Source organism: Bacillus sp. BP-3 (assembly GCF_028401955.1).
GTDB lineage: Bacteria > Bacillota > Bacilli > Bacillales > Bacillaceae_G > Bacillus_A.
Genome location: NZ_JAQOTJ010000011.1, coordinates 1 through 115,343, shown reverse-complemented (window position 1 = coordinate 115,343; position 115,343 = coordinate 1). Strand labels below are relative to the sequence as shown.

Sequence of the window (115,343 nt, the reverse complement as noted above, 5' to 3'; positions counted from 1 at the left end):
ATGCAGCCGGCTTGCCCACATCAATTATTGCTGGAGCTAGTTATTTTGATAGCAGCACAGCATTTGGGATGATTCGAAAAGGATTACTTGATATTACCATTCTCGGGTCACTGCAAGTAAGTGAAAAAGGTGACCTAGCAAACTGGATTGTACCCGGTAAGCGTGTACCAGGAATAGGTGGTGCCATGGATTTAGCGCAAAAGGCAAAACGTGTTGTCGTTGTAATGAATCATGTCGATAAATATGGAAAATCAAAAATTGTTTCAGAATGTACGCTTCCGCTTACGTCAAAACGATGTGTAGACGTAATTATTACAGATATGGCTGTAATGGAAGTAATACAGGATGGATTAGTGCTGCAAGAATTAATGAGTCCGTACACAGTAGAAGATATAAAAAAATGCACAGAAGCTGCTTTTCATGTAAGTCCGTCTTTACTAGTGATTGACTGAAAGGAGAGGTAACAATTGGAGCAATATAAAAAACAAGTGTGTGAATATATTGAAAGTCATGAAAGTATGAGTGTGAAATTATTAAAACGTTTAATTCAAGAAAAAAGTACGAGCGGGGATGAAAGCGGTGCGCAGGCAGTTGTAATTGAAAAGTTGCGCGAGCTTGGTTTAGATTTGGATATTTGGGAGCCGTCGTTTACGAAAATGAAAGATCATCCGTATTTCGTTTCACCGCGTACAAGTTTTAATGATAGTCCCAATATTGTAGCAACATTAAAGGGAAGCGGCGGCGGAAAGTCAATGATTTTAAATGGTCATATTGATGTTGTGCCTGAAGGAGATCTAAAGCAGTGGGAGCATAATCCGTATGCAGGAGAAAAAATTGGGAATCGTATATACGGGCGCGGTACAACTGATATGAAAGGTGGTAATGTATCGCTCATGTTGGCGATAGAAGCCATTGTAGCAACAGGCATTTCTCTAAAGGGAGATGTATATTTTCAAAGTGTAATAGAAGAAGAGAGCGGTGGTGCAGGTACGCTTGCGGCACTTTTACGAGGTTATGAGGCAGATGGTGTGATTATCCCAGAGCCGACGAATATGAAATTTTTTTCGAAACAACAAGGTTCAATGTGGTTTCGTTTATTCGTAAAAGGGAAAGCTGCGCATGGTGGGACGCGTTATGAAGGTGTAAGTGCTATTGAAAAAAGTATGCTTGTGGTAGAACATATGAAGAGGCTAGAAGAAAAACGAAATGAGCGGATTATAGATCCGTTATATAAAGGGATTCCGATCCCTATTCCGATAAATATCGGGAAAATTGAAGGTGGCAGCTGGCCAAGTTCTGTACCTGATTTTCTTACTTTAGAAGGAAGATATGGTGTAGCACCAAATGAAAGTATGGAAGATGCAAAAAAAGAATTTGAAAATTGGATAGGACAGTTAAATCAGGTAGATCCTTGGTTTACAGAACATCCAGTAGAAATAGAATGGTTTGGTGCACGATGGGTTCCGGGGGAATTAGAAGAAAAACATCCGCTTATCACGACGTTAAAGGACAATTTTGTACATATTAAAGGGGCTGAGCCGATTATTGAGGCATCACCGTGGGGAACAGATGGAGGATTATTTACACAAATCGCAAATATTCCAACAATCGTGTTTGGTCCAGGTGAAACGAAAGTCGCACATTATCCAAATGAATATATTGAAATTGATAAAATGATTGCAGCAGCAAAGGTTATTGCATGTACACTGCTAGATTGGTGCGAGGTGGACCAATGAAATATTATGAAGAATTTGCAGAACAGACGAAGTACTATACCGTAGAAGGTGCGTTAGATTATTTTAATAAACGTATTCGAGTTGACCATTATAAGGGAAATGTTGAAAAAGTAATGCATAGAGTTGAAGAACTCGCAAACTCTCATTCTTTTACGAAATTAATTATAAAAGGAAAGAATGAGAACGTTCCTGTGTGGCTCTCTCTTGGTTTTGCATTAGAAGCAAGTATTCCGCAATACTTCCAAGGGCATGATGCATATTTTATGGTGAAATATCGGGATGATGAGCGCCGTAATAGCGTGCAATGGGTAAAGGAAGATGAAATTTTGAGTGGTGTAATTGCGAAAAAAGTAATAGAAAAAGAAATACCAGTACAGTTTGTATTGCGAAAAGCGACAGAAGAAGATGCAAAGCAGCTTGCAGATGTATTTGGAAAAGTATTTGAGATTTATCCAACACCTTTAAATGAAGTCGATTATATTGTGAAAACGATGAAGGAAGATACAATTTATTACGTGTATGAAACAGAAGGGAAAATTATTAGTACTGCTTCAGCAGAAATGAACGTAAAAGAAGGAAATGCAGAATTAACAAATTGTGCGACATTACCAGAGTATCGTAAGCATGGTTTTATGAAAAGTTTACTTATGAAGTTAGAAGAAGAAATGCAAGAGAGAGGTATTTTCTGTTCGTATACAATTGCGCGGGCACTTTCGTTTGGTATGAACGCTGCGTTCTATCAGCTTGGATATACGTACACAGGACGACTTGCGAATAACTGTTATATTTTTGATAAGTTAGAGGATATGAACGTTTGGGTAAAGGATTTATCCTGTATTAACGGGCAGTAAGCCCACCGCTTCAAGAATGAGAGAGAAGCCAAGAAGAAACGGTCTGTAACTATCCGTTTGGGCGGGCTTTCCAGCAGTGAGGGTGAGAAAAACCCCTGCTGATGGAAGTTCCACTTTATCACAAATATAGTAGATAACAGTTCAAAAAGAATCAATTCACTTAACTTCCATAAGCGTAGAAGAAAAAATCTTCGCTGATGGGAGTTTCATTTTAGCGTTAGGTGCTCAAAATTTGGCACCATAATTGCTGATTTTTGAGCGTAGGAGGGGATTACGTTGCTGGCGATTTCAACACAAGAAGTGATTGAAGCGATTTTAAGTAGTATTGATGAAGCTATTCATGCAGTAGATGAAAATGGAATTACGATTTTTTATAATACAGTGGCGGCAAAACATGATGGATCGAATGTAGAAGATGTACTTGGTAAATATTTATTAGAAGCATTTCCTTCGTTAACGCCAGAAACGAGTACACTGTTAAAGGTATTGCAAATGAAAAAGCCAATCCTACACCAAGTGCAGCGATATCAAAATCAAAGGGGAGAAGATGTATACACAGTGAATACAACGCTTCCTATTTTTATAGAAGGACGAATTGCTGGTGCTGTTGAAATTGCAAAAGATTATTCTACTATTCAAAAGTTGACGGAAAAAATTGCTGACTTGCAGTCGAAAATGAAGCGGTCATCACCGAAAAAAGCACCATACAGACATATAGCATTCGATACGATTATAACGAATGATAAGCGATTTTTACAGACGAAACAGCTGGCGCAAAAGGTTGCGACTACGAATGCAAACGTACTGATTTACGGCGAAACAGGAACGGGAAAAGAATTATTTGTACAAGCGATACACGAAGCATCGAAAAGAAGAAATAACGCGTTTATCGCTCAAAACTGTGCTGCTTTGCCAGAATCATTACTTGAAAGTTTACTGTTTGGAACAACAAAAGGAAGCTATACAGGTGCAATGGAGCGCGCAGGTTTATTTGAGCTTGCGGACGGTGGTACATTATTTCTAGATGAACTGAATTCAATGCCATTAGACTTACAAGCGAAAATGCTTCGCGTACTAGAAGATGGTGTTATTCGCCGCATAGGTGATAGTAAAACAAGAAAAGTTGATGTGCGTGTGATTACAGCAATGAATCAACCTCCGGATGAGTGCCTTCGTGAAAATAAAATTCGTACAGATTTATATTATCGATTAAATGTGTTTTCTTTATTTATTCCGCCGCTTCGCGAGCGAAAGGAAGATATTTTATTGTTAGCTCCGCACTTTTTGAAAGCTTATAACAAGGAATATAAAAAGAATGTGATTGGTATAGATGAAGATACAAAGCAGCGATTACTTCAATACAATTGGCCGGGTAATGTACGTGAATTAAAGCATATGATTGAACATGCGGTCATTGTAGCAGATGAAAAAATGCTAACATTATCTTGTTTACCACGTTCGTTTCGACAAACGCCGTCGCTGCAGAAAACGTTGATATTACCGCTTCGAGAAGCGCTTTATAAAACGGAAAAAGAGTTGATTGAACAAGCGATGTTAGAAGCGAAAGGAAATGTTTTGCAAGCCGCGAAGTTGTTAGGCATTCCAAGACAAACTTTGCAGTATAAATTAAATAAATATGCGAAATATGCCGAATAATTGGCAGCTTTTTGTGCATTTGCACCAATAAATGAGCGCTTACATATATAAAAGTAAAGAAAATTCTGTTTTTTAAAAGGGGTATTTTTGTATAAAACGATATTTTTATAGTAAAGAAGCTTGTAATAGCAAAGGTTGTACGAATAGATGGGAATTAAAATCTAGATTTGACAGTTAAAGTTGGCATGATTATTGCTTTAATAAATAGTGAGCGTTTGAAAAAGGGGGAATGGCAATGTTACACGACGTATATAAACCAAAACGTCATTGGAAAGAGATTGAATTATGGAAAGATGTTACAGATGAGCAATGGAACGATTGGATTTGGCAATTAACAAATACAATTAAAACATTAGATGATTTAAAGAAAGTCATTAATTTAACACCGGAAGAAGAAGAAGGTGTTAAAATCTCAACAAAAACAATCCCATTAAACATTACACCATACTATGCATCTCTTATGAATCCAGATGATCCACGTTGTCCAATTCGAATGCAATCTGTACCGATTTCAGAGGAATTATATAAAACGAAGTACGATTTAGAAGATCCGCTTCATGAAGATGAAGATTCACCAGTTCCAGGATTAACTCATCGTTATCCAGACCGTGTTCTTTTCCTAGTAACAAATCAGTGTTCTATGTATTGCCGCTATTGTACACGACGTCGTTTTAGTGGACAAATTGGAATGGGTGTACCAAAGAAACAATTAGATGAAGCGATTGCTTATATTCGTGAAACGCCGCAAGTTCGTGACGTATTAATCTCTGGCGGTGATGGACTTCTTATTAACGATAACATTCTAGAGTATATTCTAAAGAACTTACGTGCAATTCCGCATGTGGAAATTATCCGTATTGGAACGAGGGCTCCTGTTGTATTTCCGCAGCGTATTACGGAAAATCTTTGTAATATTATCAAAAAATACCATCCGGTTTGGTTAAATACACATTTTAATACGTCTATTGAAATTACAGAAGAATCTAAACTTGCTTGTGAAATGCTGGCGAATGCTGGTGTACCGCTTGGAAACCAAGCTGTTATTTTAGCAGGCATTAACGATAGCGTACCAATTATGAAAAAATTGATGCACGATTTAGTAAAAATTCGCGTGCGCCCTTACTATATTTATCAATGTGACTTATCAGAAGGGATTGGTCATTTCCGTGCGCCAGTATCAAAAGGTCTTGAAATTATTGAAGGATTACGCGGACATACATCTGGTTATGCGGTACCAACATTTGTTGTAGATGCACCAGGCGGCGGTGGTAAAATTGCCGTTCAGCCAAACTATATTATTTCACAAAGTGCTGACAAAGTTGTCCTTCGTAACTTTGAAGGTGTTATTACAACGTATCCAGAGCCAGAAAATTATGTATCAGGCAGAGCAGAAGGATATTTCAAGGAAATTTATCCTACTTACGAAGAAAAGCGCTCTGATGTTGGTGTAGCAGCGCTGATGAGCGATAAGAAGTTTAACCTTGTACCAGAAGGCTTGCAGCGTATGAATCGCCGCAAAGATTATGAAACAAATAATACACATGCTTCATTAAAAGATAAACGTGATAAGCGTGACCAATTGAAAGATAAAAAATATAAAGCGCAAATGGAAAAGTTAAATGAGAGCACAAAAACTGAAGGAGATGCAGTATGAGATGTATGTGGTGTGAAGGTGAAGAAGCAATTGAAAGTGTAAATACTGTATACTGGGAATTACCAGATGGTACACAAACAGTTACAATTGAAGAAACACCTTGTATCGCATGTCCAAATTGCGGAATGCATTATCAATCAGATACTATTGTGAAAGAAATAGAAGATCAACTCTTTTTGATTTATACGAAAGATCTGCCAAAACAAATCAAATTTACAGAGCTCATGGAGCGTCCGCGTTTATTAAAGCGAAACTACTTTGACTTTTAACCAGTATTCTTTATGCTGGTTTTTTTCTTGTTTGCCTTGTATAATGTAGCCAAGTTAGAAAGGTAGGGAATATTGTTGAAAAAGTCATTTTATCATTATATGATGAAGCACCGTGCTTCTTTATTAAAAAATGAACTATGCGACTTGGCAGAAATTATGTATGAAGATCATAGCTTTCCAAAGCAATCGGAGGATTATGATGAAGTTAGTTCGTATTTAGAGTTAAATGGTTCATTAGACAGTATGAGCATTTTTGACCGTGCATGGGAATTATATATGCAAGAACGTTAGAGTGAAACATCTATTTGTAGACTGTTTTACTACGAATCATTTTTCAATTTGTGTTATGTACACTCCGATAGTGGAGTGTATTTTTTATGAAAAATATTCAAGTATACAACCTCATGTGATAAGCGTTTTCGGAGTGGGTCGCATATACTGTTATCGTCACATACTTAAAATCACGACTTCAAAAGGAGAGAGAGACATGACGAGAAAAAAACAGCCCAAATACAATATAGGAGATATAGTCGTGATTACGTTATATGGTACGGTAGGAAAAATCACGAATATCAAAATGCTTGACGGTGTCTATGTATATGAAGTAAACAATCACGATGGATTTTATGTAGAACATACACTGCAGCTTGTGACAGAGCAAGAAATGAAAGATGGCGAATCAGAGTGGATTGAACTTCATTATAAATTTACGTTTGGTGACCTCGTTCAAGTTACAGGCTATGAAAAAGATGTGTTTCGTGTTGTTGGCTACCGGACGGAAGTATGGCGTTATAAAAATGATGCTTGGGAAGATACAATTTATGAATTATCTCGTATTACTGATGGAGAGTGGCTAGAAGCAGATGAATCAGATTTGACACTGATTGCGAATGCACAAACAGCAAATGTTATTTTAAAGAAAATGAAACAAGATAAAGCAGGTATGAATAAGCTAGATCTAGGAAAATTAAAGTCTATTAATAATTCGAAAAAAGTAAGTATAAAAACGAATCGAAAAGAGATTATTGATGGTTTACTAGATATTTTTAATGATTACAGAACATTGTATGAAACATTTCAAGATGAAGAATATAAAATTGTGATGGAAGTTGTACGTAATTATTTAGTTAAATTATCCGAGAAAAAATAACTTAGAAAGAGAAAAGGAATTGAAAGAGAATATAAGTTGTATATGGTATGCCTACAATTGTTAAAAAGATAATAAATATAGAAACTAGTTTGTCCACCCACACGTCTTCATGTACGAAACCTTCTTCTGTATGTATGATTTCTTGTTTATATTCCATTGCGTTTTCCCCCTTATATAGCTTGTACTACATCTTATGCAAAATCGTTTTTTTATATAACCTATATATCTAGCAAAAAAAGAAAAATGTTTTTCTATTGTTATACATAATTTCTATTTTTCTTCATAAAACAGAATTAAAGGGGTGATGCTCATGAAGGAAATAGAAGTCGTAATTGATACGGAAGAAATTGCGGAATTTTTTTATGAGCAATTAATTGTAAGAGGTTATGTACCAAAGCGCGAAGAAATTGAAGATCTTGCAGATATTGCATTCGATTATTTGTTAGAGAAATGTATGATTGATGAAGTATTTGACGAAGATGATGAAGGGAAGTAACGACGGGATAGACTCGTCGTTTTTTGTATCGTATAAAGTGAAACTTCCATCAGTAGGGGGCTTACTGCCCGTTAATGCGGGATAAATAAAAAACTAATATCACTATATCGTATTATATTTGGTATAATAAAAGTGAAAATTTTCTGAAGAGGTGAAGTGATGTTCAAAAAAATTATTGATTCTTTACTTGGGAATAAACATAAGCACCGCTCATACTCCAGTAGTGATTATCGTCATCGACGTCGTTCGTATTCTAGTAGCGATTATCATAAACAACATCCATCCCATGGGTATGGGCATCATCATTATAAAAGAAAACATAAAAGTCGTAGCTTTTTCTCTAGTAGCTGATGAATTTTCAAAAAGTAATGGCCTGGTTTGATCGACCGCTGTCTATCGATACTGTCGTTGCACAGCGGTATCAAATTCATTGTATTCTCGGCATGGGAAGTTATGGTTTTACGTATCTAGTTTCGGATCTATTGTCTGGTGAAAAAAGAGTATTAAAACAACTTCGGAAAAGTAAACAGCGTTACGCATCAGGTAGGAAATCGTTTACATATGAGCAAGCGATTTTACAGCAGTTAGAGCATTGTGCAATTCCTCGTTTCTATCATAGCTTTACATGGAGAGAAGGATCTTTTTTTGTAATGGAGGAAATGCGCGGAAAGACATTTGAAGATTTTATTTTTGAATATGGAGAAATGTATACAGAGAAAGAAGTTTTTCTTATTTTATATAAAGTGCTTCATGTTGTTTCCTATTTTCATAGTCAAGGTATTGTGCATCGCGATTTACGAATTCCTAATATTTTAATGAATGATGATGAAATATCTATCATTGATTTTGGATTAGCCCGCTTTATTGGTGAAAATGATGAACGTGCTCATTCTTATAAAGGGGAACAAGCGTATATGCGCGAAATCCATTATCGCAGTGATTTTTATGCTCTTGGGCATTTTGTTTTATTTTTGTTGTATTCTAGTTATGAATCTTCAAAAGAAGAACGGCCTTGGCACGAAGAATTAACATTATCAGCAAATAGTAGTGATGTAATTATGCGGATGTTACAAATAAAAGAGCCATATTATGAAAGTGTACAAGAATTAAAAGAAGATGTGCGCTGTATAATAGAAAGGATGGGGGATACATGTTCCAAAAGTTTTTAGCAAGCGTTGGTATTGGCAGTGCAAAAGTTGACACTGTGTTAACACAAGAAGAATGGCTTATCGGTGAAGAAATTACAGGAGTTGTACATATTACTGGCGGATCAGTAGCACAAGAAATTGATAGTATTTATTTAACGTTGTCTACGACATATATTCGTGAAGTGGATGATAAGAAAATAAGTTCAACATATGACTTAAAGAAAGTTCGTTTAACAACTCCTATTACTATCGGGATAAATGAAAAACGAGAAATTCCGTTTTCTTTCCCGATGCCGATTGAAGCACCGTTAACAATTGGAATGAAAACTGTTTGGGTACAGACTGGTCTAGATATTAAACGCAGCATTGACCCAAGTGACCGGGATTACATTCAAATACTACCAAACTTGTTATTAAAAAGTGTATTAGAGGCAGTCCAAAATCTTGGATTTCGTCTTCGTCAAGCGGAATGTGAAGAACTTCCATACCGTTTGCGAGATCATGTCCCATTCGCGCAAGAGTTTGAATTTGTTCCTGTATCCGGACAATATTATGGAAAGCTCGATGAATTAGAACTTCTGATCATTCCGCGTTCGTATGATAGTTTAGAAATTGTGATGGAAGTAGATCGAAAAGCAAGAGGGATTGTTGGACTGTTATCTGAAGCTTTAGATATGGATGAAAAAGTTTTACGTTTCACAGTGAAGCGTGAAGACATTCCAACAATGCAGCAAAAAATTAACAGTTATATTTCATGCTGATTCATGCATAAAAAAGAAATGGAGAGGGAAAATAAAACACCCGCTCCATTTTTGTATAGTGAGGTTATGCAGATGAAGAGATATCGACATTTATATATGCTACTTTTTGTTTTACTCGTTTGTTTTGTCGTACTATCTTTTTCTTATGAAACATCTTTTATTGATCAATTTGATCATGTTGTCAGTGATTATATACAAAGTTTTCGTAACGAGTATTTTACCGCTTATTTTGTATGGATGTCTTATATTGGTTCAAAAAAGGTATATTTTCCTGTATTGTTTATCCTGTTTATGTATTTCTTAATTCGAAGACGATATATGACAGCGATTTTGTTAATGATAAATTTTTATGGTTCGCGCTATTTAAACTATATGTTAAAGGTATGGTATGAACGACCAAGGCCCGATATATCACAACTTGTTACTGCGACAGGCTACAGTTTTCCGAGCGGACATGCGATGAATGCTGTTGCATTTCTTGGGTTTATTGCATACATTACAATTACTGAACATCGCCTACAATTGCATCAAAAATTACTGCTGATTGTTATTGCCTGCTTTCTTATCTTCTCCATTTCTATTAGTCGAATATATTTAGGAGTACATTATCCATCTGATATTTTAGCGGGCTGGGCTGCTGGAGGAAGTTGGCTTATTTTATGTATCATGTTTCATCAAACATTTCTCCCACATGTAGCCCACAATAAATCTTCTGTATCAAGTTAATCAATCATGCGTAATGACTCATTTCAATCCATTTTGTATTACAGAAAAAGAACCTATGAGAGCATAGGTTCTTTTTGCATTGGCTCTACATGAATATGTGTGTGCCAAATATTGTGTTTATGTTGCAGTTTTTCTTCAATTTCATCAGTAATACGATGGCTTTCACTTACATCCATGTGTGCGTCTACTTCGATAGTAATATCAACATACGTTTGATTCCCATACATGCGTGCTCGAATGTCAACAATGTGTTCAACGCCTGTAATAGTTTTAACTGTTTCGGCATATTGCTTCATTTTGTCTGGATCAATGCCATCTGTTAATAGGTGTGATGCTTCTTTGAAAATATCCCATGCAGTTTTACAAATAATGATACCGACAATAAGTGCCGCAATTGGATCAAGAAGAGGCATTTGAAACTGTGAACCGAAAATACCAATAACGGTCCCAACACTTACGAAAACATCAGATAAATTATCTTTTGCAGCTGCTTCTAGTGCTTTACTTTTTGTTTCCTTGGCAATTTTACGATTATAAACGTATACGCTATACATAATAGCAGCGCAAAACAAAGCAACCCAAGCTCCTATTAAACTTGGGGGGGGCTGTTCTTCCTTGAAAAAGGATTGAACAGCATTTACGATAACTTCAAGTCCAACAGTCATCATAATAAAGGATGCGATGAGTGAAGCGATTTGTTCCGCGCGTAAGTGACCATATGGATGATCTGGATCACGAGGTTTTCGGGAAATTTTTAACCCGATTAATACAGCTAATGATGCGCCAATATCAGTTAAATTATTAAGACCATCTGCACGCAGTGCGCTAGAAACGGCTATGTAGCTTATTGTAATTTTAACAGTTGATAAAAATATATAGGCAACAATACTTAGAATAGCCCCTTTATCAGCAGCTTTGTTAGAAAGTGATTCCATACTATTTACTCACCTTTCTCTCAAAGATTATATATATAAGCGTATCAAATGAAAGTCGTGTGGGTCTATACAAACATTGTTGTGTACTTTTAGCATTTTAAGAAAGGGAGAACATTGTTTCATGAGGGCAAAAAAATAAAAAGCGCTTAAGTATATCTCTAAGCGCTTTTTGTAAGTTATTATATTGTATTAATATACTTCTAAAAACTCAGTAACTTGTTCTTCTGTTTTTGCATTTGCACTATGTAGATGACCCAATTTTTCACCGTTTTGATACACTAATAAACTTGGAATTCCCATTACTTGATATTCTTCCGCAATACTTGGGAACTCATCTTTATTAATGGAATACCATTCAAATTTATTGAACTCTTCCATTACATCACCGATAAAATTGTCCATGCGCACGCAATCTGGGCACCATGTTGTGAAGAACTTTACTACTACTGGCTCCTCGCTTGCGATAATGTCCTTAAATTCCTTGTCACTCTTGATTTCTTTCATGTTTTTGACTCCTTTCAATGTCATGTGGATTTGCGAGTATTTTTATGCAAAATCCTCATTTGCAAACATTAGCGTTTTTGAAATAGATTGCTTGCAAAATCTTCTACAGCTTTTTCTTGGAGACCTGGTACGACGTGAGAGTAGGTATCCAATGTGATTCCTATTCTTTTGTGTACAAGTCGTTCGTTTATACTCTTCGGATGAATACCTTGCCTTTGTATGAAAATAGCATAGGTATGCCAAAGATCATGAAAACGAATATTAAGAACTTCACTTTTCTTTATAAGCCTTTTCTAAAGATGTGTCAAACTTTTGAAATTGTTAGGAAGCCACAAAAGAAATTGGTATGGTTCCCGAAGCCTTTTTGTTATAAAAAAAAAGACACTCCTAGGAGTGTCGCCATCCATCTTATTGCTTTCGAGGTTTGAAAAGGGAAGTAATGAAAAAGAAACCTTTTTCCATTCAAATTTAACATGAATGGAATATATAGTAAATTGAGAAACATTATCCGGAAGCTTTAGTATAGATGCTTTTCACTATTGGTATAGAGGAAAAAACTATTTTTTTGACAAAAAAGGGCCTACTTAAAATAGAAGGTTGGATGTATTTTGACGAAAGTTACATGAACTGGATTAGATAAAAAGAAACTGGCTCCTTGGGCGGTAGTTCAAACCAAATAAAGTAGTTCTTATATCTTTTTAACGTATATCATTTTCTTCTTAACTTTTATGTAATGTATGAAATAAAGTTGTGAGAACTTTCGATTAGAGATCATATACATATTGTAAAAGAGGAGTTTGCTATATAACGGAGTCTTTTTTGATAAAAAAAGACACTACATGAGTGTCTTTTAATTGAAAGAAAATTCTTTCTATTATATAATTAATTATGGGAAAGGTAATGTTAAAGTGTTATTTTTAATGTTATCTTATTATTTAATAAGCCATGAAATCAAATCAATTGATTTTTTGGCTTTTTTTATTATTGTAAGCAGATTCTTTATTGTTCATATTTATATGTTACTTTCTATTTAACAGCGAATGACAGTGCCGGAATAACAAACTAGGAAATAGTCTCCAGTATCTATAACAGTCACTGCGGAAATAACTCCTTTAAAGCCTTCTGAAGAGTAATAGATTTCTTTAGGGATATTTTCAGCAGATTGATACTTTCTTTTTTCATACTTTACATGATGGTGCTTAATTGTTTTTGGTTCAGATACAATGGATTGTTTGTTTGTGACAGTGGAAGTATTTGCATTCAAAGAATCTTGAGAAGTGATATCTAATCCTGCTGCTTTTACATTCTCCGTTTGTGAAAAAGCACCAATACCACAAAATCCGATAAATGTTGCTAAGGTAACCTTTGTGAAATTTTTCATTTTCTTTTTCTCCTTTTCTAATTTTTGGTAATATTGTTCTTACAACTAACAGTCTATATGTAGTGTATATGAACTGTAAATATATATGAAAAGACAAAAAATGATAAAAATATTCATTTTTCTCATTTTTTGTATAATAAACCGTCGTTCAGAAAATTGTCAAAAATTGAAAGTTTTTCCTATGCGAAAAGGAGAACTATGTATGCAAAAAAAGAATAAATATTCATAGTTCAAATGTTTGAATAAAATGTGAACTATTTTAAATAATTAGAATGGTTTATAGGCATAGATTCCTATTACAGTTATATAGCGGATTTCGATTCTATTAAATGGACTGCATATGTATTGGAAAAATAAAAAAGTATGATCTAGTTATGGTATTTGGATAGAATGTCTAGAAGACGGAAATCACCGCATTATATATAGTTGGAGATTTCAATTCAAAACATGGTGTGATGAGACTGTTGTGAAGTTAAAAGTAGTTTATCCAGAGTATGGAATGTGGATTTTACAAGTATGACGAGAAAAGTTGACTCCTATGAGTCAGCTTTTCTATTTTAGGATAGCGCTACATAAATATGATTAATGTTGTGAAAAACATGGGCGTAAAACGGTGTTTTTGATAAAAAAAATCCCATAGCCTACAAACAAAAAGAATGATATTCTTTTTGTATAGTTTTTGTGAAAATTCCCTTTTAATTATAGAGATATGTACCTAGATTTCTTCAAAGCAATAGGAAAAAACTAGAATGGAGGCATAGGGTAATGATTCAATATAAAGATAATTTCATAACGATCTTTCAAAGTACTATTTATCAAACCAATTCAGTTGTTGTAGAAACAGATAAATTGGTATTAGTAGTAGATCCGACTTGGCTACCGAATGAAGTAGATGAAATTCAGGACTATGTATATAAAAATAAAAAAGATAAAGACCTTTACTTACTTTTTACACATTCCGATTTTGATCATATTTTAGGTTATGGTGCGTTTTCGCATGCTAAAGTAATTGCAAGCGAAAAATTAAAAGATTGCCCTGATAAGCAATCAATTATCAATAGCATTCAAGACTTTGACGATTCTTATTACATAACAAGGAAGTATGAAGTAAAGTTTCCAGATGTGGATATTTCCATTCGTAAAGAAGATGAGGAATTAGAAATAGGAGATATAAAATTTCACTTTTATCAAGCCCCAGGTCATACTGATGATGGCATTATTACAGTTCTTGAGCCACTCGGAATCATAATAGCTGGTGACTACTTATCAAATCTAGAATTTCCTTATATTTATCATAACAGCGATGACTATTTATCAACTTTAACAAAATTCGAATCCATAATAGAAAAATATGACATTAGTCTCCTAATACCAGGACATGGAGGATTTACAAAAGAAAAAACAGAGATGAAAAAGAGGATATCCGAGGCAGTTCATTATATATTACAAACTAAACAGTTACTATTAGAAGGCAAACAAGAAGAAACATATGGCCTTATAAAAAAATATAGTTATCCAAAAACAATGAAAAAATTCCATGATTATAACCTTACTTTGTTAAAAAAGGAGCTCGAGCTGTAACATACTAAGTCATATAAAAAGAAACCCAATCAAGGGTATTATTTTGGTTGGTTGTTATGTTAATATCCCCAATATTGAAATGGAAATTGATGTTGTTGGCAATAATATGGTGAATGCTGTGAATGCATTTGGTTTTGATTAGGGATATGATGAAATGTATTTCGACTTTCACTTGGATTGCAGCCTTTAGGAGGACCAATTACAGTAGTAGATTGAATAGGAGATACTGCTTGTTTCCATTGTTGTTCATCGAGACAATACGTATGAGCCATAATATTTGCGGGTGTTAATCGTAATATATCTGATCCAAAAGTAACTTCGGGAGTAGGGGCATTAAAAATGGCTAATAAATGTGTGTTGTCTACAGTGGCGGTTTCATAATGCCACCAAGCTTGTGGTATATTGACAACTTGACCTGGTTTTATAGGGAAACTCAAAATTTGGTTTGTAAAGGGATTAAGCAAAGAAACGACAGCTGCACCAGAAATACAATAAACGAGTTCAGCCGCATTTTGATGTATATGAGGTTCTATAATATTTCCCGCACTTAAAAAAATGTCGAGTAAAGATGTATTATTTAATGTATTTAACTGTTTAATCCCTAGAACATTTATATAATTTTGCGCATCTTTTGTAAAAAAGTTAGTTCTACTTACATCTTGAGTGAATTGGATAGATGGAGAAGTATAATCTATAGGAGAAGTCATTTCATTTTCCTGCCTTCCTGATTCGAAGTTGGTTTCGGTATCTGGAATAGGATATGAGTCTATCCCCATTGTTGTGCAGTTGTTTATATTGCCGTAAGGGGAAAAAGATATCTGCTCTTTCGTTTACTAAAGAGCAGATATGATGGTATAGCAGCTTTTATGGAGCTTAAATGTAAAATATCAAAAAACTTAAACGAATGCACTAAGTAAATATTTCCATATGTATATTACGAAAGAAGATGTTATGTTTTGAAGTGTTTGTTAAGGGGAAAATAGTTGAAAGACGTTTAATTCGAATGAACATAATTTATAGGAGAGTATAGGCATATTACCTTTTGGTTTTATAAATATATAAGAATTAGGTAAATAAGTAGAACTTTTGAATGAGTACAAATCAGCCTCGAGTCTCATGCACATAGCATGAGTTATTATATAAAATATTACATAACAAAGAAAAAACATAGAAAAAAGGAGTGGTTTTTTTAATGGAGCATAAAGGATTGAAAATATTTATTCATGCTAGTACTTGGTTTGCACCTGTATTAGTCCCTTTTATTATATTTCTTGTGAGTTCAGATCGAGAAATTAAAAATTTATCATTACAAGCGGTCATATTTCATTTTGTCATCGGCGTATTAATTGGTATTTCGGCATTTTTCTCTTGGGTATTAATTGGAATTCCATTTTTAATTATTTTTGGACTCATGGCTTTAATTACTCCAATTATTGGTATTGTTCGTGCATTGAATGATCGACCTTTTCAATATCCGATTGTTGGATCGTGGTTGAAATAAACTAAAATAAAATGTCTGAAAAGGATAGCAAATTGCTATTCTTTTTTTTTAGAAATTATAATGGAAAAATAAAGCGATTGTATATCCAAAGATAAAGAAAATAAAATAAATTGTAATTTTCTAAACAATCTGATATATTTGAGTAGAAAATGAAATGATTGTAAAACGGTCGAAGATAAATCGTTCGTTTTGCATATCAAAGTCTGCGTGGGGAGAAGGTGCTAATTTACGAAGATCAGTTATAGTAATAGTTTCTTTAGAAGATATTTTTATTGTCGTAATCATTAACAAAAATGAAGCTTATGAGAGATTCTTTGTTTGGAACATTTTCTTACAATCTCAATCCTTTCAAAAGTACTATTATGAACAATCTAAACATAGAAAAACCTTGTACGCTGCTAATCTCATATTCTTTGCGAGCAGTAAAATAGAGAATCGTGAGGGAAATATATTTGTGCAATCTTGGAAAGGCTTACAGAAGTGTAAACGAAGATCTATTTGGATTGGAGGAAAACAAAATGGGAGCTGAAGAAAAATATTTTCCAGGACTTGAAGGGATAATTGCAGCAGAGACGAAGATTTCTTTTCTTGATACAAAAAAAGGAGAAATTGTTATTCAAGGGTATGATTTGATTGAGTTATCTAAAACGAAAGGCTATTTAGATATTGTTCATCTTTTATTAGAGGAGAAACTTCCTAATTCAGATGAAAAAGCGGCATTGGAAGAAACGTTAAAGTCTGAATATGAGGTTCCGAGTGGAATTTTTGATGTTTTAAAAGCACTGCCAAAACAAACGCATCCAATGGATGGATTGCGTACAGGAATTTCGGCGCTAGCTGGTTATGACAATGAAATTGATGATCGCTCATTAGATGTAAATAAAAAGCGTGCTTATAAATTGTTAAGTAAGGTACCGAATATAGTAGCTAATAGCTATCGAATTTTAAATAATGAAGAACCAATTGAACCGATCCAAGAATTATCTTATAGTGCGAATTTCTTCCGTATGCTTACGGGTAAAAAGCCTTCTGAATTAGAAGAAAAAATATTTGACCGATCGCTTGTTCTGTATAGTGAACATGAAATGCCTAACTCTACTTTTACGGCTAGAGTAATTGCGTCGACACAATCAGATTTGTATGGTGCCTTAACCGGAGCAGTTGCCTCTTTAAAAGGTAATTTACATGGAGGCGCAAATGAGGCAGTGATGTACATGCTGCTTGAAGCAGGTACTGCCCAAAAATTTGAAGAATTACTGCAAAAGAAACTGTATAACAAAGAAAAAATCATGGGATTTGGACATCGCGTCTACATGAAGAAGATAGATCCAAGAGCGCTTATGATGAAAGAAGCATTAAAACAGTTATGTGATGTGAAAGGCGATTATACATTATATGAAATGTGTGAAGCCGGAGAAAAGATTATGGAGAAGGAAAAAGGAATCTATCCAAACCTAGATTATTATGCTGCTCCAGTCTATTGGATGTTAGGTATTCCAATTCAACTATATACACCAATCTTTTTCAGCTCAAGAACGGTAGGCTTATGTGCGCATGTGATTGAGCAACATACAAATAATCGATTGTTCCGCCCGCGTGTAAATTATATCGGCGAGCGACATGTGCTTAGCAAATAAAAACAACTGGGGAGTTGTTAAGGTCGCCCGCCAGATGAGTGTTTGACCGACACCCATTCTTAATAATAACGAATTTTTGATAGAAAGGGAAGGATAGCGTGATTAAAACAAATGAAATTAAACAAAAAGATGCAATTTTAGAAGAGATTACGGATTATGTATTAAATAAAGAAATTACAAGCTCAGAAGCATTCAGTACAGCACGCTATGTGCTACTTGATACACTTGGATGTGGGATTTTAGCACTGCAATATCCAGAGTGTACAAAATTACTAGGGCCTGTCGTGCCAGGAACTGTTGTGCCAAATGGCACACGTGTGCCGGGAACATCATTTGTGCTTGATCCAGTACGCGGTGCCTTTAATATCGGATGTATGATTCGTTGGTTAGATTATAACGATACGTGGCTTGCGGCTGAATGGGGACATCCGTCTGATAACTTAGGTGGAATTTTAGCCGTTGCAGATTATGTGAGCCGCGTTCGTATTTCAGAAGGAAAAGAACCATTAAAAGTAAGAGATGTACTTGAAATGATGATTAAAGCACATGAAATCCAAGGTGTACTTGCATTGGAAAATAGTTTAAACCGCGTTGGTCTTGACCATGTGTTATACGTAAAAGTAGCGACAACAGCAGTTGTTACTAAAATGCTTGGTGGCACACGTGAAGAAATCTTTAATGCATTGTCTCATGCATGGATTGATAACTCTAGTCTTCGTACATATCGTCATGCTCCAAATACAGGTTCACGTAAGTCATGGGCAGCTGGGGATGCAACAAGCCGTGGTGTTCATCTTGCACTTACTGCATTAAAAGGTGAAATGGGTTACCCAACAGCATTATCTGCACCAGGATGGGGATTCCAAGATGTATTGTTTAACAAGCAAGAACTAAAATTAGCAAGACCTTTAGATTCTTATGTAATGGAAAATGTATTGTTTAAAGTATCATATCCAGCAGAATTCCATGCTCAAACAGCTGCAGAATGTGCAGTGAAATTACACCCAGAGGTGAAAGAACGATTAGATGAAATTGACCGTATTACAATTACGACACATGAGTCAGCAGTTCGTATTATTGATAAAGAGGGTCCATTAAATAACCCAGCTGACCGTGATCATTGCTTGCAATACATTACTGCAATCGGTTTATTAAAAGGTGACATTGTTGCAGATGATTATGAGGATGAAGTAGCTTCTGACACTCGCGTAGATGAATTACGAAATAAGATGGTTGTTGTTGAAAATAAACAATACAGTTTAGATTACCTAGATCCGAACAAGCGCTCAATCGCCAACGCTGTTCAAATTCATTTTAAAGATGGTACAGTAACAGAGAATGTAGAATGTGAATATCCATTAGGTCACCGTTTCCGTAGAGACGAAGCGATTCCAAAGGTTGTTCAAAAGTTCTCTGCAAATATGGCCGTTCATTATTCTAATAAACAACAAGAAAAAATTCATGAGGCTTGTTTGAATGAAGAAAAATTAGAAAATATGAATGTAAATAAATTTGTAGATCTTTTTTTAATTTAAGTATAGGGGGAATAAGAATGGCTTGGGTTGTAAATAAACAGTCAACACAACAAGAACTTGCCAATCGATTCCGAACTTTAGTAGAAGCACCTGAAATCTTACAAATTCCTGGTGTACATGATGCGATGGCTGCTCTTGTTGCAAAAAATACTGGGTTTTCAGCTCTTTATTTATCAGGAGCTGCTTATACTGCAAGTAAGGGGCTACCAGATTTAGGCATTGTAACATCTACTGAAGTGGCTGAAAGAGCAAGAGATCTTGTTAGAGCAACGGATTTACCTCTTCTTGTCGATATTGATACAGGATTTGGTGGAGTATTAAATGTAGCAAGAACTGCTGTAGAAATGATGGAGGCAAATGTAGCTGCTGTTCAAATCGAAGATCAGCAACTCCCTAAAAAATGTGGGCATCTAAATGGAAAAAAACTTGTTTCCATTGAAGAAATGCAACAAAAAATTAAAGTTATAAAAGAAGTAGCACCATCGATGGTTATTGTAGCCCGTACGGACGCTCGTGCGGTTGAGGGATTAGATGCATCGATTGAGCGAGCAATTGCTTACATAGAAGCGGGGGCAGACGCTATTTTCCCAGAAGCTTTGCAGTCAGAAGAAGAGTTTCGTTTATTTACAAAAAAAGTAACGGTACCTTTACTTGCTAATATGACTGAATTTGGGAAAACACCGTATTATACTGCCGAAGAATTCGCTAATATCGGTTATCAAATGGTTATATATCCAGTGACTTCTCTCCGCGTAGCAGCAAAAGCTTATGAACGTATTTTTCATCTTATAAAAGAAGAAGGATCGCAAAAAGAAGGGCTTTCTGATATGCAAACAAGAAGTGAATTATATGAAACGATTTCTTATCATGACTTTGAGGAGTTAGATAAGGGAATTGCAAAAACAATTTTATCTGATGGGCAATAGATGAAGTGAAACTTCCAGCAGCGGAGGCATCCTCTCACTGCTGGTTAGTTAAACCAATCGAGTGCATGCCAGCATCTCTCATCCTCACTCTACTCTGAATCGTGGGGATAAGAGTTTTACTGCCCCAAAATAGCGAGATAAAATAAGAAAGCGATGATACACATTTTTAGCAAAGACACCTGCTTGATGTGAAATGAATCATCGCTTTTTTGTTATATTAACGGATAGTAAGAATGAGATTGATAAAAGTTTTTTGACGAAAAAGAAACGAAATCCTCGTTTGTGTAGTTGCATTTTATTATAATATTTTTTCCACGGTAGAAAAGCATTATCATGTTATGCAGATAGGAAAAGAGGAGTATAGACATTCTAAAGGAAGGGAAATTCAGTTATGATGGCTGCAAAATATGACTCTGTTCGAAATTGGATGAAGCAGGACCCGTACATTTTGAGGAAAGATGATACAATTCGAGAAGCATTACGAATACTAGCTGAATCAGAGAGCACAGAACTCCCTGTTTTAGAAAACAATCATGTGATTGGGGTTGTGAAACTAATTGATTGTGTAAAGTGGTTAGAGGATCATTCAGAGTGGGATGAACCGATTGTCACTATACTGAGACATTTTTTTTATAACGTAAGGGAAGAGTTTTCATTAAGCGAGTTAGAGAATATTCCACTTTACGTTACTTGCGAGAAAAACAGAGAGCTTAAAGGAGTGTTCGGTAATAAGGAATTATTAGCTTTTCATAAAGATTTGGTTCAAGAAATCGAATGTGCACATGAAATGATAGAGTGGTTTAAACTTTGTTTTGATACTGCATACGAAGGTATTGCAATTGTGGATGAAAATGGAGTTATCCAAATGTTCAATGAAACGTACAGTCGTTTTGTTGGTGTTACGAAGGAAGAAGCAATTGGGCAGCACGCTGAAAATGTAATTGAGAATACGCGGCTTCCAGTTGTATTAAAAACAGGAGTACCGGAAAGAAATCAAGTGCACCGTCTGCAAGGACAGAATCTAGTTGTGCACCGGATGCCAATTTGGAAGCAGGGAAAAGTGATAGGTGCTGTAGGGATGCTTATTCATGAAGGGATTTCAGATGTTTATAAAATACTAGAACGATTTGATCAAAAGGATAGGGCAATCAAACCAACGTTTTCTAAACCGAAAAAGAAGCAGATTCGATTTGAAGATATTCTTGGAGAAAGTCAAACAATTTCTGAAACGAAAAAAATGGCTCGAAAAGCAGCTGGATCAAAAGCATCCGTATTAATTACTGGAGAAAGTGGTGTTGGTAAAGAACAATTCGCACGCGCGATACATTATACTGGTATAACAAAAAATGGTCCGTTTATTAGTGTGAACTGTGCTGCTATTCCTGATAATTTACTAGAATCTGAATTGTTTGGTTATGCAGAAGGTGCTTTTACAGGTGCGAAAAAGAATGGGAAGGCAGGGAAATTTGAACTTGCAAATCATGGAACATTATTTTTAGACGAGATTGGTGATATGTCACTATTAACGCAAGTGAAAATTTTACGTGTTTTACAAGAAAGAGAAATAGAGAGAATAGGTGGTACACATCCAATTCCTGTTGATTTCAGGCTAATCACGGCGACAAATAAAGATTTAAAACAAATGGTTAGAGAAGGAACCTTTAGGGAGGATTTATATCATCGTCTTCATGTTATTCCGATTCATATTCCACCGCTTCGTTTTCGAAAACAAGATATACCACTCATTGTTGAAGAACATTTACAAAAGTTATGTCAAATGTATGGTGCTGAAGAAAAGACCCTTGATAAAGAGGTATTACGCCTTATGTTCCATTATAATTGGCCGGGTAATGTCAGGGAATTAATCAATATGTTAGAAAGGCTATTTGCACTATCAGATGATGCACATATACGGGCTAAGGATTTACCAGAAGAATTTTATTACCGGGATATGGAGCAGAAGAAATTAGTACCTATGATTCAGTCTTTACCAGCAAGACAAGAAGAAATGAAAGTGGTGCGTGAAGAGGAAGAAAGAGGATTAATTGAACGTGTTTTAAAAGAAGCAAAAGGAAATAAGTCAAAAGCAGCGGCATTGTTAGGGATTTCTAGGGCGACCCTTTATAATAAATTGTCAAGATTCAAAATCTAAACAATTGTTATATCAAGTGTAAAACTGTCTAGACAGTTTTACGTTTTCTTTTCATTTTGCCCTTGTTCTATCAATTTTTAGATTGGCATAGATTTTGCATATAAATAAAATGAAGACCGAAATGATAGGGGGATACAGATGGAGAAAACAAAGTTGCAATGGAACGAATTTTTTTCGCTGAATCAGGAGCTTAATACAATTTTTTTTACACCTGAGGATTTTTCAGGTGATGAAGATTTAATCGCAAAAACAACAGAACAATTTGTGAAACAGGAAATTGTTCCTCAAATTGAAAATATCGAGCAGCACAATTATCAAGTTTCCCGCAAGTTGTTTGAAAAGGCTGGAGAACTTGGATTGTTGAGTATAGAGGTTCCTGAAGAATATGGAGGATTTGAATTAGGGAAAGCAGTTTCTGGACTTGTGGCGGAAAAGATGGGATATGCAGGAGCTTTTAGTGTTTCCTTTAATATTCATGCTGGAGTAGGAACGCTGCCATATGTATACTACGGAACAAAAGAGCAGAAGGAAAAATACTTACCTAAAATTGCATCAGGCGAATGGATTGGAGCTTATGCTTTAACAGAACCTAATGCTGGATCTGACGCATTAAGTGCAAAAACAAGTGCTGTCTTAAATGAAGAAGGAACAGCTTGGACATTAAATGGTGAAAAACAGTGGATTACAAATGCTCATATGGCTGACGTATATGTTGTTTTTGCAAAGACAAATAAAGGAATGACAGCATTTATTGTTGAAAGAACATGTGAAGGCGTTTCGATTGGCCTAGAAGAAAAGAAAATGGGTATTAAAGGTTCTTCAACTGCGACACTGATTTTAGAGGATGTCGTTATACCAGCTGAAAATGTACTAGGGGAAGTAGGAAAGGGACATCACGTAGCTCTTAATATTCTCAATTTTGCTAGATTGAAACTTGCTTTCGGAAATATTGGAACAGCAAAGCAGGCAATTGGCTTATCTGTTCAATACGGAAAAGAACGAAAACAGTTTCAAACAGAATTAATTGATTTCACGATGATTCAAGAGAAAATTGCAAATATGATTATCGCTACATATGGTGCAGAGAGCGCGGCTTATCGGACAGCAGGAGTAATTGATGAAGCAATTCATGAGAGTGATGAAGGTATTATGCAGAAAATGTCTCAATTTGCAATGGAGTGTGCGATCAACAAAGTGAATGCTTCAGAAACACTTGGAAACATTGTGGATGAAGCGGTACAAATTCATGGTGGTTATGGTTATATGCAAGAATATGAAGTAGAACGATTATACCGTGATGCTAGAATTAGCCGTATATTTGAAGGAACGAATGAAATTAACCGCTTAACAGTTGCAAAAATGTTAATGAAACAAACGAAACAACTAGGGGAGAAAGTAGATGAAGACAAGTTTGAAAATGTAGAACGAAATCATCGTTATATTTTATTATCGAAACAATTATTGAAGCAATCTTTGAAAACGCTATCTCAAACTCCTGAATTAAAAATCGAACAAGAACAAGAATATTCACGCGTGTTAGCAGACATGTTGAAAGATGTATATGTAATGGAATCGGCATTTTTACGTACAAAGAAAGCGATAAGTAAAAATGGTGAAGAAAAAGAATATACAAAACAGTTTATAACGGATGTGCTTTGTGAAGAAGGATATCGAAAAGTAGAATCAGCAGCAATTGTTCTTCTTTCTGCAGCGGTGCAAGAAGAGCAAACTAGAAAAGCCATTCTAGATGAAATTCGTCAACTGTCAGTACCTTTATACACGAACTTGTTTACGAAAAAGAGAGAAATCGCAAAAACGATTATAAATCGCGGGAAATATATTGTTTAAATAGGAGGAGAGCGGTATGAAAAAGATTGGTTTTATCGGCTTAGGTAATATGGGTCTTCCGATGTCTAAAAATTTAGTTAAATCAAATTATGCGGTATATGGAGTCGATTTAAATAAAGAGGCTGAAGCTTCCTTCGAGAAAGAAGGAGGAATCATCGGTTTATCAATTAGAAAATTAGCAGAAACATGTGATTTGATTTTTACAAGTTTACCGTCACCGCGAGCTGTTGAAGCTGTTTATTTTGGAGAAGAAGGTTTAATTGAGAATAGTCATTCGAATGTTGTTTTAATTGATACAAGCACAGTAGCTCCGCAATTAAATAAAAAGCTTGCAGATGCTGCAAAGGATAAAAAAGTCGATTTCTTGGCTGCACCGGTTAGCGGTGGAGTGATTGGAGCGGAAAACCGCACATTAACTTTTATGGTTGGTGGACCAAAAGAAGTATATGAAAAAGGTTTACCAGTGATGGAAGTATTGGGATCAAATATATTTCATGTGAGTGAGAAAATTGATAGTGGTACGACTGTAAAATTGATTAATAACTTATTAATTGGTTTTTATACAGCGGGTGTTAGTGAAGCTCTGACATTAGCAAAGAAAAATAATATGGATTTAGATAAAATGTTTGATATTTTAAATGTGAGTTATGGACAAAGTAGAATTTATGAGCGTAATTATAAAAGCTTTATTGCGCCCCAAAATTATGAACCAGGATTTACAGTAAATCTACTAAAGAAAGACTTAGGATTTGCAGTTGATTTAGCAAAAGAAAGTGAGCTTCACTTACCAGTAAGTGAAATGCTTTTGAATTTGTATGATGAAGCTGGTAAAGCAGGATATGGTGAAAAAGACATGGCTGCTTTATATCAAAAGGTAAGTGAACAATTAATCTCTAGTCATAAACAACAATGAATACTAGCAAATATATAAAATAAAAAGGAGCGAATACAATGATTACAACAGAAATTAAACGCGTGAAAAATCATATTAATGGTGAATGGGTAGAATCTACTGGCACAGAAGTGGAAGTTGTTCCGAATCCTGCGACTGGGAAAATAATTGCTTATGTTCCACTTTCTCCAAAAGAAGATGTGGATCGTGCTGTTGAAGCTGCAAAAGCAGCATATGAAACATGGTCTAAAGTACCAGTTCCAAATCGCTCAAGACAGTTATATAAATATTTACAACTTTTACAAGAAAACAAAGATGAGCTTGCAAAAATTATTACATTAGAAAATGGTAAAACATTAAAAGATGCAACTGGCGAAGTACAGCGAGGAATTGAAGCTGTAGAACTGGCAACATCAACACCAAGTTTAATGATGGGGCAAGCGCTTCCAAATATTGCAGGTGGAATCGATGGTTCAATTTGGAGATACCCAATTGGAGTTGTTGCTGGTATTACTCCGTTCAACTTCCCGATGATGATTCCACTATGGATGTTCCCATTAGCAATCGCTTGTGGTAATACATTTGTATTAAAGACATCTGAAAGAACGCCACTTTTAGCAGAAAAACTAGTAGAATTATTCTATGATGCGGGCTTCCCGAATGGGGTTTTAAACTTAGTACAAGGTGGAAAAGATGTTGTAAATAGCATTTTAGAAAATAAAGATATTCAAGCTGTTTCATTTGTTGGATCTGAGCCAGTTGCACGCTATGTATACGAAACAGGAACAAAATATGGAAAACGAGTACAAGCACTTGCAGGAGCGAAAAACCATGCAATAGTTATGCCGGACTGCAATATTGAAAAGACAGTACAAGGTGTCATTGGTTCTGCATTTGCGAGCAGTGGGGAGCGCTGCATGGCATGCTCTGTTGTAGCGGTAGTTGATGAAATTGCTGATGAATTCATTGATGTTCTTGTATCAGAAACGCGTAAATTAAAAGTCGGTGATGGTTTCCATGAAGAGAATTATGTAGGTCCATTAATTCGTGAATCTCATAAAGAGCGTGTACTAGGCTATATTAATAGCGGTGTAGCAGATGGAGCTACTTTATTAGTAGATGGCCGTAAAATTAATGAAGAAGCCCGCGAAGGGTATTTCGTCGGAGCAACAATCTTTGATGGTGTGAATCAAGATATGAAAATTTGGCAAGATGAAATTTTTGCTCCAGTATTAAGCATTGTGAGAGTAAAGGATTTAGAAGAAGGAATTAAGCTTACAAACCAATCAAAATTTGCAAATGGTGCAGTCATTTATACGTCAAGTGGTAAACACGCACAAACATTCCGTGATAATATCGATGCAGGGATGATTGGCGTAAACGTAAACGTTCCAGCTCCAATGGCATTTTTCGCATTTGCTGGAAATAAAGCTTCTTTCTACGGTGACCTAGGTACAAATGGAAAAGATGGTGTGCAATTTTATACACGTAAAAAAGTAGTGACAGAACGCTGGTTCTAAGGGGAATATAAAAAAGTGTCCATTGTAGTGGACACTTTTTTATTGGAAAAACGTTTAGCGCTGGAAATTCATTTGCTATTATTAGTTTTTTGAGGATGGAAAAAGTTGTTTACAACTTCGTCTGAAACTTCTTCTAAATGTTTATATTTATATTGAGGGTTTTGGTCTTTATCGATGACAACAGAGCGTATTCCTTCGAAAAAGTCTTCATGTTTCAGAAAGTTTTTAGCGAGCACAAGATCAGTAGCAAAGCATTCTTCTAATGTTTTTTCTTCCCCATCAATAAATTGTTTTAGCGTTACTTTTAGGGAGAATGGTGATTTTGATAATATTGTTGCCTTTGTTTGAGTTGCAAAAGGGCTCGCATCTTTTTCTAAAGAATGGATAATTTCTTCAACAGTGTGAAAAGAAAAGTGCTTATTAATTTCTATTTGGGATGGTGAAAGTTCACTTTCGGTAATAGGAAGTTCTGAATAATCATTGATTAGATCTGTTAATGCTGTATGTATGTCTTTTGTATGCCAATCTACTTGTTTAATGCGATTAAGGAAAGCATTCAAATTTTCACTAGTTAAATAAAAATCAGCAGCATTGATATATAGTACATCAGGTGCTTTAATGACAGAAGCTGTTAATGCTAAGTAACGTCCTATACAACCCGGTGCTTGATTTAAGAAATAAGCAGATCCGACATCAGGGAAAAAACCGATATTCATTTCCGGCATAGCCCACTTTGTTCGCTCAGTTACAATTCGATGACTAGCTCCGTATGTGAGTCCAACCCCTCCGCCCATAACAAAACCATCTAAACATGCAACAATCGGTTTAGAAAACTTATAAATGAGCATATCTAATTGGAACTCATCTTCAAAAAATCTCTCTGCTTTTTGCATAGAAGAGTCATCTAAGCGTGCTTCGTAAAGAGTTTTAATGTCGCCTCCGGCACAAAGTCCCTTTGTACCTGTACCTTTTATAATGACAAGATGAATTTGATTATCAACTTCCCATTCTTTCAATTTTTGTGTAATCGGTCCTATCATTTCATAAGAAATAGAGTTTAATGCTTTCGGACGATTTAGCGTAATGGTGGCTACACCGTTTGTGCTAATTGAAAATAGGACTTGATCAGTCATAGTATATCCTCCTTTGTAATTCTCTGTTTATTTTCACAAGTTGTGTCAGTGTCGAAACGAATAGACATTTTGTAAAAAACAGAAAAAGTGTGCTTTTATATATAAATTTCTTGTTTTATTTCTTTATTCCTGCAATAATGTATGTCTTTCTCGGTTTTTAAATGCAGAGTAAGTGAATATACTGTAGAAAATAGAAAAAATTTTAAATGGTAGTGTGTTTTTTGAGGAAAGAAAGAGAATATTCTTTATATTAATGAATAAAGTAAAAGTACCTCATATTTTGGCGAGTTATTTTGGAAGGATTTTATGAAAGAAAAAGGAATATAAAACTTCTAGTGATTAATTGATATGATTTGAAAGGGTGTAATAAAACATATAAGTTGTAATGTTTTGAAATATAGGTTATAAGTATAATGGATTTTCTATATTTAGGTTTAATGCTATTCTTCCATATATATGTGTTAGATGTGTTGATGATAGTATGTTTAACTCCATGCGCCTTAAAAAAGTAAAGGAAGGGGAGATTGGAATGCCATGGCCTTTGCTATTCTCGGTCATTATTTTGTCTTTTCTTATGGTTGGTTTAACTTTTTATTTTCATCAAGAAGATAAAGAGCAGGATACGATACAAGATAAAGTACGGTTAGTATTCCCAATCTTCATTTTAACAATTGCAATTAGCTTTGCATTAACTGAAAATAATTACGTTGCAATTCTTTCATGGCTTTTTATGACAGTGTTATTATTCATTATTTTGTACGTTGTAATGAGGGATTATTTACAAAAATAAAAGTGCCGTTAAGGTACTTTTATTTTAAAGTGATATTAAATTTCACATACCATAATAAGAAGAAATAAAAAATTAATAGTAGTAAATCTCTGAGGGGATTTTAAACGGTAAAGTTCACTTTATATTCTGTTGCTACTTTTCTCATACTATAAATGAATGATGACAGAAGCTGAATGAGTTTTTATTAGGGAAGTCATACCTTTCTCATTCATTCTCTTGTCAATCAGTAATGCCCGCTATACTAGTGAATCCCCCCTCCTTATCCATCTTGTGGTAGGGGCTTTCTGTTCCATAGACCGTTGCGTAGTGAGGGGTCCCACCGCGTCTTACATAGTCTCCACAGGCGTAGATTATACTGTTCGGACATAACCTTGCCCTAAAGTTTGTAGACTTTAGTTTGTGGCAAGCAATTCTTCTAATACTTTTCGTAAGATGTTCCGGCTCGCGTTATAGTCTCTATCCAATATCGTTCCACACTTTGTACAAATATGGGTATGAATAGAGAGAGACTTCTTCACGCGATTCCCACAAATAGAACAGTCTTGTGAAGTATACTTTGGTTCTACTTTAATCAGTATACCGCCATGGTTTTCGCATTTGTAAGCAAGCATATTTCGAAACATGCCCCACCCAGCATCAGAAATAGACTTCGATAATTTTCTATTTTTAACCATGTTTCGAATGTTCAAATTTTCTACTGCGATAACAGAATAATCTTTTGCTAGATTGTAACTGAGTTTATGAAGAAAATCTTTGCGCTGGTTCGCTACTTTTTCGTGTAGCTTGCGAATATGCTCTGCCTGTTTTATGAAGTTAACAGAGCCTTTTTTCTTCTTAGAAAAGGATACGTATTCTTGTCCAATGTAAGTTGTCTTTGCATATCATAACGATTGTAATTTTCTTTGTTTTGCTTATATTTCCGTTCTTTGTCTAGCAAGGCAGAATTATAGGTTTGACGACAATATTGTACCAACGATCTAACACTTCTTTTTGTGCTTCTGTTGGAAAGATTTCATATTTTTGATTCAACAACATTGTCGTCACCTCCCATTCGTTTTATCATTGTGTTTCGATGTGTTGGTTTAGAACTTTTAATGGTGCACCGCCCACAATCGATAAACAATAACTTTGAGACTCGAAGTATTCTTTACATACATTCTATCTGATTTGAGGAAATTCCTTTGGCTTACGTCAACCAAAATTCATTCCCTCTCTACTCATTGGGGTTTCACCCTTCTCATTCCTTGAGGAAGAGGAATTCTTTTGGAAATATGTTAAAATAGAGAGATAAAAAAGGGGTGTTTTTGCATGAAGTTTGAAATGCATACAAAGATTATTGCGAATGAAACCGAGATACGATTACATACAGAAGATAATATATTTCAGTTAGTGTTAGAAGGATATCATTTATTTGTTGTGGATGAAATATTACCAGTGTATAAAACAAGACAAGAGCTTGTTGGAAGTGCCGTTGTTAAGAAAGTGGAATGGACAGAGGGAAGAACGACGCTTTTATATCAACTTATTTCACTTCAATCTGTGAATTAAAAGAAAAGAAAGGAAGGGAAAGATGAAATTTTTTCATACGGCCGATTGGCATTTAGGAAAGCTTGTTCATGGTGTCTATATGACAGAAGATCAGCGCTATGTTTTAGAACAATTTATAAAAGCAGTAGAAGAAGAAAAGCCAGATGCTGTCATTATTGCAGGAGATTTATACGACCGTGCCATCCCGCCGACAGAGGCGGTGGATTTATTAAATGAAACATTACAAAAAATTGTAATTGAATTACAAACACCAGTACTAGCGATAGCGGGGAATCATGATAGTCCAGATCGTATTCATTTTGGAAGTAGTTTAATGAAGAAGCAAGGTTTACACATTGTCGGACAATTTCAATTTCCATATGAACCAGTTGTTATGCATGATGAATATGGAGAAGTCCATTTTCATTTAGTTCCATATGTCGATCCAAGCATTGTTCGTCATGTCATGAAAAATGATGACATTCGAAGTCATGACGATGCAATGCGTATTTTTATGAATGAATTATCGGGAAGGATGGATAAAGAAGTGCGTCATGTCTTTGTCGGACATGCTTTCGTAACATCATCAGGAGAAGCGGAAGAAAATACAAGTGATGCTGAAAGGCCATTATCCATTGGCGGAGCAGAATATGTAAACAGTCATTATTTTGATGCTTTTCATTACACAGCGCTTGGTCATTTGCACCAGGCGCATTACGTACGAAATGAAACAATTCGTTATGCAGGTTCACCGCTCTCATATTCTATTTCAGAAGAGCATCATAAAAAAGGGTATTACATTGTTGAATTAAATGAAGTAGGGCAAGTAACACTTGAGAAACGATCGTTAACACCAAAGCGGAAAATGAGAACGGTTGAGGCAAAAATTGATGAGTTGCTACAACATCCTGTATGCGAAGATTATGTATTTGTAAAATTATTGGATGAAAATCCTGTATTGCAGCCAATGGAAAAGATTCGTTCTGTTTATCCAAATGCAATGCATGTAGAGCGAGTTATACAAAGAAAAGAATTGGTAAATGAAGATATTGCAGTTATTTCACGTCATAAAATGGATGATCTTTCTCTTGTGAAAGCTTTTTATAAAGAAATGAAAGGGACGGATTTATCAGAAGAAAAAGAACGTCTCTTCATAGAAGTATTAAAAACAGTTCATGAACGAGAGGGGGAGAGAGCATGAGACCAATTAAACTTGTTATGACAGCGTTTGGTCCATATAAACAGCAAGAAACGATTAATTTTGAAGAACTAGGCGAACATCGAATCTTTGCGATTTCTGGAAATACAGGTGCAGGAAAAACAACGATTTTTGATGCGATTTGTTATGCATTGTACGGAGAAGCGAGCGGAGAAGAACGAAATGATACGAGTATGCTTCGTAGTCAATTTGCTGATGACAACGCTTATACAAGCGTTGAATTATTATTTCAATTGAAAGAAAAAAATTATTGTATAAAGCGTCAACTTGGTCATAAAAAGCAAGGAAATAAAACGATTACGGGCCATGCAATTGAGTTTTATGAAGTTGTAGATGACGAACAAATTCCATGTGTAGATCGCTTCCATGTGACGGATATTAACAAAAAAGTGGAAGATTTAATTGGCCTTAGTAAGCATCAATTTAGTCAAATTGTGATGCTCCCACAAGGCGAATTTCGTAAACTGTTAACATCTGAAACAGAAAATAAAGAGGAAATTTTACGCCGCATTTTTAAAACAGATCGATATAAGTTAATGAGAGAGTTATTAGATCAAAAGCGTAAAGAATGGAAAGATGTTTTGCAAGAAAAGCAAAAAGAACGAGAATTGTACTTTCGTAATGTTTTTAAGCTTCCTGTGCGAGATGGTGCACTGCTTGAAATATTAGTAAATCAAGAACACGTGAATACACATCAAGTAGTAGAAGCGCTTCAACAAGAAATGGATTTTTATGAAAAACAAGCAAAACAATTAGAACAACAAGAATCAGTGCAGTTAAAGCAATTAAAAGAAGCGGAAACAGGATATCATGGGGCGAAAGCTTTGAATGATAGATTACAAGATTTGCAAACAAAACAAAATCGTTATGATTCATTAGTGCAGGAACGTTCTTCAATTGAAGCGAAAGAACAACAATTTACAAAAGCCGAGCAAGCACACCGGTTATTACCGTTTGAACAATGGTATGATGAAGCAGTTCAAAGTGCAGAGCATGCTGAGCAATATATGAAGCAAATGGCTGGCAAACAAGAACAGCTAGTATTAGCTTATGAACGTGCGGAGCAGCAGTACGAACAAGAAAAAAACAATGAAACGGTCCGTGAAGAAACGAAGCGAAACATTCAAATGTTAGAAGAATTAAAAGAAGTAATTGCAACATTTGCTGATAAAAAAATAAAATTAGCAGCGGCAGAAAAACAAATGGAGCAATTTAAGCATGAGATAAGTAAATTAGAGGAGCAGCAAGAATTCAGTAGTGCACAAAAACAACAGCTTGCCAGTAAGCTAAAACAAATGGAACAAGCACTTGAGCAATATATAACAAAGGCGGAGCAGTTAAGCCGTATGCGTGAAGATGCAAAAGTATTAAAAGATACTTATCAAGTGTGGCAAGAATTGCAAACGTATGAGAAGGAAAGAATGGGTACCTCCGACCAGATGAATGCTGCTCAGCAAGCGTATGAAACGTTAGAGAAATCATGGTTAAGCGAACAAGCTGGTCAATTAGCAATTCATTTACATGATGGAAAACCTTGCCCGGTTTGTGGTAGTACTGCTCATCCGAATAAAGCGACTGAACAAGAAATGTCTGTTGATGAAGAGCAGTTAAATCGTCTTCGTGAACAAAAAACACAAGCTGAAAAGCAATTCGTTCAAATAGAAGAAAAATGTAACTTTTATAAAGGGCAATATGAAGAATTATGTAAAGAAGTACAGAACCGTGGATACGCTGCACTAGAGCTTGGAGATGTGTATCAAACGTTAATCCAGCAAGGAAAACAACTAGCTGCCGAAGTAAATGAGTTAAAAGCGACTGAAGAAGAACGGAAACAATTATCACCACAGCTGCAAAAGCTAGACGAACAATTAGAGAAATTGCAGGGAGCTAAACGTGATGTAGAAGAAAAATTACATCGCTCTGAAATGGAATTGATTCAACTGCGAACAGCGTATGAAAATGATAAAGAAAAAATTCCAGCAGATATGCAAACATTAGAAGCGTGGCAACAAGCATATGAAGCAAAAGCTTCTTTACTGCACCGCCTGCAAGCAGCGTGGCAAAGAGCACAGGAAGAATTTCAGCGCTCTACGAGTGAAAAAATTCGCGTGGAAGAAGCATATAAAGCAGCGCAGCAACAATTTACACAAAGAACAGAAAAAAAAGAAGAACAATATGAGCGTTTCATGAAAGAACTTGAAGCAAGCGGCTTTGCAAGTCAGCAAGCATACACAGAAGCTAAACTATCTGATGCAGAGCGAACAGACTTACAACAACACATTCAATCGTATTACGGGGCGCTTGAAGTATTAACAAAACAAATTGAAGAATTAACCGGAGCGCTCCGTGGAAAAGAATGGACAGAGTTAACGAAAATAGAAGAGCAGTTGAAAGAGTTAGAAATTCAGCTTGATATTATAAAAGAACAACGTCAGCGTACGAACAGTGCGAATGAATATATTGCTGATCTTCATGAAAATATACGCCGCATTGATGAACAAATACATGAAGAAGAAACAGCGTTCCAAGAGCTTGTTGATTTATATGAAGTGATGAAAGGTGACAATGAAAGTCGCATTTCATTTGAGCGTTACATTTTAATAGAATATTTAGAGCAAATTGTCCAAGTAGCCAATGAACGGCTTCGAAAATTATCGAACGGACAATTTTTCTTAAAACGAAGTGAACGGGTAGAAAAACGAAATCGACAAAGTGGTTTAGGATTAGATGTATACGATGCCTATACAGGGCAAACACGTGATGTAAAAACATTATCTGGCGGTGAAAAATTTAACGCATCACTTTGCTTAGCACTCGGTATGGCCGATATCATCCAATCATATGAAGGCGGTATTTCAATTGAAACGATGTTCATTGACGAAGGCTTCGGTTCATTAGATGAAGAATCGTTAACGAAAGCAGTAGATACCTTAATTGATCTTCAAAAATCAGGGCGATTTATTGGTGTAATCTCACACGTACAAGAATTGAAGAATGCAATGCCAGCAGTGCTGGAAGTAATGAAGCAGAAAGATGGGTGTAGTAAGACGAGGTTTGTGGTGAAATAGATAAAATGGTTTGATTTTTCGGGGGCGGCACGTATTGTATCTTCGGAAGAACACTTATTCCATCCGTAATTTTTAATAATATTAAATAGGTTTATATTTTGCAATTTGGGACTCTGCAAAATTGCAGAGTCTTTTTTTATGTAAAGAATTTACTGTATATTGATGTTGATCTGGTTTATGATACATATTTTATAAAGGGGAGGAATCTCAAATGGAATCGGTAAATATTAGTGGGAATATTTATTATATTAAATGTATTCCGTTCAAAGATAAGAGTGAGAAGAACGAGGAGGGCTACTACGAATATTATTACAAAGGAATCAATATATTGTTTCACTCTGGTAAAGAAATAATAAAAGCTAGAATTTATGACGGAGAAGAAGAAATGTCTTTTTTAAGAAATCCAATTCTTGCTTTTGGTGAAGATTTTGAAGCAATGAAAGCACATATAATTAAAAAATTCGGTGTGAATAGATTTAAGTTTCTAGGTGGAGAAAAGGGTTATACAGAATTATAGTAAAAATCAATATCATTCTTTAACTTGGTCTAAGCAAAAGAAAAAGACACTCTTTCGTATTAATTTGTAGGAAGGTTTTTTGTTTGTTGTTGAGTTACTTATGATGAATAGGTTAGCTGGAGAGGTGTTTTATATTACTAATAGTGAGAAGCATGTAAGTGTAAAATAATAACAAATCCAACTCGTATCACATTGAGTCGGATTTAATAAATACCTTACATTAGTTGGAATCACGGCTTTGTAAGTAATTCTCATACTCTTCTAACCATACTAACATCAGGTTCTTTAATTCAATTGTTTCGATTTCGCAAGTGTACTCTTCATCTTCTACATAACGATGTGTAATCGTAGTGAAATCTGGTTTAACTTCCAAATCGCAAGAGTTTCCACCAAAATTTGCACAATCAATTTCTTTATTCAAAACTTTATCAAGTTCTTCTATCCACTCTATACCATGAACATCAGATCGTAAAAACTCACCAACTAAAGCGATTTCTTCAGGTAAGTTAATAAGTAATATATCAAAAGGTCCTTTACTAAATTCATACTTATATTTCATAGTTATATATCCTCCTATTCATAAATTGGAAATGCTGATATAATCCTACCAGTTGATTATCAAGAAACATTTGGATTTGTATTCTGTTTGCCGTTTTACCGTATATGTATTTTTAGTTCCTTTTACAAATTGAGCGTTTAAATTATAGTCGGTGAATAATACCGGCTATTTTTATTAGAGGCAGGGGAGGTTTTCGGTTCGCCAGGTGTCTGGAAAATCCGTTCTATATATAGTAGGCGGTATGTGAAGTAATAAATAAGGCTGACTTCATGTAGAAGTCAGCCTTATTTATTATTTTATTCCTGTGCTTTCTCTTTTTCAAACTCTTTTTGTTTGTCCAGCCAAATATGAATTAAATGTACTAATTCAACCGTTTCTATCTCACAAAATTCACCTTTACCATCTTCAGCTAAATTGTCTAGGACCGTAGTTGTATCTCTTCGAATCTCTAAACCACAAATGTTGCCATTTACTTCCCCATAATCTTTTTCCCCGTTTAAAACACTATGTATCTCTTCTAAAATCCAATCTCCAAATGCAGAAACTTCAACATATAAAAAGGTTCCGACAAGTTTAATTTCCTTTGGTACCCTCATGATTAATATTTCATTATCAAGCACTTTAAAAGTATATCTATATTTCATTTCTATTATACTCCCTTATATTAAAAATAGAATTTATTCTTTTGAGAGAGCAGAGATAATTTTCCCGTTGTTATCTATATACATGAGAATTTCTATACCATCTAGACCTACTCCTTTATATGTATTATCGGTTACGTGTCCTGGACAGTATACATGAATTTCGTAGTATGACGAGAGAAGAGGTAACAGTGTTTTTACATATAAAAGAGGAATTCTTAGACGATATGGTCGCCGCGTTACTGTGAGAGTAAAATAAAACCGTCTGTGAGGGCGGCTTCTTTTTACGTTATTTCCTTAAAGCTCTATGTTTTCTTATTTTTTCTTTAATATAGACTACGTTTTTTATACCTAGACGAATTGAAGCGATGATAAGATAAATCATTACAAGGGAGTATATAACAATCCAAATCGTATAAATATATGTATCTTGAAATCCATTTTCAGTAAGCCAGTGAGTGACTAACATTCCACCGAAGTAAGTCGGAATTGCTAATAAACTTAAGTCTCTCGGGTCGGTTGCAAGATAAATCATAAAAAATAGAAAAGCAAGGGCTCCTACTGTATTCGTGTCATTCCAAATCATCATAATAATGCACCTACTTTATAATACTATAGCTACAATTCACTATCGTGATTCAATCAAAGTTAACTTTTTACAGATACTACAAGTAATTTTTCTGTACCTTTACGTACGATTTGCTTCCGCTTACAATTCGGAAAAAATCCCCGTAGTTTATCTATGTTAAGTATAACAAATATTACGGTAAATTTCTCCAATAAAAAGAACGCTTACTCGGCGTCCTTCTCTTTTATGATCTCGAATAATTCTCTAATATCGTCTATTTCAAAATGATCGAGCGGTTTCAATATTTGTTTTTTTCTTATAAGTTTAAGTGTGTTCGCTCTTTTTAATGATGTCCGGATAAAACGAAATGTTAAACTAATCGTTCCTTTAGAGTAGTGATCTTCCTCAATCAATGTATTGGTATAGTGCTGGATATGCATAGTTATAATCTCTTGCATTCTCAAATGTCCAAGACGTGGTATTATATCCAATACAATTAATTAAATCGTATAAAGAAATTTCTAAAAAAAATCTTGACTCTAACCTTAGGTAATACTTCATAGTTAATTTTGAAAGGAGGACATAATGAAATTTACAGTTAAAGATTTATCACATATAGCAGGCGTTTCCATCAAGACTCTTTACCACTATCATAAAGTTGGTTTGCTTATTCCTAATGAGATTGGTGAAACAGGCTATCGGTATTATGGTGTAGAAGAACTAAATAGATTACAGGAAATTCTTTTTTATAAAGAGTTGGATATCCCGTTGTTAGAAATTAAAAATTTGTTAGACGAAGAATCAAATAGGGTCGGTACTTTAGAAAAACAGATGATGCTTTTTGAAAAGAAAATTGAGAAGTATCATCAGCTAATTGAAACTATAAAATTATCTTTAAAATATACAAAGAAGGGTGAGAGTATGGACAATAAGTTAATGTTTAATGGATTTGAAACAGAGGAAGAGTGGAAAAATGCTCTTAAAAAGCAAAAAACACATTTAAAAGAAAAATATAATTTTGACCTTAATACTGATTCCATCAATGTGACTGATATGAATAAGATGGCTATTGAAGCAAAAAATTTCACAGATAGAATGGCTGGATTTTTAAGAAATGGAGTTAAGTATGACGATTCAAGTGTACATGATGTCGTTAAACAGCATCTCAAGTTTTTAAATAAAAACGGTCATACAATTAGCAAAGAAGATTACACGAATCAAACAAAGTTTTTCCTTCGAGATGATTTTCATAGAGAGATGTTAGAAAAACAGCAAATCGGATTATCATATTATTTACTAGTCGTTGCAGAAAATTTATAAATACTTTTTAAGGCAGTAGGAATATTACCCTTGCTGTCTTTTCTGGGAATAATTCTTTATCAAAGTATGTAAATTAAAATGTAAATCCGACTCAATGTGATATGAGTCGAATTTGTTTCGTACAATTTTATTCTTTACTTTTTATAGCTTCTTTTAGTATTTCAAGGGTCTGCTTTAGCCATTCTACAGGTGTTAAGTTAAATCCAGGGAAATAAATATAAGCATTATATTTAATAAATTCCTCTTTTTCACTATCAGTTAAATTACTGCTTAAAAATGAAAGTATATCATTTTTAGTGTTTTCAATACAGATTTTAGTAACTTCCATTATAAATTCATTAAGAGCTTCCTTAGGTGATTTCATGTCTTGGTGAAATGTTCCTGCTAAAAAATCACCTAATTCTTCATAATGGCTATATGTATCTTCCATACAAGTCCTCCGCTACTTTTCTGGATATCCTGTAATAATAAAACTTCCTTGGTTCTCTTTTTTTAAAACAATAATAGATTGGTCGTTAAAACAATAATTTTTATAGTTTTATTTTTTACCCACAATATTTCGGTTAAATGTAATTAAAAGTCACTTATAAAGAAATATTGAATAGATTGTCACACAAAACTGACAAGTAGATGTTAAGGAAAGGATACAAGTCGGGTTTAAGGAAAAAGAACACATATTATTAATGTTTAATATGTGTTCTTTTTTAGTTTTCGGCATTTGTGAATAGAGGCAGTAGAGTAGCTTATGTTTAACGTTAATCAAAGCTATTTTTAGCTAGGAGAGAAATCATATTAAATACCAATGCGATCAGAAAAATTGGTAGTAATACATATAGCGTTACTTTAGTTATGTATGAGTCATAATGAAATAGGTACCAAAACATAGGCATGTCCCAATAAGAAACTTTTAAAACTGCCACGGTATTTTCACCGCTTGTTTCGTTTCGAGTTGTGCCTATAACTTTTCCGTATACAGTAAAATCTCCTATGTACGCTGGATCAGCAACATGCCGGAACGGGATGTCGCCCTTTAATTCAATGTCTCTAGAATCTACATTCGGATATGTATTTTTCACTTTTTCTTTTAGTATGGCTAAATCACTTTCACTAATTTTTTGAGGTGCTCCTGTAGTAGCTTGTGCGTATACATGTAATTTTATATCATCTTTTTGAATGGCAGTCCTACCTACTATTCTATTCGGAGAAAATATAAGAAATATAATATGAAGGATAAAAAACATTATAAACACTTTAGAGCATTTTTGTAACTTATTCAAATTGCATCTCTCCGTAAAAAATAATGGGATTAAGTAAAATTCATTTAGGAAAATATAACTCTTGAAACTCGTCTTTCGTAATTCCGAAATAGATTTCATCATAGAATGCGCCATTTGTATATATCATATTTCTTAAGCGGCCTTCTTCTACAAACTGAAGTTTTCGATGAAGGTGGATAGAAGCGGTATTAAATGAATATATTTGAATGGTTGCTTTTTGATATCTAAGCTCGAAGAAGTAATGTTTTAGTATAGTGATAATCATATCTTGCGCGTATCCTTTCTCTCTATGAGAAGGGAATACAGATATACCGTAGTCAAATGTTCCATTTTTAGAATCGCAATTCGCAACGTCAATTGTCCCGATTATGTTTTTATTGTGATCTTCGGCAATCCAATAAAAGTCATCACAGTCAGTAGAAGCCCCTTTTGATATCTCGGAAATCCACTCTTCAATTTGTTCTTCTGTGCGTGGGAAAGCAATTGAATCAAGGTTTTTAAGTATTTCATCATCTAATTCTTTAAATAAATGAATGTCTTCTTTTTGAGGTGCCCGTAATCGTACTTTATTGCCGCTCCAATATGTAACTTTCATTCTCTTCATCTCTCTTTCTAACTATTCTATCAAGTTGAATTATACCATTTTTTAGGTTTTTTGTATAAAAATACATTGGAACGTCATCTAGTAGATCAAATAAAAAAGGACCTGCGTCCGAAACAGGTCCTTTCGTCAGATAATGAAACTCGTTAGGAGCTCACTTATTATGTTAGCAGCTGATAATTGAGCAGTCTATAGGTTAGAAGTTGAGAAAGTTTTTTTACAGGCTGGCTGAGGTTCGTTTCAAGATTAGAAGAGGAGAAAGTCAAACATTCTTTATAAATCCATTTTAATGTTTTGACATACAAGTTACTGCTTTGCTGAATACAACATGCTTGCTCCTTTTGTTTTAAACTTTGCATCCGGCAGGAAAAGGCCCTAACCGTTTCTATGCATAGCCAGATGCTCTCGCTCGTCTAAAAAAGAGTTTTAATGTCGTTGTTTTAGAATTTTAATTTTTGGGATTAGTATGATAATATTTTATAATAAAGTTAAAATAAAAGGATGGGGAAAATGAAAAAGAGACCGGAAGCGAATGAATATAACCCGTATTATGCAACATACATAAATTTATTACCAGAGGGAGATATCGTACATATTTTAGAAGATCAAATGAAAGAGACGAACCTCTTATTGAAGGATATTTCCGATAGTGAAGGACATTTTCGATACGCTCCTAATAAATGGAGTATAAAGGAGGTAATCGGGCATATTGCGGATACTGAACGCATTATGGCATATCGACTTCTTTCTATAGCGAGAGGCGAAACGGCACCGCTTCCTGGATACAACGATGATATGTATGTTCTTAGGGCAGCATTTGATAAACAATCTATGCAAAGTCTTCTTGCGAACTTAACAATTGTTCGTCAAGCTACTATGCATTTACTTAAAAGTTTAGATGAAGAAGCTTGGTTACAAAGAGGGTTTACGAATAACTCTGAGGTTACTGTTCGGGCATTGGCATGCATTATTGCTGGTCATGAGCTTCATCATCGTAAAATTATAAAAGAACGTTATTTGAGTTCTGTTGCTTATCCATCCAGTTGAAATATGAAATAACAAAAAGAGATTGATTCGTAAAAATGATGAATTAGTCTCTTTTTGTTTTACGTCGTATTAGTGGCATTATAAAAATTTTTGTGTCAAAATAAAATTCTCAATGATTCGGAGGGGGATTTGTTATATTTAGTGTAATTTGTTATATTTAGTGTAGTATATAAATATTTGTAATGAAAACTTGTAAAAGAGGGGGCATATTTTGAAAACGAGAAATGTAGTAAATATTTTTATTTTATTTACTTTATATACGCTGTTAATGATTTACATTGGCTGGAACGGCTGGATTTGGATTCATACGACTTTTCATATTCAATCTTGGGGATATTATGCGATTGTAGTTGCACTATTATCATACGCTTATATTCTAGATCGATTGATTAAGTTTGCTTCACCGCTTAGAACAATTGGTTCTTATTGGTTTGCGGTTATCCAATATGCAATCATTCTTTTGCCAATAGCGGATGTAGCCGTATTTATTTTAAATTGGTTATCGTTTCCGAAAGAACAATCTATTTTTTGGACTGGAATCATCGTTCTCATTACTTTTGTTTTTATTTTTGTTTATGGAACATTTAATGCGTATAGTCCGATCGTTCGAAAATACGAGATTCATGTACCTGAAAAAGATAGTAACCGTAAAACACTTCGAATTGCAATGGCTTCAGATATGCATTTTGGTAAGTTGTCTGGCTTGTCTCATTTGAAAAGATTGGTTCATCATGTAAATCATATGAAACCAGATATTATACTGTTACCTGGAGATATTATTGACGATCACCCAGAATATTTTATAAAAAAGAATATGGGACAAGTGATGAAGCAAATGCATGCCCCACTTGGCGTATATGGGGTGTTAGGTAATCATGAATATTACGGCGGAGCGATTCCTGAATTTTTGCAAGAAATGAATAAGATTGATGTAAATATTTTATTAGATGAAGTTGTGAAAATAGAGGATTGGTTTTATATTGTAGGCAGAAGAGATAAGACGGACCGAGATCGGAAAAGTTTCGAGGAATTAATGAGCACTGTAGATAAAAGTCTTCCCGTCATCGCAATGGATCATCAGCCATTTGAGTTAAAACAAGCTGAAGCAGCAGGTGTTGATGTATTACTGTCTGGACATACACATAGAGGACAAATGGCACCGAATCATATCATTACAAGAAGAATGTATGAATTAGATTGGGGATATGTACAGAGACACACATTTCATGCGATTGTTTCTTCTGGATTTGGTTTTTGGGGGCCACCGTTAAGACTTGGCAGCCGATCAGAGATTATTGAAATAGAGCTTACATTTGATTAAGTAGCAAGGGGTAAGATACCTTTGCTGCTTTTTTTGAATAATATGTAAAATCGTTTATATTAGTAACCATGTTGACGAAAAATGGAAGGGAGTTACATATGGATATCAATCGTTTAATGAAAGAACTACATTTTATGCAACAAAGTTACGCTACTTTATTTTCGGTTGTCAATAAGGTGCAAACCCGTGGGGATGAGTATTTAGAGGTATTAACTTCTCGGCAACACATGGCTCTTATTGCTATTGCGCATTTGCCAATTGAAACCACGACCCTTATTAATATTGCGAAAAAGTTAGGTACAACAAAGCAGACCGCTAATAAGTTAATTACAGGCCTTGTGAAAAAAGGATATGTTAAAACTGTGCCGAGTAAAATGGATAAACGTTCGATTAATATTGAGATTACTCCTGAAGGAAAAAAAGCGTTAATTACTTGTTCCGAAAAGTCCACTTATTTTTTAGCGGATATGTTTCATGATTTCACAACTGATGAAATTGAAACGTTTTGGAGATTATTACAAAAACTCTATCGATTCGATGGTGAAGAACAAGATGGTTTTGAAGAAAATGCCAAACTCGAAGTTGGTGAACAAGTGCAGTTAAATGATCAAGAAAAAGTGTTGGCTGAGTTTTCAAGACGACGATATGGGGGGGCGGAATGATGAGTAAAGTTTATTTGAGTAATGTCTTTTATGAGAAAGCAAAAGAGACTGAAAATAAGTTGAAAGAAAAAGTCTATTATGTAAAGAAAAAAGTCCAGGAATCAATTTCTCAAGCGAAAGACAAGTTTCACCGTAACAAGAAACGGAACAGGGTAGGCAATTGTGTATCAATTATTATTGCACTACTTATTATGGCTGTTTCTTCGTTGACCGCAACAAATTGGCTATTTTGGATAGGCGTAGTAAGTATTATAAGTAATGCTTTCATGTTTAGTATAAGCTTTAAAAAAGAAAATTTAGTTAGTGAATAAAAAGTGTATTTCTTTTAGTGGTTCTATTGTTTATAAAATTTTGATATTTCTATCAACCCCCTTTAAAATAAAAGTATTGAGTTTTAATCAAGCTTTCACGGGAGTTAAGGGGGAAATTTGGATGTTAATTAAATCTATTATTTGTAAAGTTAGCGACGAAAAAAAGGACTTATTTTCAGCTGCCCAAGAACAATGGGACGAGTTGAAGTCATTAGATGGGTTTTACGGACAAATCGGGGGATGGGATGAATCAGAGGCTTGCATATTTAGTTTATGGGAAAATATGAAAATGTATCAAAGTTTTATGAATGAATCACACGATAAGATTTTTAATGATAACAACCAAGAGAGTACGTATACATCATGTGAAACAGAATTATATCAATCTATATTTGATATGACAGAGACTCCATTTGTTGAAGCATTAGCACACAGTTCCTTTTTACGAGTAGCAATTTGTGATGTAAAACAAGAGAGTGAAAAGCAATTTTTACATATGCAAGAAACAGTTTGGAATCCAGGGATAGCGAGAGCAGAAGGACTGATGGGCGGCATTGTTGGAAGATCTCTTTCTTCTAATCGTTACATTGTTTTATCTTTATGGAAAGACGAAGCAGCACATCGACATTATGTGAAAGAAATATTTCCGCATTTACTACATACAGCAAATCCATCTCAACAAGTGCTACATCTGGAAGGGAAGCAGACAACGCTTGTTAGCTCTTGGTCTGTATTACCTGTTCATTGTATGTAGAATGTTAGCGATTTGTCTAAAGGAGGAGTAGGTATGCCTTATCCGAAACATATTGTAAGTGCTGCAACGGTCGTGTTAAATGATAAAAACGAAATTTTACTATTAAAAGGTCCAAAGCGAGGGTGGGAACTTCCTGGCGGTCAAGTGGAAGAAGGAGAAGCGATTCCAGCAGGTGCTATTCGGGAAGCGAAAGAAGAGACTGGCATTGATATTAAAATTGTGAAATACTGCGGAGTGTATCAAAATGTTTCACAGTGTATTTGCAATCATTTGTTCGTTGGTAAGCCAATCGGAGGACAATTTACAACAAGTAGTGAAAGTTTAGAAGTTGGATATTTTTCAATTGAAGAAGCGCTGCAAATGATAACATGGAAAAATTTCAAAGAGCGCATTTTACATTGTTTAGATGAAGAGAATCAGCCGTTCATCGTGACTTTTTAAGATAATCGAGATATTCTATTTTGAGATAAGACAGTAGCTATTAAAGTATACTTACTGCCCGTAAAAGCCCGATTGGTTCAACTAACCATCAGTAGGGGGGATGAAGAAAACCCCACTGATGGAAATTTCACTTTATAAAGGGGGTAAATCAATTTTTCCTTCTTCAAATAATTCTTTCAGCATGTGCTTAGTATAGCCGGCTGCTTGGGCAAACGTAATTTTTGCAGGCATTGGAGCTTCGTTGACATCAACGAGTACGTCGATAATACATGGTCTGTTTTGTTTTACAGCTTGTTCAAAAGCAGGCATCAATTCTTCGGGCTTTTCAACGCGGTAACCGACTCCACCGCAAATTTCAGCGTATTTCGCGAAATTTGGATTGGTAAGTTCTGTCCCAAATTCAATATTCCCCATTACTTCTTGTTCAAATTTAATCATAGCGATTTTATGGTTATTTAATACGACTACAACAATGGGAAGTCTATATTTTACAGCTGTTACAAAGTCGTTCATCGTCATCCCAAATCCACCATCGCCACAAATTGCGAAAACTTGTTTATTTGGGTAAGCAATCTGTCCAGCAATCGCTCCAGGAAGACCGCAACCAAGTGTTGCTAACCAACTTGATAAAATAAAACGTTGATTTGTTATACGGAAATGACGTGCCGTCCAAACCGTTACATTCCCAACATCTACTGATAAAATAGCATTATCATCTGCAACTTGCTGTAGTGCGTGCATTACTCTTTGAGGTTTAATTGGAACAGAGGTTTCGTTTTCTTGATTGTGCAATTTCTCTTTCCATTTCTTCATTAGTTCCTGATGGTGTTCTAAAAATGAGTGGTCAGTATGTTTTTCAATATTTTGCGTGAGCCACTTTAAAGTTTTAGCAGCATCACCAGCAAGCCCAATATCTGTTGGATAACGTTTACCAATTTGTGCTGGATCTGTGTCGATATGAAGCGTTTTGGCCTTTTCTGGTAAGAAACCTGTGAATGGGTAAGAGGTGCCGACCATAATGAGTGTATCTGCATGTTGCATAGCTTCATATGCAGGCTTTGTCCCAATTAAACCTAGCAAAGTGAATGCTCATCTGGAATTACTCCTTTGGCTGGAAGTGTTAATACAATAGGCGCTCCAATTTTCTCGGCAAAAGCAAGTAACGGTTCCTTTGAATCTCTTGCGCCTTTTCCTGCTAGTATTACAGGTTTTTTTGCTTCATTTAATGCAGTAATAGCTGTTTCTAAATCGTGCTGCTTTGGGAATAATTCTGGCATCGTAAAAGCAGGTGTGGTAATCCGCGCTTTTGCATCTACCTCAAATTTTTGAATATCATCTGGAATGGTAAGAACAGATACCCCTTTTTTAGTATAAGCCATGCGAATGGCTTGGTTTACTACAGCGGGAAGTTGTTCCGCTGACATGATGCGCTGGTTATAAACGGCGACATCATCAAACATTCTTTCTAAATTTACTTCTTGAAAAAAGCCAGTTCCAATTAAATCTGACTCAATTTGACCAGTAATAGCAAGGACAGGCGCTTGGTCTAATTTAGCATCGTACAATCCATTGAGTAAATGTATAGCACCTGGCCCAGCGATTGCCATACATACGCCGAGTTTACCAGTTAATTTTGCATAAGAAGCAGCTGCTAAAGCGCCAGCTTCTTCGTGACGAACTTGAATAAATTTAATTTTATCTTGCGCTTTACGAAGTGGCTCGACAATAGAATTAATGGAATCACCGGGCATTCCATATATGTGATCGACGCCCCATTCGATTAATAAATCAATCAGTACTTCACCAGCAGTTTTTTGAAACATGGAACTTCCTCCTTACATACTGAGATACTATTATGTTTTGGAGAAAAAGGTAAAATATACAAACAGTTAGGGAAGTTCTCTTTTAATGATGACTTATAAAAGGCAAAAAAACGATAATAAGTAAACATCCAACAAAAGTCCAAGAAAGGAAAGAGGATAATGATAAGTGTTTTTTTGCTTTCCAAAGCATTTCATGGAGTGTTACATATCCTAAAGAACCGATGGCGCTTCCCATTATTAAGCCTGGTAAATGAATCGTTTTGCTGTTAATAATCATACCAAACGCTGTGCTTAAACCAAGAATGATTGATAAAAAGAGGATGATTAAGATGAAAGATATATATTTATGCTCTGTAAATAGGAAAGAGATAATTAAAGCAAGACCTTCAGGAACGTGATGAATAATAATGGCTAGTAAGAAAGAAATAGTAGATTCATGATGCGTTGTAAAAGCAGTTCCTAACGCAAAACCGCTAGGCAGATTGTGGATAAAAATTGCAAAGGAAAGAAATAAAAACGGTTGCCATGTTTGTTTATCATAATTATGTACCATAAAATGATGACAGTAGTGATCAATTAAACGCATCATTAAAATTCCAATAGTACTACCGAGGATAGGGCCGATTATTTCATAACTCGAGAATGTTTCTGGAATGATTTCTATTAGTAATAATCCAAGTAGAATCCCTCCGCAAAGAGCATATAAGTGATATGTTTGTTTTTCAATTATCCGTTTAGTTGTAAGACCAACAATTCCGCCAAATAACAACCCTCCAAATGAAAAAAACGTAACAATTATCGGAAATAAAATTCGCTCCATAAAATCACACTCCATTTTTTTATCTCTCAATTTTTAAGTAGTAACGCTCTTATCTCAATGTTTTCAAAAAAGAAAATAGTGGGGAGCTAGCTGCTAACATAATGCTTGGCTGGTTCAATTTATAATTAGACATGGGAGGAAAAGTTCAATTATTATAAGTTTACTTTATAACAACTTATTATGGTCAAGAAGAGGTTAGTCCCAAAATTGAAGAGGGGGAGTTATTCATATAGATTTGGAGTCAAACTTGAAAGCATAAAAAACCCTTGCAGAGAATATTCTGCAAGGGTTTTACAAATATTTTATCCCAATCGAGGCAATAAACGTTCTCCGCTTTTCATTTCACTTCCACATAAAGGGCATTTTGGGTGCTCTTCAAATGCGAAGTTTTTTCGCATCCACCCTAAGCATTCCTCTGACTCACATTCCCAAACTGGGATTTCTTCCGGTGCTACTTCTGCAACGTCATTCTTTTTGTTACGATACACGAGACCACTCCTTTTATGTGAAATAAGTGTTTATATAATTAAAAAGGTTGTTAACCGTTCGTGTTAACAACCCTTTTATTGTCTAAATTATAGCTTTACAACGTTTTTAGCTTGAGGTCCGCGGTTGCCTTCTTCAACTTCGAAGCTTACTTCTTGACCTTCATCAAGAGATTTGAAACCGTCGCCAGTAATAGCTGAGAAGTGAACGAATACGTCGTTTCCGTCTGCAACTTCGATGAATCCGAAACCTTTTTCGCTGTTAAACCATTTTACTTTACCTGTTAATGTCATGGTAAATGCCTCCTAAAAATAAAGAAAATAAGTGTAATATGATCCGTCTTATTTCTAAGCAAAATAAAAATTCACATATTATCAAAAACCCATAAGGAACGCATATCATCCCTATTGATGCTTGATAATATGTGAAGTGGATTTGCCTGCATATCGTATACTATGGTTTCATTTTACAATGAAATGAGAAATATTGCAAGTGATGGTAACATTTTTGGTTTTACTAGTATACTGCTTCTCCATATGTAATGAATTAGCTTGGAGAGGCGATGAATTAAAAAGAAGCAATGATGTAAAAGCGATGTGCTTTTACTTCAATAAATCTATTTTGTTGAATGTGGTTATGGACATGAAGCAATTGTTCTTCATATTTTGATACCGAAAAATCAGGGATTTGCCATGGAATTGCTTTTAAATAATATATAATGCTTCCGATGTTGTAAAATCGTTGATAGGGGAAACATTCCTGCTGTTTAAGGATTTGAAATCCAAATTGTTTCAGTTTTGAGGAGGCATATTGCATATCTCAATAATTGTACTCACTTTCAGTATATGCATGAAGTAGGTGGTTTAATTCCAAATTATCTAATCCACCGACTTGTTGAATAATAAAAATACAGTTCGGTTTTAAAATTCTTTTTACTTCTGTTTCACAATATGATTCATGTTTGTTAATAATCAAATCAAATTGTTCGTTAGCAAATGGCAAATGTGTATCATCCTCGATTGCATGAGCAGATATACCTAAAGGTTCGATCTTAGCTTTTGCCAAAGCGATATTGGGAGCGTATCCTTCTGGTACTGCAGTTCTAGCAGGAAGCGGGGTTAGTAAAGATAAAAATTCACCACCACCAGTTCCCATGTCAAGCATGTTATCTACATTATGGATATATTGTAATACTATGGATGAATAGCTCCGCGGAAGTGGCTCTGTACTTAGTCTTCCGGTATCTGTTAAAAACGAGAAATTCCATCCTTGAAATGGTGTATTAGCTTGTTTAACAAAATGATAAAAAGTATCTTTCATGGTTAGCCCTCCTAATTTACATCTTATAGTTTGAATATAAAAGGAGGTCCACGACACGCATTACAGTTACTATATGTCTGTTACATAGTGATACATATGTAAATTTCCTTTCTAAATAAAATACGGTATGAATTATTTTAAACTAGTATTATTGAGAAGCAAATGAAAATTAAGAAACTTAGAATTTTATATGGTTTTCGAATGACGTTATGAATTATAAAGATTTATTACATGGAGAATTAAAATGAAAAATTTTTAAAAAAAATAAAAAAATAGGATAAAAAGAATTAGGTAAAAGACAATGAAGGAAATAAAAAAACGAAAATAGAAATGAAAAAATAAAAATAAAATTCAAATCTGATTAATTATTTTTAGTTTGAAATATCCATTAAAACCAAGTGTTCACAGTGTTTTATTTATAATTATTATATTAATATATAATAATATTCTTATATTCAACTTTAATGTAACGGAAAATATTTTTATTAATATAGAACTTTTTTAAAAAATTTGTGATAATATGTTGAAATATAGCACTTATTCTTTACATCACTTCATAATATTTATAGCCAAAAAGTAAGGGGAATAAGTAGTAATTTGCAAGCGGAGGAACAACATGGATAAAATTATGGTTTGTGCTAATTACACGTTTGAAAATGAGCGAAGAGAGCGATTGTACGATTTGTTTGAAAGAGTATTTCACATTCCAACACATACATTACAAGATTTTTATGAAAAAGGATTTTGGAATGAAACATACTCACCGTTAACTTTATTTGAAGAAGATGTAGCAATTGCAAATGTATCTATGTTTTCAATGCCAATGATGGCGGGCGGAGAACGTATAAAAGCAGCTGGTATTCAATCTGTAATGACACACCCTAATTATCGAAATAAAGGTTTTATGAAGCAGTTGTTTGATGAAGTGTTGAAAAAGATTGATGAGCAATATAACTATTCATTTTTATTTACAGAAACACCAGAGCTATATACACCATTTGGTTTTAAAGTAGTTAAAGAATATATTTCAATTATGAAGTATGAAAAGAATGAGCAAAGGTTATCATCTATTCGAAAATTAGACTTTTTTGATGAAAAAGATGTGCAGATTATGAAAGATGTATTTGAAAATAAAGAATGCCTTTCACGAGTTTTTGCACCGTTACACTATCAGTCATCTTTCTACTTAAATATGTATGATGAAAAATGGAACAAGAAACTTTATTTTTCAGAAGAACTCAACGCTATACTTGTATATGAAATTGAAGAGGGTGTGTTGAAGTTATATGGAGTAATAAGTGAGCTGATGCCTATTTTAGATGAATTATGTGCGGTAATTCCAGAAGCATTCCACACAATTGAGTTTTATTTCTCTCCTGATCAATTAGGGGTGGAGAATGCTGATTTAAAACTATATGAATCAAATAAACATTTAATGGTAAGAGGAGAAATTCCTGTTGAATTTAATGAGAGTAAGTTTCCAATCCTAGCTGAATTTTGATTTTCGCTAGAATTGTTAAAATATACAGAACATAACGTTAGTTCTAGAATAATGGATATTATATGCGCTGTTATTTTCAATTTTTACAATTGATATGTTGAATTTTTTGGAGATGCATAGATTGGATATAAAATTTGGTTTTTCTAGAACAGTACTTTGCATAAAGAAAGAAACACTCATCTTTTTATGATTGATGAGTGTTTTTTGATATAACGAATTTTTCTTCTATCCAATTCACGACATTTTCTAGCATTGGTAAGCTAATAGAGTGGTTTATGTGAGGATAGAGAGTAAGTGAGAGATTAGTATTTTCAATTTCTCCATATGCTAGAGCTTGTTCATAAAAAGTTTGCTGCCCAATTGGAGAAATAATTTGATCTTCCAGGCCGTGAAGTAATAGGATAGGTCTATTTTTAAAATTATGTAAAAAGTTAATAGGGTCTAATCGCTTGATAGCATCGATATCACTGTAAGCATCGGAACCTTGTTTTTGAAACATTTCTTCAGAAGTTAACCAAGCACCTGAACCATTTACATTAATTAGAGCTTCTATTTGGTGTTCTTGAACAAAAGCACCAGAAGCAATAAACCCCCCATAGAACTTCCGAAGACAATCAGTTTATGGTCAGAAAGGGAAAGGCCGTGAATAAACATTGGTACCTCTTCAACAGATTGCAAAATCGTTTTCCAAAAATATTGTTCCATAATTGTTTTAGAAAAATAATTCAACAAAGGTTGTCTAGAATCATGGTATATAATTTCAGGAATTATAACAGTGTAGCCGAAATTTGCTAAAATATTTGCGAAAAAAGTTTGATTGTATATACTTGAACCCCAACCATGATAAATAATAACTGTAACATGTTTATTATAATGAACAGGTTCAAATAATAAATAATTGATGTTATTGGAATTCATGAGTTGTTTCTTATACATGCTCACACCTCTTTAATTATTTGAAAATTTTAATTTCAAGAATTAATTACAGTGTATCTGCTAAAACGAATTTGTGCAAAATAGAATTGGAAAGTATTTTTAATTTGATTTGTGATGGAACAATTTTAGAGAGAGTTCTTGGATATAGAGAAATATAAATCGAAAGCCTTACTGAAAATGAGATTTTTCGAGTAACTATATGTTGTCAATATGGAGAAAGATAAATATATAGGAAAACTGCTACTTTTAGGAGGGAATAAACATGAAGATTGGTTTAATTGGTTTAGGGAAAATGGGACTTAACTTAGGAAAAAATTTAATTGATAAAAAGCATGAAGTAGTTGCTTTTGATTTAAATGCAAATGCAGTGAAGGAAATAGAGGGATACGGGGCTATTGGTACAGATACATTAGCGGAACTTATTCAATCATTAGAAAAACCGAGAGTAATTTGGATTATGGTTCCGCATGCGGTTGTTGATTCCGTGATGAGTGAAATTACGTCATTTTTAAATCCAGGAGATATTGTAATTGAAGCGGGTAATTCTCATTTTAAGGAATCTATTCGACGTTATAATGAGTTCAAAAAAGTTGGCGTGCATTTTATGGATGCAGGAACATCTGGCGGAACAGAAGGTGCGCGTCACGGAGCTTGCTATATGATTGGCGGAGATCCAGAAGCTTGGACGATTGTAGAACCTGTTTTCCGGGATACAGCGGTAGAAAATGGTTATATATATGCAGGAAAAGGGGGGAGCGGACACTTTCTAAAGATGGTTCATAATGGTATTGAATATGGAATGATGGCTGCCATTGGTGAAGGATTTGAAGTATTAGAGAAAAGTGAATTCGATTATGATTATGAAAAAGTAGCAAAAGTGTGGAATCATGGTTCAGTTATTCGTTCATGGCTAATGGAATTGACAGAACGTGCATTTTCTAAAGATGCAAAATTAAATGAAATCAAAGGAATTATGCATTCTTCAGGTGAAGGGAAATGGACAGTTGAAACGGCTCTTGATCTGCAAGCGGCAACGCCTGTTATCGCTTTGTCATTACTAATGCGGTATCGTTCGTTAGAAAACGATACATTTACTGGGAAAGTGGTAGCAGCATTACGTAATGAATTTGGTGGGCACGCTGTAGAGAAAAATGAGAAAAAAGAATAGTTGCTGTTATTGAAAATGTAATAAATGCATCAATCTAAGTAATTTAGGTAGCCCTATTCCAATGAGAATAAGGCTATTTGTTGATTGGGATAATGATTCAAGCCTGTATGTTTTTTATAAGAAGAACACGTGCTGGAGAGGCATCTGTTCCAATTAACTTTAATGGTGCTGCTACCATAAAGTAGCTGTCAGGTAAGATTTCTTTTAAGCATAATCCTTCAATAACGATAATATTAGCACCAAATAATATTTTATGAGTAGGATGCCCTGGTTGATTACGTTCAACACCAAGTGCATCAATCCCAATCCCTCTAATCTTTCGTGCTGCTAAATAATTCGCCCCGTCCTCTTTTAAAAAAATAAAGTCAAAGTTAAATTCGTTTTCAAATGAATTGCGTGTTTTAAATAGCACAAAATCATTTTCTTGAATATCAAGGTTTTCTAAATCAGCTTTTGTAATTCCATCTTGTACTGCTGTTAAGTCAAAAACTTTAGCAGTTCCTATTAATGTTTCTAATGGTATGGTTTCAAATGTTTTTCCTTCATTAATCATATGAAGAGGTGCATCAATATGTGTACCGGTATGAGCATCTAATTCAATTCGTGACTCGGTAACGTGAGCGTTTGTGACTTTAGAAAATTTCGGCTGTTTTTCAGGTTTATTTTTGTAAACAGTCATTCCTTCAAAAATGGCTGCTGTTATATCATATATTTTCATTGTCGTTTTCTCCTTTGAAACGAGTTGTTATAGTTGGCCACCAATGAAAATCATCTTTTTCTAATAAGGCATCAGATTTTGTAGGACCCATTGATCCAGATTCATAGTTAGGGAAGTCTATAGCTTTATTATTTGCCCAAACATTGGAGATAACATCAACAAATTTCCAAGAAAGGGCTACTTCTTCCCAATGCGCAAAATTAGTTGAGTCGCCGCGCATGCAATCATATAGGAGTATTTCATAGGCTTCGGGTGTATTCATTTTATCTGCACAGTTATTACAATAGCTTAATCGAATAGGGGTTGATGTTACACTGCTATTTGTTTTTTGTGCATTTAAGTGTAGTGTAATTCCCTCATCTGGTTGAATATGAATAATGAGTAAGTTAGGATGAGCCATTCTTTCTTTATTTAAATATAAATTCATTGGCAAATCTTTAAACTGTATAACAATTTCAGTAGATTTTTCTTGCATACGTTTGCCTGTTCGTATATAAAAAGGAACTCCCGTCCATCTGAAATTTTCAATCATTAGCTTACCTGCAACAAATGTTTCTGTATTCGATGCTGGATCTACATCGTTTTCTTCTTTGTAGCCAACTACCTTTTTTTCGTTTGTGATGCCAGGACCATACTGTCCGCGAACGAAGTATTGATCGATGTCATTATTCGAAAGTGGTTTTAAAGCACGGAAAATTTTTCTTTTTTCACTGCGAATCTCATCTGCAGTTAACTTAATAGGCGGATCCATCGCAAGAAGAGCAACCATTTGTAGGATATGATTTTGTACCATATCGCGAAGTGCGCCGGAAGACTCATAATAGCGTCCTCGATCTTCAACTCCTAATATTTCACTTGAAGTAATTTGCACGTTGGCGATATATTGATTGTTCCAAAGAGGCTCAAAAATAGCGTTAGCAAAGCGAATGACTTTAATGTTTTGGACCATTTCTTTTCCTAAGTAATGGTCAATCCGGTAAATTTGTTCTTCTGTAAACGCTTGACACAGCTGATTGTTTAGTTCTTGGGCTGAGTCATAGTCATGTCCAAACGGCTTTTCTATAATTAATCGAATCCATCCTTCTGTAGAAGTTAATCCTTCTGATTTTAAATTTGTAGCAATTGTTCCAAAAAAATCAGGTGCCATTGCCAAATAAAAAATACGGTTTCCAGTCGTATGATACCTGTCGTCAAGTGTGCTTAACAGACTTTTAAGCTCTTGAAAAGAAGAAGTATTTGTTACATCAAAAGGATGATAGTAGAAGTGGGAAGCAAATGTATCCTGACTGCCATTATCATCTGGAAAGTGATGCACAGATTGTTTAACATTTTCACGAAATATTTCATTAGACCAAGGTCTTCTTGCGACGCCAACAACAGCGAAATCTTCAGAGATTTTTCCACTTTGATACAGTCTATAAATGGAAGGGAACAATTTGCGTTTTGCTAAATCACCTGTCGCGCCAAAAATAACAATAATAGCTTTAGGAGTTTTCATCATGTAATAAGCCTCACTTTATTGTATATAAGTTCAAACTTAGTATGTGGTTTATTTAGTAATACATGTAAGATATAGGATGAATAATTTACTATAGATTATTGAATGATGAGAAGTACTTAGAAAAGAAGGAGAACTTTGGGAAATAAAGAAATATAGAATAAAATCAAAGATGAGGAGGTCCTCCAGGTCATTTTAGTGCATGTAATTGAACTTTTAGAATTTAGTAAAGAAGAGGTAACGCAATCTTGAACAAGTAGGGGAGAATCAGATGGAAGTGAAATTAAAAGCGGTGACTAGAGAGAATTGGCAAGAGGCTCTAAGATTAAAAGTAAAAGATGTCCAAAATTATTTCGTTCCTACTGTAGCGGTATCGCTCGCTAAAGTGCATGTTAAACCAGATGGTGATAATGTGAATTATCTGCCCTTTGCTATTTATGAAGAAGCACAGGGCATGATTGGTTTTGTGATGCATGCTTTTGTTGAAAATACGAATGATATGTATTGGATCAATGGCTTTATCATTGATGAAAAGCATCAAGGTAAAGGATACGGTCGATCGGCGCTATGCGAGATGATAAACTGGATTATAAATCAATATCCAAAGTGCGAAGAAATCCGCTTAACCGTTCATAAAGAAAACGATGCTGCTCGTCAATTATATAAAAGTCTCGGTTTTTTGGAAGCAGGCGAATTTGATGAAGAAGAAGATTTATTGCGCTTACTAATTAGTAGGGAAAAATAGATGTTAGGTAAATTTCAAGGTATATTAGTTAGAGCTAATGTACCTTTTATTTTTTGCACTATATTTCGATTTAAATGAGAATATAAATTTTATGATGGTACTTTTGGTGATGGATATGCTTAATCACCTTAAAATTATTAACTGTTAATGCATAAAAGAATATATCCGTAAGTTATTTGTTAAAACACAGTAATATTCGTTTATAATTCTATATCTATGTGTACGAAAAAACATTATAATAACTTAATAAATAAATGTTATTTTAGGAGGGACTATTTTTGAAAGAGTTGGTATATTTAGATAAGGACTTTATACATTCTTTTATGACGCAAGTAAATATTGAATTAGTAGGTACTAAAAGTATAGAAGCTCATGAACGAAGAATAGAGGCAAAGGAAAATACGGTAGTACAGCAGTATAGTGCACTAAATCAATTTGAAGATTATCTTCTTAAACGTTCTTCTTTAGTCAATTTTAATGAACAGAAAGACAGGGATGAAGTAACTTCAGGTTCATATATTAAGTTTACTTCAACGTTTCAACCAATAAACTTTGATGTTGTTCAAAAAATGATAAATGATAAATTTATTAAATTTCTTTTTAATAAATTAGAAGAAGCAAAAAATGTTGAGGTACAAAGTATCCTTGAACAAACATTAACACTTGAACAAAGGACTGTTTTTCTGAATGAACTTGAAAAAACATACGAGAATATGGTGAGTGTTCAAAAGAATAAGATTCATTCAGTTAAAGATATGTTGGTATATATTAAAGAGGCTATTCCGTTTAGCTCGTTTATAAAGATGGGTAATTGTTTAATACCAGTTAAGGAAAGCTATTTAAGAGAGAGCATAGGAGAACTCGCTTTTAAATACGGATCAGAAGACACAACGGTCGAAATTACCCTTATTGGAAAAATAACAAAAAAAATAAATAAAAAAGAAATACATGCCCTCGACTATTCGAATTTGGTAGATAAGCAGCCAAACGAAATTCTAAATGAATTTCTCGGATTCCCTACAAATTTGCTCGGGGGATTTGGCGTGATAACAGCGAATAATTATATTGTTTCACCAGTTGCTATGTATTTTGAGTAAGACTACATTTTTTGATTTTTTTTCCTATGTTACAATTTAGATGATGAACGTAGAAAAAGCTGGGGGGAAGAACATGGGGAGAGAAGTACGCTTTGATGACGAAGGGGTAATTTTAAAATTAAATGGAGTAACTGGTTTTTTTGCAGTGAAATTATCTATAAAAATGCCATTTCATACAATTAAAAGTGTGTTTGTAGACTATTTTGATGCTCCGCAGTGGATGCTTCGGATGCCTGGAACATCAATTCCTGCCCTTAATATTTTTGAGGGAAGTTTTAAATATGCTGATGAATGGTATTTTCTATCCTATGAAAATAGAGTACCTCTCGTAATGATTGAATTAGAAAGTCATGAAAAATATAAGTATGTTGTTTTTGAAATTGATAATCCTACTAAGGTCGCAGCAGATATTAGGAAACGAATAAGAGACTAATATTGGATAAAGGAGAAGAGAAAACAGAAAATAGATACATTATACTATCTGACAAGCATTGACATATTTGCTAATTTAATAAGCGAATTAATACAGCTACAAAAAGTAATAAAAATGCCGAATCCGTGAAGGAGCCGGCATTTTTAGTTAATTATTTATCACAAGCAATTCCATCACCGTCTCGATCAAGTTCAGGTGAGTACGCTGGGTCGCCCTTTTTAATATTTGAGAAACCAGTTGCTTTGACTTCTTTACAACTTTTGAAGTTGTAGTTAGTTTGAGTGTTTTGTTCGGATTGAGTTTGTGTTTGTTGTGAAGCTTGTCCTTGTTGCTTTTTAGCCTCTTCTTGTTTTTTGAGTTCTTCTTGTCGTTTTGCTTTTTCTTTTTTGCTCGATTCGTGCTTTTAGTTACTCAAAATCTATGATTTTATGCAGGTTTAACTATATGAAAAAAGGTCGTTCCTTCTGCAATGCTTTATGAATTGCCAATTGTGCTTTAGAAGTATTAGAAAAATTCAACCATTTTACTTCAAGATGAATGGTATGAGAATCAATTATCATTTCAACAATATCTAGGTGTGAAAGAGTTGTCATAATTGAAGTTTTCTCGCCATTTCTTTTTGCCGAAGACATATACATTGCTAGTTCTGTGTTTACTGCGAATGCAAAATCGATAATTGTTGCTCCTTCAGGTAAATGAATAGACTGTAATTGTGGTATGAAAACAACGATTGTATCTTGAAAGAGTTCGTAGGAAACTAAATCATAAAAAGCAAGCGCGTCTTTTGTTAATTCTAAGTTGTTCATAATTGTATCATCCATAAACTGCGCAGAAAGCTGTTGTATTCGAGAATGCGGCATATCGCTTGAAAGTATAGAAAAAATACCTCCATCATATCTTTGTTTACTATCTTCAGTTTGAATCCAGATAGTCATCTCGTGATTTTCGATTTTGACCTTTGTTTGCAAACATTTATTAAATAAATTGCTATTGATGGAAATGGTATCTTCAAATTGATGTGGAATTGGTTCATATAATCGATGTACCATGCCAAGAATTTTATAACAATCTAAAATGGATGAAGTTGTAATATGAATTTTTGAAATCATAGCTACATCTTGAATGACTTGTAGACGAGAATAAGCGATGTTAATAGGACCTATTTCATAATCCAGGTGCCATGTTAATAGTTCGTCATGAAAGCTTTGCATGTCTGTAGAAATCGTATCTGTTAGATTGCGTAATATTTGATTATAATTTTGTAAAAGTTGTTTCATGCCTTTGTACTTTTGATTATGGAGATAAAAAAATGCAAGATCTTCTAATTCATATTGTATCGTTTTTAAATGTAGCTTATGGCAAAGTGGAGCAAATATCTTTAGTGTTTCGTTTGCATAAGGAACTTGTTTATGTTTATTTTTTACTTGCAGTGTTCTCATATTATGAAGGCGGTCTGTTACTTTTATAATTATCACCCGAATGTCTTTTTGTGCTACTATAAGTAACTTTCTGAAATTCATTGCTTCATATTCCTCTTTATTTTGTACAGATTTTTTATCCACTTTCGTAAGTCCATCGACTATATAAGAAACTTCTTTTCCAAAGTGTTTTTGTATATCTTCCAATGTATAATTGGTATCTTCTACGACATCATGTAATAATGCCGCAATTAATGTTACACAGTCAGCCTTGCAATCTAGCAATATGTCTGCAACAGAAAAAGGGTGTAGAATATATGATTCTCCGGATATGCGAAATTGTCCTTCATGTGCTTGTTCAGCAAACGAAATAGCAACTTGAAATTTCTCAAATTCATTTTTAGTTAAATAAGTAGCTTTATGAATCAGTTGTTCTTTCACGAATTCACCCTCATTTTTTTATTTTTTCAATTAAGGAATAATAGTTCGCCTTCACACAGGAAAAAGCCTTTCTAATAGCATATAATTGTAGGTAGACCTACATTATATTTTTGACATCATCCATAGACTATTTTTCATGTTTAGAGATGAAAGGGGAATATGTATGAGAATAGAAGTAGAAAAATTACTGCAAGATCTTGAAGTATTCGGATTAGAACATGATTACACAAAAGAAACGAGAGAAGAGAGATTGCGTAATGTTTCTAAAGAAATGGGACAGTTTTTATCTATTATGGTGAAAATGTGTGAAGCGAAACACATATTAGAAATTGGCACATCAAATGGATACTCTACATTATGGCTTGCTAATGCTGTTGTGGAAATGAAAGGAACTGTTACAACAGTTGAACTTTCATCGAAACGAGTGGCAGAAGCAAATGAAAACTTCCAAAAAGCAAACCTCACAAACTATATTCATATCCATAATCAAGAAGCTGGGGCTTTTTTATCAGAACAGCTAGACAAGTCGTATGATTTTATTTTTTTAGATGCAGAACGAACGCAATATTTATGGTGGTGGGAAGACTTAAAACGCATTTTAATGCCAAAAGGAATTATCGTAGTTGATAATGCAACTTCACATACGGAAGAATTACAGAATTTTTTTGATTTAGTCGAAGAAGAGAAGCAGTTTGAAACAGTGTTATTGCCTTTTAAGATGGGCGCTTATGTCATGCGGGAAAATAGTTAAATAGAATATACAAGAAGAATTGTTAATATGTAAACAAAAGAATCCGTCTTAAGAATGGATGTTTCTCAGCCTTAAGTCTGAGGACAATTAAAAATACAAAAGGTATACTTATAATATAAAACGGGGAATGAATGCAATATAGACTGTTTAAAGATATGATCACCTAACTATAATTATAAGTGTATGTATATAAAGGAGCGATTTTGTTGACGGAATTGCAAAAGAAAGAAACCTTATCAGTAGAGGACAATATAGAAGTAGTCGTAGATTCAATCATTAAAGACGAGGAATTAGTTGAACTAAATAAAGAAGCGAATTTGTATGTGCAAAAGTTAAATAGTGAGCATAATACAGACCTTTCGAAAGTACTGGCGCAACTAGCTGATTTAGGAGATAAAGAACAACGTGATGCAGGACAGACATTAACTGCACTAAAACGTCCAGTAACGGCGATGATGAATGGGAAAAATGAAGATATTCCTAAAACGTTGCTTGATTTACGTAAAGTTGTTTCAGAATTAGATCCGAATTCATTACATGCAACCGGTATGAAACGAATTATGTTCAAAGTATTTAAGAAAAACCCGATGGAAACGTATGTTCATAAATATCAATCCATTGATAAACAAATTGAAGAGATTATAAAAGCACTATTAGTAGGTCGTGATAATTTACGAGAAGACAGCATCGGTTTAGAGATGTTAAAGGAACAATCCGAGCAAAAGATTCATGCGCTTGATAAACAAGTGTATTTAGGAAAAAAGCTTGCTGAAATGTTGGAAGTAGAAAAACAAAATCCAGAGCGGCAAAAAGATGTTCCATTAATTAACGATGCGCTAGAAAAGATTCTTGTACGTACGCGTAACATGCAGCAAGCAAAGAGTGTGTTACTACAATCTATTGCCTCTGTTGATATTATTAAGAAAAATAATGAAAAGTTAACAGAAGCGATTCGCAATGCAATTACAATGACGCAAAACGTTGTTACAGTATCAGCAGCTATTCAATTAGCGTTAACGAATCAAAGGAAAACGATTGATGCAGTAAATGCAACAAACGAAGCAATCGAATCGATGATATTAAGTAATTCACAGGCGTTAAAACAAAATACAGAAGAAACGACTAAGTTGTTAGAAAATCCAGCAATTGGCATGGAGAAACTTCGTGAATCATTCCAAAATGTATTTGCGGCGATTGAAGCGTCTGAAAAATCAACAGAACGTATTATTGAATCAAGTAAAATGTTTGTAAAAGAACTAGACTCGTTTAACGATGAAATGAAAAAGAAGCTCATTCAGCGTCCAACTAAATAGACTGCAATAGAGGAGGTGAAAACATGGGTTTCTTTGAATTTATTTTGCTGCTTATCGGCATAGTCCTTTTGTTAGGACTTACAGCAGTAATTTTACTTGCTTATTTTGGCCGAAAATTTTATTTATCGTGGACAAAGCCGTATAAACGAGCGTCAGACTCAATGGAGCGATTATCACATAGCACAGTACCATACTTACAAGAATTCACACAGCATCCGTTGTTTTACCGCTGGGTTCGTACGGAAGGAAGCAGTAGTCAAACAGCATTTACCGTTCTTTTTTGCACAGCTAACGAGCGCACAAAAGAACAAATTTTTTCAATGTTGCCGAAGGAAAAACAGAAAAAACTCCATCATACTGTAAAAACAACAAAGCAAGTTACAAGTGAAGATATGGAAATGACAACGATGAAAGTAAAAGAATTCTTGAAACGAGAAATACGACAACCGTCCAAACCACAAGACTTCTCGTTTTACAAGTTATACTTTTATGACCGTTATCCAGATGCATTAAAACATATTGAAATGTATAAACGTTCCGTAAATCAATCATTGCAAAGAAGTATTGATGATGTGACAATCTCTGTGCTACAAGCTATTCCGTACTATCAAGAAAATCGTATGTTTGAACAGCAGCATAAACTTGAGACTTTCTTAATGAAAGATTTAGTAGATATGTTGTCACTGATCGCGCAAATTCCACCAGCACAGCGTTCAGAGAAAGAAGAAGAACTCACGACCTATCTAAAAGGATTTCAAAAAGAGATGGAAGCAGTAGAACGAAACATTCGTAACGCTGTCGATCACGATTTACAAGTGAAGATGCGTGCGGCTAAAGAAAAATTTAAGAACTAAAGAATCGAGCATTGATATTTCAATGCTCGATTCTTTAGTTTAGAAGCAAAAAATGTAAAATTTCATATACTGTAATGATGGTTAAATTTATAAAACTACAAATCACTTTAAAACTTTTGCTGAAATAAAGTAAGGAGAAGATTTGTTATGGAGTATAGCCAGCATTTTGGAAAACTCCCACGCTAAGAACATGCAGGATTTTATACAGTTTTTTGGCTAATCCAGTAACAAACGTGAACTTGAAAAACGGCACTATTGCGGTAATGTATAAAATTCCGCATGTTTTATAATATCGGAGAGTGAGCGAATCCCTTGTTATAAAAGGATTCTAGACGATATCCAACTTTTTATTATGATGCGTTATGTTAACCGTTCATGTATACAATATACAGGGAAGACACTTGTATCCAACAACCATCTACGTTGGTACAATATAGATGGGGAGGGATTATTGTGAAAAGAATTGCAATAGATATGGATGACGTAATAGCGGACCCCTTGTCTAAACATTTGGCGCTTTTTAACAAAAGGTACAATGAGAATATTTCAATACAAGACCTACAAGGAAAATATTTAACAGAAATACGTCCTGAGTTAAAAGAAGAAATCATAAGCATGTTAGCTGAACCTAATTTTTTTCTTGATCTAGACGTAATAGAAGATAGTCAAGAAGTGATAAAAGAATTGAGCGGGCATTACGAAATTTATATCGTTACAGCTGCAATGGAATTTCCAACGTCATTTACAGCAAAATATAAATGGTTAAAAGACCATTTTAGTTTTTTAAATGAAAGAAATTTTGTCTTTTGTGGTGATAAAGGTATTATTAATGCAGATTATCTAATTGATGATAATCCCAAACACTTTAAACAGTTTAATGGGCAGGGAATTTTATTTAATAGTCCCTATAATACTCTTGAAACTAACTACTTTAGAGTGAATAACTGGAAGGAAATAAGGGATTATTTTCTTAGAATGGACAAAAGGACTTTTTAATTGAATAAGCTAAACACATTTACTTCTAATAACAAAAACTATGTGAACACTAAAGTCCTCCAGTTAAACAAAATCTGGAGGACTTTTAATAGTCGTCTAAATACATTGAATCCCAATAATATGGCGTTATATCGACTAACCCTGTATAGGATATACATCCAAAAGTATACAGTACATCATTTTTCTTTAATGGTATAATTAGGAAAAAAGGGGAGAGGGAATGAATTGGGCAGTCTTTGTTGTGCTTACAACCATTCTGACGTTACCCCATATAGTCCTTACAATGATTAATGGCAATTCTCCACAACCATGTTTTTAAATTTGATTTTCCTTTGTATGTATGAAGGGACTTATAACATTTAACAAATATATCTTGCGTTAAGTCCTCAGCACCCTCTTTATTATTCACATATGAATAATAAAGCTGTAAGATTTCTTGTCCATACTTGTTCATTACCTCATCTATAAGGGGGCCCGCCACATCGCTATCAAGCTAAGAAATACAAATACCTCCAAAATGAAAAATTTTTTCACTAGATATATTTATGAGAATTAAGTTCATTTTTTCGCTTTTGAGAACAACCAATTTTTTAAGTTCATGGAGATGCGGCTGTACCCCATATTTATTGAAAACATTGCAAAGAAAGCCCCTTAGAATGTTGGTTCTTTACTCCCACCAATGCTTCATTTCACTGAATCTAACGTCCCATAGTTTAGCATTTCCGGAAACGATAATCGTAATTTCGCTTATTTTGTCATCAGATGCTAAGTTTAAAGGTTCTACGTTAGGATATTGTTCAATATGAGCTTTTTCTTTTCCATCTAGCAGTATAGTGATTTCACCCTTGTCTGGAATGCTAAAATAAGAGTAGAACATCACCTCTTTCTTGTTCTCCAAGATGTAAGTATATGATTTGCTTTTATCACCTTCACTGTTATACACGTTCATTTTGGGTTCTATTTTTTTACCTGCTACGGTGAAACTTGGAAGATTTTCAGTTATGGGCATGGTTCCATTCATTTCTTTCACATTGTGTAATGCTTGAATCGGGCCTTCTCTTTTCGCCACAACATAATTGATGGTTTCTGAGATCACGATTACTCCAACTAGAAGAACAACAATAGATAGGGCCGAAGTAATAAGCTTTTTATAAGACATTTTTGAAGAAAACCCCACCCTATAGGCGATAAATCCTATCGCTGCACCTAATGTATTAGACAAAACATCAGCTACATCAAAGCCGCCAAGATGAGTTAAAGCCTGCAACGATTCCAGAACGAGAATCGTTAAAACAAACAAGGATATGAACTTCCCAAAACCAGAACGATACAACAGAGGAATTACTATTCCAAAAGGGATAAAAGCAGCAATGTTTCCAAAGTCAAATAACCATGAAAAAGTTGGTTCTGGAAATTGAAGCGGAACACTGTTCAGAACAAGCAAAAATGTGTATCCATAATCGCTGGTTGCATCATCTAATCTATTAAAAGCAAAGAACATAAAATATAAAATTAAAATTGTATATAAAATGGTTCCTGCAATGATGAATTTCCGTAACTTTGCTTCCATAATCTCTCCTTAATTTCGACATATTATTTACCACAAATTATTATTATACTAAATTGTGATTATAAAGCGTATTTTTCTTCAGGGGTTCAAAAAAGAAAGAATCGTTGCCGTACCCCCTTATATAAATAGTAGGTAATTATTTTCTTTTTTTCTTTTAATGGACTTTTTCAGTTCCCTTATTTCCGGAGGGGGTCTTTTTTCATAAGAGATCCTCATTTGGTAACGAATAACAAGTTAGAATTTACAATTTTATTACTATTACACTGTTTTCAGTGTCCCAAAAATGATGGTATTTGAGACAAATAAAATTAAATCTAAAATAGGCTGTAAATAGCTGAAAATATGTCTCAAAACTCATCTCTAAATCAAAGTCTCAATTGGAATAGGTAATATCGAGTCTTGAGAATTTTTTAGCGTATAAAAAGGTTAAAATGTGTACACCACTCCAAAATATAATAAGTATAAATCTCATGAAAAAATTCTTCATTGTCTTTTCATGAACTTAAAAATTAAAAAATCTAATTCTCGACTTAATGTAAGTACCTTTTTATGGTTGATACCATATTTGATAACGAGTTGAATTAATTCGTTCTTTTTATCTTCTATCGTACTATGTAGCTTTGTTAATTCCATCTATAATCTCCTTTATACCTATTTTACCGATTGAAAAAGTATTCAAATAAAAACAAGACTAATAATGACAGCCTTGTCTTAAAAACACATATACAAAAAACAACACTAGTAAAGAGGATACAATACAAATTAGATTTTTCATAGGTAATATACTTAAAAGTTTGAATAAATTTCATATTTTACTAAAGTCTTGCAGATTAAATAAAAACAGTGAGTTCATATCTCACTGTTTTTATTTAACCTTAGCTCTAGGATAATACACTTTATTATTTATAAAAGTATACCTTTACAGACATGATTGGTATCATTATCAATGAGGTGTAGCATATGAAACATAAAAAATTTGGATATGTAAGAGCTTCAAGTAAAGATCAAAACGAAGAACGACAAATTCAGAATATGAGGAATTTAGGGATAGAAGATCGAGATATTTTCATAGATAAAGAATCTGGGAAAAATATGGAGCGACAGAATTATCAAATGCTAAAACGACTTGTTCGTACAGGAGATACGATTGTGTTTGACTCCCTAACAAGGCTTGGGAGAAATATGAACGATACATAAGAAGAATTTAGGTACTACGAAGAACATAGCGTAAATTTACAGTTTATAAAGGAACCCTATATTAATATCAATTACACTGGTGAAAGTACAGATGATGTCATTCAAAGCGCAATTCAAAAAGCAACTCTTACAATATTATCAGCCTTTGCAGAAAAAGAGCGCATTGATATTAAACAACGTCAAGCTGAAGGAATTGCTCTTGCCAGGAAGCAAGGTAAACGTTTAGGACGTCCGCCTGTCGAAATAACAGAAGAATTTATGGATGCTTACAAGGAATGGAAATCCGGATTAATTACAGCCGTAGGAGCTATGAGAAAGTATGGCATCAAACGTTCTTCTTTTTATAAGCTTGCTAAACTATATGAGGAAAAAATAAAAGAATAGTTTGTCTTATTTAGGATACTGCCATATTATTACGTAAATTTGAGGAGAAATAAATTATTAAGACTATTTTTTAGGCTTAGCTTTAACATAATTTAATACGTTATAAAACATTCTTACAGTAAACATAATAAATATTATTGGAAAAACCCACGAAGTAAAATAAATTGAGCTAGCAAATACAAGACCAATTGATATTATAAGACATATAAAATCTAAATAAAAAAGTACTTTATTTGTTTTTTTCTTCATCAATAATTCTCCTATTTAGTATTAATAATTATTAATATTATAATAACATGAACAAACGTTAAATTAAGGTGATTTTATAAATTATTTCAAAATAGGAAGTCATTTTAGGGGTGGAGGGAGCAGTTGTGACGTGAAGTTCAAAGTCACTTACAAAAAATCATTCCCAAAATGTTTACCAGGCCTAATACCGGCGTAGCTGTGTTTAATGGCAAAGTAGTATATTTTGTAACAAAAACGATCATCTTTGTTACTGAAAAACATGTATATATTAATAAAATTTGCTACTTTTTCCCTAGTTACAAGAACGCTGGTACTGGGTCTAGACCTACAATTTGACTCAGAAAAAATTGCAAAAACATCAAATCAAGCCAAACCAAAAAAATGATTAGGAAGTGATGATTTTGACTTTTTATATAATGAGAGAAACTTATACTAATTTTGCAGAGCCAATAGAAGGTGTTAACACATTTGTTAAAGAAAGTTGTGACACATGTAGTGGAATAATGAGGATTAAACAACATTCATTAAGAATATACTTTCAAGGAAAAAGAATGGCAGATTTTTACACTACACCTTCATATAAATTCATCAGTGATAAAATGCAGAAGGCATTATTAGACAATAATATAACAGGATTTTCTCTTGAGCCCTTTATTTTAGAAGAGGAAGCAATACCATTTATGAAACTGCCTTTGGGGCATGTAAAAACATTAAAAGAATTGGCTGTCCATGGTGATGGGGGATATATATGTCATAGTAATGGAGCGCAAATAAAAAAATGTCAGCATTGTGGGAAAATCTTAGAGAATATACGTACTATAGAAGGCTTAAGTGTAAATCTAAAAGAATGGGATGGTTCAGACATATTTTTCTTCAAAAACTGGTTTGGAGTCATTATTGTGACAGAAAAAGTGAAAGAAATTATTGAAAAACATAAATGTAAAAACATTAGATTTATAGATCTCGCAGAATTTAGATTTGCTTAATATCAACAATACCATTAATGAGATATTTTTAAGTAGAAGGTTACAAATGATGAAAAGGGTCCTCGCCGCATAGCTATCAAGATAACATTTTGAAGCGTCCCCAAAACCAGAATTTCATTTTTTCATAGGTATATAAGTGTCCATGAGAATTTAGCTCATTTTTTTCGATTTGGTTAAGAAAGTATTTCTTAACCTGATGGCGATGGAGCGGTATCCCTTTATATAAAAATCCCTACAAATGTTGTAGGGATGAAGAACAGAGTAAGCTTATTACATTTTATTATTTTTCACTAGAAATGATACTTTATAAAAGATTGTTTTATTCATCTATATTCATGAACACAACTCTCCAACCATCCGGATCTTCTATCGTAGTTCCCTTCTCTTTCCAATATGGATTTTCAGGTTCAACTTCATAATAATTCATTTTATTTAATCGATTCGTTATTTTTTCAATTTCATCTTTATTAGGCATATAAAATACCAGTAAATTATCTTTTGTTGGTGCCGGACAAGGGCTACCATTAACATGCCTTGTGAACTCAAGATGGTACTCTTCATCAGGTAATCCAAACATGACCCCGTCGTAACCTTCATGATTTTGAAACTGCCCTATGCGTTTTAAACCTAATCCTGTTTCATAAAAATTTATAACTTCTTCAAATTTATCTGTTGGTCTTGCAAATCTAAATTGAACCCAATTCTTCATGCAATTCCCTCCTTTTAAATTTTAAAATCCCTCACAATAGTTATTATAAGTTAGAGATATAAGGTTTAAAATCCCCCATTTAGGGGAGAGCTACTTAAGATGAAAGACGTATAAATTAATAAACAGTAGGACTTTAGTATGAAATTTATTGAAATTTGATTACATGAATATAAACCTAAGTGAGGTGTTGCAAAAATTAAGAGTTTTAAACAATTTTTTGCAGTGTAATAGAATCAGTATATAGGGTACGGCAACGATTCCTTCTTTTTGGAGCCACTCACAAATGTATGTTTTTACAAAAAACATACAAATATTTACATGTAATAAACAACGTTTTGTTATCATTAGATTAAGTCAATGGAAAAGCCCTATATATAAAGGAGGCTTCTATATTAGGAGTCTCCTTTATATGTAGAAATTTGCTTAACGTATGTTTTCGTTAAAATGTGGGCGGAACCCCTGACTGTAATTGGTCAATGAATTGCTCCATATCTAATTCAGATTGCTTTTTTATAATACGAGTCATTCTATTCAACAGTCGGGCCATATTCTCGAATAACATATTTGAAGGAATTTATTCTAGAAGAAGCTATTGAGAAAGCTTTAACTTAAATTAACTGGTGTTTTATCCCAAGTAAAATGATACAATTTCAAAAAAACACCGAGCAAAGGGGAAGAGAAAAATGAGGTTTTGTATGGACTTTGGTGATACGAATTTTATTGGAGTAGCGAACACTAATAAATACGAGTCATTTGTAGATGAAGATTGGGAGTTAGATAATCTCTTGCAACATTTTGGAGATGAGATGAAGCAAGGGCATATTTTAGTTTTTCAAATGACTGAGGAAGGAATTGAACATTCTTGGAGAGTAGTGGTTAGAAAAGGGACAGAAGAAATAACTCATAAATGCTTTAGGAAAGCGGTAGGGCATATAGAAGTAACGGAAAATCAACTATATTTAGTGGATTATGACTGTCTTACAATGGCTGCTCAGTTTCAAAATCACAAAGTACCTGATCAAAATTGTTCCAAATATAAGATTGAAATAGAAAATGGCTTCTATAAAGTTGAGGTGGTTCAATATTATAATGTAGATGAAGATGAATATATAGGAGCAAGCGAAACGGATATTTTGTTAAATTTCATAAAGGTATCGGCCAATGAACCAATAGCTGAAAGGGTATTTTGGTGTACATATTAAGTTGATAAGAGGGGACTATGCCCCTTTTTCTTGAATTAACGGGATAGCTTTAGAAAAATAACTAGAGTGTTATTTTTGCGGTGTTTTTGCATTTTCCATTATTCCGCAATCGGGCGCTATTGTGGAATAAAACTTAAATTTTCAAACGACTTTATTGTTATATTTTTTAGTGTAGTGAAATATCTTACATCAAAAATTAAACAACTACATTTTTAACCAGTCCTAAATTTAGAACGGGGTTATGCTTGTTTGGGTTTTTAAAATTAAATAGCTTAATTGTCATTTTACAAATATGATTGACAATTAAGGATTACATTTGTAATATTGGTGTATAGATTACGAATGTAATACAAAGGAGGAATTCTATATAATGAAAGAATTACCTAAAATCTCTGAAGCTGAATTAGAAATTATGAAAGTTCTTTGGTCAAAATCTCCTCAAACAGCAAATGAAGTAATCGAATCTCTCGGGGTAACGACGGATTGGAAACCTAAAACGATTCGAACACTTATTAATCGATTAGTACAAAAAGAAGCTGTTTCTTATCATCAAGATAAAGGTCGTATGTATGCGTATTATCCTTTAGTGTCGCAAGATAGTTATCTACAAGTAGAAACAAAATCTCTACTCAAACGTTTCTATGGTGCAGCATTTAAACCTTTACTTGTAAATTTTTTAAAAGAAGAAAAGCTATCTTCAGAAGATATTAATGAACTTAAACGTATTCTGGACAAGAAAACTGAGGAGAATCAAAGGAAGGATAGATAATAATGATAGATATCTTTGTAAACGTCTATTTACCTATCTTTTTTGATTGGTTGATAGAAACCTCAATTATGGCCAGTATAGTAGTTGGTTTAATCTTATGTGTCAAAACCTTGCTTAGGAATAAGTTAACCCCACGATGGCAGTATATATTATGGATGATATTAATGATAAGACTTCTATTACCATGGTCACCAGATAGTTCCTACAGTATCTACTCTCTTCTTTCGAACAATAATGGAACTTCTGTTACTTTTCATCAAGATCCTGTAGCTGTTTCTTCTGCAAAAGAACACATGCAAGAAAAGGCAGATATAGGCCATACCACAAAAGAAGATACCTACACACCTAGTTCAACACAACGAGACGAAGAAACTAAGAAACAAACATACAGTAATCAAAAGCAAAACGATGATACATTTTCACTTTATACAACCGCTTTATATATTTGGATTGCCGGGGTTATCATTCTAGCTTTTGCAACTGTCATTATGAATAGGCGTTTACTTTTCTACATAAAAAAACAACCTGTTATTACTGATGAAAAGATCACCAAAAACTTTGAGAACTGTAAGAAATCTATGTCCGTTCAGCAGAATATCCCACTGATCCTAGCTGGAAAAATTTCAAGTCCAACTGTCTTCGGATTTTTCAGGCCTAGGATTTTATTATCAAGTTCACATATGAAAGTATTAGATAAGCAACAACTACAACACATTTTTTATCATGAATTAGCTCACATTAAACGAAGAGATGTTGGAGTGAATTGGCTTATGCATGGCTTACTTATTTTAAATTGGTTTAACCCAATTCTTTGGTATGCCTACTCATGCATGCGGGAAGATCAAGAATTGGCATGTGATGCGTTTGTTCTTACATTTATAGATTCAGAAGAACAAATTGCATATGGTCATACAATTATTAGCCTTTTAGAACATTACTCAAGCTATTATCAAGTTCCAAATCTAGCGAATTTAAGTAGAAATAAAAGAACATTGAAAAGGAGAATCCTTATGATAAAAAAATTCCAAAAAAAATCATATCGTTGGTCTGCACTCGGAGTTGTGGCGGTCATTGCTGTTTCATCTCTATCCTTACTAAATGCACAGGCAGAAGAACCGAAAGGAACTCCAAAAGAAAATGTTGCAAAAGAAGAAATTAATGTAAAAAACACCACTGAAGAAAAACAAAAAATTCAAACTCTAATGTTGAATTCTATCGATCATTTTAAAACAGCAAAAGGTTCTTTTGAATATTTTACAGGTACTGATAATTTATTAATAGAATATCAAGTAGATCTTTTGGAAAACCCAAAATCTTATGAAAAAGTACAAGGAATTGCTACAAAAAATCATCCAAGTTTAAAAGAAGGAACACTTGAACCTGGCTATGAAATAGCTACTTATGATGGAGAAAGTCTTAACAATTACAATAGTGGATCTACAGATTTTCAAACAAAAAGTGTAACAAAAGATTCAAAACCACAAACATATAGTGTACAAACTCCCAAAATAACTATAAAAGAACGAAACCAATTAAAAGATTCTAGTATTGATCAACGCATTATTGGAACAGGTGAAGAAAAGACATATATATCTAGAAGAGATCCAGCTTATATGAGAATTGCTAAAACTTCACTATTCCCAGAAGATTTTGCCATGGGATATATGGAAGATCAAACAAAATGGAATATCACAGGCCAAGAAAATATAGCAGGTATCGATACTTTAATTATTGAAGGTGAATTAAATAATTATTATTCACAAAAGTATAATGCCGGAAAGTTTAGACTTAATGTAGATCCAAACACTGGTATACTATTACAAATGGAAGTAAAAGATTCTTCAAATAATGTTAAACAATCTTTAAAAACTAAAAAAATTAAAATTGATAAAGATATTGATACTAAATTATTCTCAAGTATTCAAAAATAATAAGAAAAGACCTTACATACTACGTAAATGTAAAATGAATCCAAAATTATACAATAAAAGTTGATTTTGGATTTGCTTTACGTAGCTTTTGATTTTTGATTCTTCATTCATTATGTATTAATTCATTAATCTCTATTCCTCGAACATGAAGGGCCTTTAATAATTTTAAATATTTGTATAAGAGTTTTTCATTTTCCTTCTTTTGTTCTTCATACTCGTTTATAAACACTCGACTTCTAGATGTTTCTAGTTCTAATTTTTTCTCTAGGGGGTAGCACGCACATTTTAACGTTTTTATACGCTAAGAATTTCTCAAAACTCATTGGTACTAATTTGAATTGAGATTTTGATTTAGAGATGAGTTTAGAGACAGATTTACAGCTCTTTTTACAATATTTCAAGGTGGATTTATTTGTCTCAAATACCTACGTTTTTGAGATTATATAATTCCCTTAGAATAGTAAAATTAACGTTTTTTCATGTCGAATTTTGTTTAGCGTATAAAAACGTTAAAATGTTGGCGGTACGCCATAAGAGCCGAAGTGGCAATCTCGACTCTTACAGGAATTACTTGTTATTTCTAATGAAATCTTCAGGTGTTATTTGTGTGTAGTTTACAACTGATGATGATCTATTTATGGCGTCATACATCTTTTCATATATAAGTATTGCATCATCAACAGATTTAACTAAATTAGGTTTGTTTTGTAAATAAGCAATAGTTAAATCTTTTGCAATCTCTTTTTTATCCATGGTTGCACCTCTTATCATAGTTGATAGAAACATTATACCAAATTAGAATATTTATAGGTAAAGGGATAGCACACCATTGCCATCAAGCTAATAAAGATGGGTTACTCTAAAACGATAAAAACGATTAGAGACTCTGATTTTTTTATACAAGTCAGAAAAATCAGGGCTATTTTTAAAGAATTGAGGATTATTGAGTAAGCAATAGTTAATTAATGATGCCAGTATTTTTATTCTTCACTAATAAAGGGAGCAATTATTCTTTTTTCATAAGAAGATAACACGATATTCGTTGATGGCGTACCATATTGCATTGAATCATCAATAAATTGTTCTAAACTTTCTACAGAATACGTTGCTAATTTGACAATATAGCTAATTTCCCCTGCTACTCTGTAACACTCAAGTACATCTGGATGATTATAACAAAAGTTAGCTAATGATTTACAATCCTTTGATTTAAACAATATAAGTGCAGAAATTGGACGGTTCATTTTTTTTAGAGAAACATGTGCATGGTAACCTTTAATAATTTGTTGCTCCTCTAACTTCCGTACTCGCTCAGTTACTGACGGAGAAGATAAGTGAACGGCTTCTGCTAAATCCTTCATTGAAATTTTTGCATTTGACTGTAATAATCCCACGATTTTTTCATCAATTTGATCCATAAATCATCCAACCTTTTTTTATAAAATAGAATACCCCAAATTCTTAATATAATAAAGCTAAATAATCAAATTTCCTTATTAAAGTCATTTGTTAGACTTCTATATTTGTATAAAATGAAGATATGGGGAGGCGATTTGCGATATGAAAAAGATTTTATTATTATTAGCTGATGGATTTGAAGCAGTAGAAGCTAGTGTATTTACAGATGTACTAGGTTGGAATAGATGGGAGGGAGATGGATCAACCGAGGTCGTAACAGTTGGTCTTCGGAATAAATTAACCTGTACTTGGAATTTCACTGTCATACCCGAAAAAACGGTTGATGATATTCAATTAGATGAGTTTGATGCACTAGCTATTCCAGGAGGGTTTGAAGAAGCTGGTTTTTATCGAGATGCATACAGTAGAGAATTCTTAAATGTTATTCAACATTTTTATGCTAAGCAGAAGCCTATTGCCAGTATCTGTGTTGCATCATTAGCGCTTGGTAAAAGCGGAATTCTTACAGATAAAAAAGCCACCACATACAGTCATCCAACGAGTAAACGAAAAGAGCAGTTGAAAAATTTCGGTGCAATAGTACAAAACGATTTAATTGTTCAGGATGGAAATATTATTACATCTTCAAATCCAGGTACAGCTTTTGATGTTGCATTTTTATTACTTGAAAAACTAACATCTAAAACGAACGCTAAACATGTAAAGGATCTTATGGGATTTTAGGCATGGAACTTCAACATAGGGGTGCTTTAATGGTATAAGGACCACAGAAGTGAACAATTTTTTTATAAACACGGGGTACCGCCACATCGCTATCAAGCTAACAAAACAAAATACCCTCAGAACGGAAATTTTGTGCATTTTACTCGTTTTTATTGTTTTGGGGTAACTCGTTCTTTTTAGCTTGATGGATATATATAGCCAAAACGATTAAAATAAAGCTTTTATGAAATTAAGTTACTAAAGCATCTTTCATACGGAAAGATGCTTTTTAAATATTTATGTTGTTTCACGACATATGTCGTGTTACGATGTATGGAGGGAGGTGGAAAAATGGATAAAGAGATGATGAAAGGGAGTATTGATATACTTGTGCTCTCTATAATTTCTCACCATGATACTTACGGTTATGAAATTATTCAAAAACTTAAAGAACAAAGTAACGACGTTTATCATATGAGTCAGGGTACACTATATCCAGCACTCAAACGAATGGAACAAAAGAAGTTGATCGAATCTTACTGGCGAGAATCAGAGACAGGACAAAAAAGAAAGTTTTACCGTATTACTATAACTGGAAAGAAAGAACTAGAGAAGAAACTGAATTATTGGGAGCAAATCACTGCACTTATTCAAGCTTGCAGGAAAGGAGAATTCGCATGAAAGATTTTGAAAATTACATAGAATGTATTGTAAAAAAGACTAATCTAGATAAGTCGGCCCGTGAAGAATTAACTTTAGAATTGCTCGATCACCTCAATAGTTTAAAAGAGGAATATGTTAAAAAAGGGATGCCTGTAAAACAAGCAAAACAATTAGCTATACAACATTTTGGAGAACCAAATTCTATTGGTGGGGAACTTCAAAAATCTATTTTTCCATATGAAAAGTTCATAAAGCGTTTTGCATGGTCTTTATTTGTTCCTTACCTATTATTTTTCATTTGGTATGAGTACTTAGGAAATAGCGCTGGGCGTGAGTGGTTTCTTGGGATTATTGAGCACTTTTCAAGAAATCATGATGTGATGTGGTTGCTTCGCACTTTTATTGATATTACACCTTTCTATACTCTTTTTCTGTATAACATCCCTGGCTTTTGGATAGCTCATGCAGTTAAACCTGTTATTTTATTGATTCCATTGGGATTTTTGATTCCTATTCTATTTCATAGGTTCCGTTCCTCTAAGACCGCTTTTATGCTCTTTGTTAAATTAACTTTAGGCATTGAGTTGTTGTATATTGTCATGTTAGTAGGTACTTTTGGCACTACTAGTATTATTTTTCATTTGGTTGGTCTCCTAGTTGGGTTTATGGGATGGAAATTACTACAGAAACTGCAAGCTAAAAAATTTCTTAAACCATCTAATATGAACTATGTGAAGTGAAAATTTTATTGTGGTTAATTTACAAAAGATTTTGGAACTAAATAAAAAATGTACAAGAATTTACAAATGTTTTGTCTTTATTATTCAGGTAGCAATTTAGGCTATTGCTTATATGTAAATAAGCGCTATTCTTTTGTTAACCACATACACGAAAGGATGACGTTTTTGTATATCTATTTTTGTATCCTAAACAACTTTTTTGTCACTTAACAATAAGGAACTAAGGCTCTTACTTTGTGATCATATCCACGAAGTAAGAGCCTTAGTTTTTCTATTCATTTTTCATTTTAGTCTTGCTTTCCCAAAGGGGTGGGCAAAAACACTCTGATTAAAATTTAAGATCTTGATGTAATGTACTGACTCATACACAACCATATTTAATAAAAATTCCCCCTTATTTGGACTAACTTTAGATACTAAGTTATGACACCTACTTATCTATTGATAATACAACACCTTAAAAATGGAATCATAACTTTTAAGTTATGAACATGGTTTTGTTAGAATTATATTTATTCCAGAATCTTGCGAGTGGAAGAGTTATCGCCAGCATTTTAGAAAAAAACACGCTAAGCAGTTTTGAAATAAAAGTAAGTATTTTTAATAACGTTAAAAACATGTAAGATTTTATGCGAAAAATTGGGAGACATCGGGAACTATGGGGAGGCTGGAAGGCGCCACACAATAGAAATGTATAAAAAATTGCATAGATTGATAGCAAGAAAAAAAGGTGGATTCCTTGTGAGAGTAAGGGGCCGGATTTTTCCTTGCTACTGATAATGAGACGTTATGTTAACCTTACACGAATATAGCATGCATAATATTTTGGTATGATAGAGCAATAAGATGTCTTACATAGGGAGAGGAATTTTAATGAAAGCTATTCAATCCGTTCAATTAGATTTCATTGTTCAAACAATGAGCAGTTTTAAATATCCTTGGTTTATTGCTGGTGGATGGTCCATTGATTTAGGAATGGGGAAAATTACAAGAGAACACGAAGACATAGATATTTGTATTTTTAGAGAACATGCCCAAGAAGTTCTTAACTATTTCAATGATTGGGATATTTACGTTGCCATTCCTGGAGAAGGAAGGTTGGAACCATGTTTAACTATAAACGATTTAATTCTTCCAAGATATGGATTACACTTGCATAAAGGTCAAGATTTTATTGAGATTCTATTAACCGATCGAAACGAAGATAAGATTTTGTTTCGCAAAAACCCAAGTATATGGATGAACTGTAACCAATTTGTTCGAGAAGATATTTTAGGTAGGAAATTTGTAGCACCAGAATGGCAATTATTATTTAAAGCAAAAGAAGGCCGAATAAAGGACGAAGAAGATTTTAAGTCATACTTACCGTTTATGGATAAAGAGCAAAAACTATGGTTGTCTTCAGCTTTAAAAGAACAATTTCCTACTTCTTCATGGATTGAAAAACTAAATATATAACTGTTCTTCACTGTACAAATAAAAATTCGTTATTGTGTTTAACTTCCAATAACGAGAATTATGTGGACACGAAAGTCCTCCAGTTAAACAATTGGGGTGCACTTCAGAGCAACAACCCTGTGATTACCCCTAAAACGGTTGTCGCTTTTCTCAATTTGCAATAAATAAAAAGACAAGATTAAAATAAGAAAATAACTAATCCTCACAAAAAAATATTATGTCTATAAATAATAAGGGAGAAACTAACATGACAAAAGAAAATAAAATTAACAATGAAAAAGAGTTGTCATTAGAACAACGTGAAGAATTACTCAGAGTATTGAAGGCTCGTTTTGAGAAAAACATGAACCGCCATAAAGGTCTTGAATGGGCTAAAGTTCAAGCTAAGCTGGATGCTAATACTAAAAAACTATGGTCGCTCAATGAAATGGAAAGAACTGGCGGTGAACCGGATGTTGTTGAGTATGATAAAAAGAAGGGTGAATACATTTTTTATGATTGTTCAGCAGAAAGCCCTAAAGGTCGCAGAAGTGTTTGTTACGATCGTGAAGGGCTAGAGTCAAGAAAAAAACATAGACCAGAAAATAATGCTATTGATATGGCAAGTGCTATGAACATTGAACTATTAACGGAAGAACAATACCGAGCGTTGCAGAATCTTGAAAGTTTCGATAAGAAAACGTCGAGTTGGGTGCAAACACCGACTGATATTAGAGAACTCGGCGGTGCCCTTTTTTGCGATTGTCGCTTTGGGCACGTTTTCGTGTATCACAATGGAGCAGAATCCTATTATGCCGCCAGGGGGTTTCGTGGCTCGCTAAGGGTTTAAATTTTGCAAAGACAGCTAAATTTGAATTTGAGGATGGATCAGTAGGGAAAAGTTTTAATTTTATTTTTCAACTATCGGGCACAATTCTGTAGCAAGAATTGTGCCCGATTTTTATGTATTGGACTACTATGTTGAATAAGAGCTAAAAAACTAGAATAGGTTTGCATTTATGAAATAGAAGTATGAAAAACTGTAAAAATAATTCATGTTGTTAAGGATTATAGTACATAAAACTAATAGCTTCCGAACATACCTCAATCTTTTTAATAAATTTTTATAATAATCTTCTTCTTTCAAATAGCTCAGTCCTATATGGACAGCTCCTCTACATAAAATTCGTTATCAGAAGTTGTTTTTAGATGATCAGTTTTTATATTTTAGGCTCTGTTAATATTAATTGTTGACTTTCAAAAAAAAACCGCTTCTTATAAAGAGCAGTTTTACTTATATTCATTCTTATTCAAATTCTGAAGCGTATTCTTCATATACCTTTAATGTATTAAGCAGTCTAGCTGATTTAAGCATGATTTCGTTTGATGAATCAGTTACACAAATGTCAATAAATCGGTTATCGTTTCTGTCACCAAACAATCCTTCTGACTCAAGTTCCATTAACACTTTTAATAATTCATTCAGCAATGTATCTATTAGCGAATCAAAGTCTTCTTCGACGGTTTCATGGTATCTTTTAATAGTTTTATTCACTTCATCAAACATTCCGAAATCGTCCCACTCACTCCACTCAACAGCCCCATATCTATAATAGTTGTATAAAGGGTCTGATTTATTCACCTTAATCAGTCTTTCTTTATTAGCCACTGGTCCAATGCTACTGAAACAGTCATCCGTCATTAGGGAGTATCCATATATTGTGTCATTGCCACACCTAGATGTAAGTTCATTATAATGACAACGAATTGCATTTTTCAACTGAACATATAAACTTTCTTGAAGATGCATTTTCACCGTATCTCCTCCGTTCTTTTTGTAACGACATGTTGTTACATACTTCAATCTTAACATGAAAATCAACATTAAACGTTAACTGAGCCATATTTTATAATAGTTCCGTTTATATCTTTAAACTTTAAAGCAGTCTTAATAAAATCTAATGATTCTGGGCCATCGTCTAATTTATTAGGAAGGATTATGTACCATAAACTCCATCCTTTATACTTTGATTCGTTAGGTAAGTATTTATCTGAATTTATTATATGTCCCGAAGCAGATTCGTATTTTGAATGTATACTTTTGTTGTTAATTTTGATGATATTAGATAGTTTGGTTTGAACCCAATGATTTAGGCAATTTGAAAGTAAACTAATATGCAAAAGTTTACTTTTAAAATAACTAGTTAAAGATTTAGTTCTAAATGTAAGTTTAAAATAAAGTTTGATTAAAAATACCTTTTAAACACATATATGGCTCCAAATAGAAAGAATCCATTTTTAAAAAAAGATTGATTAAAATGGATTCCCTTTAGGCAGGTTTAAGTTGAACTTTTATAAAAAAATTTAATCATTTTCCAGCTACACTCTTTCTACAATCGTACCCATTGACTATTATAAATGTAACGACGCTATTGCTAAGGGCTATTCAAATATTAAATACCAATATATCGCCACTTCTTCAGTTAGGTGATTGATGCCTTTGTAGACAAATTTGTCAAAGCCACCAATAATGAAACCATACCGTTCATAAAACTTACATGCACTTACATTATTATTTTGCGTCTCTAACATAATACCAGCCAAATCGTTATCTTGAGACCAATTTTTGACCTCATCCATGAGAAGGCGACCGATTCCATGACGCCGATTTTTTCGATCTACTTTGATGTCTTCGACGTAAGCAAACTTATTCCAGTTTCGTCTAACTAAGACCATGCCGACAATATCACCTCCATCAATCGCTAAAAAAATCGCTTGATCTGGATGATTGATATATTTTTGCAAGTCAAGTAGATCATCTTGATTCTCTGAATACTTTTTCTCATAAGGAAAGACTTCCCTCACACTATACTGGATGGAATGCTCAGTTGCCATTAAGAGAAGAATCGAATCCACTTCGAACTGATCATCGATGGTAAAAGAATAATTCAGATCTTCCTTTGTAAATTTTTTAATAGTTATATCCACTTTTAGACCTCCCATATTATTTGTAACCTAAGGGATGTGCTACCTAAACGTATTGTAATATGGAGGACCTCTTATAAAAATTGAAAAAAGTTATGTGTCATACTCAAATAACATAAACAATCCCTCCCTCATAGTTGACTTTAATATTTTATTCCATAAAATGGCTCGTTTGTTGTATTCTCGCAATCCAACTTGTCAACATATTGTATCAAACTTTTTTATGAATTATCGAACTTTATTTCAAATAATCAATCTTTATTATAAATTATCAAACTTTGTTTCAAAACCACACTAAAATATAATTTTTGGTGTAATATTTCACTTTGCGGATAAAAATTTATATTTATTGTATGATTGAATGAGATTAAAAAACAATTTAAGTTTTGGTAATTGTTGATATTAATCTCATTTTTTGTTTTATGGGAGGTTATATGAAAAAGATCATTTTTATTTTTATACTAATGATAAGTTTAATTTTAAACATTAAACTTTTTGTTGTAGATAAATACATATATGTAGGAGAACGTGAAAAACGAGAAGAAGCCTTGGGTGTCTCTTTGTATTACTCGAAACAGAAGAAAAAAATAGTCCTTTAGTACAATAATGTAATTCTAAACGCTTTAATTTATTCATTTTTTCTATCCCAAGGAAATCTTGTATATTAGACCAGTTTAATTCTAGATAGAGGAGCTTTTCTGGAATACTAACAAAGTTGCCCGGCCTATTCTTTTTATGATGCCAAAGAGTTAAATACTCAATGTTTTCAAGCTGTATCTCATTAAATTTATCTTCTTTTAAGTTTAAGTAAGCTTGAAGATTATCTGGTATTTGTTCAAACCAAATCGTGTTATTTCTCCAGTTATCCATTTTAAATCGCTCCTATATTCACCATTATTTCTTTTATCTTATCATTTGGACTTATTAAACTAAACTGCCTGTTAGCTAAATAGAGACAATGAATACCTTAACATAACGCATCATTCTAGGGATAAAAATGAATTTTCTAAAAAATCGCTTTATTACCTTTTAATGTAAAATTATCCTTATGTTTTAATTTGTTGGATATAGAAAGGGAGCCCTATGAAATCTTTAATAAAAATAACATGTACAGCATTTATACTTACAAGCTTAATGGCAGCTTGTAGTGAAGAAACTACTCAACCAAAGAAATCGAAAGAAATATCTGAAAATATGGAAAAGGATGCACTACTATATGGAGAATTTATAAAAGGCGGATTTTACAGGGCGACAGTTGAAAACGCAAAATATGAAACAGTAGATAACACGGAGAACATTACAACTCATGTTACGATCAATAATGTTCGAAACGATGGAAAAGCAATTGATCTTTCAGAAATAAAATATTTCGTTAAAGATGAAAAGACAGGACAAAAATATGAAGGTTAACCTATGCCTATATACGAAGATAAACTTAAAAATGTTCCAGTTGGCTAAGCTTTAACTTTTGAAATCTCATTTATGATGAAAAATCCACCAAAAGATTTGAATAATATGTATTTATATATGGACAGTAAGATTGATCCATTAGATACCTATTGGAAACTTGATAATCTAGTATCTAAATAAAAAGATGCCTAATTTAGACGAGTCCACTGAAAAAGTCCACATCATAAAAAGAAGGCCTCTACCACCTACTGTATATAGGTTGATAGAGACCTTTCTGTTTTCAACATACTGATGAAATGCGTATGTTTTTTTCAAAACAATCACTTTTTCAGTGCCCTTAATTTAGACATCTTTTCTTGTTTAGAGCGTTGTTGTACCCTTAAAGTAAAGTTTGATAAGAAATCCTGTGAGCTAGGATTTCTTATTTCACTAACGGAGCAGATCAGCTCAATAAGGGAATCAAAATCGACAAACTTAATTCACAGTCTCGATGTTATACAGATGTAGAGAGATATTATAATTCATTCATGATATATTAGGAATAGTTTGATTTCTTTAAAACTAAGTAGAAGAATATAAAATGTATGCGATTTTTTGCTCAATCTCATATGTCTTATTCTATGGAGGAAATATGCTTAAAGATAATTTGAAAATTAGTAATATTCCCGCGGTTTTGTGGGGAGAAAAGAGTGAGAAAATTTTTATTGCAGTACATGGAAACATGTCAAATAAGGAAGATGCAGTTATTCAAATATTAGCTGAAGAAGCCAATCAAAAAGGTTATCAAGTATTAAGCTTTGATTTACCTAAGCATGGAGAAAGAAAAAATGATAATACTCCTTGCAAAGTACAGTTTTGTGTTAATGAATTATCTATAATTATGAATTACGCAAAAGAACATTGGAAAGAAGTAAGCTTGTTTGCATGTAGCATGGGAGCTTATTTTAGCCTTTTAGCATATCAAAATGATGTGTTAAAAAAGGCATTATTTTTATCGCCAGTAGTTAATATGGAACGAATTATCGAAAATATGATGAGATGGTTTAATGTAACACCAGAGCTTTTGCAAAAAGAAATGACTATAGAAACACCTAGTGGTCAAAAGTTATATTGGGATTATTTATGCTATGTAAAAGAACATCCTATTAATATATGGAATACAGATACATATATTATGTATGGAGCCAAGGATGAACTGTGTGAATTTGAAACTATTAACAATTTTACAAAAAAACACTGTTGTGAATTAGAGGTCATGGAAGCAGGTGAACATTACTTTCATACTGAAGAACAGTTGAAGGTATTTGAGCAGTGGTTACACAAGCATATCGATTAACAAATTACAATTTATCTAAAGATTTAATGAAGGACCTGCTAGAGAAGAATTGTGAATATATAAACTGATATTATATTTGAGAGACATTATAAATGTGAATTTATTCACTTAAATTATTGGGTGCGTTTGTTCAATAAGGTGCATTAATTTATCAAACTTTTTTATAAAAAGGGGGTTCTGAAAAATAGAAAAGAGCCATCGTTTCGATCAATCTTTGTTCAAAACAATGGCTTTTTATATGCAGTATAATCAAGGGTTTAGAGTGATTTTTAATCAATCTTTATTCTAAACTAACATGAGGAAAATTAAATTGTATATGTTTTGACATATTCATTTTAAAATGTGGATGGGACCCCTTTTAACAAAATCGGAGTGGAAATGATGAGTATAAATAGTTTTGTGGGATTGATAAAGGACGAATTATTAAAAGAGGTAAGCATAAGAAGTGAGGATGAATTCGAGCCTGTAGTAGTTAAAGATATTCCTAGACTTTGGAAGTGTTTAGGGGCAGGTAATTATGCCGCAGTATTTATGCACAAAGAATACAAAGATTGGGTAGTGAAAGTTTACGCGCGAGAAGGAGAAGGAATTGAAAAAGAGTCAGAAGTATACCGAAGAATCGGAAATCATCCTTCTTATTCGAAGCTTATATATAAAGGAGAAAATTTCATAGTATTGAAACGTTTAAAAGAAATTACCTTATACGATGCTATTCATAAGGGGATTAGAATTCCTAAGCAGGTAATCCTTGATATCAATGAAGCTTTAGCGTATGCAAGGGAACAAGGATTAACTCCTTGTGATGTTCACGGGAAAAATGTGATGATGGAAAACGGAAGGGGATATGTAGTCGATGTATCTGATTTCTTAAAAACAAAAGAAGATAGTAAGTGGAGAGACCTAGAAAAGGCATATTTTACAGTTTACTTGCCTTTCATTTATAAATTGCCTTTCCCTGTTAAAATACCGTATTTCATGTTAAACATTGTTAGACGTTCATATAGAAAATATAAGAAGCTTAAAAAGAAATTCAAATTGTAAAAGGACTACATACTTATCTTTAAGTTAGATAAGTGAACCACTAGTAAACAAAAGGACCGTACATTTTAGATATGTCTAATATGTACGGTCCTAATTTTATAACGTCATTAGGAAATAACCTAATGACGATTGGAGAGGTAGCAAATAAAGCGAAAATTTCTACTTCTACTATACGATATTAGGAAAAAGAGAGATATGTTAATTCAAAGAGAGGTGAAAATAATTATCGCTATTTTAATTCATATCAGTTTATTAAAATTTTGTTAATGAAGCTTACATAAGAAGCTGTGTATTCACACGAAATTGTTCAATTAAAAAAATCTATTAGAAATTTGGAGGAATACAATATTGAAGGGGCAAAAAGCATTGTCGAGGAGTGCCAACAACATTTAAATAAACGTAATCAAGAACAGTTACATGGACTATACTTTTTGTATCGATTATGTGCAAAATTAAGATTAAAATAACTAAGAAAATATTAATATGGGATACCTCCACATCACCATCAAGCTAATATTTGAGAAACCTCCCAAAACGAAAAATTCACCTTTTCACAGTTATTTATGAGAATTCGGCTCATTTTTTGTTTTGGGGAACAATTCATTTCTTAAGTTGATGGGCATGTAGCGATACCCCTATGAAAAAAATATTGAATGGACATGAATTTATAAGCAAAGAGGCTTTACATAAAATATTAAAGGAAAGGCTAGAATTACCTGATTACTATGGAGAAAATGCTGATCCTTTATGGTACTGGATAACTCTTCCTTTAGCAATTGAATGGGCATGTTTTGAAGAGGGTAAGAAATTTCTTAGTTCTTATGCAGAACTGATTTTAGAAACTTTTCAACATGCGCAGAAAGAAATGATAGGAGAGTTTTTCATCATTGTAAAGTAATTTTTAATTGTCATATAATTGAAAGGTGAGTTCGTATCGCAAAAAAGATTAAAATATTCGATTCTAGTAATTAAAATATAAAGCTAAGAAATTTCTTGGGTGGAAATTTTTTGTAGTCAAAAATGGAGGCAATAGTTATGCAGCAAATAAAAAAAATAGGACATTCATTTTGGTATATGACACCTGTTTCTGAAACAGATAGACCTATCTTAGGAATGGTAGTTGGAAAAGAAAAGACTTTGATGATAGATGCTGGTAATTCAGAAGCACATGCACATTTGTTTTTAGAAATGTTAAACAAACAGAACATCTCAAATCCAGATTTCGTTGCATTAACACACTGGCATTGGGATCATATTTTTGGATTACCTGTATTAAAAAATGCTTTGTCTATCGCACATAGTGAAACAAAAAAAGAGATGCATACACTCGTTTCTTATGAATGGACAGATGAGGCCTTGGACACTCGAGTAATAGAAGGTAAAGAAATTGAATTTTGTGCTAGTTGTATAAAAAAAGAATTCAGTGAACAACCAAGAAATATTCAAATTGTCTTACCGTCATTAACGTTTCAGAAACAACTTGAATTAGATCTTGGTGATGTGACATGTGTGTTAAAGCATGTGGGAGGTGACCATTCACATGACTCCGTTGTCATTTATATTAAAGAAGAAAAGATATTGTTTTTAGGGGATTGTATCTATGCAGATATTTTTTCTTCGAAGTGGAACTATACAACGAAACGAATGTTTGAATTAATACAAGAATTAGAGAAATTTGATGCTGAGACCTATATTCTTTCGCACGGAAAAGCAATTGATCGAAATGAATTTTTGCAAGAGATTCGTTTGCTAAAAACAGTAGGTACATACACGGAAATACATAAAGGCGATGTAGAAAAAATAAAAGCGGCATATAAACAAGAACTTGATCGAGAATTAAACGAAGATGAGTTAGAAACAATAGCGTACTTTGTAAATGGTTATGAAATGGTTAACTTGTAACTTCATTTCGAAGAACGACATTTAATACAAAAGAGCCACTCGTTTAGAGAGAGGCTCTTTTATATACATGCAAGAGAAATAGGGCGCGGCTGAGAAATCCATGCTGATGGCGAATGTATCATCTTCGTAAACAGTATGCAGAAATGGTTTAACTTGTATCTTTTTTATCACTGCCTTTCTTTATTACTTCTAAGAGATTGTGATGATGATGTAATCTATAAATTACATATGCCCAAACATACCAGTCTAAATTTTGTTTTATATTTGCTAACTCGTTAAATCCATCTATAAAATCACCTTTACCTAAGACAAAAGAAAAAAGAATAATTATAACTGTTGTTACCCAAAACTCAGCACTAATCAAAAAACGAATCATTAATAGTTTCACTCACCTTTCGATAAATTTATATATTAGGTAATGAGGATTATGAGTTGTGAAAATTGATTCCTATGATAGATTATGTAAGAGATTAGAAGGGGCTTGTACTATTTTCTAAAACAAAGAGGATTAGTTGGATCAATGAAACATAGGGATAAAAATGAAGGGGGATTTATATTTCTAAACACTTTGTTTGTATCTATTCTTATTTTTATGGAACTTAAGTCCATTTTAAATATTCTAATTATTTAAAATACTAAAGCAGAATACAGTTAATATTTGGTATAATGTTATGGTAGCTATAATTTATTGGAGGGGAAATTCACTTATGAAAAATGAAACTTTACATAGTATGGATGATGTGATTACAATGTTAGACTCTCTATTAAGATCTCCTGAACCATTTTGGAATCAGTTCTATTCTAATCGTGATAAAGAAGTACCTTTCTTTACTAATGTACCGGATGAAAATTTAGTTTCTTATTTTGATAGATGTATGATTCAAAAAGGAAAAGTATTGGAGCTAGGATGTGGTCCTGGTCGAAATGCTTTGTATTTAGCAAAAACAGGCTGTGAAGTTGATGCAGTCGACTTATCAGAAGAAGGGATAAAATGGGCGGAAGAAAGAGCGGCTAAGCAAAATGTGTCTGTTCATTTTATTTGTAAGTCTATTTTCGATTTACAAGCCTATAACCAATATAATTTCGTATATGATTCAGGTTGTTTACATCATATCCCGCCTCACAGAAGAATTCATTATGTGGAGTTAGTCAAACAAGCATTAAAGCCAAACGGGTATTTTGGTTTAACGTGCTTTGCTGCGGGAGAATTAGATGAAAAAAATGGTTCAGAAATATCAGATTGGGATGTATATCGAAGCTGGAGTTTACAGGGAGGAATTGCGTATTCAGAAGAGAAACTACGTGATGTTTTTCAAGAGTTTGAGGTTATTGAACTGCGTAAAATGAAAGAAATTAAGCAGCCGAATGAAGTGTTTGGGGAAGCATTTCTTTGGACAGCGCTGTTTAGAAAGAAATAGTAATTATGATGAAAAGAACAATTTTATGTACCTTTACTTGAATTTGTACATATAGTATAATAATTCCATAATTTAGATTTCAATGAGAATAAAAAATAAATTAGACGAGGTGCTTTTTGTGAGCGGAGTAGTATCTAAATAGGCAAAAATTTAATGAAATAAATCTGATGACGAAGGGTATTTTTCTATCAATATGTACCCTGTATTTGGTCATGGATTTATTTAAGTTACCTATGAAGATACCTACAACACTTTATAAAGCATGTAGTGGTATTTATTATTAAAGAGTTAAACCTTTATTTCAAGAAGGTTTGTTTAATAATAAATATTTGTTTCTACACATGTCTTGTAAATGTATGTAAAGCTGTGGTATCCCCACAGCTTTTTTATTTTTTTACGACTTTTGGATAGGAAGAGTTCTTCCATATGGATGGGGACCGATCCTCACTGAGAGAAGTTTTTCCTTATATAAGCTTATTGAAATCTTATTATTAGGTATCTTCATACATGATTCAATTATTAAATCATAGTGAGGAGAACAAAAATGAATATAATGACTTTTGAAAAGTTACAGTATAACGAATTGAAGGAAATAGTCAAATCATATTGTGTAAGCGGATTAGGAAAACAATTATTAGATAAACTGCAACCAAGCTCGAATATAAAAGTAGTCAAAAATCGTTTACATGAAACAACTGAAGCAAAAGCGATATTAAATACAGAAAGCCACGTTCCATTAGTTGGGATCTCTAATATAGAAAATATAATTGGAAAGCTTGAAAAAGGGCTGATTTTAGAAGCAGCTGATTTAGTGAGTGTATCAGATTTTTTAAGAGGATGTAGAAAAATTAAGGGATTTATGTTAAGTAAAGCATTTTTTGCACCTGTTTTAAGTTCTTACGCATACTCGATGTCAGAGTTCAAAAATATCGAGGAAGAGATTCATTTTTCGATTAAAGGGAATCGAGTTGATTCTGCTGCGAGTAAGGAATTAAAGCGAATTCGAAATCATATCGAAACAGCAGAAGGAAAGATTGGAGATCGCTTAAATAAATTTTTAAAAAGTAGTGCAAATAAGGAGTATATTCAAGAATTCTTTATTAGCAAAAAAGATGATCGATTTACTGTTCCTATTAAGGCTTCTTATAAAAATCAAGTTGCAGGAACAATTGTAGAGATGTCTTCTAAAGGTTCAACAGTCTTTATGGAACCAGCTGTTATTTCAAAATTAAGCGGTGAGTTAGCGAGTTTAAAAGCGGAAGAGGCGATAGAAGAGTATCAAATATTAGCCACTTTATCAGGAATGATTTTTGAGAACGTTAGTGATATCAAAATTAATATTGAGCTTATAAGTCAATACGATATGATTTTCGCGAAAGCTAAGTTTAGTAAGAGTATAGGTGGGATCGCACCGAAATTAAATAGTCATGGATATATAAAACTAGTTGAATGTAAACATCCTCTTTTACAAGGTGAGATTATTCCATTACATTTTGAGATTGGAAAAGAATATCGCAGTTTAGTCATTACGGGACCAAATGCTGGAGGAAAGACTATTGTTTTGAAAACAATTGGATTATTAACTTTAGCAACAATGTCAGGGTTTCATATTCATGGTGATGAAGAGACTGAAATTGCCCTTTTTGATTCTATTTTTGTAGATATAGGTGACAATCAAAGTATTGAAAATGCTTTAAGTACTTTTTCTTCACATATGAAAAACATTTCAGAAATTATGAGAATATCTAACAATAATACGTTGTTGTTATTTGATGAAATTGGTAGTGGCACAGAACCAAATGAAGGTGCTGCACTTGCGATTGCCATTTTAGAAGAATTTTATCATATAGGATGTGTTACAGTTGCGACGACTCATTATGGTGAAATTAAACGATTCTCAGAAATTCACAGTGACTTCATGAATGCAGCTATGCAATTTCATAATGAAACATTAGAGCCGATGTATCAGTTAATGATTGGAGAATCTGGAGATAGTAACGCACTTTGGATCTCTAGAAAGATGAATTTACGGGAACGTGTTTTGGAGCGAGCACAGTGTTATATGGAAAATAAAGATTATAACTTAGAGCTTGTAAAAGAAAATAAAATAAAGAAGCCTGAAGTGAATGCGGTGAAAACGAAAGAAACTTATGAGTATGAGATTGGAGACAAAGTAACATTATTGGATCACAATGATTCTGGTATTGTATACAAGACACAAGATAGTTTCAATAATATTGTAGTACTATACAAAGAAGAGTTTATGGAAGTGAATTGTAAGCGTGTCATTCTAGAACTGAAAGCAGCAGAGTTGTATCCAGAAGGCTACGATATAAATACTTTGTTTGTAAGTTATAAAGAGAGAAAGCTGCAACATGATATAGAGCGAGGCTCTAAAAAGGCATTAAGAAAAATACAAAAAGAAATAAGAAAAAAATAATTCAATTGTTAGTAACCCTTCATTTAAACAGTAGTACGTTTTGAAGTGAGGGGTTATTTTATATTTGAAAAATAGAATAAATGTAATCTTCTTTTTCATATTTAGCAAAATAAATGGTACAATCAATATTTGATATGAAAAATAGTGAAAAGAAGTGATCGATTTGAAAAGTTTTTTAGAATTAGGAATTAGCACTACGTTAAATGATACATTAAGAGAAAATGGAATTGCCGAATCGACGCCGATTCAAGAAAAAGCAATACCAATAGTACTAGCTGGAAAAGATATTATTGGACAAGCAAAAACAGGAACAGGAAAAACATTAGCATTTATTTTGCCGATATTAGAAAAAATAAATCCGCAGTCTAGTCATGTACAGGCGTTAATTGTAGCACCAACGCGAGAATTGGCATTGCAAATCACAAACGAAATTGAAAAAATGACTGTGCATGTAAATGATATTCATGTACTTGCGGTATATGGCGGACAAGATGTCTCACAACAAATGAAGAAATTACAAGGAAATACACATATTGTTGTCGCGACACCTGGCCGATTATTAGACCATTTACGCCGCGGGACAATTGAATTATCACATGTATCTATGCTCGTTTTAGATGAAGCAGATCAAATGCTGCATTTTGGTTTTTTACCAGAGGTAGAAGAAATTATTGAACAAACACCTGTTGAGAGACAAACGATGTTGTTCTCTGCTACGATGGCTAAGCAAATTCAATCGCTTGCAAAGCGTTATATGAACAAGCCTGAAATTATAAAAATTCAAAGTGCAGAGGTTACAGTAAATAATATTACACAACGCGTCGTGGAAACGACTGACCGAGCAAAACAAGATACACTTCGTCAACTGATGGAACGAGATCAACCGTTTTTAGCTGTTATCTTCTGCCGTACGAAGCGCAGAGTTACAAAATTGTATGAGGCGCTGAAAGGATACGGTTTTAATTGTGATGAACTTCACGGTGATTTATCACAAGGAAAACGCGAGCGTGTTATGAAGCGTTTTCGGGATGCTGAAATTCAATATTTAATTGCAACAGATGTAGCAGCAAGAGGACTTGATGTAGAAGGTGTTACGCATGTATTTAATTACGATATCCCAGAAGATGTCGAAAGTTACATTCACCGCATCGGACGGACAGGCCGTGCTGGTGGAAGTGGGCTGGCAATTACATTAGTTGCGCCAAAAGATAAAATGTATTTACAGCAAATTGAAAAAGGAATTAACACATCATTACAACGCCAAGTAGTAGAGCAACCTAACAAACAAGAGCCTGAGAAAAAAGAACAAAGGTCGCAAAAACCAAGAGAAAAGAAACCATTTAAAGAGAAGAAACAATTTGGTCAGTCTGGACGTCGTGATAGAAAAGAAGGACCAAAAACAGAGAAATCTCGTTTTGGTCAACCAAGCAAAAAAAAGCGTAGTGCAAAGCCTGGACAGAAAAAGCGTGGACGATAAAAATATAGTAATGATTGAACATGAGTACCTTTTGAAAAGAGGACTCATGTTTTTTTATGCGTAAAAACTTTAGGACATACTAACTGGCGAGGTGATTTGGTGAAGAAACTTGTTACAATCGTCGTTTTCACTCTATTTATGTTTTCTTTAACTAGCTTCGTACATGGTGAAGAAAAGAAAAACATACAAGATTATTTTGATGTGAATATAAGTGGAGCTCGTTTGTACGTTCTAGACGATTTTACTGAACTTATAAATGAGGGGAAAATTACTTCCCTAACAAAAATATTTTTTGAAATTTTACGGAGAGAACAACAATGGGTTCTAGAGCCGAGAGTGTATGTAAAAGGGAGTTTGGGATATGTTCATATAGTAAAACAAAATGGTGAGAATGTTCTTTATCATATAAAAAAGATACATAAGAATTGGACGGTTTTACGGGAAGAGAAAAAGGTTATAAATAGAATACCTGTACCAAAAGAACTGTTAAAGGAAGTTCTTATTGAACGACTTGTAGAGTATATCGGTGGTGCTGTAAAAGATTATTATGGTGAAGGTAGGCTATGGTACAGAGGAGACGAAAAGATAGTATGTATTGAAAAAGATAAAGCGGAATTTGAATTTTATGTTATTGTTCAAGTTATTACGTTTAAAGGGGCCCATAATCCACCGTATGGAGAAGATACGATGAGGTTTCGAGTAAAAGGTGGAGGTAATGTTCAACTAATGGATTATAAACATCGCGACCTTTCTGACACTGAATTATCTAAATTGAAACTAAGAATAATATAAGAGTAGTACATTATAGATGTAAAACATTTTTTTGTTTGGAGGAGATATTGTTATGATTAAGCTTGTGCTTCTTCGTCATGGTCAAAGTGTATGGAATGTGGAAAATAGGTTTACTGGATGGACCGATGTTGATATGTCGACAAATGGATTACAGGAAGCGAGAGAAGCGGGCCAGATATTAAAGGTGAATGGTTATACATTTGACGTTGCATACACTTCTGTATTAAAAAGAGCCATTCGAACCCTATGGATTATTCTTCATGAAATGAATCTTTCTTGGGTACCTGTCTATAAATCGTGGCATTTAAATGAACGGCATTACGGTGCACTACAAGGATTAAATAAAGATGAAACGACGAAGAAGTACGGAGAAGAACAAGTACATATATGGCGCAGAAGTACAAATGTCAGACCGCCAGCACTTACGAAAGACGATTCGCGCTATGAAGTTTCAGACCCTAGATATAAATATTTAAAAGAAGGGGAATTTCCGCTTACCGAATGTCTAGAAGATACAGAAAAACGTGTTCTGATGTATTGGCATGAAGAAATTGTGCCAGTATTACAAAAGGGTGAGAAAGTTATTATTTCATCGCACGGTAATACAATTCGTTCGCTTGTAAAATATTTAGATCACTTATCTGATGATGGAGTTGTTACATTAAATATTCCTACGAGCATTCCGCTTGTTTATGAATTAGATAATAACTTAAAACCAATTCGGCACTATTATTTGAGTATGGATGGAGAAGTACCAGAAGGAGAAATTCCGAAGCATGTACAACTCTAATGCTGAAAAAGTGTCTACTTTGAGTAAACGACAGAATTCTTATGAATAAACGGAAATCAAAAAGAAGACAAATTCCTATATGTAGTAGGGAGTTATCTTCTTTTTTTAAAAGGACTTTTTCAGTGCTCTCACAAAATCTGTACCTTTTTTATATGTATTTTTAATTATTATAAATTTACTTCTTTTTTAAAGAAGAAATCAACTACTAACTTAGGAGCATCATTTTTAAGTTTATAACCATCACCGGATTCTTTTATTACAGAAATCTCTTTTTTATCATTAATTAAGATGAAAAGAGTTTCTGTTGAACCGTTTTTAAAGTTAACTTCCATTTCTCTGTTTAAAGATTTTTTGGCCTTTTCATTTAAATGAGATGTAATTGGTGAACCAACTTTTATTGTTCGGACAATATCTTTGATTAAGGAATCATCTGAAGTTTGATGTTTGGTAATTATGAAATCTTCTTTAGCAGTTTGTGATTTTAATAATTTTATATTCTCTATTTCGGCATCTTTCAATATCATCAATTCTGTTGAGTTATTTGTTTCAGATGTTTTTGAAGTATTCGAAGAACAACCGATTAAATTGAAAATTAGCATAATTGCAAATAAATAATAAAGTAATCGTTTCATTTTTCTATCTCCTTTTTCTTTTAATATACCATTATGTAACTATATATACAATTTTAACCAAACGATTATTAGTTTTCTTAAGATGATAATTACATATGATTAAATTTTAGAAACTAGGCGAATACTATACTACAAATCCAAAATAAACAAAGAAAACACATACAAATTAAATTTTTATTTTATAAGATAAGGTGAAGATAGAAGAAAGAATATAATTGTATCAATAAAGTTCAATCTAGTGGATTTTTTAATGGAACAATACGATATATCTTTTTCGAATTTTTCTCAGTATTTTTTTAATAAGTATAAAACGATGAGAAAATAGCTTATATATCGATTGAAAATGGTACAATACTTATATAAAGTTGTTATTTTATCATAACTGAAAAGAGGAGAAGCAGATGTATAACAATTTAGAAGAATTAATTAAGCATCCTGTATTTCATCATTTTGCAGAAATTTCAAAGATTCCAAGAGGATCGGGAAATGAGAAAGAAATTAGTGATTATTTAGTCAAATTTGCGCAAGAGAGAAATTTAGAAGTTGTACAAGATCATGCACTAAATGTCATTATTAAGAAGCCAGCAACAGCTGGATATGAGAATGTGCCAACGATTATTATGCAGGGGCATATGGATATGGTATGTGAAAAGAATCAAGCAACTGTTCATGACTTTGAGAAAGACCCAATTCAATTACGAATTGCGGGGGAAATGCTGTATGCAAATCATACGACGTTAGGTGCGGATAATGGGATTGCGGTTGCATATGCATTATCCTTATTAGACGCAACTGATATTCCACATCCTGCTCTTGAAGTCGTGATTACGACAGAAGAAGAGACAACGATGGGCGGCGCTTTTGCTGTTGACCCTAGCTATTTTAGCGGTAAAATCTTTATTAATCTTGATTCAGAAGAAGATCATAAATTGTTAGTAAGTAGTGCGGGCGGCGCGAAAGCGGTTGAAACAATTTCTATTGTTTGGGAAGAAACACCAGCTAACGTATTACCGTATCGTCTTTTTGTTGGCGGATTAAAAGGTGGACATTCTGGCATGGAAATTGATAAAGAAAGAGGAAATGCCAATAAAATTTTAGGTAGAGTCCTTTATGATTTATTCAATGAAATTGCATTTTCTATGAGTGACGTTCATGGTGGATTAAAAACAAATGCGATCCCGCGTGAAAGTGTAGCAACGATTTTACTTTCTGAAAGTGATGTGCAAAAAGTAGAAGAGAAAGTGAAAGAGTGGACAAGCATTTTACAAGAAGAACTACGCGCTGTAGACCCTGATGTGCATGTTTCATTTACGAAGTTAGAAGAAACAATTGGAAGTGTATTTGCAAAAGAAACACAAAAACAGCTTATCTCTTCATTATTCTTAATCCCTAATGGTATTCAAAGCATGAGCATGGAGATAAAAGGACTAGTGGAAAGTTCTACAAACTTAGGTGTTGTTGAAACGTTACATAATGAAATTAAATTAAGAAACGAAGTAAGAAGTTCTGTGAAAAGCTTAAAGCAACATATTGTAAATGAAATTAAGCATATCGCAGAAGTAGTGGGAGCGCAGTTTGAAAAAGAATCTGAGTATCCAGAATGGCCATACAATCCAAATTCTTCAATTCGTAGCTTGTTTGAAAAGGTGCATAAAGAAAAATATGGCACAGATGTAGAGGTTTTTGCAGTTCATGCCGGAATTGAGTGCGGTGTATTTATGGAGAAAATTCCAGGACTAGATGCGATTTCACTTGGACCAGATATGTTTCATGTTCATACACCAGATGAGCATGTAAGTATTCCATCTGTAGTGAATAACTGGGAGTATTTTATTGAAGTATTGCGAGAAGCAAAGTCATTAGTTTAAACGTATTTAAGAGAGGAAAGAGATGCTTATTCATTGAAAGCATCTCTTTTGTTTGCTGCGGTAATAACAAGACTTCTTTTATAATTTCACATACCGTATTTAAAAAATAATATAAAAAATATGAAAAAAGAGGATTCACAGCTGCAATAGATCTATGCAAAACGTCTATATTAACTTGCAATGAATTAAAATTTAGGAATAGAGGTGCCGATTACATCTCTATTTTTTGTTGGATTTTAAAATAATTAAAAGGGGAAATTACTAATATTTGGTATAATTAAAATGTGTTAACATACAGAAAGTCACAAAGCGTAGTTGAAAATAAGAAATCTGTTATAGATAGAGGGCGTTGATAAAACCATGGTCATATATAAGCTGTGTTATTTGTTATTCGCTTATATGTTAGGAAGTATATTAACGGCATATTTTATTATTAAATTTAAATATGATGTAGATATTCGCGAGCAAGGAAGTTGCAATCCAGGTGCAAGAAATATGGGACGTTTATACGGAAAAAGCTACTTCGTTATTACATTTATAGGTGATAGTGTAAAAGGTGCGATTGTTGTTTTTACAGCAAGTTTTTTATCAGCAGACTCTAGTTATCTTATACTCTCCCTGCTTGCTGTAGTGACTGGACATTTATATCCAATTTGGTTTCAATTTAAAGGCGGGAAAGGGGTTTCAACATTCATAGGTGGGTTTCTTGTATTCAATCCGCTATTGGTACTTCCTCTTGTTGTCATTTTTCTTATTTTATATGTCTTAATTAGAAGTTTCACAAAAGCGGGTTTAATTACCATTGCATGTGTACCTCTGTGTATGTTCTTTTTTCATTATAGTACTACTGCAATTGGGTTAAGTATCTTTCTTATTTTATTAATTTTATATGCACATAGAAAAAGATAAAGGAGTGCGCAATATGGGGGTAATTTACAAAATTGCAGATAGTCCACAGGAATTTGAGCAAATACATAAACTGAATTATAAAACATTTGTAGAAGAAATTCCGCAGCACGAACAGACTGAAAGTAAACTGCGAGTTGATCTGTTTCATGAAGAAAATACATATTTGATCTGTTTAGATGATGAAAAGTTGGTTGGAATGGTTGCAGTACGAGACAATCGACCATTTTCTCTCGATCACAAAATTCAAGATTTAGATTATCACTTACCAGAACAGGTAAATAAAATATATGAAATCCGTTTGTTAGCTGTGGAAGAAGAATATCGAACTGGGCGGGCATTTCTAGGATTGGTGCGGTTTCTATATCGTTATTTACATTTAAATGGATATGATATGGCAATCATATCAGGTACGACGCGGCAGCTTTCTATATACAAGCAAATGGGTTTTCGTCCTTTTTACAAGTTGGTTGGCACGAGAGAAGCAGCATTTCAGCCGATGTATATTACTCCAGCAATCTTTCAGCAGTCACCAATTGCAAGCCTTATTGTGAAAAAATATACATTTTTGCCTGGTCCTGTAGAAATTGCCACCAATGTGCAAAAAGCTTTTGCTTCTGTACCAATCTCACATCGCTCAAATCAATTTACTGTCACAATGACAAATGTAAAGAAGTGCTTGCTGCAAATGACAAAAGCTGAACAAGTGCAAATTTTGCTTGGTACCGGTACATTAGCGAACGATGCAATTGCTATGCAGCTGCAAGCATTGAAGGGAAAAGGGCTGGTCTTAACAAACGGGGAATTTGGAAATCGGTTAATTCAGCATGTGAAAAGAGCAAGTTTGTCTTTTCATACATACAAAAAAGAATTTGGTGAACCATTTTCATATGAAGAAGTTGAGCAAATTCTCGCCAATAAAAAATATGAATGGCTTTGGTTTGTACATCATGAGACATCGACAGGTATGCTGAACAATCTCCTGAATTTAAAAGAAATATGTAAGCACTATAATACGAGAATGTGTGTAGACTGTATTAGTTCAATCGGAGTAATGCCACTCAATTTAGAAGGCGTATATTTTGCCAGCGGTGTAAGTGGAAAAGCAATCGGTGCTTATACAGGATTGTCATTTGTTTTTTATAATCACTCCATCCATCCAAATGATAATCTCCCAAGGTATTTGGATTTAGGATTATACGAAGGAAATGAAAGTATTCCATATTCGCATTCGTGGAATTTAATCTCTGCGTTGTATGAAGCATTAAAGAAATTTGAAACGAATCACGTATTTGAAAAGGTTGCTACAATGCATACTTTTTTAGAGAAGGAATTGTCAAACATGGGGTTTCAAATAGTGACGCCTAAAGAACATGCTGCTCCGGTAATTGTTACAATTAAGCTTGATAAGCAGATTTCTTCGCAACAACTAGGAAATATGTTAGCGCTACAAGGCTATGTGGTGCATTATGAATCTGCTTATTTACAAGAGCGAAATTGGATTCAAATAGCCTGTATGAATCATTATAAAGAAAGAGAAATCCGCAGAATGTTACAGTATTTCAAAAGGTGTTTAGAAGAATTGGAAAGTGCGGTAACATTCTAAAACATGATAATGGAGAAAATTCCAGAACTAGATGCGATTTCACTCGGACCAGATATGTTCCATGTTCACACACCAGATAAGCATGTAAGCATTCATTCCGTTGTGAATAACTGGGAAACAAAGTCGTTGATTTAAATAGATTTGAGATGGAAAAAGGGTTGTCTCATAAGTCAGTGTAACTGGCTTGTGGACAGCCTTTTTTATGAGTAAAAATTCAACTGCAGTTTTTCATTTTATAATAGAAGATTGCGTTTTTTACTCATGTTTGTTTGTATATTGAAGAATAAACTTAACATGTAAACAAATTGAAAGGAGCAAATATAATGAATGCACTATTATCTGTGAAAAATGTGACAAAGATTTACAATGAAAATCAATTACCGGGACTTAATAAAGTATCTTTTGATATTGAGTCGGGGGAATTTGTTGGTATTATGGGAGCCTCTGGATCTGGAAAGACAACTTTATTAAACATCCTATCAACGATTGATACGCCTACAGATGGAGATGTTTTGATAAAGGGCATCAATATTAAAAAATTCAATGATAATAAATCTGCAGATTTTCGGAAGAATCATTTAGGATTTATTTTTCAAGAGTATTTCTTACTCGATAGTTTAACAGTAATGGAAAATATTGCCGTGCCACTTACTTTGCTACATAAATCTCCAAAAGAAATTGAATCATCTATATATAGTTTAGCAAAGCGGTTTGGAATACTTGAACAATTATCTAAGTACCCTAGTCAACTTTCAGGGGGACAAAAACAAAGGGTTGCAGCAGCAAGAGCGATTGCGAAACAGCCAAGTATTTTATTCGCAGATGAACCGACTGGCGCATTAGATTCAAACTCTGCAACAGAGCTACTCCAAAAATTAAGAGAGGTAAATGAAGAACTTTATACAACAATATTAATGGTAACCCATGATGCTTATGCAGCAAGTTTTTCAAGTAGAATTTTAATATTTAAAGATGGAAATATCATAAAAGAATTAAGAAGAAAAGGACAAGGGAGAAAAGAATTTTTTGAAGAGATAGCAAAGGAAATCACTAAAATTGATGAAAATCGATATAACTAAGAGTATGAAAGGAAGGCATGACTGTGGGATTATTAACAATAGCAAAAAAGAATTTGAAGAATAATTTTTCCTTCTATTCGTTCTATTTCGTTTCAGTAGCTTTTGTGCTGATGGTGTTTTTCGCCTTTATTTCTTTTTCCATGAACGATATGATCATGGAAAAGATTTCGTCTGATGGTAGAGTCGAAATCATGTCGAGAACGGTAGCAATCTTTGTTATGGCGTTTGTACTTTTCTATATGTCATACTCCAATACTTTCTTTATGAAAAAAAGAATGAAAGAACTTGGAATTTATTCGCTCTTGGGGTATCGAAAATCAACAATGCTTAAACTATTAACTTTTGAAAATAGTATAATTTGTTTTGGTGCACTAATTGTAGGCATTGCTTTTGGTGCTATTGCTCATAAAGGAATTGTCGAAGCGATTGTTGGAGTACTAAAATTGCAAATTGATACTTCTGAAGTTCCACTTATTAATCCAAATGCGGTACTATTCACTTTTGTTTTTATATTTGCTGTTTTGACAGCTTTATTATTATCGAACTGGATCATTCTTCGGAAAAGTTCTTTACTGGCTTTGGTATGTATAGAAAAAAAGGAAGAAAAAAAGGTGAGAATCAGTACAGCATTCGCATTCCTTGGGTTAGTCTTGATTTTAATTGGTTACTTCTTTGCTATTGATATTACAAGAGGGACGAAATCATTTTGGAAAACAATAGGGTTTTCACCGATTGCACTGTTAACAATGTTAAGTGTAATACTAGGGACCATTTTCTTTATTCATTCTTTTTTACCATATGCTATTCAAAAATTGAAGAAAAAGAAAAGCTGGTTTTATAAAGAAGCGAATATAATTATCATTCCAAACTTTGTGTTTAAAATCCGTTCGAAGGCAAAAACTTTAATTTTTTTAACTTTATTAGTGGCAGGAACTCTGGCTATATTCGGTTCTACTTTACTAACTCTTTACTATCCTGTTGCTGCTATAGAGCGTATCATGCCCTCAGCTATTGAGTTTCCAGTTGAAGATAAACAATTGGCCAATAAAGCGATGGAAATTGTCCAAAATACTGTTGGTAAAGAAAATATGAAATATAAAGAAACAACTATGATTCATGCTACATCCTCTTCTGACAATTTACCTAAAGAATATAGTGAAAAGAAAGAGCATGGTTTTGATCTTATTTCCGAGTCGGATTACAAAGAATTAATACATATGCAGGGAAAAAATGTGGACTTTGAGAATTTAGCTGAAAATGAAAGTATTCTAGTAAAGTATAGACCTGAAAAAGAAAAGCTAGATAAAGGAAAAATATATACTTTGAACTTGGGAACTACAAATAGAATGGATGTTAAAGTTAAAGACACTACATTACTGAATCCAATTGGGTTTGCAAATAGTGTAGGAACTCTTGTCATTTCAGATCAACTATATAAAGAAATCAAAACCTTAGAGCATAAAGAAACAACTATGATGAGCTTTAATGGAGAAGGTATGAGGGGGAATAAGCAAGTTTATGAGAATGTAGCTCCACTATTTAAAAATAATATTTATTTTACAAGTAGCTATCAAAGAAATGATTATATTATTCAGCAGAATAGTTCAACATTCTTGCTTATTAGTTTTGTTACAGTCATCTTCTTTATAGCAACGGGGAGTATTCTCTATTTCCATAATCTTTCGAGCATGATGTCAAACAAAAATGAATTCATCATATTAAAAAGAATGGGGTATAACAAGAAAAAGATAAAGAGAATAGTAAGTAAAGAAGTTCTTACATTGTTTAGCATTCCATACGTAATAGGATTAGCACATAGCATTTTTGCATTGATAGCTTACAAAGCAGCTTTAATGGACGACTTATTAGGAAAAAATAGTGCTTTTATACTTCCTATTTTTTTTGCAGTAATTATTTTCACTTTAGTATATATAATTTATTATTTGTTAACAAAGCAAGCATGCTATAAAATTATCTTTGACAATAAAAAGTAAAAATTCCTATATAAGGCTAATAGTAGTAAATAAGCATTAGCCTTATATGGATTTAAGCTAGTAAAGGTAAGGGAGTTTATGAAAAAGTATTATGAGCAAAAACAACTTCTCATCTTAATTAACCAACTGTGTATGATCATTTTTTTATGCTATGAATTTTCGCAAAATAATATTTTAGGAACAGCAAAGTTGCTTCCATTGTCACTTATAACTATTTTGGTTATTTACGGGGCTTACATTAGCTTTGTAAACATGAAAGAAAATAGTACGCTATGGAAGTTTTCTAATTTGCTAATTCTTACTTCATGGCAGTTTATATTCACACTTAGTAAAACACAAATTTTTTATACGTTAAGTACGCTACTTAGCGTAGTGATTCTTTATCAGACAGCACAGTTTTTTCTCTGTTTCTTTTTTCAAGATTCTACTTATATGTATAAAAAAGAAAAAGACTGGATTTTACAGATTATATGTTTATTGACATTGATTGCGAAATTGATAAACGATAAAATGTTCGCCATTTTATTTTTATATCAATTTGTTTTAAGTTTTATTTGTATTGTTTTCTTACTTTTGAAACATCGAGGACGAATCAAGTTTATCTTAAAAAGCGAAAAAAATCATTTACTTAAATCTTTTGCTGTTCTGATTTTTTTCTTTATTGGATACGCCATATTTTTTGCAGACAACCCTGAATATTTAAGTAATCTAGCATGGTATATCATGATCCTTTTCCCATTATTTAGTATCCATGCAGTTGCTTTTAAAAATCATAGGTTTATAAAACAGTATTTTCTTTTAAAGGAAGGTAAAAAAGGACTGATTCTTTTCTTTTTTCTAGTTTGTATTATTTTACTTGGGCTATTGTTTAAGTTTAATATGATTGCCTATTTCATCATCATACATACGACTTTTTGGTTCGTGTTACTTTATTTCACCTTATTATATAAAGACATTAAAAAAACAATATTAAATTCAGATACAGGAGGAGAAAAAATTAAATCAGAAAGTTTTTATGCTCAAAACCTCGTACAGATCACTAAAGAGGAAAATTTAAAACGTGATTTTTCTAATTATTTGCATGATGAAATTTTACAAGATATTTTAGCCGTTAAAAATATGATGAATAAATCTAACAATGAGGAGATTCATGAAATAATTGTAAAAACGTTAGATCACTTAAATTTGTCTATACGAGTACAAATGGAAGAGTACTATCCAATACTATTAAAGACACTCACTTTAAAAGAAAATTATAGTAATTTACTTGAAATGGTGCAGCAAAAAAATAGAATGGAAAATATTAATATCACTTTTAATTGTAGTGAAAAATTATTTTTAGTTGAGCCCTATGAACTTGTTATATACAGAATTTTAAAAGAATTAGTGACAAATGCATTCAAACATTCTAGATGTTCAAAGCTAATTGTGAGTTTGAAACAAGAAAATGACGAAATAGAACTCATAGTAAAAGATAATGGCATAGGCTTAATGGTTAATGAAAAGCAGATTTCTAATGACCATAGAGGATTGAACTCTATCAAGGAACAGCTGCTTTTATTAAACGGTAAAATGACAATTTCAGAATGTAATCCTTCTGGTTTATGTGTTGCTATTCTTATTCCTATGAAGGGAGATGATTCCTATGAATATTTTATTAATAGATGATCACGCTTTATTTGCCAAAAGTTTGGAGATAGCTTTGGAAGATTATCCTGAAATAGATCATTTTTATTCATTACAAAGTATTGAAAAGGTTATCGCAATGATCAATGAGTGTAAGCCAGATATTATATTAATCGATATTAATTTAAGTAATATTAGTAATGAAGATGGTTTAGGTGTAGCAAAACATATTTTAGATAGCAAATGTGATACGAAAATAGTTATATTAACAGGATATGATTTGCCAGTTTATCGGTATGAAGCTCAAAAAATCGGTGTAAGTGGTTTTATTAATAAAAACATTATGCCAGATAAGTTGTTGCAGATTTTAATTGAGATTAATAAGGGTATTTGTTATTTTCCAATGTCTACGGAATATGTTGAGGAATTAACTAATAGTGAAAAACAAATTTTACAATTATTATGTGATGGATATAAGCGTAAAGAAATTTCTTCTATTTTATTTGTAAGTGAACGCACTGTTTCAAATCATATTCAGCACTTATTTAATAAGCTGAATGTTACTTCTTCGTTAGAAGCTGTAACGAAGGGAATAAAATTAGGGTATATTCAGCCTAATTATTAAAAATAGTTATTTGAACTAATAACTTTAAGCAAAAAAGGGATGTGACATATGGGAGTAAATTATTTGTATGCACATTCAACGAAAAACTGAGCTCGAACTGATAGTTATCGCTTATACCTTCTTGAAACAAGTGGAAAAAAACCGCTTGTTTCAAGAAAAAAATATACAAAAAAAAGAACACCCACAGAGAAATGTATTTTCTTTGTGGGTGTTCTTTTTTAAAAGGGAATTTTGAGAGACCTTCTTTTGGTTATCTTAAAGGTGTCGAGTTTTAAAAGAATTATCATATTTATAAAAATATGTAACCTACTACTAAAGTTGTAAAAAATCTAGTCAATATGTAGCAAGTATTATTAATTGAAAAAATGTAAAATAAATTTAAGAATCAAAATGTTGGAAGGGAGAGAGAGAAAACAATTGGATAGAGAAAATAATAAAAAACTTGTGGTAATCACTGGGATAACGCAAGGATTAGGTCGGTCATTAATTGACCGTTTTTATGAACTAGGTTGGTTGATTGTTGGATGTGGTCGTTCCAAAAGTAAGATAGAACAAGTCAAGAGACAATTTGACAACAAACATGATTTTCAATCCATTGATGTTTCGGACGATAAGGCTGTTAAAGCTTGGGGAGAATATATTCTTCAGCGATACGGTGCACCAGATTTACTTATTAATAATGCCTCTATTGTAAATAAAAATGCAACGCTTTGGACTATTTCTTCGAAAGAATTTGCAAATGTTATGAACATCAATGTGAATGGTGTAGTCAATGTGATACGGGCATTTGTACCAGCTATGATTCATAATAAACGAGGGATCATAATCAATATTAGTTCAAGTTGGGGACGTTTCGGTGAGGCAGAACTTGCACCATATTGCGCTTCCAAGTTTGCTATAGAGGGTTTAACTCAATCAATGGCACTAGAATTGCCGAAAGAACTGGCAGTAGTTGCACTAGATCCAGGTGGAGGCATTTATACTTCGATGCTACAATCATGTGCACCAGAGTATGTATCGAGTTCTCCAACTGCCGAGGCTTGGTCACATGTTGCTGTTCCGTATATGCTTAGCATTACATCAAATGATAATGGAAAATCCCTTACTTGTCCTAGGGTTTGCTAAATTCACTGGTTGAATAATGATTGGTGTTAATGAATAAGAAGGTGTAAAGAATGACGAAAAATTCTCCTTTAACATATAAAGATTTATTAAAAAATAACATTCCATTTAGAAATTTATTTTTTGCATTATCTATCAGTACATTGGGTGATTGGTTTTACTCTGTAGCCCTTATGGGATTCATATATAAAACTACTAATTCACCTCAAGTAGTTAGCATGATATTGTTAGCAGGAGCCTTGCCGAGGCTTTTGTTCAGCCCTTTTGTAGGAGTCTTTATAGACCGCTTTAATAAGAAAAAAATAATGATAATAACAGATCTTTTTAGGGGATGCTTAATTATATTGGCGATTCCTTTTTCAAATTATCTACCAGCTTTGTTTATACTGACTATTTTGAACTCAGTAACAAGTATATTTTTCACCCCAGCAAGGCAAACAATTATACCTGCCATAGTCCATGAGAATGATCTTGCTATAGCTAATTCTCTTTCTAATGTGATTTATGGAGCGATGGGAATTTTGGGTGCTTCATTAGGCGGGGCATTAACGGCATTGATTTCTTATAAATTTGCTTTTTTAATTGATTCTTTATCCTTTTTTCTTTGTGCTTTAATCGTATCATTTACTGCAATTCCTTTAATAAAAAACAGCACTCAATCACAGCAGAAGACTTACATGCAAAGTATAGTAGAAGGATTTAGATTTATTTTACAAAATAAGATTGTATCAGCTTTAGTGTTTGTTGGTATGTCTTGGGGAATTGTAGCAGGGGCCTATCAAGTACTAATCATCATATATGCTACTAAAATTTTTCATGCAGAAGATATTGGTATTGGGATACTTTATTCAACTCAAGGGTTAGGTACATTATTTGGGAGTTGGATTGTTGCTAAATATTATAGTACAAATACAAACAAAATGAAAAAAGTGTTTGGATGGGCCTATCTCATTCAAGGGTTATTTTTCGTATTTTTTATCATTTCGAGCCAATTATGGTTAGGTGTAATTTTATTATTTATTATGCGAGCAGCTGGAGGATTAATCTCTCCTATAGATAGTACACTGCTTCAAAAATATACACCTAATGAAATGTTAGGGCGGGTTTTTACTTTTCATACTGTTACGTATTCCTCTTTTATGCAACTGTCTACTTTTTTCACTGGTATTTTGCTAAGCTACATTAGTCCTCAATGTGTCGGGCTATTATTTGGTTTGCTTTGTGTGATTGTGAGCTTATATTGGTTAATTGCATACTACACAAACAAATTGACTGAACCTGTTGGAAAGCAACCAAGTATAGAACGTTCTTGTTAGAAGGATTTACATATACTTTCAGTGAAGATATACAACTTCTTTAGGAAGATTGTATTTAACTAGAGTACTAAAAAATTTTACTTCAACAGAATAAGGAAGATCATCATTCAAAATAGATGATCTTCCTTATTTTGTCTGTATTTAGAATTCATACTTCCTCTAATAAATATAAATGTTTAGATATTCAGTTACAATTGCTTATTATATATTTTTGTTTATAAAAAATAAAAATTATTTATTTTCTCCATTCATTGCATACAAATAAAAAATATAATCAGTCGAAGTTCCTGTATAACCTAGCTGTCTTAACATAGCCGTTATATTCCCGCGATGATATGTCCCATGATTCACAACATGTTGAATCAATTCAAAGGCGTTCGTGTCTAATCGTCCAAAGTGAGGATGTTCAGGTGAAATGACTTTCTCAAAGTTTTCTTCACGGGCGAAAAAACCTTGATAATCTTCGGATAAAGTAAAAAATAATTGTTCCATTTCTTGAAGAGTTGTATCTTTTATTTTTTCTGTAAGCTGTATGGCAGATGTCTTCATCTCATCAAAAGGTTTTCCTAATAAAGTACCTAGCCAGATTGTATCAGCAATATACATATGTATAAACGTTTGTGAAATAGTAGGGAATACACTTTGTATTTTTGTAGACCAAACGTCCCCTGGTAATGTCTTTAAGTGTTCAAAAAGCCTTTTGTTAGCCCAAACGTGATAATTATAAGTTTGTAAGACAGAATGCTTCATTAAAAATTCCTCCAGTTTCAGTTGAATTCAAATTATAAAGAAATAGCTTACTTTAAATATACAACCAACGTTTATGACTTTCCTGTTAGAAACTATGAAAAAGCGGTTTATTAAGAGAAAAGGGGGATCTTTTCCTTTGCCCTGTATAGTTTCACGTCTCAAAGCAAAAAGTAACGTTGGAGGTGAGCAAAATGGGTCGAAAAATTAAACAGGATCCTTCAAGAGCAGGTCTTGGCTCTTCTCAAGTTGAAGGTCAAGGAACGACTACGAGCGAAACAGGTTCCGCTAAAGTTCCTTCATCAAATAAGAGGCAAAAACGTAGTTAATTATAATTAGTTATTTTTTCGTTGTTGAAAAAGCTTTTATGTTAAACAAGTGCAATTTTAAGATGAAAATTGCACTTGTTTTCATGCCCAAAATATGGTTGACAATATCAGACTACAAATGTAATATATTAGTTGGACTACATTTGTAATATCAGAAAGGAGAAAGCATACATATGAAAGAAATTCCTAAAATATCTGAAGCTGAGTTGGAAATAATGAAAGTTCTTTGGTCAAAAGCGCCTCAAACAGCAAATGAAATTATTAAAGATCTTGAAGGGAAAATGGACTGGAGTCCAAAAACAATCCGAACGTTAATTAACAGGTTGGTGCAAAAAGAAGCGATATTGGCCCATCAAGAAATCGGAAAAATGTATACATATACTCCTTTAGTTTCTCAAGATCATTATTTGCAAGTAGAAACAAAATCATTTCTTAAACGTTTTTATGGTGCAGCATTAAAACCACTACTTGTAAACTTCTTAAAGGAAGAAAAGCTTTCTCAAGAAGAAATTAATGAACTTAAACGTATTCTTGATGATAAAAGTGAAGCTGATCGAAGAAAAGAACGATGAGTATAGAAATTTTAAATAGTCGACTTATGCATGTTTTCAATTGGATATTTGAATCTTCATTAATGGCTAGTATTTTAGTTGGAATCATTTTATTTATTAAACTTGTGCTTAAAAACAAGTTAACGCCAAGATGGCAGTATATAGTATGGATTATCGTTATTTTTCGGTTACTTTTACCGTCTGCACCTGAAAGTTCGTATAGTATATATAACGTCTTCGTACCTAATCGTGAGATTACTCCTACTGTCAATGTTTCTAATGTGAATTATGAAAAGACAAATATTTCCGGTGAAGCAGTCACTATTGAAGGGGGAAAAGGGTCATTTAACCAATCAAAATCACAACATACAGATTACATTTTAATTTACAAAATTGGATTATATGTGTGGTTGTTTGGAGTTGTTGGTTTTGGAAGTTTTATGATCGTATTAAACAAACGTGTTTATAAGTACATAAAAATACAACCCCTTATTACTGATAAAAGAATTATGAATCTTTTTGAGCAATGTAAACGTACAATGTCAATTAAACGAAATATTCCTATAGTTGTATCTGGTAACATTTCAAGTCCAACAGTTCTTGGGTTTATAAAACCGAGAATCTTGTTATCTGAAAATCATATGAGAACGCTAGATGATGATCAACTGCGTTTTATTTTCTATCATGAATTAGCACATGTGAAACGAAAAGACGTTGGCATGAATTGCTTGATGAATAGTTTACTTATTTTGCATTGGTTTAATCCAATTCTTTGGTATGCATATTACCGAATGCGCGAAGATCAAGAAATTGCATGCGATGCACTTGCACTTACATATATCGATTTTAAACAGAGAATTGATTATGGGTATACAATTATCAATCTATTAGAAGACTATTCAGATCGTTATCAGATTCCTAGCTTAGCAAATTTAACAAGGAACAAGCTGGCACTAAAAAGGAGAATTGTGATGATTAAACAATTTCAAAAAAAATCGTATCGTTGGTCGCTATTGGGGATTACTGCTGTTATTTCCATATCAGCGATTTCATTAGTGAATGCAGAAGAACCTACTCAAAAAGCTAAAAAGTTATTTGGAGAAAATCAAAACGACAGACAAATAAGTATGGATGAAGAAGCACCAGATCCTGGACTTAGTATCACAGATATTTCGAAAAAAACAAAGAAAGAGCGCCATACCGTTGTCTTACCAACAGAAACTCATCGTAGTTTATTTAAAGAGGTATTTTGGAATCAATCGAAAAAAGGAGAATTTTACAAAGGGAAAATTCAAACAAATGACATTGATATTGACCAAGCTTTTGCAAACGAAACAGTAGAAATAAGTCCACTCCCTAGAAATTATAAAATGTATGCTTCTTTTAGTAGAAAGAACCCGTGGCCAGTATATATTTTAGGGAAATTAAAGGACGAAAAGGGGAATACGTATACTTGGAAACAACCCTATCAAAACGAGCATCCATATCAAGATCCTATATTACATTTGGATCATGTAGTGGATTTGCCAGATTTTGAAGGAGAAACTGCGAAAGTAGCTCTTCGTTTTATTTGGATAACTGATGAAGGGAAATGCTACGGAGTTGGCGATAAGTTATTTATGTTAAAAAACAAGAAACATTGACTGCAAAAGATCAGGAATATTCAGCATTGCCGCCTGTAACGAAATAAGATAAGAATGAAACTCTTTAAAAGAAGAGAGTATGGATTAGTAAGATAAAGAGCGTATGTATATTATTATTTCATGTTAATAGAGAGGTATTTTCAAGATGATTTTCCAAAAAAATAATTATCCATAATAGACTTTGTGTAAACAGAGTCTATTTTTATTTGCGTGATTCTTATGGGATGAAACAACTATATTTACATCAAAATGATAAAACATATTATTTTTGTACAGAGCAAGAATGTAATGTAGTGTACTTTAATGAAGAACAGCAAGTATTTATCAAAAACGATCTTAAAGTTCCTCTTTTTCAAAAAGATATAGAAGAAGATGTGCCTGCTTATTACTGCTTTAATTGGACACGAGCACGTATTCGTGAAGAAATAAAGCAAACTGGTAAGAGCCAAGCTGTACAAGAGATATCAATGCATATTAAAGATGCGAAGTAAATAATCCTCAAGGATCTTGTTGTCTAGGAAACGTATCAGCGTTTATAAAGCAAGTTGAAAAATAGTATGATTAACTTCCGCTAACATTAGTTATGTGAATGAAGCAAAAAATAGCTAGAGCTCGTAGTAGTTATATATTTCAACTCTAGCTATTTTCGTTTATTCAGAATCAATAAGGTTAACAGCCCTAATTTTCATGTCAGGTTGTTGAGTTAATATTTGTTGTTTTGCTTCTTTAACATCACTCGCTTGTACTTTTTTGTAATATACAACTCCTTTAGGACATTGATATTCAACATTATAGTCTTTCTGTTTAGAGTCCATTTTTATTTCTCCTTACATTATGTGAATTTTTTAGGGACTATCTGTTTTGATGTTTTAGATATATTTGTTAAAAATATCTTCTTATAATATCTCTACTTATAAAAAGCTCAAAAAGAACGTTATACTTTCGATAGCTTACTTAGTTTTATAAAGTTATCTTGTTCCGTTTCTTTACCTGCCGTAGCACAAGATAACATAACAACCCAAGCGGGCCGAACATTAGGATAAGGAATAAGAGTATAGACTGCAACGGTATAGATACATACCGATGTTCCATGTTATCCCTATAAACGTAATGGCCGATTGCCTGATCGAAACAAAGTAAATGAAGCCAGACGAGTAAGGCAAAGTCCGATTTGGATAACAGTCGGATGACACCCTCCGCTGACCCGAAATCTTGAACGAATCCAAAGCCTGATTCTACGATAACCATGATGATCCCAATAGCATAAAGTGTAGCGAGATACATAGGAAAAATGGCTATGCCCGCGAGAAACCTTGTGACTCGCCACGTCGGTAACAGTATCAAAAGAAGCCAGAGCAGTATAGCTATGCCCGCAAGAGCAAACAACTTTTCATACATCGTTATAATTCCCCTCTCCAGGAAAATATTGTTTTAATTTCTATGTGATGATGGATTGGCAGACATCGGTTTCGGTCTCAGCAGTTTAAATACAGCGGAAACGAATATGGCAAGCCAAATGAGCAGCATGGCGCCAGAAAGAATCGGCAGCACTGTCAGTTCAAAAACGGAACGTCCGAGGATGGTTTGTAAACCAATCAGTACGATGGAAAGTGTCCAGGCGAAACTTCCAAAATGAATTCGCCGCAGGGCATGCCTACTACATGTATATGCCCGCTCCGATACCCATCCTAGCAACGTTAGTGCTTGCAAAGCATGAAAGCTGAGCCCATGAAGGACAATTAAGTTTCCTGTCTCGCCCACATATCGGCTTTGCAGCGCGATCATCCATATTCCTGAGGCAAAGGCAATAATGCCCGAGAAAAGTGCATAGCGGATGCCCAATACTAACAGCGGACGTTCATTCGTCTGTCTCTTGCGATAAAACGGGATGGCAAGCAGTACTGTTACGATGATGATCAATAGCGAATCAAGTCCGAACAAAGTGCCGGAAATCGAATCGATAGCAGAGCCGGCACGCGTAAACCGTGGATTAATCCCGCGAAAATGCTGGATTGTTTCGACCGCATAGGCATATAGAGTTGTCAGTGTGAAAGTCCAACGAATAGCTGCCCGTTTGCGGGAACTCAGCCCTGCTATCGGTAAAATGGCTGCTATGGACAAAATAAACAATGCGATCGCGGCATTGAAAGAAAACGCTCGTTCCAAGTCGCCTTCTGGAAAAATGATTGCCCCGTATAGTCCAATATATACCGCAATACCAACTGCAAGCACAAAGCCAAGCATGCTAATAATTACGAGCAGCTTTTCTCCATCAAAGAGCTTCATCCCCGGCACTGTGTCGATCTTTTGATTGCCTGCCTTCATCAATTGATCATTCCTTTCTCATGATTTCTTTTAAGGGAAATGACTTTCATATTTTATTAACGAATAAATAAAATATGAATAAAAAAGGCAGCACTGTTACTACTTGGCTGAAACAGAGGACTATGCAAAATTAAGTGCAATTGATCATGACATGAACAGCATCTATCAAAGTGTGTAGGAAAACCAAAGGATATTGCACAAGCATGTCTTTATTTAACAGTTAAAGAAAATAATTTTGTTACAGGTAGTAACCTTGTTGTAGACGGTGTTTCCTCTACGAAAAGCTTCCAATACAAGGTAAAACAAGTAAAGGAAGGGATTAGCTATAGAACCTAGTCATACATTTATAAAGAAAGAGTAGCTATCTTTCCATTTTGATATATCAGCTCTTTCTTTATTTTCTTACCGAATAGAACTTTATTACATGTGAATTTGAAATAAAGTTACGATGTTTATCAAAAAGATGCGATGCTCTAATCCTTTGGAGATGGTAATCTAAAGGGATGTTTTTATAGTGGAAAGGAAAAGAACAGCTGATTTTGAGTGACGATAAGTTGTTACGTTAAAGGGCAGGATAGTGTAATAACATTAGTAACTTTATTCAGAAATAAATACTGTAAATAATGAAAATGTAAAAAATTGGCGGGAGAAACAATATCTAAATGATTAAAGGGAGGAAGAATTATGTCAAATAACGCAAGAACAAGAAGAATCATTTTAGATTTAGCAGTTACTTTAGATGGTTTTATTGAAGGGAAAAATGGGGAAGTTGATTGGTGCATCATGGACTCTGAGATGGGGTTTATTCATTTTTTAAATCAAATTGATACTATTTTATATGGAAGAAAAAGCTACGATTTATGGGGACAATTTACTCCAGAAATTGAAGATGCTAGTACTGAAAAGGAAATTTGGGGGTCGGTTCATAATAAGGAAAAATATGTGTTTTCCAGAACGCAAAAAGGAACTGATAATAAAGCAATATTCATAAATAATAATATTTTTGAAGAAGTAAATAAACTAAAGAATAAGCCTGGTAAAGACATCTGGCTTTATGGCGGAGCGAGTCTTATTACAACTTTTATCAATTTAGGGCTTGTTGATGAATTTAGATTATCTGTTCACCCTGTTATTTTGGGAGAAGGAAAACCGTTGTTTATTGATATAAAACAGAGGTTGAATTTAAAAATGGTTCATACAAGAACGTTCTCCTCTGGCGTTGTGCAACTAATCTATCATTTGAATGGGAATTAATAATATTGCACATTCAAAGATAAAATACAATAAATATCATTAAGAAATACTCGATAGTAATTGTCACTTTGTCAACAATAAGGCGCGATTCTTGAATAACATAAGTAGAGAATGATTAAATTCTTTTATAAAAATCCAAATATAAATTTGATAAGGAAGAATCCATTTTGATCAATCTTTTTTTAAATGGGTTCTTTTTATTTATCGTAAAATAAGGGTTTGCGAGGTATTTTTGTTCAAACTTTATTTCAAAGCTACATCTTCGGTTTACTCGTATACAATTAAACTGTCTGTCATTTTAACAACGTTAGGAATGTTTCATGCAGCACAATGTCATTTGTGTTGTATGGCAAGAAGAAAAATTACATTAGAAAAGAGCCGGAATTCCCCCTGTTAAGAATAAACCGATCCTATAATAGTTAAAGGACGAAAAAAAAGAAACATAGAAGCGAAAAACCTCTGTTTTTCTTTTTGATTAATATATAAATTCAAATTAAAAACCTGACATAAACACCTTTTCTTTTTAGATGGTCGAGAGTGTCTGGCCAAGCGTAGAAGCGGTCAGGGCCTTTTTCCTCCACGTGCGAAGTTCAAACAAAGAGAGGAAGAAAGTAAAAGGTTATTTTTTGTTCAGCATGGCGGCGACTTGTGTGTTGGAAAGTCAAGTTGTAATTATATATTCATTGGAAAATATTCCTTTTCTACCCTGTTATAGAAGCTATTTTGAACGTAAGTAATTTGTAAGGAATGGGTAAGGAAAAAGAAAGTTTCATTGTATATGATAAAAATATAACGAGACGTGAAAGGCGGAACAGATATGACGTATATATGAAAAGTAAACCAGTTAATAAGAGTGTTTCAAGGAAAAGAAGTAATTTATAGGGTTAGCATACATGTGGAAAAAGAGGGGATTTACCGTTTTTTAGGACAGAATGGTGTTTGTAAAAATAACTAGTATGAAGATAATTACGAATTCAATGTTGAACTTTTGATATTAGTGGAAATGATAGCTGTGTGGTTAGTTATACAATATGAATAGAGGAGAGGAATGCTTTATGAAAATACGTAGTAAAATTACATTTGTAAGTCTGTCCCTGTTAATAGCTGGAAGTTCCCTGCTATACACATCACCAACCTCAATTGTAAAAGCAGAAAATGTATCTAGTTCGTTACAAACAAGCACTCAAAGAGATCGTAATTCCGTCAAGCAAGCAATGAGGGATACATTGCAATTTGGAATCCCAGGGATACTTGCTAAAACTTCCGAGGATGGAAAAACGTGGGGTTATGCCGCTGGGGTAGCGAATCTGAGCACCAAGCAACCAATGAAAACAGATTTTCGCTTTCGCATTGGCAGCGTGACGAAGACGTTCATCGCAACGGTTGTACTTCAATTAGCTGGAGAGAACCGCCTGAATCTAGACGACTCCATCGAAAAATGGTTGCCTGGTGTTATTCAAGGAAACGGATATGATGGTAACCAGATTACTATCCGGCAGATATTGAACCATACAAGTGGTATCGCTGAATACTTAAAGTCACCAAGCGTTGATTTGATGAATACAAAAAAATCATATACCGCTGAAGAAATAGTGAAAATTGGACTTTCTCTACCTCCAGACTTCGCCCCAGGAAAGGCCTGGTCCTATTCAAACACAGGATACGTGATACTGGGCATCCTTATTGAAAAAGTAACCGGGAACAGCTATGCGGAAGAGATTGAAAATCGGATTATTGAACCGCTTGAGCTGTCAAATACATTCCTACCTGGCAATTCAAGCGTTATTCCAGGCACCAAGCATGCCCGTGGATATGTCCAACCAGACGGAGCAAGTGAGCTAAAAGACGTTACTTATTATAACCCAAGTATAGCTAGCTCGGCTGGAGATATGATTTCTACTGCTGACGACTTAAACAAATTCTTCTCATACTTACTCAGTGGCAAATTACTGAAGGAACAGCAGTTAAAACAAATGCTTACTACAGTTCCTACAGGAAGTGCTGAAATCAGTGGATATGGTCTTGGGATCTATGAAACTAAGCTTCCAAACGGTGTCTCGATATGGGGACACACAGGTAGTATTCCAGGGTTTATTACTCTTGTTGGGGGTACACTTGGAGGCAAGCATACGTTGGCCGTCAATTTGAACAGTATGGGCAAAGCTAACTTTAAAAATATTTTACTTGCTGAATTTAGCAAGTAGGCAAAAAGGAAAACCGAATAAATTTTGGGGTTTTTGGAATTCCAGCGGCAATTCAACGCTATTAAGCTAATAAAACAAAATCCTCCCTAAAAGTAGGAAAGAACGCCATCCTTTATCGTAAACTTCTTACGATAAGCATAGCGTTTTTCATTTTGAGGGTATGATTTTCGCTTTGCTTGATGGGCATGTGATACTACCTCTATATATAAGCTCTTATTATACCTTCACTTACAAAACATTACAAAACTGTCATATTGATGTAAGGTTATTAGATAGTTCATATACTATTTCGATGTAATAATGAAAGTATAAGAAATACACACCTAGAAAAAATATAATAGAACTAGGTAACTGTAAGATAATTTTAAAGCTGTCATTTATACTTTTTGCAGTTACTTGACGTTTACTTTCTAAATGTTAACAATAAATAGGTGGATTTGTACGAATTTAGGGGAGATGAAGAGATGTCGATAAAAAAAGCTTTGTTATTCATGTTTATGCTGGTAATTGGTTTAACAGGCTGCTCTATGATTGAAGAAGGTAAGAATTCAATTAACTATGCTCAAAAGGCAATAGACTATGTTAATGAAATGAGTGCGTTTGCAAATGAAGCGCCGGGATTAGTAGAAAAATCAATCAACGATGGTGCCGCCCGCAAAGAATTAGAAACTAGACTCAGAGAAATCCAAAAGGATATTCCAGCTTTTAATGAATTGACACCTCCTGATGTAGCAAAGGATATACATCAGCAAATTGTTAGATATAATGAAAAGTTAAATGAATTAATTAATACAACTATGAAGAAGGTAGAAGAAGGAAAAATGGATGTAGAACAATTCAAAAACTCAGAGCTTATGCAGACAATTCAACAAATTCAAGACTTAAAAGATAAGATTCAAAATTTAGGTAAGTAAATATAGTCTGAAAAAATCCCGTTATATATAACGGGATTTTTTACAGGCTGTGGAGAAAGTATTCTCCGCAGCCTGTTTTTGTGTCTGAACCTCTTTTTATCTGTCAACACTGATAAAAAA

At 33.5% G+C, this 115,343-nt stretch carries 113 protein-coding genes and 8 pseudogenes (1 of these 121 running past the window's edge); 81 read left to right on the top strand and 40 right to left on the bottom strand.

Annotation, left to right across the window (positions count from 1 at the left end; genetic code table 11):
- The 8 genes from PLX19_RS17600 to PLX19_RS17565 form a co-directional block, all read left to right on the top strand.
- Positions 1 to 452: the 3' portion of a CoA transferase subunit B gene (locus tag PLX19_RS17600; protein WP_272190051.1), read on the top strand. The gene continues 211 nt to the left of window position 1, outside the view; the window shows 452 of its 663 coding nt (coding positions 212-663); its start codon lies beyond the left edge, outside the window; the stop codon is at positions 450 to 452.
- Between the two features lie 15 nt (positions 453 to 467).
- Entirely contained in the window at positions 468 to 1,736 is a 1,269-nt protein-coding gene (locus tag PLX19_RS17595) for a peptidase (RefSeq protein WP_272190050.1), read from the top strand.
- Positions 1,733 to 2,587, top strand: coding sequence for a putative beta-lysine N-acetyltransferase (gene ablB / locus PLX19_RS17590; protein ID WP_272190048.1), 855 nt, complete (start codon positions 1,733 to 1,735; stop codon positions 2,585 to 2,587). Before PLX19_RS17595 ends, ablB begins: the two co-directional genes overlap by 4 nt.
- Positions 2,588 to 2,863: 276 nt before the next feature.
- Positions 2,864 to 4,243, top strand: a complete 1,380-nt coding sequence (locus PLX19_RS17585) for a sigma-54 interaction domain-containing protein (RefSeq protein ID WP_272190047.1) — start codon at positions 2,864 to 2,866, stop codon at positions 4,241 to 4,243.
- Between the two features lie 235 nt (positions 4,244 to 4,478).
- A complete protein-coding gene (gene ablA / locus PLX19_RS17580) occupies positions 4,479 to 5,897 on the top strand; it encodes a lysine 2,3-aminomutase (protein ID WP_272190046.1) in 1,419 nt (472 codons plus the stop codon).
- Positions 5,894 to 6,166: a YokU family protein gene (locus tag PLX19_RS17575; protein WP_272190045.1), complete on the top strand. Its 273-nt coding sequence runs from the start codon at positions 5,894 to 5,896 to the stop codon at positions 6,164 to 6,166. The genes ablA and PLX19_RS17575 overlap by 4 nt, the downstream gene beginning before the upstream one ends.
- Before the next feature lie 75 nt (positions 6,167 to 6,241).
- The gene (locus tag PLX19_RS17570) at positions 6,242 to 6,457 is read left to right on the top strand and encodes a YozE family protein (RefSeq protein ID WP_272190044.1); all 216 of its coding nucleotides are present in this window, start codon (positions 6,242 to 6,244) and stop codon (positions 6,455 to 6,457) included.
- 196 nt (positions 6,458 to 6,653) lie between these two features.
- Positions 6,654 to 7,316 (top strand): hypothetical protein, encoded by a 663-nt coding sequence (locus tag PLX19_RS17565; RefSeq protein ID WP_272190043.1) that lies wholly within the window; start codon positions 6,654 to 6,656, stop codon positions 7,314 to 7,316.
- Position 7,317: 1 nt separating this feature from the next.
- Here the strand turns inward: PLX19_RS17565 and PLX19_RS17560 are convergent, their stop codons facing one another.
- Positions 7,318 to 7,473, bottom strand: a complete 156-nt coding sequence (locus tag PLX19_RS17560; protein WP_272190042.1) for a DUF3930 family protein — start codon at positions 7,471 to 7,473, stop codon at positions 7,318 to 7,320.
- 153 nt (positions 7,474 to 7,626) lie between these two features.
- On the opposite strand from PLX19_RS17560, the gene PLX19_RS17555 reads away from it, so the two are divergent.
- From PLX19_RS17555 to PLX19_RS17535, 5 genes are all read left to right on the top strand, one after another.
- Complete coding sequence (locus PLX19_RS17555) at positions 7,627 to 7,812, top strand: YozD family protein (protein ID WP_020060656.1); 186 nt, start codon at positions 7,627 to 7,629, stop codon at positions 7,810 to 7,812.
- Positions 7,813 to 7,971: 159 nt separating this feature from the next.
- Complete coding sequence (locus PLX19_RS17550; RefSeq protein ID WP_272190041.1) at positions 7,972 to 8,163, top strand: hypothetical protein; 192 nt, start codon at positions 7,972 to 7,974, stop codon at positions 8,161 to 8,163.
- Complete coding sequence (locus PLX19_RS17545; RefSeq protein WP_272190040.1) at positions 8,163 to 8,981, top strand: serine/threonine protein kinase; 819 nt, start codon at positions 8,163 to 8,165, stop codon at positions 8,979 to 8,981. The genes PLX19_RS17550 and PLX19_RS17545 overlap by 1 nt, the downstream gene beginning before the upstream one ends.
- Positions 8,963 to 9,721 carry a sporulation protein gene (locus PLX19_RS17540; protein WP_272190039.1) on the top strand — a complete coding sequence of 253 codons (759 nt, stop codon included), beginning with the start codon at positions 8,963 to 8,965 and terminating at the stop codon, positions 9,719 to 9,721. The genes PLX19_RS17545 and PLX19_RS17540 overlap by 19 nt, the downstream gene beginning before the upstream one ends.
- Positions 9,722 to 9,793: 72 nt before the next feature.
- Positions 9,794 to 10,447, top strand: coding sequence for a phosphatase PAP2 family protein (locus PLX19_RS17535; RefSeq protein WP_272190038.1), 654 nt, complete (start codon positions 9,794 to 9,796; stop codon positions 10,445 to 10,447).
- Positions 10,448 to 10,500: 53 nt separating this feature from the next.
- Here the strand turns inward: PLX19_RS17535 and PLX19_RS17530 are convergent, their stop codons facing one another.
- The 4 genes and pseudogenes from PLX19_RS17530 to PLX19_RS17520 form a co-directional block, all read right to left on the bottom strand.
- Positions 10,501 to 11,382 carry a cation diffusion facilitator family transporter gene (locus PLX19_RS17530; RefSeq protein WP_272190037.1) on the bottom strand — a complete coding sequence of 294 codons (882 nt, stop codon included), beginning with the start codon at positions 11,380 to 11,382 and terminating at the stop codon, positions 10,501 to 10,503.
- A 189-nt stretch (positions 11,383 to 11,571) separates the two neighbouring features.
- The gene (locus tag PLX19_RS17525) at positions 11,572 to 11,886 is read right to left on the bottom strand and encodes a thioredoxin family protein (protein ID WP_098490844.1); all 315 of its coding nucleotides are present in this window, start codon (positions 11,884 to 11,886) and stop codon (positions 11,572 to 11,574) included.
- A 68-nt stretch (positions 11,887 to 11,954) separates the two neighbouring features.
- Positions 11,955 to 12,212, bottom strand: a pseudogene (locus PLX19_RS26055) (site-specific integrase); the annotation flags it as partial.
- Between the two features lie 704 nt (positions 12,213 to 12,916).
- Positions 12,917 to 13,267: a hypothetical protein gene (locus PLX19_RS17520; RefSeq protein WP_272190036.1), complete on the bottom strand. Its 351-nt coding sequence runs from the start codon at positions 13,265 to 13,267 to the stop codon at positions 12,917 to 12,919.
- Between the two features lie 765 nt (positions 13,268 to 14,032).
- Between PLX19_RS17520 and PLX19_RS17515 the strand changes: the two genes are divergently transcribed.
- A complete protein-coding gene (locus tag PLX19_RS17515) occupies positions 14,033 to 14,848 on the top strand; it encodes an MBL fold metallo-hydrolase (RefSeq protein WP_272190035.1) in 816 nt (271 codons plus the stop codon).
- Between the two features lie 59 nt (positions 14,849 to 14,907).
- On the opposite strand, the gene PLX19_RS17510 is transcribed toward PLX19_RS17515, so the two are convergent.
- The gene (locus PLX19_RS17510; RefSeq protein ID WP_272190090.1) at positions 14,908 to 15,555 is read right to left on the bottom strand and encodes a cupin domain-containing protein; all 648 of its coding nucleotides are present in this window, start codon (positions 15,553 to 15,555) and stop codon (positions 14,908 to 14,910) included.
- Positions 15,556 to 16,040: 485 nt separating this feature from the next.
- Between PLX19_RS17510 and PLX19_RS17505 the strand changes: the two genes are divergently transcribed.
- The 8 genes from PLX19_RS17505 (at position 16,041) to PLX19_RS17470 (ending at position 26,859) form a co-directional block, all read left to right on the top strand.
- Positions 16,041 to 16,349, top strand: coding sequence for a DUF4870 domain-containing protein (locus PLX19_RS17505; RefSeq protein ID WP_272190034.1), 309 nt, complete (start codon positions 16,041 to 16,043; stop codon positions 16,347 to 16,349).
- Between the two features lie 518 nt (positions 16,350 to 16,867).
- Positions 16,868 to 17,986, top strand: coding sequence for a citrate synthase (mmgD, locus tag PLX19_RS17500; RefSeq protein WP_272190032.1), 1,119 nt, complete (start codon positions 16,868 to 16,870; stop codon positions 17,984 to 17,986).
- Between the two features lie 98 nt (positions 17,987 to 18,084).
- Entirely contained in the window at positions 18,085 to 19,521 is a 1,437-nt protein-coding gene (gene prpD / locus PLX19_RS17495) for a 2-methylcitrate dehydratase (protein WP_272190031.1), read from the top strand.
- A 17-nt stretch (positions 19,522 to 19,538) separates the two neighbouring features.
- On the top strand, positions 19,539 to 20,447 hold the full coding sequence (gene prpB / locus PLX19_RS17490) for a methylisocitrate lyase (protein WP_272190030.1): 909 nt from the start codon (positions 19,539 to 19,541) through the stop codon (positions 20,445 to 20,447).
- Positions 20,448 to 20,838: 391 nt separating this feature from the next.
- The gene (locus PLX19_RS17485) at positions 20,839 to 22,599 is read left to right on the top strand and encodes a sigma 54-interacting transcriptional regulator (protein ID WP_272190029.1); all 1,761 of its coding nucleotides are present in this window, start codon (positions 20,839 to 20,841) and stop codon (positions 22,597 to 22,599) included.
- A 138-nt stretch (positions 22,600 to 22,737) separates the two neighbouring features.
- Entirely contained in the window at positions 22,738 to 24,447 is a 1,710-nt protein-coding gene (locus tag PLX19_RS17480) for an acyl-CoA dehydrogenase family protein (protein ID WP_272190028.1), read from the top strand.
- 16 nt (positions 24,448 to 24,463) lie between these two features.
- Positions 24,464 to 25,360, top strand: coding sequence for an NAD(P)-dependent oxidoreductase (locus PLX19_RS17475; RefSeq protein WP_272190027.1), 897 nt, complete (start codon positions 24,464 to 24,466; stop codon positions 25,358 to 25,360).
- Between the two features lie 38 nt (positions 25,361 to 25,398).
- Entirely contained in the window at positions 25,399 to 26,859 is a 1,461-nt protein-coding gene (locus PLX19_RS17470) for a CoA-acylating methylmalonate-semialdehyde dehydrogenase (RefSeq protein WP_272190026.1), read from the top strand.
- A gap of 68 nt (positions 26,860 to 26,927) precedes the next feature.
- Here PLX19_RS17470 and PLX19_RS17465 read toward each other — a convergent pair whose 3' ends face one another.
- Positions 26,928 to 27,992, bottom strand: coding sequence for an enoyl-CoA hydratase/isomerase family protein (locus tag PLX19_RS17465; RefSeq protein WP_272190025.1), 1,065 nt, complete (start codon positions 27,990 to 27,992; stop codon positions 26,928 to 26,930).
- A gap of 529 nt (positions 27,993 to 28,521) precedes the next feature.
- On the opposite strand from PLX19_RS17465, the gene PLX19_RS17460 reads away from it, so the two are divergent.
- Positions 28,522 to 28,782, top strand: coding sequence for a hypothetical protein (locus PLX19_RS17460; protein WP_272190024.1), 261 nt, complete (start codon positions 28,522 to 28,524; stop codon positions 28,780 to 28,782).
- 392 nt (positions 28,783 to 29,174) lie between these two features.
- Here PLX19_RS17460 and PLX19_RS26245 read toward each other — a convergent pair whose 3' ends face one another.
- Positions 29,175 to 29,573: an RNA-guided endonuclease InsQ/TnpB family protein gene (locus PLX19_RS26245; RefSeq protein WP_442869066.1), complete on the bottom strand. Its 399-nt coding sequence runs from the start codon at positions 29,571 to 29,573 to the stop codon at positions 29,175 to 29,177.
- 517 nt (positions 29,574 to 30,090) lie between these two features.
- On the opposite strand from PLX19_RS26245, the gene PLX19_RS17450 reads away from it, so the two are divergent.
- The 4 genes from PLX19_RS17450 to PLX19_RS17435 all read left to right on the top strand — a co-directional run bounded on the left by PLX19_RS17450 (position 30,091) and on the right by PLX19_RS17435 (position 35,113).
- Complete coding sequence (locus PLX19_RS17450; RefSeq protein ID WP_272190023.1) at positions 30,091 to 30,330, top strand: DUF2584 family protein; 240 nt, start codon at positions 30,091 to 30,093, stop codon at positions 30,328 to 30,330.
- Between the two features lie 22 nt (positions 30,331 to 30,352).
- Complete coding sequence (locus tag PLX19_RS17445; RefSeq protein ID WP_272190022.1) at positions 30,353 to 31,510, top strand: exonuclease SbcCD subunit D; 1,158 nt, start codon at positions 30,353 to 30,355, stop codon at positions 31,508 to 31,510.
- Entirely contained in the window at positions 31,507 to 34,596 is a 3,090-nt protein-coding gene (locus tag PLX19_RS17440) for an AAA family ATPase (RefSeq protein ID WP_272190021.1), read from the top strand. The genes PLX19_RS17445 and PLX19_RS17440 overlap by 4 nt, the downstream gene beginning before the upstream one ends.
- Positions 34,597 to 34,807: 211 nt before the next feature.
- Complete coding sequence (locus PLX19_RS17435) at positions 34,808 to 35,113, top strand: hypothetical protein (RefSeq protein WP_272190020.1); 306 nt, start codon at positions 34,808 to 34,810, stop codon at positions 35,111 to 35,113.
- A gap of 220 nt (positions 35,114 to 35,333) precedes the next feature.
- Here the strand turns inward: PLX19_RS17435 and PLX19_RS17430 are convergent, their stop codons facing one another.
- From PLX19_RS17430 to PLX19_RS17420, 3 genes are all read right to left on the bottom strand, one after another.
- The gene (locus PLX19_RS17430) at positions 35,334 to 35,672 is read right to left on the bottom strand and encodes a hypothetical protein (RefSeq protein ID WP_272190019.1); all 339 of its coding nucleotides are present in this window, start codon (positions 35,670 to 35,672) and stop codon (positions 35,334 to 35,336) included.
- Positions 35,673 to 35,968: 296 nt separating this feature from the next.
- Complete coding sequence (locus PLX19_RS17425; protein ID WP_272190018.1) at positions 35,969 to 36,316, bottom strand: hypothetical protein; 348 nt, start codon at positions 36,314 to 36,316, stop codon at positions 35,969 to 35,971.
- A gap of 286 nt (positions 36,317 to 36,602) precedes the next feature.
- Complete coding sequence (locus PLX19_RS17420; protein ID WP_272190088.1) at positions 36,603 to 36,899, bottom strand: hypothetical protein; 297 nt, start codon at positions 36,897 to 36,899, stop codon at positions 36,603 to 36,605.
- A 567-nt stretch (positions 36,900 to 37,466) separates the two neighbouring features.
- On the opposite strand from PLX19_RS17420, the gene PLX19_RS17415 reads away from it, so the two are divergent.
- Positions 37,467 to 38,201: a MerR family transcriptional regulator gene (locus PLX19_RS17415; RefSeq protein ID WP_272190017.1), complete on the top strand. Its 735-nt coding sequence runs from the start codon at positions 37,467 to 37,469 to the stop codon at positions 38,199 to 38,201.
- Positions 38,202 to 38,328: 127 nt separating this feature from the next.
- On the opposite strand, the gene PLX19_RS17410 is transcribed toward PLX19_RS17415, so the two are convergent.
- The 3 genes from PLX19_RS17410 to PLX19_RS17400 form a co-directional block, all read right to left on the bottom strand.
- A complete protein-coding gene (locus PLX19_RS17410) occupies positions 38,329 to 38,631 on the bottom strand; it encodes a contact-dependent growth inhibition system immunity protein (RefSeq protein ID WP_272190016.1) in 303 nt (100 codons plus the stop codon).
- 325 nt (positions 38,632 to 38,956) lie between these two features.
- Positions 38,957 to 39,478, bottom strand: a complete 522-nt coding sequence (locus PLX19_RS17405; RefSeq protein WP_272190015.1) for a transposase — start codon at positions 39,476 to 39,478, stop codon at positions 38,957 to 38,959.
- A gap of 40 nt (positions 39,479 to 39,518) precedes the next feature.
- Positions 39,519 to 40,073, bottom strand: coding sequence for a GNAT family N-acetyltransferase (locus tag PLX19_RS17400; RefSeq protein ID WP_272190014.1), 555 nt, complete (start codon positions 40,071 to 40,073; stop codon positions 39,519 to 39,521).
- 516 nt (positions 40,074 to 40,589) lie between these two features.
- Between PLX19_RS17400 and PLX19_RS17395 the strand changes: the two genes are divergently transcribed.
- The 6 genes from PLX19_RS17395 to PLX19_RS17370 all read left to right on the top strand — a co-directional run bounded on the left by PLX19_RS17395 (position 40,590) and on the right by PLX19_RS17370 (position 44,615).
- A complete protein-coding gene (locus tag PLX19_RS17395) occupies positions 40,590 to 41,126 on the top strand; it encodes a DinB family protein (RefSeq protein ID WP_272190013.1) in 537 nt (178 codons plus the stop codon).
- Between the two features lie 268 nt (positions 41,127 to 41,394).
- Positions 41,395 to 42,447: a metallophosphoesterase gene (locus tag PLX19_RS17390; RefSeq protein WP_272190087.1), complete on the top strand. Its 1,053-nt coding sequence runs from the start codon at positions 41,395 to 41,397 to the stop codon at positions 42,445 to 42,447.
- Between the two features lie 98 nt (positions 42,448 to 42,545).
- A complete protein-coding gene (locus tag PLX19_RS17385) occupies positions 42,546 to 43,109 on the top strand; it encodes a MarR family winged helix-turn-helix transcriptional regulator (protein WP_272190012.1) in 564 nt (187 codons plus the stop codon).
- Positions 43,109 to 43,420 (top strand): hypothetical protein, encoded by a 312-nt coding sequence (locus tag PLX19_RS17380; protein WP_272190011.1) that lies wholly within the window; start codon positions 43,109 to 43,111, stop codon positions 43,418 to 43,420. Before PLX19_RS17385 ends, PLX19_RS17380 begins: the two co-directional genes overlap by 1 nt.
- 121 nt (positions 43,421 to 43,541) lie before the next feature.
- Positions 43,542 to 44,174: a YdbC family protein gene (locus PLX19_RS17375; RefSeq protein WP_272190010.1), complete on the top strand. Its 633-nt coding sequence runs from the start codon at positions 43,542 to 43,544 to the stop codon at positions 44,172 to 44,174.
- A gap of 33 nt (positions 44,175 to 44,207) precedes the next feature.
- Positions 44,208 to 44,615 (top strand): NUDIX hydrolase, encoded by a 408-nt coding sequence (locus PLX19_RS17370; RefSeq protein ID WP_272190009.1) that lies wholly within the window; start codon positions 44,208 to 44,210, stop codon positions 44,613 to 44,615.
- 132 nt (positions 44,616 to 44,747) lie between these two features.
- On the opposite strand, the pseudogene PLX19_RS17365 reads toward PLX19_RS17370, so the two are convergent.
- The 5 genes and pseudogenes from PLX19_RS17365 to PLX19_RS17345 form a co-directional block, all read right to left on the bottom strand.
- Positions 44,748 to 46,438: pseudogene (locus tag PLX19_RS17365) on the bottom strand (pyruvate oxidase).
- Between the two features lie 82 nt (positions 46,439 to 46,520).
- Positions 46,521 to 47,258: a ZIP family metal transporter gene (locus PLX19_RS17360; protein ID WP_272190008.1), complete on the bottom strand. Its 738-nt coding sequence runs from the start codon at positions 47,256 to 47,258 to the stop codon at positions 46,521 to 46,523.
- Positions 47,259 to 47,560: 302 nt separating this feature from the next.
- Complete coding sequence (locus PLX19_RS17355; protein WP_020061359.1) at positions 47,561 to 47,746, bottom strand: cold-shock protein; 186 nt, start codon at positions 47,744 to 47,746, stop codon at positions 47,561 to 47,563.
- Positions 47,747 to 47,833: 87 nt separating this feature from the next.
- Complete coding sequence (gene cspD / locus PLX19_RS17350; protein ID WP_000176366.1) at positions 47,834 to 48,037, bottom strand: cold-shock protein CspD; 204 nt, start codon at positions 48,035 to 48,037, stop codon at positions 47,834 to 47,836.
- 274 nt (positions 48,038 to 48,311) lie between these two features.
- Positions 48,312 to 49,064 (bottom strand): annotated as a pseudogene (locus PLX19_RS17345) (class I SAM-dependent methyltransferase).
- Positions 49,065 to 49,680: 616 nt separating this feature from the next.
- Between PLX19_RS17345 and PLX19_RS17340 the strand changes: the two are divergent.
- Complete coding sequence (locus PLX19_RS17340; protein ID WP_272189989.1) at positions 49,681 to 50,565, top strand: GNAT family N-acetyltransferase; 885 nt, start codon at positions 49,681 to 49,683, stop codon at positions 50,563 to 50,565.
- A 184-nt stretch (positions 50,566 to 50,749) separates the two neighbouring features.
- On the opposite strand, the gene PLX19_RS17335 is transcribed toward PLX19_RS17340, so the two are convergent.
- Together PLX19_RS17335 and PLX19_RS17330 are read right to left on the bottom strand one after the other, a co-directional pair.
- The gene (locus PLX19_RS17335) at positions 50,750 to 51,106 is read right to left on the bottom strand and encodes an alpha/beta hydrolase family protein (protein WP_442869065.1); all 357 of its coding nucleotides are present in this window, start codon (positions 51,104 to 51,106) and stop codon (positions 50,750 to 50,752) included.
- Positions 51,107 to 51,114: 8 nt separating this feature from the next.
- On the bottom strand, positions 51,115 to 51,501 hold the full coding sequence (locus PLX19_RS17330) for an alpha/beta fold hydrolase (RefSeq protein WP_272189987.1): 387 nt from the start codon (positions 51,499 to 51,501) through the stop codon (positions 51,115 to 51,117).
- Positions 51,502 to 51,763: 262 nt separating this feature from the next.
- Between PLX19_RS17330 and gnd the strand changes: the two genes are divergently transcribed.
- The gene (gene gnd / locus PLX19_RS17325; protein ID WP_272189986.1) at positions 51,764 to 52,669 is read left to right on the top strand and encodes a phosphogluconate dehydrogenase (NAD(+)-dependent, decarboxylating); all 906 of its coding nucleotides are present in this window, start codon (positions 51,764 to 51,766) and stop codon (positions 52,667 to 52,669) included.
- A 97-nt stretch (positions 52,670 to 52,766) separates the two neighbouring features.
- On the opposite strand, the gene PLX19_RS17320 is transcribed toward gnd, so the two are convergent.
- Complete coding sequence (locus PLX19_RS17320; protein WP_272189985.1) at positions 52,767 to 53,387, bottom strand: cyclase family protein; 621 nt, start codon at positions 53,385 to 53,387, stop codon at positions 52,767 to 52,769.
- Positions 53,374 to 54,888: a glucose-6-phosphate dehydrogenase gene (gene zwf / locus PLX19_RS17315; protein ID WP_442869062.1), complete on the bottom strand. Its 1,515-nt coding sequence runs from the start codon at positions 54,886 to 54,888 to the stop codon at positions 53,374 to 53,376. The genes PLX19_RS17320 and zwf overlap by 14 nt, the downstream gene beginning before the upstream one ends.
- Positions 54,889 to 55,156: 268 nt before the next feature.
- On the opposite strand from zwf, the gene PLX19_RS17310 reads away from it, so the two are divergent.
- From PLX19_RS17310 to PLX19_RS17300, 3 genes are all read left to right on the top strand, one after another.
- Positions 55,157 to 55,630: a GNAT family N-acetyltransferase gene (locus PLX19_RS17310; RefSeq protein ID WP_272189984.1), complete on the top strand. Its 474-nt coding sequence runs from the start codon at positions 55,157 to 55,159 to the stop codon at positions 55,628 to 55,630.
- Positions 55,631 to 55,908: 278 nt separating this feature from the next.
- On the top strand, positions 55,909 to 56,727 hold the full coding sequence (locus PLX19_RS17305; RefSeq protein WP_272189983.1) for a hypothetical protein: 819 nt from the start codon (positions 55,909 to 55,911) through the stop codon (positions 56,725 to 56,727).
- Positions 56,728 to 56,800: 73 nt separating this feature from the next.
- Positions 56,801 to 57,160: a hypothetical protein gene (locus PLX19_RS17300; protein WP_272189982.1), complete on the top strand. Its 360-nt coding sequence runs from the start codon at positions 56,801 to 56,803 to the stop codon at positions 57,158 to 57,160.
- Between the two features lie 151 nt (positions 57,161 to 57,311).
- Here the strand turns inward: PLX19_RS17300 and PLX19_RS17295 are convergent.
- Together PLX19_RS17295 and PLX19_RS17290 are read right to left on the bottom strand one after the other, a co-directional pair.
- Positions 57,312 to 57,413, bottom strand: a pseudogene (locus PLX19_RS17295) (excalibur calcium-binding domain-containing protein); the annotation flags it as partial.
- A 187-nt stretch (positions 57,414 to 57,600) separates the two neighbouring features.
- Complete coding sequence (locus PLX19_RS17290) at positions 57,601 to 59,019, bottom strand: HD domain-containing protein (protein ID WP_272189981.1); 1,419 nt, start codon at positions 59,017 to 59,019, stop codon at positions 57,601 to 57,603.
- Between the two features lie 163 nt (positions 59,020 to 59,182).
- Here PLX19_RS17290 and PLX19_RS17285 point away from each other — a divergent pair, with 163 nt between their 5' ends.
- From PLX19_RS17285 to PLX19_RS17270, 4 genes are all read left to right on the top strand, one after another.
- Positions 59,183 to 59,770, top strand: coding sequence for an O-methyltransferase (locus PLX19_RS17285; protein ID WP_272189980.1), 588 nt, complete (start codon positions 59,183 to 59,185; stop codon positions 59,768 to 59,770).
- Positions 59,771 to 59,976: 206 nt separating this feature from the next.
- Positions 59,977 to 61,083 (top strand): toxic anion resistance protein, encoded by a 1,107-nt coding sequence (locus tag PLX19_RS17280; protein WP_272189979.1) that lies wholly within the window; start codon positions 59,977 to 59,979, stop codon positions 61,081 to 61,083.
- A 23-nt stretch (positions 61,084 to 61,106) separates the two neighbouring features.
- The gene (locus PLX19_RS17275) at positions 61,107 to 61,937 is read left to right on the top strand and encodes a DUF3974 domain-containing protein (protein WP_272189978.1); all 831 of its coding nucleotides are present in this window, start codon (positions 61,107 to 61,109) and stop codon (positions 61,935 to 61,937) included.
- A 453-nt stretch (positions 61,938 to 62,390) separates the two neighbouring features.
- Complete coding sequence (locus PLX19_RS17270) at positions 62,391 to 62,933, top strand: 5' nucleotidase, NT5C type (RefSeq protein ID WP_272189977.1); 543 nt, start codon at positions 62,391 to 62,393, stop codon at positions 62,931 to 62,933.
- Between the two features lie 268 nt (positions 62,934 to 63,201).
- Here PLX19_RS17270 and PLX19_RS17265 read toward each other — a convergent pair.
- The 3 genes and pseudogenes from PLX19_RS17265 to PLX19_RS17255 form a co-directional block, all read right to left on the bottom strand.
- A pseudogene (locus tag PLX19_RS17265) lies at positions 63,202 to 63,414 on the bottom strand (sigma-70 family RNA polymerase sigma factor); the annotation flags it as partial.
- Positions 63,415 to 63,600: 186 nt separating this feature from the next.
- Positions 63,601 to 64,503: a VanZ family protein gene (locus PLX19_RS17260; RefSeq protein WP_272189976.1), complete on the bottom strand. Its 903-nt coding sequence runs from the start codon at positions 64,501 to 64,503 to the stop codon at positions 63,601 to 63,603.
- Between the two features lie 483 nt (positions 64,504 to 64,986).
- Positions 64,987 to 65,136 carry an aspartyl-phosphate phosphatase Spo0E family protein gene (locus PLX19_RS17255; protein WP_272189975.1) on the bottom strand — a complete coding sequence of 50 codons (150 nt, stop codon included), beginning with the start codon at positions 65,134 to 65,136 and terminating at the stop codon, positions 64,987 to 64,989.
- A 327-nt stretch (positions 65,137 to 65,463) separates the two neighbouring features.
- Between PLX19_RS17255 and PLX19_RS17250 the strand changes: the two are divergent.
- A pseudogene (locus PLX19_RS17250) lies at positions 65,464 to 66,084 on the top strand (recombinase family protein).
- A gap of 665 nt (positions 66,085 to 66,749) precedes the next feature.
- Positions 66,750 to 67,319, top strand: a complete 570-nt coding sequence (locus PLX19_RS17245; protein ID WP_272189974.1) for a hypothetical protein — start codon at positions 66,750 to 66,752, stop codon at positions 67,317 to 67,319.
- 319 nt (positions 67,320 to 67,638) lie between these two features.
- Here the strand turns inward: PLX19_RS17245 and PLX19_RS17240 are convergent, their stop codons facing one another.
- Complete coding sequence (locus PLX19_RS17240) at positions 67,639 to 68,028, bottom strand: VOC family protein (protein ID WP_272189973.1); 390 nt, start codon at positions 68,026 to 68,028, stop codon at positions 67,639 to 67,641.
- Between the two features lie 695 nt (positions 68,029 to 68,723).
- On the opposite strand from PLX19_RS17240, the gene PLX19_RS17235 reads away from it, so the two are divergent.
- The 3 genes from PLX19_RS17235 to PLX19_RS17225 all read left to right on the top strand — a co-directional run bounded on the left by PLX19_RS17235 (position 68,724) and on the right by PLX19_RS17225 (position 71,930).
- Complete coding sequence (locus tag PLX19_RS17235) at positions 68,724 to 69,230, top strand: hypothetical protein (protein ID WP_272189972.1); 507 nt, start codon at positions 68,724 to 68,726, stop codon at positions 69,228 to 69,230.
- A gap of 367 nt (positions 69,231 to 69,597) precedes the next feature.
- The gene (locus PLX19_RS17230; RefSeq protein ID WP_442869064.1) at positions 69,598 to 69,999 is read left to right on the top strand and encodes a BlaI/MecI/CopY family transcriptional regulator; all 402 of its coding nucleotides are present in this window, start codon (positions 69,598 to 69,600) and stop codon (positions 69,997 to 69,999) included.
- 2 nt (positions 70,000 to 70,001) lie between these two features.
- Positions 70,002 to 71,930 carry a M56 family metallopeptidase gene (locus tag PLX19_RS17225; RefSeq protein WP_272189970.1) on the top strand — a complete coding sequence of 643 codons (1,929 nt, stop codon included), beginning with the start codon at positions 70,002 to 70,004 and terminating at the stop codon, positions 71,928 to 71,930.
- Positions 71,931 to 72,497: 567 nt separating this feature from the next.
- Here the strand turns inward: PLX19_RS17225 and PLX19_RS17220 are convergent.
- The gene (locus tag PLX19_RS17220; protein ID WP_272189969.1) at positions 72,498 to 72,683 is read right to left on the bottom strand and encodes a hypothetical protein; all 186 of its coding nucleotides are present in this window, start codon (positions 72,681 to 72,683) and stop codon (positions 72,498 to 72,500) included.
- A gap of 227 nt (positions 72,684 to 72,910) precedes the next feature.
- Positions 72,911 to 73,348 (bottom strand): Lrp/AsnC family transcriptional regulator, encoded by a 438-nt coding sequence (locus PLX19_RS17215; RefSeq protein WP_272189968.1) that lies wholly within the window; start codon positions 73,346 to 73,348, stop codon positions 72,911 to 72,913.
- A 142-nt stretch (positions 73,349 to 73,490) separates the two neighbouring features.
- On the opposite strand from PLX19_RS17215, the gene PLX19_RS17210 reads away from it, so the two are divergent.
- The 5 genes from PLX19_RS17210 to PLX19_RS17190 all read left to right on the top strand — a co-directional run bounded on the left by PLX19_RS17210 (position 73,491) and on the right by PLX19_RS17190 (position 77,741).
- Entirely contained in the window at positions 73,491 to 74,072 is a 582-nt protein-coding gene (locus PLX19_RS17210) for a DJ-1/PfpI family protein (protein WP_272189967.1), read from the top strand.
- Between the two features lie 330 nt (positions 74,073 to 74,402).
- Positions 74,403 to 74,732, top strand: coding sequence for a PadR family transcriptional regulator (locus PLX19_RS17205; RefSeq protein WP_272189966.1), 330 nt, complete (start codon positions 74,403 to 74,405; stop codon positions 74,730 to 74,732).
- Positions 74,729 to 75,454: a VanZ family protein gene (locus tag PLX19_RS17200; RefSeq protein ID WP_272189965.1), complete on the top strand. Its 726-nt coding sequence runs from the start codon at positions 74,729 to 74,731 to the stop codon at positions 75,452 to 75,454. The genes PLX19_RS17205 and PLX19_RS17200 overlap by 4 nt, the downstream gene beginning before the upstream one ends.
- Before the next feature lie 873 nt (positions 75,455 to 76,327).
- Positions 76,328 to 76,912 (top strand): nucleotidyltransferase domain-containing protein, encoded by a 585-nt coding sequence (locus tag PLX19_RS17195; RefSeq protein ID WP_272189964.1) that lies wholly within the window; start codon positions 76,328 to 76,330, stop codon positions 76,910 to 76,912.
- Between the two features lie 247 nt (positions 76,913 to 77,159).
- A complete protein-coding gene (locus PLX19_RS17190) occupies positions 77,160 to 77,741 on the top strand; it encodes a DUF4256 domain-containing protein (protein WP_272189963.1) in 582 nt (193 codons plus the stop codon).
- A 456-nt stretch (positions 77,742 to 78,197) separates the two neighbouring features.
- Here PLX19_RS17190 and PLX19_RS17185 read toward each other — a convergent pair whose 3' ends face one another.
- The 3 genes from PLX19_RS17185 to PLX19_RS17175 all read right to left on the bottom strand — a co-directional run bounded on the left by PLX19_RS17185 (position 78,198) and on the right by PLX19_RS17175 (position 80,746).
- Positions 78,198 to 78,701 carry a DUF4303 domain-containing protein gene (locus PLX19_RS17185; RefSeq protein WP_272190085.1) on the bottom strand — a complete coding sequence of 168 codons (504 nt, stop codon included), beginning with the start codon at positions 78,699 to 78,701 and terminating at the stop codon, positions 78,198 to 78,200.
- 632 nt (positions 78,702 to 79,333) lie between these two features.
- A complete protein-coding gene (locus PLX19_RS17180; RefSeq protein WP_272189962.1) occupies positions 79,334 to 79,879 on the bottom strand; it encodes a GNAT family N-acetyltransferase in 546 nt (181 codons plus the stop codon).
- 483 nt (positions 79,880 to 80,362) lie between these two features.
- Positions 80,363 to 80,746, bottom strand: coding sequence for a hypothetical protein (locus PLX19_RS17175; RefSeq protein WP_272189961.1), 384 nt, complete (start codon positions 80,744 to 80,746; stop codon positions 80,363 to 80,365).
- Positions 80,747 to 80,959: 213 nt separating this feature from the next.
- Here PLX19_RS17175 and PLX19_RS17170 point away from each other — a divergent pair.
- The 5 genes and pseudogenes from PLX19_RS17170 to PLX19_RS17150 all read left to right on the top strand — a co-directional run bounded on the left by PLX19_RS17170 (position 80,960) and on the right by PLX19_RS17150 (position 85,565).
- Positions 80,960 to 81,466, top strand: a pseudogene (locus tag PLX19_RS17170) (hypothetical protein).
- A 451-nt stretch (positions 81,467 to 81,917) separates the two neighbouring features.
- Positions 81,918 to 82,622, top strand: coding sequence for an alpha/beta hydrolase (locus PLX19_RS17165; protein ID WP_442869061.1), 705 nt, complete (start codon positions 81,918 to 81,920; stop codon positions 82,620 to 82,622).
- 381 nt (positions 82,623 to 83,003) lie between these two features.
- The gene (locus PLX19_RS17160; protein ID WP_272189959.1) at positions 83,004 to 83,663 is read left to right on the top strand and encodes a serine/threonine protein kinase; all 660 of its coding nucleotides are present in this window, start codon (positions 83,004 to 83,006) and stop codon (positions 83,661 to 83,663) included.
- A gap of 637 nt (positions 83,664 to 84,300) precedes the next feature.
- Entirely contained in the window at positions 84,301 to 84,561 is a 261-nt protein-coding gene (locus PLX19_RS17155; protein WP_272189958.1) for a barstar family protein, read from the top strand.
- A gap of 137 nt (positions 84,562 to 84,698) precedes the next feature.
- Positions 84,699 to 85,565, top strand: coding sequence for an MBL fold metallo-hydrolase (locus tag PLX19_RS17150; protein ID WP_272189957.1), 867 nt, complete (start codon positions 84,699 to 84,701; stop codon positions 85,563 to 85,565).
- A 148-nt stretch (positions 85,566 to 85,713) separates the two neighbouring features.
- On the opposite strand, the gene PLX19_RS17145 is transcribed toward PLX19_RS17150, so the two are convergent.
- A complete protein-coding gene (locus PLX19_RS17145) occupies positions 85,714 to 85,953 on the bottom strand; it encodes a hypothetical protein (RefSeq protein WP_272189956.1) in 240 nt (79 codons plus the stop codon).
- Between the two features lie 319 nt (positions 85,954 to 86,272).
- Between PLX19_RS17145 and PLX19_RS17140 the strand changes: the two genes are divergently transcribed.
- From PLX19_RS17140 to gpmA, 5 genes are all read left to right on the top strand, one after another.
- On the top strand, positions 86,273 to 86,983 hold the full coding sequence (locus PLX19_RS17140; protein WP_272189955.1) for a class I SAM-dependent methyltransferase: 711 nt from the start codon (positions 86,273 to 86,275) through the stop codon (positions 86,981 to 86,983).
- A 544-nt stretch (positions 86,984 to 87,527) separates the two neighbouring features.
- The gene (locus tag PLX19_RS17135) at positions 87,528 to 89,423 is read left to right on the top strand and encodes an endonuclease MutS2 (RefSeq protein WP_272189954.1); all 1,896 of its coding nucleotides are present in this window, start codon (positions 87,528 to 87,530) and stop codon (positions 89,421 to 89,423) included.
- 154 nt (positions 89,424 to 89,577) lie between these two features.
- The gene (locus tag PLX19_RS17130; protein ID WP_272189953.1) at positions 89,578 to 90,900 is read left to right on the top strand and encodes a DEAD/DEAH box helicase; all 1,323 of its coding nucleotides are present in this window, start codon (positions 89,578 to 89,580) and stop codon (positions 90,898 to 90,900) included.
- A 99-nt stretch (positions 90,901 to 90,999) separates the two neighbouring features.
- Positions 91,000 to 91,692, top strand: coding sequence for a DUF3888 domain-containing protein (locus PLX19_RS17125; protein WP_272189952.1), 693 nt, complete (start codon positions 91,000 to 91,002; stop codon positions 91,690 to 91,692).
- A gap of 52 nt (positions 91,693 to 91,744) precedes the next feature.
- Positions 91,745 to 92,482: a 2,3-diphosphoglycerate-dependent phosphoglycerate mutase gene (gpmA, locus tag PLX19_RS17120; RefSeq protein ID WP_272189951.1), complete on the top strand. Its 738-nt coding sequence runs from the start codon at positions 91,745 to 91,747 to the stop codon at positions 92,480 to 92,482.
- 167 nt (positions 92,483 to 92,649) lie between these two features.
- Here the strand turns inward: gpmA and PLX19_RS17115 are convergent, their stop codons facing one another.
- Entirely contained in the window at positions 92,650 to 93,114 is a 465-nt protein-coding gene (locus PLX19_RS17115; protein WP_272189950.1) for a hypothetical protein, read from the bottom strand.
- 401 nt (positions 93,115 to 93,515) lie between these two features.
- Here PLX19_RS17115 and PLX19_RS17110 point away from each other — a divergent pair, with 401 nt between their 5' ends.
- The 10 genes from PLX19_RS17110 to PLX19_RS17065 all read left to right on the top strand — a co-directional run bounded on the left by PLX19_RS17110 (position 93,516) and on the right by PLX19_RS17065 (position 105,256).
- Positions 93,516 to 94,982 (top strand): aminoacyl-histidine dipeptidase, encoded by a 1,467-nt coding sequence (locus PLX19_RS17110; RefSeq protein WP_272189949.1) that lies wholly within the window; start codon positions 93,516 to 93,518, stop codon positions 94,980 to 94,982.
- Positions 94,983 to 95,342: 360 nt separating this feature from the next.
- Positions 95,343 to 95,891, top strand: coding sequence for a glycerol-3-phosphate 1-O-acyltransferase PlsY (gene plsY, locus PLX19_RS17105; RefSeq protein ID WP_272189948.1), 549 nt, complete (start codon positions 95,343 to 95,345; stop codon positions 95,889 to 95,891).
- Positions 95,892 to 95,904: 13 nt separating this feature from the next.
- Positions 95,905 to 97,494: an aminotransferase class V-fold PLP-dependent enzyme gene (locus tag PLX19_RS17100; RefSeq protein ID WP_272189947.1), complete on the top strand. Its 1,590-nt coding sequence runs from the start codon at positions 95,905 to 95,907 to the stop codon at positions 97,492 to 97,494.
- A gap of 9 nt (positions 97,495 to 97,503) precedes the next feature.
- Positions 97,504 to 97,629: a hypothetical protein gene (locus tag PLX19_RS17095; RefSeq protein WP_272189946.1), complete on the top strand. Its 126-nt coding sequence runs from the start codon at positions 97,504 to 97,506 to the stop codon at positions 97,627 to 97,629.
- Between the two features lie 188 nt (positions 97,630 to 97,817).
- Positions 97,818 to 98,573 (top strand): ABC transporter ATP-binding protein, encoded by a 756-nt coding sequence (locus PLX19_RS17090; protein WP_272189945.1) that lies wholly within the window; start codon positions 97,818 to 97,820, stop codon positions 98,571 to 98,573.
- A gap of 23 nt (positions 98,574 to 98,596) precedes the next feature.
- Positions 98,597 to 100,567: an ABC transporter permease gene (locus tag PLX19_RS17085; RefSeq protein ID WP_272189944.1), complete on the top strand. Its 1,971-nt coding sequence runs from the start codon at positions 98,597 to 98,599 to the stop codon at positions 100,565 to 100,567.
- Positions 100,568 to 100,645: 78 nt separating this feature from the next.
- Complete coding sequence (locus tag PLX19_RS17080) at positions 100,646 to 102,235, top strand: ATP-binding protein (RefSeq protein WP_272189943.1); 1,590 nt, start codon at positions 100,646 to 100,648, stop codon at positions 102,233 to 102,235.
- On the top strand, positions 102,204 to 102,818 hold the full coding sequence (locus PLX19_RS17075) for a response regulator transcription factor (protein ID WP_272189942.1): 615 nt from the start codon (positions 102,204 to 102,206) through the stop codon (positions 102,816 to 102,818). The genes PLX19_RS17080 and PLX19_RS17075 overlap by 32 nt, the downstream gene beginning before the upstream one ends.
- Positions 102,819 to 103,208: 390 nt before the next feature.
- The gene (locus tag PLX19_RS17070) at positions 103,209 to 103,943 is read left to right on the top strand and encodes an SDR family oxidoreductase (RefSeq protein ID WP_272189941.1); all 735 of its coding nucleotides are present in this window, start codon (positions 103,209 to 103,211) and stop codon (positions 103,941 to 103,943) included.
- A 50-nt stretch (positions 103,944 to 103,993) separates the two neighbouring features.
- A complete protein-coding gene (locus PLX19_RS17065; RefSeq protein WP_272189940.1) occupies positions 103,994 to 105,256 on the top strand; it encodes an MFS transporter in 1,263 nt (420 codons plus the stop codon).
- A gap of 231 nt (positions 105,257 to 105,487) precedes the next feature.
- Here the strand turns inward: PLX19_RS17065 and PLX19_RS17060 are convergent, their stop codons facing one another.
- The gene (locus PLX19_RS17060) at positions 105,488 to 106,006 is read right to left on the bottom strand and encodes a DinB family protein (protein ID WP_272189939.1); all 519 of its coding nucleotides are present in this window, start codon (positions 106,004 to 106,006) and stop codon (positions 105,488 to 105,490) included.
- Positions 106,007 to 106,197: 191 nt separating this feature from the next.
- Between PLX19_RS17060 and PLX19_RS17055 the strand changes: the two genes are divergently transcribed.
- From PLX19_RS17055 to PLX19_RS17040, 4 genes are all read left to right on the top strand, one after another.
- Entirely contained in the window at positions 106,198 to 106,332 is a 135-nt protein-coding gene (locus PLX19_RS17055; protein WP_090911455.1) for a YuzL family protein, read from the top strand.
- A gap of 173 nt (positions 106,333 to 106,505) precedes the next feature.
- Positions 106,506 to 106,904 carry a BlaI/MecI/CopY family transcriptional regulator gene (locus PLX19_RS17050; protein ID WP_272189938.1) on the top strand — a complete coding sequence of 133 codons (399 nt, stop codon included), beginning with the start codon at positions 106,506 to 106,508 and terminating at the stop codon, positions 106,902 to 106,904.
- Positions 106,901 to 108,526, top strand: coding sequence for a M56 family metallopeptidase (locus PLX19_RS17045; RefSeq protein ID WP_272189937.1), 1,626 nt, complete (start codon positions 106,901 to 106,903; stop codon positions 108,524 to 108,526). The genes PLX19_RS17050 and PLX19_RS17045 overlap by 4 nt, the downstream gene beginning before the upstream one ends.
- A 224-nt stretch (positions 108,527 to 108,750) precedes the next feature.
- The gene (locus tag PLX19_RS17040) at positions 108,751 to 109,017 is read left to right on the top strand and encodes a hypothetical protein (protein WP_272189936.1); all 267 of its coding nucleotides are present in this window, start codon (positions 108,751 to 108,753) and stop codon (positions 109,015 to 109,017) included.
- 159 nt (positions 109,018 to 109,176) lie between these two features.
- Here PLX19_RS17040 and PLX19_RS17035 read toward each other — a convergent pair whose 3' ends face one another.
- The 3 genes from PLX19_RS17035 to PLX19_RS17025 all read right to left on the bottom strand — a co-directional run bounded on the left by PLX19_RS17035 (position 109,177) and on the right by PLX19_RS17025 (position 110,851).
- Entirely contained in the window at positions 109,177 to 109,341 is a 165-nt protein-coding gene (locus tag PLX19_RS17035) for a hypothetical protein (protein ID WP_272189935.1), read from the bottom strand.
- A 145-nt stretch (positions 109,342 to 109,486) separates the two neighbouring features.
- Positions 109,487 to 109,924, bottom strand: a complete 438-nt coding sequence (locus PLX19_RS17030) for an ABA4-like family protein (RefSeq protein WP_272189934.1) — start codon at positions 109,922 to 109,924, stop codon at positions 109,487 to 109,489.
- A 33-nt stretch (positions 109,925 to 109,957) separates the two neighbouring features.
- Entirely contained in the window at positions 109,958 to 110,851 is an 894-nt protein-coding gene (locus PLX19_RS17025; RefSeq protein WP_272189933.1) for a hypothetical protein, read from the bottom strand.
- Positions 110,852 to 110,960: 109 nt separating this feature from the next.
- Between PLX19_RS17025 and PLX19_RS17020 the strand changes: the two are divergent.
- From PLX19_RS17020 to PLX19_RS17000, 4 genes and pseudogenes are all read left to right on the top strand, one after another.
- Positions 110,961 to 111,187: pseudogene (locus PLX19_RS17020) on the top strand (SDR family oxidoreductase); the annotation flags it as partial.
- 348 nt (positions 111,188 to 111,535) lie between these two features.
- Positions 111,536 to 112,105, top strand: coding sequence for a dihydrofolate reductase family protein (locus PLX19_RS17015; protein ID WP_272189932.1), 570 nt, complete (start codon positions 111,536 to 111,538; stop codon positions 112,103 to 112,105).
- A gap of 1,055 nt (positions 112,106 to 113,160) precedes the next feature.
- Positions 113,161 to 114,309 carry a serine hydrolase domain-containing protein gene (locus PLX19_RS17005; RefSeq protein WP_272189931.1) on the top strand — a complete coding sequence of 383 codons (1,149 nt, stop codon included), beginning with the start codon at positions 113,161 to 113,163 and terminating at the stop codon, positions 114,307 to 114,309.
- A 464-nt stretch (positions 114,310 to 114,773) separates the two neighbouring features.
- Entirely contained in the window at positions 114,774 to 115,223 is a 450-nt protein-coding gene (locus tag PLX19_RS17000) for a DUF6376 family protein (RefSeq protein ID WP_272189930.1), read from the top strand.
- Positions 115,224 to 115,343 lie beyond the last annotated feature (120 nt).

What these genes read in the sequence shown, in the direction of transcription:
- ablB (WP_272190048.1), top strand. Translation starts at nt 1,733, where the DNA reads ATGAAATATTATGAAGAATTTGCAGAACAGACGAAGTACTATACCGTA.
- ablA (WP_272190046.1), top strand. Translation starts at nt 4,479, where the DNA reads ATGTTACACGACGTATATAAACCAAAACGTCATTGGAAAGAGATTGAA.
- PLX19_RS17575 (WP_272190045.1), top strand. Translation starts at nt 5,894, where the DNA reads ATGAGATGTATGTGGTGTGAAGGTGAAGAAGCAATTGAAAGTGTAAAT.
- PLX19_RS17565 (WP_272190043.1), top strand. Translation starts at nt 6,654, where the DNA reads ATGACGAGAAAAAAACAGCCCAAATACAATATAGGAGATATAGTCGTG.
- PLX19_RS17560 (WP_272190042.1), bottom strand. Translation starts at nt 7,473, where the DNA reads ATGGAATATAAACAAGAAATCATACATACAGAAGAAGGTTTCGTACAT.
- PLX19_RS17555 (WP_020060656.1), top strand. Translation starts at nt 7,627, where the DNA reads ATGAAGGAAATAGAAGTCGTAATTGATACGGAAGAAATTGCGGAATTT.
- PLX19_RS17550 (WP_272190041.1), top strand. Translation starts at nt 7,972, where the DNA reads ATGTTCAAAAAAATTATTGATTCTTTACTTGGGAATAAACATAAGCAC.
- PLX19_RS17545 (WP_272190040.1), top strand. Translation starts at nt 8,163, where the DNA reads ATGAATTTTCAAAAAGTAATGGCCTGGTTTGATCGACCGCTGTCTATC.
- PLX19_RS17540 (WP_272190039.1), top strand. Translation starts at nt 8,963, where the DNA reads ATGTTCCAAAAGTTTTTAGCAAGCGTTGGTATTGGCAGTGCAAAAGTT.
- PLX19_RS17535 (WP_272190038.1), top strand. Translation starts at nt 9,794, where the DNA reads ATGAAGAGATATCGACATTTATATATGCTACTTTTTGTTTTACTCGTT.
- PLX19_RS17530 (WP_272190037.1), bottom strand. Translation starts at nt 11,382, where the DNA reads ATGGAATCACTTTCTAACAAAGCTGCTGATAAAGGGGCTATTCTAAGT.
- PLX19_RS17525 (WP_098490844.1), bottom strand. Translation starts at nt 11,886, where the DNA reads ATGAAAGAAATCAAGAGTGACAAGGAATTTAAGGACATTATCGCAAGC.
- PLX19_RS17520 (WP_272190036.1), bottom strand. Translation starts at nt 13,267, where the DNA reads ATGAAAAATTTCACAAAGGTTACCTTAGCAACATTTATCGGATTTTGT.
- PLX19_RS17515 (WP_272190035.1), top strand. Translation starts at nt 14,033, where the DNA reads ATGATTCAATATAAAGATAATTTCATAACGATCTTTCAAAGTACTATT.
- PLX19_RS17510 (WP_272190090.1), bottom strand. Translation starts at nt 15,555, where the DNA reads ATGACTTCTCCTATAGATTATACTTCTCCATCTATCCAATTCACTCAA.
- PLX19_RS17505 (WP_272190034.1), top strand. Translation starts at nt 16,041, where the DNA reads ATGGAGCATAAAGGATTGAAAATATTTATTCATGCTAGTACTTGGTTT.
- mmgD (WP_272190032.1), top strand. Translation starts at nt 16,868, where the DNA reads ATGGGAGCTGAAGAAAAATATTTTCCAGGACTTGAAGGGATAATTGCA.
- prpB (WP_272190030.1), top strand. Translation starts at nt 19,539, where the DNA reads ATGGCTTGGGTTGTAAATAAACAGTCAACACAACAAGAACTTGCCAAT.
- PLX19_RS17485 (WP_272190029.1), top strand. Translation starts at nt 20,839, where the DNA reads ATGATGGCTGCAAAATATGACTCTGTTCGAAATTGGATGAAGCAGGAC.
- PLX19_RS17480 (WP_272190028.1), top strand. Translation starts at nt 22,738, where the DNA reads ATGGAGAAAACAAAGTTGCAATGGAACGAATTTTTTTCGCTGAATCAG.
- PLX19_RS17475 (WP_272190027.1), top strand. Translation starts at nt 24,464, where the DNA reads ATGAAAAAGATTGGTTTTATCGGCTTAGGTAATATGGGTCTTCCGATG.
- PLX19_RS17470 (WP_272190026.1), top strand. Translation starts at nt 25,399, where the DNA reads ATGATTACAACAGAAATTAAACGCGTGAAAAATCATATTAATGGTGAA.
- PLX19_RS17465 (WP_272190025.1), bottom strand. Translation starts at nt 27,992, where the DNA reads ATGACTGATCAAGTCCTATTTTCAATTAGCACAAACGGTGTAGCCACC.
- PLX19_RS17460 (WP_272190024.1), top strand. Translation starts at nt 28,522, where the DNA reads ATGCCATGGCCTTTGCTATTCTCGGTCATTATTTTGTCTTTTCTTATG.
- PLX19_RS17450 (WP_272190023.1), top strand. Translation starts at nt 30,091, where the DNA reads ATGAAGTTTGAAATGCATACAAAGATTATTGCGAATGAAACCGAGATA.
- PLX19_RS17445 (WP_272190022.1), top strand. Translation starts at nt 30,353, where the DNA reads ATGAAATTTTTTCATACGGCCGATTGGCATTTAGGAAAGCTTGTTCAT.
- PLX19_RS17440 (WP_272190021.1), top strand. Translation starts at nt 31,507, where the DNA reads ATGAGACCAATTAAACTTGTTATGACAGCGTTTGGTCCATATAAACAG.
- PLX19_RS17435 (WP_272190020.1), top strand. Translation starts at nt 34,808, where the DNA reads ATGGAATCGGTAAATATTAGTGGGAATATTTATTATATTAAATGTATT.
- PLX19_RS17430 (WP_272190019.1), bottom strand. Translation starts at nt 35,672, where the DNA reads ATGAAATATAAGTATGAATTTAGTAAAGGACCTTTTGATATATTACTT.
- PLX19_RS17425 (WP_272190018.1), bottom strand. Translation starts at nt 36,316, where the DNA reads ATGAAATATAGATATACTTTTAAAGTGCTTGATAATGAAATATTAATC.
- PLX19_RS17420 (WP_272190088.1), bottom strand. Translation starts at nt 36,899, where the DNA reads ATGATTTGGAATGACACGAATACAGTAGGAGCCCTTGCTTTTCTATTT.
- PLX19_RS17415 (WP_272190017.1), top strand. Translation starts at nt 37,467, where the DNA reads ATGAAATTTACAGTTAAAGATTTATCACATATAGCAGGCGTTTCCATC.
- PLX19_RS17410 (WP_272190016.1), bottom strand. Translation starts at nt 38,631, where the DNA reads ATGGAAGATACATATAGCCATTATGAAGAATTAGGTGATTTTTTAGCA.
- PLX19_RS17400 (WP_272190014.1), bottom strand. Translation starts at nt 40,073, where the DNA reads ATGAAAGTTACATATTGGAGCGGCAATAAAGTACGATTACGGGCACCT.
- PLX19_RS17395 (WP_272190013.1), top strand. Translation starts at nt 40,590, where the DNA reads ATGAAAAAGAGACCGGAAGCGAATGAATATAACCCGTATTATGCAACA.
- PLX19_RS17390 (WP_272190087.1), top strand. Translation starts at nt 41,395, where the DNA reads ATGATTTACATTGGCTGGAACGGCTGGATTTGGATTCATACGACTTTT.
- PLX19_RS17385 (WP_272190012.1), top strand. Translation starts at nt 42,546, where the DNA reads ATGGATATCAATCGTTTAATGAAAGAACTACATTTTATGCAACAAAGT.
- PLX19_RS17380 (WP_272190011.1), top strand. Translation starts at nt 43,109, where the DNA reads ATGAGTAAAGTTTATTTGAGTAATGTCTTTTATGAGAAAGCAAAAGAG.
- PLX19_RS17375 (WP_272190010.1), top strand. Translation starts at nt 43,542, where the DNA reads ATGTTAATTAAATCTATTATTTGTAAAGTTAGCGACGAAAAAAAGGAC.
- PLX19_RS17370 (WP_272190009.1), top strand. Translation starts at nt 44,208, where the DNA reads ATGCCTTATCCGAAACATATTGTAAGTGCTGCAACGGTCGTGTTAAAT.
- PLX19_RS17360 (WP_272190008.1), bottom strand. Translation starts at nt 47,258, where the DNA reads ATGGAGCGAATTTTATTTCCGATAATTGTTACGTTTTTTTCATTTGGA.
- cspD (WP_000176366.1), bottom strand. Translation starts at nt 48,037, where the DNA reads ATGACATTAACAGGTAAAGTAAAATGGTTTAACAGCGAAAAAGGTTTC.
- PLX19_RS17340 (WP_272189989.1), top strand. Translation starts at nt 49,681, where the DNA reads ATGGATAAAATTATGGTTTGTGCTAATTACACGTTTGAAAATGAGCGA.
- PLX19_RS17330 (WP_272189987.1), bottom strand. Translation starts at nt 51,501, where the DNA reads ATGTATAAGAAACAACTCATGAATTCCAATAACATCAATTATTTATTA.
- gnd (WP_272189986.1), top strand. Translation starts at nt 51,764, where the DNA reads ATGAAGATTGGTTTAATTGGTTTAGGGAAAATGGGACTTAACTTAGGA.
- PLX19_RS17320 (WP_272189985.1), bottom strand. Translation starts at nt 53,387, where the DNA reads ATGAAAATATATGATATAACAGCAGCCATTTTTGAAGGAATGACTGTT.
- zwf (WP_442869062.1), bottom strand. Translation starts at nt 54,888, where the DNA reads ATGATGAAAACTCCTAAAGCTATTATTGTTATTTTTGGCGCGACAGGT.
- PLX19_RS17310 (WP_272189984.1), top strand. Translation starts at nt 55,157, where the DNA reads ATGGAAGTGAAATTAAAAGCGGTGACTAGAGAGAATTGGCAAGAGGCT.
- PLX19_RS17300 (WP_272189982.1), top strand. Translation starts at nt 56,801, where the DNA reads ATGGGGAGAGAAGTACGCTTTGATGACGAAGGGGTAATTTTAAAATTA.
- PLX19_RS17285 (WP_272189980.1), top strand. Translation starts at nt 59,183, where the DNA reads ATGAGAATAGAAGTAGAAAAATTACTGCAAGATCTTGAAGTATTCGGA.
- PLX19_RS17275 (WP_272189978.1), top strand. Translation starts at nt 61,107, where the DNA reads ATGGGTTTCTTTGAATTTATTTTGCTGCTTATCGGCATAGTCCTTTTG.
- PLX19_RS17260 (WP_272189976.1), bottom strand. Translation starts at nt 64,503, where the DNA reads ATGGAAGCAAAGTTACGGAAATTCATCATTGCAGGAACCATTTTATAT.
- PLX19_RS17255 (WP_272189975.1), bottom strand. Translation starts at nt 65,136, where the DNA reads ATGGAATTAACAAAGCTACATAGTACGATAGAAGATAAAAAGAACGAA.
- PLX19_RS17245 (WP_272189974.1), top strand. Translation starts at nt 66,750, where the DNA reads ATGAGAGAAACTTATACTAATTTTGCAGAGCCAATAGAAGGTGTTAAC.
- PLX19_RS17240 (WP_272189973.1), bottom strand. Translation starts at nt 68,028, where the DNA reads ATGAAGAATTGGGTTCAATTTAGATTTGCAAGACCAACAGATAAATTT.
- PLX19_RS17235 (WP_272189972.1), top strand. Translation starts at nt 68,724, where the DNA reads ATGGACTTTGGTGATACGAATTTTATTGGAGTAGCGAACACTAATAAA.
- PLX19_RS17225 (WP_272189970.1), top strand. Translation starts at nt 70,002, where the DNA reads ATGATAGATATCTTTGTAAACGTCTATTTACCTATCTTTTTTGATTGG.
- PLX19_RS17220 (WP_272189969.1), bottom strand. Translation starts at nt 72,683, where the DNA reads ATGGATAAAAAAGAGATTGCAAAAGATTTAACTATTGCTTATTTACAA.
- PLX19_RS17215 (WP_272189968.1), bottom strand. Translation starts at nt 73,348, where the DNA reads ATGGATCAAATTGATGAAAAAATCGTGGGATTATTACAGTCAAATGCA.
- PLX19_RS17210 (WP_272189967.1), top strand. Translation starts at nt 73,491, where the DNA reads ATGAAAAAGATTTTATTATTATTAGCTGATGGATTTGAAGCAGTAGAA.
- PLX19_RS17205 (WP_272189966.1), top strand. Translation starts at nt 74,403, where the DNA reads ATGGATAAAGAGATGATGAAAGGGAGTATTGATATACTTGTGCTCTCT.
- PLX19_RS17200 (WP_272189965.1), top strand. Translation starts at nt 74,729, where the DNA reads ATGAAAGATTTTGAAAATTACATAGAATGTATTGTAAAAAAGACTAAT.
- PLX19_RS17195 (WP_272189964.1), top strand. Translation starts at nt 76,328, where the DNA reads ATGAAAGCTATTCAATCCGTTCAATTAGATTTCATTGTTCAAACAATG.
- PLX19_RS17190 (WP_272189963.1), top strand. Translation starts at nt 77,160, where the DNA reads ATGACAAAAGAAAATAAAATTAACAATGAAAAAGAGTTGTCATTAGAA.
- PLX19_RS17185 (WP_272190085.1), bottom strand. Translation starts at nt 78,701, where the DNA reads ATGCATCTTCAAGAAAGTTTATATGTTCAGTTGAAAAATGCAATTCGT.
- PLX19_RS17175 (WP_272189961.1), bottom strand. Translation starts at nt 80,746, where the DNA reads ATGGATAACTGGAGAAATAACACGATTTGGTTTGAACAAATACCAGAT.
- PLX19_RS17165 (WP_442869061.1), top strand. Translation starts at nt 81,918, where the DNA reads ATGCTTAAAGATAATTTGAAAATTAGTAATATTCCCGCGGTTTTGTGG.
- PLX19_RS17160 (WP_272189959.1), top strand. Translation starts at nt 83,004, where the DNA reads ATGAGTATAAATAGTTTTGTGGGATTGATAAAGGACGAATTATTAAAA.
- PLX19_RS17155 (WP_272189958.1), top strand. Translation starts at nt 84,301, where the DNA reads ATGAAAAAAATATTGAATGGACATGAATTTATAAGCAAAGAGGCTTTA.
- PLX19_RS17150 (WP_272189957.1), top strand. Translation starts at nt 84,699, where the DNA reads ATGCAGCAAATAAAAAAAATAGGACATTCATTTTGGTATATGACACCT.
- PLX19_RS17140 (WP_272189955.1), top strand. Translation starts at nt 86,273, where the DNA reads ATGAAAAATGAAACTTTACATAGTATGGATGATGTGATTACAATGTTA.
- PLX19_RS17135 (WP_272189954.1), top strand. Translation starts at nt 87,528, where the DNA reads ATGAATATAATGACTTTTGAAAAGTTACAGTATAACGAATTGAAGGAA.
- gpmA (WP_272189951.1), top strand. Translation starts at nt 91,745, where the DNA reads ATGATTAAGCTTGTGCTTCTTCGTCATGGTCAAAGTGTATGGAATGTG.
- PLX19_RS17115 (WP_272189950.1), bottom strand. Translation starts at nt 93,114, where the DNA reads ATGAAACGATTACTTTATTATTTATTTGCAATTATGCTAATTTTCAAT.
- PLX19_RS17110 (WP_272189949.1), top strand. Translation starts at nt 93,516, where the DNA reads ATGTATAACAATTTAGAAGAATTAATTAAGCATCCTGTATTTCATCAT.
- plsY (WP_272189948.1), top strand. Translation starts at nt 95,343, where the DNA reads ATGGTCATATATAAGCTGTGTTATTTGTTATTCGCTTATATGTTAGGA.
- PLX19_RS17100 (WP_272189947.1), top strand. Translation starts at nt 95,905, where the DNA reads ATGGGGGTAATTTACAAAATTGCAGATAGTCCACAGGAATTTGAGCAA.
- PLX19_RS17095 (WP_272189946.1), top strand. Translation starts at nt 97,504, where the DNA reads ATGGAGAAAATTCCAGAACTAGATGCGATTTCACTCGGACCAGATATG.
- PLX19_RS17090 (WP_272189945.1), top strand. Translation starts at nt 97,818, where the DNA reads ATGAATGCACTATTATCTGTGAAAAATGTGACAAAGATTTACAATGAA.
- PLX19_RS17080 (WP_272189943.1), top strand. Translation starts at nt 100,646, where the DNA reads ATGAAAAAGTATTATGAGCAAAAACAACTTCTCATCTTAATTAACCAA.
- PLX19_RS17075 (WP_272189942.1), top strand. Translation starts at nt 102,204, where the DNA reads ATGATTCCTATGAATATTTTATTAATAGATGATCACGCTTTATTTGCC.
- PLX19_RS17070 (WP_272189941.1), top strand. Translation starts at nt 103,209, where the DNA reads ATGTTGGAAGGGAGAGAGAGAAAACAATTGGATAGAGAAAATAATAAA.
- PLX19_RS17065 (WP_272189940.1), top strand. Translation starts at nt 103,994, where the DNA reads ATGACGAAAAATTCTCCTTTAACATATAAAGATTTATTAAAAAATAAC.
- PLX19_RS17060 (WP_272189939.1), bottom strand. Translation starts at nt 106,006, where the DNA reads ATGAAGCATTCTGTCTTACAAACTTATAATTATCACGTTTGGGCTAAC.
- PLX19_RS17055 (WP_090911455.1), top strand. Translation starts at nt 106,198, where the DNA reads ATGGGTCGAAAAATTAAACAGGATCCTTCAAGAGCAGGTCTTGGCTCT.
- PLX19_RS17050 (WP_272189938.1), top strand. Translation starts at nt 106,506, where the DNA reads ATGAAAGAAATTCCTAAAATATCTGAAGCTGAGTTGGAAATAATGAAA.
- PLX19_RS17045 (WP_272189937.1), top strand. Translation starts at nt 106,901, where the DNA reads ATGAGTATAGAAATTTTAAATAGTCGACTTATGCATGTTTTCAATTGG.
- PLX19_RS17040 (WP_272189936.1), top strand. Translation starts at nt 108,751, where the DNA reads ATGAAACAACTATATTTACATCAAAATGATAAAACATATTATTTTTGT.
- PLX19_RS17035 (WP_272189935.1), bottom strand. Translation starts at nt 109,341, where the DNA reads ATGGACTCTAAACAGAAAGACTATAATGTTGAATATCAATGTCCTAAA.
- PLX19_RS17030 (WP_272189934.1), bottom strand. Translation starts at nt 109,924, where the DNA reads ATGTATGAAAAGTTGTTTGCTCTTGCGGGCATAGCTATACTGCTCTGG.
- PLX19_RS17025 (WP_272189933.1), bottom strand. Translation starts at nt 110,851, where the DNA reads ATGAAGGCAGGCAATCAAAAGATCGACACAGTGCCGGGGATGAAGCTC.
- PLX19_RS17015 (WP_272189932.1), top strand. Translation starts at nt 111,536, where the DNA reads ATGTCAAATAACGCAAGAACAAGAAGAATCATTTTAGATTTAGCAGTT.
- PLX19_RS17005 (WP_272189931.1), top strand. Translation starts at nt 113,161, where the DNA reads ATGAAAATACGTAGTAAAATTACATTTGTAAGTCTGTCCCTGTTAATA.
- PLX19_RS17000 (WP_272189930.1), top strand. Translation starts at nt 114,774, where the DNA reads ATGTCGATAAAAAAAGCTTTGTTATTCATGTTTATGCTGGTAATTGGT.